Here is a 112,074-nt window from a genome sequence, read left to right on the forward strand (position 1 = left end):
GAGCGTGCCGCGGCTGACGCTGACGCCGCGAATCTCCTCGATTTCGGCGCGGGTAGCGGGCTGGTGATAGGCGACGATGGCCAGCGTCTCAATCGCTGCGCGGGAAAGCTTGCGGGTCTCGACGATTTCGTGGCTCATCAGAAAGCCGAGGTCGGGAGCGGTGCGAAAGGCCCAGGCCTCGCCGACGCGGACCAGATGTACGCCCCGCCCGGCAAACCGCTTGCGCACCAGCGCCAGCGCCGCGGCGGGGTCGCAACCGTGCGGCATCCGGCCCGCGAGCTGCGGCAGGGTCACCGGCTCGGCAGTGGCGAACAGGATTGCCTCGACCATGCGCTCCTGCTCGGCCATGGGCGGTGCCTCGAACAGGCTGTCGCGGGGTTCAGACATCGCGCGGCAGCCGCTTGCGGATATGGATCGGGGCGAAGGTGTCGCCCTGCCGAATCTCGATCCGGCCTTCCTTGGCGAGTTCCAGCGAGGCCGCGAAATGCGCCGCGGTGGCGGTGCGGCGACGGACGGGATCGTGATCCCATTCCGGCGGCAGATAGCTGGCGATATCCGTCCATTCGCCGGCGAAGCCGATCAGGTGCCGCATCCGGTCCAGCGCCTGCTCCATCGTCATCAGGTTGTCGCGGTCCATGACGAAGGGGCGGAAATCGTCGCGGGTGCGAATTCGGGCATAGCCCTGCATCAGGTCGAGCAGAGTCGCCGTATAGGTCACGCGGCGCACACGGGTCACGTCCTGCGTGATGCCGCGGGCAAAGATGTCGCGGCCCAGCTGGTCGCGGGCCATCAGCCGCGCGGCGACGTTGCGCATCGCCTCCAGCCGTTCCAGCTGAAAGGCGAGGTGCGCTGCCAGTTCCTCGCCCGTCGGCCCCTCGTCCGCGGAATCCGGGGGCAGCAGCAGGCGGGATTTCAGAAAGGCGAGCCAGGCGGCCATGACAAGGTAGTCGGCGGCCAGTTCCAGCCGCAGCCGCTTGGCCTGTTCGACGAAGGCCAGATATTGCCGGGCCAGTTCGAGGATCGAAATCTTGCGCAGATCGACCTTCTGCGTCCGCGACAGGGTCAGCAGCAGGTCGAGCGGCCCCTCGTAGGCACCGACGTCGACGATCAGCGCCTCTTCGGCGATGCGGTCGGCGACGCTGTCGCGCCCCGCTTCGTCCTGACCCTGTGCCATCCGTTCCGACCTTAGCTAAGAAGCGTTTCAAGTTCGCGGACGGCGGCGTCGATGTCAATCGGCTGGGGGGGCTGGCGTTCCGCCAGCGCATGAAGGGCGCGGGCCTGCGCCGTGGGGGTCAGGGGGCCCGCGGCCTCGGCCACCGCGGGCATTTCCGACAAATCGCCGTTGCAATGCAGGACGATGTCGCATCCAGCGGCGATGCTGGCCGCGGCGCGGGCGGCGGGGGTGCCGGACAGCGCCTCCATCCCGATGTCGTCGGTCATGATCAGACCGCCAAAGCCGATGTCTTCGCGGATCGCCCGCATCATCGGGGCGGATGTCGTGGCGGGCGCGTTCGGGTCGATGTCGGAAAAGACGATATGCGCGGTCATGCCCATGCGGATGTCGGACAGCGCCTTGAAGGGCGCGAAATCACGCGACTCCAGATCCGCGCGCGGGGCGGTGACGGTGGGCAGGCTCAGGTGGCTGTCCACGCTGGCCCGACCATAGCCGGGGATATGCTTCAGCACCGGCAGCACGCCGCCGGCGACGAAGGCACTGGCGCAAACGCGCGCCGCCTCGATCACCACGGGGGCTGTTTCGCCGGACAGGCGGTTGCGCAGGACGGGGTGGGTCTGCGCCTCTACCAGATCGGCGAGAGGGGCACAGTTCACGTCGATGCCGACGTTGTGCAGTTCGGCGGCGATCAGGCGGTTGCGCAACCAGTGGGCCCGCATCGAATCGCTGGCACGGGCCATCTGATCGAGGGCCGGAAGGTATTCGCGCCAGTGCGGGCTGCGCAGGCGCTGCACACGGCCGCCTTCCTGATCGATCAACACGGGCGCATTCCGGCCCACGGCCTCGCGCAGGCTTGCGGTCAGCGCGCGCAGCTGGTCGGGGCTTTCCACGTTGCGGGCGAAGAGAATGAAGCCCCAGGGGTCCACGTCGCGAAAGAACGCGCGTTCAGCCCCGGTCAGGACCGGACCGGACAGGCCGAAGATCGTGGCGTTAGCGGACAACGACCGGAGTGCAGACCGTGCGGCCCGCTTCCATCGTCTCGCAGAAGGCGCGCGCATCCTCCAGCGCGTCGAACCCGCTGGCGCGCAGGCGGTAGAAGGTCGAGCCGCCGGTCGTGGCAGGTTCGATCACGCGGGTCTTGGCTGCCAGAACCTCGCCGAAACGGCCGACAAGGCGATCCCATTCCTGCGCCGCATCCGCGGGCGAGGGAAAGGCGCCGAGCTGCACCAGCTTCGTGCCCACAGGCATCGCGTCGGTCAGCAGAGCCTCTGACGGCAGGGCCGCCGGTGTGGCGGGATCGGTGACGACGAGGGCTGCCGTGTCCTGCGGGGTAACGGCGGCAACGGTCACGACGGCGGGCGCAAGATCGCTGGCCGTCGCCACGGCGGGCATGGCGCGCAGGGGGCGGGCCATCGGACGGATGACGGACTGCAATCCGCCGGCAGGCACGTCGGCTGCGGGGGCGGCGACATCGGCGTTCATAGCCTCGGCCAGGGCCAGCGCGATCGGATCTTCGGCATCGATGTTCTCGATGTCGGTGCCATCGACCTCTTCACCGTCGACGGTCATCACGGGGCTTTCGGTATCCTCGTCGGCAACCGGCTCCAACGCAGCCATCGGCGTGATCCCGGCAGAAATCTGGTCGGCCAGTGCCAGAATATCGTCAGCGGTCATCGGACCGGTGGGCGCCGCGGGTGCTGCGGCGGTGGCCTGAGCGGTCTCTACCGGGTCGGGGGTGGCGGCGGTCAGGGGTGCGGTTTCCAGATCCTCCTCGGCCAGATCGAAGGTCCGCGGCGCGAGGGTGAGCGTATCCTCGGGGGCTGCCGCCTCGCCCACGGCGGCAACGGTGTTGACGGCAAGGCCGCGGTGGTCGGCGACATCGCCGCCCGGATCCTCGGGTGCGACGCGCATGTCGCCCTGCATCGCGCGCACGACGGGCACGCCGCTGACGTCGCGCAGGATGGTCTGGGTGCCCCAGACGGCGACACCGATCATCAGCGTCAGGCTGACGGCAGCGCCGGCGTATTGCGTATAGCGACCAGCCACGTCCGTCAGACGGCCGGGTGCATTCACCTCGTCAAAAGCTGCCATTACTGCCTCGTCTTTTTCGCGGGTTCGCGCGACCCGCTTGTGCCTCTGGTCATCCTGGATGCTTAGCGCATCTCTTCGACCGGTGTGACGCCAAGAATACCCAGACCAGCGGCGATCACAACCTGCACGGCCCGGATCAGGGCGATCTTGGATTGTGATGTGGCATTGTCGCCATCCTGAATGAACCGTAGGCTTGTGTCGCTGTTGCCGAGGTTCCAGAGTCCGTGCAGGTCGGACGCCAGATCGTAGAGGTAGAACGCGATCTTGTGCGGCTCGTGACCACGGGCCGCGATCTCGACCATGCGGGGCCATTCGGCCACTTTCCGCGCGATCGCAAGCTCTGCCGGGTGGGTCAGGCCGGACAGGTCGGCGCCCGCCAGCGTCGCATCGTCCACGGCGATCCCCGCCTCTGCCGCCTTGCGCAGGACGGAATTCACACGTGCATGGGCGTACTGCACGTAGAAGACCGGGTTGTCCTTGGACTGTTCCGTGACCTTGGCAAAGTCGAAATCCAGCGGCGCGTCGTTCTTGCGCGTCAGCATGTGGAACCGGGTGACGTCGGCGCCGACCTCGTCCACGACGTCAGACAGGGTGATGAAGGTCCCTGCCCGCTTGGACATCTTGAACGGCTCGCCGTTCTGGTAAAGCTTCACCAGTTGCGTCAGCTTGACATCCAGCGGCACGCGACCGTCGGACAGGGCCGAAACGGCGGCCTTCATCCGCTTGACGTAGCCGCCGTGGTCGGCACCGAAGACGTCGATGAGCGCGTCGAACCCGCGTTCGATCTTGTCGTAGTGATAGGCGATGTCGGGCGCGAAATAGGTCCAGGCGCCGTCGGATTTCTGCACCGGGCGGTCCACGTCGTCGCCGTGTTCGGTCGACTTGAACAGCGTCTGCTCGCGCGGCTCCCAGTCCTCGGGCATCTTGCCCTTGGGCGGTTCCAGCGTGCCGCGATAGATCAGACCAGCCTGATCCAGCCGTCCGATCGCCTTCTCGATCTTGCCGGTGCCGTAAAGCGACTTCTCGGAATAGGAGTTGTCCATGGTGATGTTCAGCTTGGCCAGATCCTTGCGGATCAGGTCCATCATCGCCTCGGTCGCGAACAGCCGGACCTCTTCCAGCCAGACGTCCTCCGGCTGGTCCAGCCAGATGTCGCCGACCTTGGCCTTCAAAGCCTCGCCCACCTCGATCAGGTAGTCGCCGGGATATGTGCCCTCGGGCCAGTCGACGCTGAGGTCGTGCGCCTCCTGGTAGCGCAGGTAGACGGACCGGGCGAGGACATCGACCTGCGCGCCGCCGTCGTTGATGTAGTATTCCCGGGTCACGTCGTAGCCCGCGTAGTCCAGCAGGCTGGCCAGCGCGTCGCCAAAGACGGCACCCCGCGTATGGCCGACATGCAGCGGCCCGGTGGGATTGGCAGAGACGTATTCGACCAGCACCTTCTGATTGGCGCCCAGCGTGCCGCGCCCGAAACCGGGGTCAGTCAGGGCGTCCACGATGAGCGCCTGCCAGACCGTATCGGCCAGCCGGAGGTTCAGGAAACCGGGGCCTGCGACCTCTGCGCTCACAACGCGCGGATCGGCGGTCAGGCGGGTCGCCAGCGCGTCGGCGATCTCGCGCGGTTTCATGCCCGCGGGTTTCGCCAGCACCATCGCGGCGTTGGTCGCCATGTCGCCGAGGCCCGCGTCGCGAGGCGGTTCCACCGACACCGCGTCCGTGGACAGCCCCGCCGGCAGCAGGCCGTCTCGCTCCATCTCGCCAAGGGTGGCGATGACGAGGGCGCGCAGATCGGCGAAGATGTTCATGGCACAGGGCTTCCGTTCAGGTGTGCGGCGGTCATACCACCGCCACCGCAGAGGTCAACGGCGCGCCGCGTCAGGTCGACGCAGGCGGCTGCGGCAAGGTCACGCCGCCTTCGACCTCTGGCGGGCGCAGGGCGATGATGCGGGTGTCGGGCAACCCACGCATCTCTGCGATGTCGTTCACCATCTTGAACTCTCCGGCCGGAGAAATACGCGCCATGAGGTGAGAGGCGGGACGCTTCTCCGACCATTCCTTCAACCCGAACTCCTCGGTCAGACGGGTCACGCGGAATGTCCATCCCTCCGCGATGTGGCGGGTCATCTCGTCGAAGGTGGCACCATGGCCGAAGGGGCGGCCGCCCAGCGTCGCAGGCAGCATGTGCCGGGCCGAGTCCGTCTTGGTCCGCGCGATCTGGAACACGTTCTCGCGGCCGAATTCCGGAGCAAGGTCAGTGGCGACGAGCGTGTTGTAGGCATCGTTGTCCGTTGCCGCCAGAAGCGTGGCATAGCTGACAAGTTCCAGCCGCTGTTCAGCCCCTTCGGACAGGATGTCGCCGGAATAGGTGGCGATGCCTGCCGACCGCGCCGCCCGCAGGTGACCGAAGTTCGGGTCGGTCATCAGGACCGGAACCTCTGCCTTGACCAGCGCCTCTGCCAGCGCTGTCGTCCATGACGATCCGCCGATGATGACCACGCCGGGATTGTCCGCCCCCGCCAGCCCCAGAAACCGGGCGAAGGGTTTCAGGGTGAAGCCGTGCAGCACGACCGTGGCCGCCACCAGCACGAAAGCCAGCGGCCCGATCAGCGCCGCATCCTCGAACCCCAGATCCAGCAGACGTTCGGCAAAGAGGCCGGCCACTGCGACCAGCACCACACCGCGCGGGCCGGTGAAGGCAATCAGCAGTTGTTCGCGCCACGGCACGCCCGACCCCAGCAATGAGGCGAAAACCGTCAAAGGCCGCGCGACGCAAATGATCAGCACGAGGAAGATCGCCGCCCGCCACGTCAGCAGTTCCAGCGCCGCGAAGTCGAGATTCGCCGCCAGCAGGATGAACACGCCGGACACCAGCAGGATCGTCGCATGCTCCTTGAACCTGCGCAGTTCCTCGTAGCTGGGCAGGTTGGCATTGGCGATCACGATGCCCATGACAGTCACGGCCAGCAGGCCGCTTTCGTGAAGGACGGCATCGGAAATTCCGAAGATCCCCAGCAGCAACGCAAACAGGATCGACACCTTCATGTATTCAGGCACATAGCCGCGCCGGAACGCCGCGGCCAGACCGTAGCCCGCCGCCAGCCCCATCGCGATGGAGACGGCGATGCCGACGACCAGATCCAGCAGCGCGCTGCCCATCGTCTCTGCCCGGTTCAGGACCAGCACGACCTCGAATGCCAGCACGGCGGCCATGGCGCCGAGGGGATCGTTCACGATCGCCTCCCATTGAAGCAGCTTCGCGGGGCGCTTCGACAGGCGTGCCGTGCGCAGCAGCGGTGCGATGACCGTGGGGCCGGTGACGATCAAGATGCCGCCGAAGACCCAGGACGATGACCATGACAGCCCTGCCCCGAAATGCAGCGTCAGCGCCGACAGCAGCCAGCCCAGCGGCGCGCCTACGAAGACAAGGCGCCGCACGCCGACGGCGGCATCGCGCAGCTGGTGGAAGTTCAGCGTCAGACCACCCTCGAACAGGATGATCGCCACGGCGATGGCGATGATCGGCTCCATCAGCGGACCGATGTCGCGGGCGGGGTCGAAGACGCCCAGCACCGGGCCGATCACGATGCCCGCGACCAGCATCAGCACGATGGCGGGCATCCTCAGGCGCCAGGCGAGCCACTGGCTGCCCACACCCAGACCGCCCACGAGGGCGATCGCGATCACCGGGGACAAGGCGCCCGGTGCGGTTTCAATGGCCATCGGTCACTCCTGGCGGAACGTCGGTGCCGCCGATCAGACGGGCATGTTCCTGAATTGCAAAACGGTCGGTCATCCCGGCGATGTAGTCCGCGACGATCCGTGCCAAGGTCAAATCGTCACGCGCTTCCGCAACTTCCTTGCGCCATTGCTTCGGCAGCTCGCCCGGATTATGCAGGTAGAAAGGAAACAGCTCGTCGATCATCTGCGTGACCGCGATCCGCATGTCCACCACGGCAGGCGCGCGGTACATCCGTTCGAAGAGGAACTGGCGGATCACCTTCAGATCGGACCACAGCGCGGGCGTGAACTGGATCATCATGCGCCCGGCATGGCGGATGTCGGACACCGATTTCGGATCGAACGCCGAAAGGTTCGCGCGGCTGACGTCGATGACATCCTCCACCAGCACGCCGAAGAACCGGCGCAGGGCCTCGTGTCGGCGGCGATAATAGTTCAGGCCGGGGTATTTCGCATCGACGCGGGCAAAGCAGTCCTTCAGCACCGGCAGGTCCGCCAGCTCGTCCGTGCTGAAGAGTTCTGCGCGAAGACCGTCGTGCAAGTCATGGTTATTGTAGGCGATGTCGTCGGACAGGGCCGCAACCTGTGCCTCGGCACTCGCATGAGTGTCCAGTTCCAGATCGTGACGCGCATTGTATGCGGTCAGCGCCCAGGGATAGGGCTTCGGCACCGGGCCGTTGTGCTTGGCGATGCCCTCGAGTGTTTCCCACGTCAGGTTCAGGCCATCCCATTCGGCGTAGTGCCGCTCCAGCTCCGTCACGATGCGCAGTGCCTGCGCGTTGTGATCGAAGCCGCCGTAGGGCTGCATCAGTCGGTCGAGCGCCTCCTCTCCCGTATGACCGAAGGGCGTGTGGCCAAGGTCGTGCGCCAACGCCACGGCCTCGGTCAGTTCGACATTCAGGTCGAGCGCTGCGGCCACGGTGCGCGCCACCTGCGCCACCTCTATCGAATGGGTCAGCCGGGTGCGGAAATAATCGCCCTCGTGCTCGATGAAGACCTGCGTCTTGTGCTTCAGCCGCCGGAACGCGCTCGCGTGAATGATCCGGTCGCGATCCCGTTGAAAGGGCGAGCGGAAATGGCTCTCCTCTTCAGGATAAAGCCGCCCGCGCGCGGTGGCGGGGTCTGTCGCGTAGGGGGCTGCCATGTCTTGCCTGCTTGTGACCTGCGGTTTGCCTTCCTATATTGGACTCGATCCGCAACCGATAGGTGCAAGATGCTCACCCTTCCCCCGACTGTCACACCGCGCGCCTTCGGCCGCCTGTCCGAGATCGGCGCTGCCGCCCAGGGCAAGGCTTTGCGGATCGCCGTGGAAGGCGGCGGATGCTCCGGCTTTCAGTACGAGATCGCCCTCGACGACCCCAAGGACGACGACCTGAAACTGCAGGCCGAGGGTGAGACGGTGGTCATAGATTCCGTGTCGCTGCCGTTCCTCGCCTCTGCCGTCATCGACTTTTCCGAGGAACTGATCGGCGCCCGTTTCGTGATCGAGAACCCGAATGCCACATCATCCTGCGGCTGCGGGACATCGTTTTCAATCTGACGTGAACGGCACTGTGGAACTATCTTTCCCCGATTCCCGTTGCTACAACATAATCTGACCAGACGGAGACTGCCATGACTGCCATCATCGCCATCACCATCCTTGCCGGCATTGCGGCCGTCGCCGCCGGTCAGATGGCGGATCAGCCGGTGCGCGTCGCCGTCCGGGTCCGGGACAAGCGCTGACCTTGTGCCGCCCGGCCCGCCGGCCTAGCGTGGCGGCAAAAAGGGACGGCACATGAAGATCGCGACATTCAACATCAACGGCGTGAAGGCCCGGATCGAGGGCCTTACCCATTGGCTGCAGGACAGCGCCCCGGATGTGGCGCTTTTGCAGGAGATCAAATCCGTCGACGACGGCTTTCCCAGACAGATCATCGAAGACCTCGGCTACAACGTCGCGACCCACGGTCAGAAAGGTTTCAACGGCGTCGCCATCCTGTCGAAGCTGCCGCTGGAGGACGTGACTCGCGGACTGCCCGGCGACGACGCCGACGAACAGGCCCGCTGGATCGAGGCGACCGTGGTAGGCGACACCGCCGTGCGAATCTGCTGTCTGTATTTGCCCAACGGCAATCCGGCACCGGGGCCGAAGTTCGACTACAAGCTCGCGTGGATGGACAGACTGCATGCTCGGGCTGTGGCGCTGCTGGCCGAGGAAATGCCGGCGCTGATGGCAGGCGACTACAACATCATTCCGCAGGCCGAAGATGCGGCCCGTCCCGATGCATGGCGTGAGGATGCACTGTTTCGCCCCGACAGCCGTGCGGCGTTCCGCCGGATCATGAACCTCGGCTTCACCGAGGCGTTCCGCAGCCGCACCGCCGGACCCGGGCATTATTCTTTCTGGGACTATCAGGCCGGGGCCTGGGACAAGAACGACGGCATCCGGATCGACCACATGCTGCTGACGCCGCAATGTGCCGACCTGTTGCGCGACTGCTCGATCCAGAAGGAGGTGCGCGGTCGCGAAAAGCCGAGCGATCACGTGCCGGTCTGGGTCGATCTTGCCGCATGACCTGCACGTCGCCTCGTAACGTCCTGCTTGCGATCGCTTTTGCCGCTTGTGCATCGCAGTCCGGGGCGCAATGTGCTATGGCGATCACAGGTGCAGGTTGCGGCGTGGCTTTCGGTCAAGGCGTCTCGGGCGCCAAGACGGTCAAGGCACCCGCACCGCCACCCCCATTAGTCAAGATCGGCGACAAGCTCGAACCGGGCACCTATTCCATGGTTATGGACGCCACATGGTACGGTCTGCCCCCGGTCAGGGACGGCTGGGTCTACTACCGCATCGGGCGCGACGTGTTCCGTGTCGACTATCTGACGCTTGAGGTTCTGGAAAACGTCACGGCTCAGGCTGGTCGCAACTGGCCCTAGGCCGTGGCGTCGAAGCCGTAAAGCCAGTTCATTCGTCCGATGAAGGCATCCGGCGCGATCCGCCCCAGTCCGCGCAATCCCAAGTGCGCTACCATCCGGCGCGGTCCCCGCAGGTGATAGTTCGCGGCATTGGCACTGGCCGCCCGGATCGCGCGGGATACGCGCGGCTGGCGCACGGCCTGATAGCGCGGCAACCCCTCTGCCAGGCCGTGCAGCGCCAGAAGCCGCGCCAGCACGGCCGCATCCTCCAGCGCGAGGTTGGCGCCCTGCGCGAGGAAAGGCAGAGTCGGATGAGCCGCATCGCCAACCAGTGCGACCCGGTCCGTGACCCAGCGCAGCGCCACGGGATGCTGGAACAAGCCCCAGAGGTGTGGTCGCTCGACCTGCATCAGCAGGGTCTGAAGCGGTCCGCAGGCGTCGGCGAAGGCGTCGCGCAGGTTCGCGGGATCGTCGGCGTGATGCCATCCCTCGTCCGCCCAGTGGCTACGTTCCTGCACTGCCACGATGTTCACCAGCCCCCCGCGAAGCGGATAGGTCACGATGTGACGAAGCGGCAGCATCCAGATCCGCGCCTCCGGCGGATGATCGCCGGGAATCGTCGCGCGCCATGCGACCTGACCGGTGAACTGCGGCGCTGCCGCGCCGTTCAACAGGTCCCGCGTCACCGACCGGATGCCGTCTGCCCCGACCACAAGGTCGGCATCCGGCAATTCCTCGGCCCGGTGGCCGAGGATGATCTCCACCCCGCGGTTGCGGCAGGCGGTAGCCAGACTGTCGATCAGGTCAGACCGGGCGACGAAGCGGTAGGGCGGTACCTGCCGCGACAAGTCGAACCGGGTGATGGCGTGGCCGGTCAGACCATCGGTCGGCACGACAGCTTCGGCCTGCACGCCATTGATCTGCAACGCATCCCCCAGACCGAGCCAATCCAGCACGCGGGCGCCGTTCGGCGTGATCTGCAGGCCGGCGCCGACCTCTGCGATGCGGGGGGCCTGTTCGAAAACACAAACGCTGGCGCCTTGCTTTGCAAGGGCCAGCGCTGATGCAAGTCCGCCGATTCCGCCGCCGATCACGGCGACATGGGATCGCGCGATCATGTCAGTCGTCGCGGTGCACCTTCTCGCGTCGTTCGTGACGCTCTTGCGCCTCCAGCGTCATGGTGGCGATGGGGCGCGCGTCGAGACGCTTGAGGCTGATCGGCTCACCGGAAATGACGCAATAGCCGAACTCGCCTTCTTCGATGCGACGCAAAGCGGCGTCGATCTTGCTGACTAGCTTGCGCTGACGGTCGCGGGTGCGCAGTTCGATCGACCGGTCGGTCTCCTCGCTGGCGCGATCGGCCACGTCGGGAATGTTGCGGGTCTGGTCCTTCATCCCGGCGACGGTGTCGCGGCTGTCTTCCAGCAGATCGGCCTTCCAGTTCAGCAGTTTGCGGCGGAAGTATTCGACCTGCCGCTCGTTCATGAACGGCTCGTCCTCGGCTGGGCGGTAGTCGTCCGGCAGAAAGGTCTCGGCTTTCATTTCACGTTCCCCATGTGTGCCAGTCATCTTGAAAAAAGCATCCCCGGACATCTGGCCGTCTCCTCTTGATTGGCGGACATTTACGCCCATAGGGCGAGGCTGTCACCCCCATAAACGGGGGGATTTTAACCTTTGCTTATCTGGTTCTAACGCGGTTTCCGCTTGCCCTTGGCAGGCCATGGCCACACCCTGCGTCCAAACGACAGGAGATTACCCATGACCACCCCCTTCACCGGCACCGATGCCTATGTCGCGACCGATGACCTGACCATGGCGGTCAATGCGGCGATCACGCTGGAACGTCCCCTTCTGGTGAAGGGAGAGCCGGGGACCGGCAAGACGGAACTGGCCCGGCAGGTCAGCGCGGGGTTGGGCATGCCGATGATCGAATGGCACATCAAGTCCACGACGCGCGCGCAGCAGGGGCTTTACGAATACGACGCCGTCAGCCGGTTGCGTGACAGCCAGCTGGGCGACGCGCGGGTCAACGACGTGTCGAACTACATCCGGCGCGGCAAGCTGTGGCAGGCCTTCACCGCGACCGAGCGCTCCGTCCTGCTGATCGACGAGATCGACAAGGCCGATATCGAGTTTCCGAACGACCTGCTGCAGGAACTCGACCGGATGGAATTCCACGTCTACGAGACGGGCGAGACGGTGAAGGCACGGATCCGCCCCATCGTCATCATAACCTCGAACAATGAAAAGGAGCTGCCGGACGCCTTCCTGCGGCGCTGCTTCTTTCACTACATCCGCTTTCCCGACATGGAGACGATGCGCAAGATCGTCGCCGTCCACCATCCGGGCATCAAGGACGCGCTGCTCACCACGGCCTTGACGCAATTCTACGAACTGCGCGACACGGCCGGGCTGAAGAAGAAGCCCTCCACGTCCGAGGTATTGGATTGGCTGAAGCTGCTGCTGGCCGAGGATCTGTCTCCGGAAGACCTCAGGCGCGACGGGAAATCCGCGCTGCCGCGCCTGCACGGCGCGCTGCTGAAGAACGAACAGGACGTGCATCTGTTCGAGCGGCTGGCCTTCATGGCGCGCGCGCAGCGCTGACCAGATCTTGTGGCCACGGCGCGCACGGCCCCAAACGACCGCGCTTTCCGTGCAACGGCCTTCAGCAAAGCGGAGCGCGACCTCTCTTGCCTCTCGTCCACCGGTCCCGCGCCGTCGTTAGCTGCCGCCTGCGCCAACTGAGTCCAGGATGTGCAACAAAGATCCCGAGATTGCCGCATTGGGGTCCAGATCGCGACGAAGTCCGGCGACATGGTTAACGGGACGTTAAAAAGGAGAGCCGTCTTGACCATGGCAAAGTCGCCCGTCGCCCGCTGCATTCGGCACCGTGCCGCCCTGATTCCAGCGAGCAGCGCGATCGCCCCTTGCCCTGCCGCGCGCCCGTCGCAGGCGGAGGGTCACCGATGAACCGCGTCAGCGCTCTCGTCGTGGCGGCCTGCCTTGCCTCCTGCGCGCCGGCCACCGTGGCCCCGCCGCCCACACGTGCGGCCACCGATACCACGGCGCTGCCCGCGATGCGCAGCTTTGCCGACACCACTGTGGTGCCTGTTACGCGCAGCAACGCCGAGATGGCGCAGGATTTCCTCGACCTGACCTTTCGCCTTGAAAGCGGCCGCGCGCTTCCGGCGCTGACGCGTTTTGCGGGTCCGATCACCGTGCGCGTGGCCCCCGGTGCGCCGGCAACGCTGGCCCCGGACCTTGACGCCCTGCTGGCGCGGCTGCGCCGCGAAGCCGGGATCGACATCACCCGCACCGGCGGCCCCGCCAACATCACGGTCGAGGCGGTGCCGCAGAAGGCCCTGCAGCGCGCCGTGCCGCAGGCTGCCTGCTTTACGGTGCCGCGCGTCCACGAGTGGGGCGAATACCTGAAGATGCGCAAGTCGAAGGCGGTGGACTGGTCCACACTGACCGTGCGTGACAGCGCCACGATCTTCATCCCCGGCGATGCCGCCCCGCAAGAAGTGCGCGATTGCCTGCACGAGGAGCTGGCCCAGACGCTGGGACCGCTGAACGACCTTTACCGCCTGCCGGATTCGGTCTTCAACGACGACAACATCCACGCGGTGCTGACCGGCTTCGACATGCTGATGCTGCGGGCGATCTATGCGCCGGAAATGCGCAACGGCATGAGCCGCCAGCAGGCGGCCGCAGCCATCGGCCCGCTTCTGGCGCGGCTGAACCCGCGCGGTGAACGGCGCGGCAACGGGGTGTTTGCCGACACCTCGCGCGACTGGATCAGCGCGATCGAGACGGCGCTGACCAGCGGGTCGAGCCCCGCCACCCGCCGCGACGCGGTGAACCGGGCGGTGCGGATCGCGCACCAGTTCCGCTGGGGTGGCCCGCGCGAGGGGTTCTCCTACTACGCGATGGGTCGTCTGCAGGTGGGCTACGATTCCGTCGCGGCTCTGGCGGCCTTCAACAGCGCCGACGCGATCTATTCCGCCTCGCCGCTGATGCAGATCCATGCGGCGCATATCGCCGTGCAGAAGGCGGCCTTCGCCCTGTCGGCGGGCGACGCCGTGACCGTCATCCGTCTGGCGGACAAGGCGATCCCTGTCGCGTCCCGCCACCAGAACGCCGCCCTCATGGCCACCCTGATGATGTTCAAGGCCGAGGCGCTGGACATGCAGGGTAACAAGGTCGCGGCCAAGGCGGTGCGGGTGGACAGTCTGGGGTGGGCGCGATACGGCTTTGGCAGTGATGATAACGTGCGCGCCCGCATGGCAGAGGTCAAAGGGCTGCGCACCTACTGAAGGCGGTCCCATGATCCTACCCCTCGGCGGCTTCGCCCTCGGCGCCCTGATCGGCGCCCTTCGCGCCCGGATGCGCGGGGGCAAGGTTCTCGACATGCTGCAATGGGGGGCGGCCTTCGGTGTGATCCTCGCCATCGTCGGCCTGTTCGTGCTGGTCTTCATCCAGCGCACCGCCGTGGTCTAAGGCGTGTTCCTGCGGTTCTTCGACAACCTGCGCCAGCACGGCGTGCCGGTGTCGATCCGCGAATTCCTGGCCTTCCTCGAGGGCATGCGGGCGGGGCTGGCGACTTATGACGTCGATGCCTTCTATCACCTCGGCCGCACGATCATGGTCAAGGACGAACGCCACATCGACCGCTACGACCGCGCCTTCGCCGCAAGTTTCGCGGGGCTGGAGCGTATTCCCGATCAGGACGTGCTGGACGCCGTCGATATCCCCGCCGACTGGCTGGAGAAGCTGGCTGAGAAGCACCTGACCGAGGCCGAGAAAGCTGAAATCGAAGCCTCCGGCGGTTTCGAGGCCCTGATGGAGCGGCTGAAGCAGCGGCTGGCCGAGCAGAAGGGCCGCCATCAGGGCGGCAGCAAGTGGGTCGGAACTGCCGGCACCTCGCCCTTCGGCGCCTATGGATACAATCCCGAGGGCGTGCGGATCGGGCAATCCGAATCTCGCCACCAGCGCGCGGTCAAGGTCTGGGACAAGCGCGAATTCCGCGATCTGGACGACACCGTCGACCTGGGCACCCGCAACATCAAGGTTGCCCTGAAACGTCTGCGCAAATGGGCTCGCGACGGGGCGGCAGAGGAACTGGACCTCGACGGCACGATCCGAAAGACGGCGGAACACGGCTACCTCGACGTGCAGACGCGGGCAGAGCGGCGCAATGCAGTGAAGGTGCTGCTGTTCCTCGACATCGGCGGCAGCATGGACCCCCACATCAAGGTGGTGGAGGAGCTGTTCAGCGCCGCCCGTGCCGAGTTCAAGCACATGCAGCACTTCTACTTCCACAACTGCCTCTACGAAGGCGTCTGGACCGACAACCGCCGCCGCTGGAACGCACAGACGCCAACGTGGGACGTGCTGCGCAAGTACGGCAGCGACTACAAGTGCATCTTCGTGGGCGACGCCAGCATGTCGCCCTACGAGGTGGCCGCCCCCGGCGGCGCCAACGAACACTGGAACGCCGAGGCGGGGTCGACCTGGCTCGCCCGCGCCCGCGACCAGTGGCCCGCCCATGTCTGGATCAACCCCCTGCCCGCGCACTACTGGACGCACACCCAGTCGATCCAGATGATCCGGCAGATCTTCGGCGCGGAACGGATGCAGCCGATGACCCTGTCGGGCATCGGTGCCGCGATGAAGCTGCTGGCCTGAGCACGGCACCGCGCCGGGTGTGGTGGCATTCCGACCTCTGCCGCCCCATATACGGACCATGCTGAAGTTCACCCCCATCCTGATCGCCATCGCCTACGGGCTCGCCATGTATCACTTCTCGGCCTGGCGGACGCGGCGAGAGCTGGATGCCGCATCGACGGAACTGGCGGACCCCACCCTGCGCGCCCTGACCGACCGGATGGCGCGGGCGCTCGATATCGCGCGGATCCGCGTCCATATCTACGAGGTCGCGATGGTGAACGGGCTTGCGGCGCCCGACGGACGCATCTTCATCACCCGCGGCTTCTTCGACCGCTATCGTGCTGGAGAGGTGAGCGCCGAAGAGCTGGCCAGCGTCATCGCGCACGAGATGGGGCATGTGGCGCTGGGCCATTCCCGCCGCCGGATGACGGACTTCGCCGCGCAGAACGCGATGCGGACCGCGATCGCCATGGTGCTGAACCGGCTGCTGCCCGGCATCGGGGCGCTGATCGGCAACGGGCTGATGTCGCTGCTGGCCGCGCGGCTGAGCCGGGCCGACGAGTTCGAGGCGGACGCCTATGCCTCTGCCCTGCTGGTGAAGGCCGGCATCGGCACCGGCCCGCAGCAGTCGCTGTTCCGCAAGCTGGAGCATTTGACGGGCGCCAGGGGCGGCGGCACGCCGGCCTGGCTGCTGAGCCACCCGAAGACCGAGCTGCGGATCGCCGCCATCGCCGCGAACGAGGCGCGTTGGTCGACCTAGGCGCCAAATTTTCTAGAAAATTTGGAGTTCCGATTTTTCGTCGAAAAATCGGCTACATCAGCCGCTTGCCCAGACGGGGCATGCGGGCCTTCTTCATCAGCGCGCGGATCGTCCACGGTTGGGGCGACAGGCGGTTCGCCTCGCGCAGCACTTCGTCGCAGATACGCTCGACCACCTCAGGCGCCTCGTCGTGCATCCGCAGCATGAAACCGTCGGGATCGGCACGGAAAAGATCCTCGTCCGCCAGCAGGTTGCCCGGGAAATCCTTGGCGTTCAACGTCAGGATCGCGTCGCAGTGCCCTGCGACCGCCGCGGCGAGCACGTGGATGTCATCCGCATCCGGCAGCCACAGCCGCCGCAGCAGCCCGTCGTCCGGCGTCACGCAGGCCCGCGGAAACCGTGCCTGCAGCGCCGCAATCTCGCCCCGGGCGAAGACCTCCGCCTCCGGCCCCAGCTTGACCGTTGCCCGGGCCCATTCCTCGAGGATGCGGGGCGACCAGCAGGGCGCGAAAAGTCCCGCGGCGGCGCAGCCGGTCAGCACCTCGCGCATGACGGTCGGGTAGAGCACGCAGGCGTCGATCAGGACCTTCACAGGCGGAACGTCACCGCCTTGAGGTAGCCGCTTTCCGCCAGATGCGGCAGCAACGGATGGTCCGGCCCGGCGAAGCCGGTCTGAATCACCTGCCCGCGCCGCCCGGCCCGCCCGATACCGCGGGCAGAGGCATTGCGGAACCGGGTCAGGTCCGCCGCATGGCTGCAGGAACAGAGCATCAGGTAGCCGCCGTCGGTGACAAGGGCCGCCGCCAGCCGCGCGACACGCTCGTAGGCCCGCAGACCCGCTTCCAGCGCAGACTTGCCGGGGGCGAAGGCAGGCGGGTCGCACACCACCAAATCGAAGGTCTCGCCCTCCTCCGCCAGCGCCTCCAGCACGGCGAAGGCATCGCCCTTGCGGGTCGTGAAGCGGTCGGTGACGCCCATGGCCGCGGCGCCTTGCGCGGCCAGTGTCAGTGCGGGCTCTGACCCGTCCACGGCCAGTACGGAGGCCGCACCCCCTGCCAGCGCCGCAAGACCGAAGCCGCCGACGTGGCTGAACATGTCCAGCACCCGCGCGTCGCGGGCAAGGCCGGCGGCAAAGGCGTGGTTCGGCCGCTGGTCGAAGAACAGGCCGGTCTTCTGCCCGCCAGTCACGTCGGCCATGTAGGTGGCGCCGTTCATCGGCACCGGGATCGGCGCCTCCGGCGCAGTGCCCCGCAGCACGGCCATGCGGTCGTCGAGACCTTCAAGGCTGCGCGCCCTGCCGCTCGCGTTCAGGATCACGGTCGAGACCCCCGTGACCTGCACCAGCGCTTCCGTCAGCGGTTCGATCAGCGCGTCGGCCCAGGCCGCGTTGGGCTGGATTACCGCCACATCTCCGAAGCGGTCGATGACCACGCCGGGCAGGCCATCCGCCTCGGCATGGACAAGACGATAGAACGGCTGGGCGTAGAGTCGCGCGCGATGCGCCAGCGCGCGGGAAAGCTTCGCCGTGAACCAGTCGGTGTCGATCACCGCCTCGGGGTCGCGGTCCAGCATCCGGCAGATGATCTTAGAGGCCGGATTCACGGTCACGAGGCCGAGCGGGACCCGGTTCGCATCCTCCAGCACGGCCAGCGCGCCGGGGGTCAGACCCTTGGTGCGGCGGTCGGTGACCAGTTCGTTGGCGTAGACCCAGGGATAGCCGTGGCGGATCGCGCGGGCGTCGCCCTTGGGCATCAGGCGGACGGTGGGATATGGGGGCATGTTCATGACACCTCCTCTAACGTCCTGCGTCCGTCGCCGCCAGTGGCCAGTTCGCCCCTTCGGGCGCCTGTCGACCGCCCACCGCCGAAAACCGCCGGTTTCCGCCGGGCATACCGTTGTTAGCGCTAACCTGACGTGGTAGAAAGGGGCAACACCCGTAGTCGAAGGGGGAGCCCGATGGCCCTGCATCCCAAGATCGCCGAAGTCACCGACCGCATCCGTGCCCGGTCAGAGGCACCGCGTCGCCGGTATCTGGACACGATGGCCCGCGCCGCCGCCGCGGGCCCGCGCCGGGCGCATCTGACCTGCGGCAACCAGGCCCATGCCTATGCGGCGATGGGCGACCAGAAGGACGCCCTCGTGGCCGAGGCCGCGCCCAACATCGGCATCATCACCGCCTACAACGACATGCTGAGCGCGCACCAGCCGTTCGAGACCTATCCTGCCCTGATCAAGCGCGCTGCCATCGCCGCGGGCGCCACCGCGCAGGTCGCGGGCGGCGTGCCCGCCATGTGCGACGGCGTGACGCAGGGGCAGACGGGGATGGAACTGTCGCTCTTCTCGCGCGACGTCATCGCCCTGTCGGCGGCGGTGGGCCTGTCGCACAATACCTTCGACGCGGCGATCTACCTCGGCGTCTGCGACAAGATCGTGCCCGGCCTCGTCATGGCCGCCGCGACCTTCGGCTACATTCCCTCCATTTTCCTGCCCGCCGGCCCCATGACCTCGGGCCTGCCCAACGACGAGAAGTCGAAGGTCCGCCAGCAGTTCGCCACCGGCGAGGTCGGGCGCGACGCACTGATGGCATCGGAGATGGCGTCCTACCATGGGCCGGGCACCTGCACCTTCTACGGCACCGCCAACAGCAACCAGATGCTGATGGAGTTCATGGGCCTGCACCTGCCGGGCGCGTCCTTCGTGAACCCGAACACGCCGCTACGCGATGCGTTGACCGTGGCGGGCACGGAACGGGCGGCGCAGATCACGGCGCTGGGGAACCAGTTCACGCCGGTCAGCGACATTCTCGACGAACGGGCCTTCGTGAACGGCCTAGTGGGGTTGATGGCGACGGGGGGGTCGACGAACCTCGTGATCCACCTGCCCGCCATGGCGCGGGCGGCGGGCATCATCCTCGACCTTCAGGATTTCAGCGACATCTCGGACGTGACGCCGCTGATGGCCAAGGTCTATCCCAACGGCCTTGCGGACGTGAACCATTTCCACGCGGCCGGCGGCCTCGGCTACATGATCGGGGAGTTGCTGAACGCAGGCCTGCTGCACGACGACGTCAAGACCGTCGCCGGCGACGGGCTGGACCTCTACACCCAGGAACCCAAGTTGTCCGATGGCCGCGTGACCTATGCCAAGGGCGCAGGCGAGAGTCTGAACACCAAGATTCTGCGCCCCGCCTCCGAACCCTTCCAGAAACACGGCGGGCTGCAGCAGCTTAGCGGCAACCTCGGCCGCGGCGTGATGAAGACCTCCGCCGTGGCGGAGGAGCGTCACATCGTCGAGGCGCCCTGTCGCATCTTTCACGATCAGGACAGTGTCAAGGCGGCCTTCAAGGCCGGCGAGTTCACCGGCGACACGATTATCGTCGTACGGTTCCAGGGACCGAAATCGAACGGAATGCCGGAACTGCACGGGCTGACGCCAACGCTGGCCGTGCTGCAGGACCGCGGGCTCAAGGTGGCGCTGGTGACCGACGGGCGTATGTCGGGCGCCTCCGGCAAGGTGCCGTCGGCCATCCACGTCTGCCCCGAAGCCGCCGATGGCGGCCCCATCGCGCGGATCAACGACGGCGACGTGATCCGTCTGGATGCGGTCAACGGCACCATCGACGTGCTGGGAGTCGACCTCGACAACCGCACCGTGGCGACCGCCGACCTGACCGGCAACGGCACCGGCGTCGGCCGCGAACTCTTCGAGGTCTTCCGCCGCAACGTGGGTCTGGTGACCGACGGCGCCGGTGTCGCGGTCTAGGGGTTCGTCCTCGCTTTTTCTGAAATACTCCCGCCGGAGGCATCCGCCCCCTGCTTCACGCACACCCATAGGCAATCCCTCATGACACCTGAACAAGCTTCCGAACTGAACCACGACCTCTGCCTGCTGGCACCGGTGATCCCGGTGCTGGTGCTCGACGATGCGGCACTTGCCGCCGACCTCGCCCGCGCGCTGGTCGCCGGCGGCCTGCCCGCGCTGGAGGTCACGCTGCGCACGCCAGCCGCCCTCGACGCGATCCGCGAGATGGCCGATATCCCCGGCGGCGTGGTGGGCGCAGGCACGTTGCTGACGCCGAAGGATGTCGAGAACGCCAAGAAGGCGGGCGCGAAGTTCGGCGTCTCGCCCGGGGCGACGGACCTGATCCTGGACGCCTGCGAGGACAACGACCTGCCGCTGCTGCCCGGTACCGCCACCGCGTCGGAGGCGATGCGCCTGCTGGAGCGCGGCTACACGGTACAGAAGTTCTTTCCGGCCGAGGCCAACGGCGGCGTGCCTGCGCTGAAGGCGATCGGCGCGCCGATCCCGCAGGTCCGGTTCTGCCCCACGGGGGGGGTCAGCCTGAAAAACGCGCCGGACTACCTCGCGCTGTCCAACACGCTGTGCGTCGGTGGCAGCTGGGTCGCGCCGAAGGACATGATGCTGGCCGGCGACTGGGCCGGGATCGAAGCCCTCGCACGCGAGGCGGCCGGCCTGCCGCGTTGAGCGATATCGGATTGCGGCGCAATCCGATCCGCGGGGGCCAGCCCCCGCACCCCCGAGGTATTTGAGACGAGAAGAAGGACCGGTGCGGGACCCGTGCCGTGATCAGACCCGGTCCGTGCGCCCCGCACGGCCGCCGCGGCGGCGCGGTGGCGGCGCATCCTGAAGGCCTGCGAGCAGGGTCTGCGTCATGGGGTGGTCGACGGGCTGATCGGCGTATCGGGTCAGCAGCGCCTTGACGCGTTCGCGCAGATCGAAGGCGGCATCGCCCTTCATTGCCCAGTCGAGGAAGATCACCCGACAGTCGCGCGCAGTGATCTCGGGGATCCGGTAGGCCTCTCGGATCAGGCCGGCGGGATCGAGGGGATCGCCCTTCACGATGCATCCTGCAATCGGCGGGTGATGACGCTATCGGCGGCGGCGGCGGCGGTCGTCATGGCGGTTTCCAGCTCCTGCATGGTGGCGCATCCGGTCTCTCTCAGCACGAAGCGACGGCCGCCTTCGCCCAGGGCATCCGGGTCGAGCACGCCGCCGGTCAGCAGGCGACCCGCGGACTGCAGCCGCCAGAAGAGATCCGCCGCACGCGTCAGGGCCGCGCCATCCTTGGCCGAAAGCCAGCCGCCCGCAACGCCCGCGGCGATCTGGTCAGACAGATCGCGCAGATCGGACCCGGTGACAAGGGCCGCCGTCTGCGCCGTCAGTTCGACGTCCATCAGGCGTCCCGGTCCCATCTTGGCGTCCCAGACCCCCTGTGCGGGCTTGGCGCCCGCCAGTCTTGCGCGCATGTCGGCCACGTCGGCGGCGACCGTGTCGCCGCGCCCCTTGGCCTTCAGCAGGCTGCGGCGGAAGGCCTCGATGCCGGAGGCGAGCACGCGGGCGCCGGCGATGGGACGGGCGCGGGTCAGGGCCAGATGCTCCCAGGTCCAGGCCTCGTCCTGCTGATAGCCGCGGAAGGCGGCCCAGGAGGTGGCGACGGGGCCCTGCTTGCCCGAAGGACGCAGGCGCATGTCGACCTCGTAGAGCCGTCCGTCCGCCATCGGCGCAGACAGGGCCGTGACCAGTGCCTGCGTCAGCCGCGCGTAGTAGCTGCGCACCGGAAGCGGTCGGGGGCCGCTGGAGTTGCCCCAGATGTCGGCGTCGTAGATCACGATCAGGTCGACGTCCGACAGCGCGTTGAGCCGCCCTGCCCCCAGCGACCCCATGCCGAGAACCGTAGCACCCTGTCCCGGCGGCGGGCCGTGGCGGCGGGCGAAATCCGCCACGACGACGGGCCAGATTCCGGCGATCACCGCCTCTGCCAGATCGGCGTAGTGCTGCCCGGCGGTGGCCGCATCGGTCAGGCCGCGCAGGTGGTGCACGCCGATCCGAAAATGCCACTCGCGCGCCCAGCGGCGGGCGGCGTTCATCGCCGTCTCGTAGTCGGCGGCCTGCGAGACGATGTCGGTCAGGCCCTGCGACAGGACGGTGACACCGGGCCAGGGCGCGAAGAAATCACCGACGATCACCGCGTCCAGAACGCCTGCGTTACGCGACAGGTATTGCGCCAGCGCCGGCGCCGTGGCGCAGATGTCGACGATCAGTTGCGTCAGGGCGGGGTTCGCCTCGAACAGGGCGAACAGCTGCACACCGGCGGGCAGACCGGCAAGGAAGGCATCGAAGGTGTTCAGCGCCTCGTCCGGCTTGGCCGCCTCTGCCAGACGGGACAGGATGCCGGGGCGCAGGCGGCGAAAGATCTGCGCCGCGCGGGCACTCCGCAGGGCCGGATAGTCGGGCCAGCGGGCGGTGACGGTGCTGCCCCAGTCGGCCTCTGCCGGCGGAGCGGCAACGTCGGGGGCGAAGAAGCCTTCGGTCTTCGCATGGACCTGCGTCAGCCGGTCCGTGAGATCGGCACGCAGGCTGGCCGCATCGGTGTCCATGAAGGCCGCCAGCCGGTCGAAGCCCGCGTCGTCCTGTGGCAGGCTGTGGGTCTGGGCATCGTTGATCATCTGCAGGCGATGTTCGACGGTGCGGTGGGCGATGTAGTGATCCGTCAGCGCGTCGCGCAGGTCGCCGGGGATCCAGCCGGCCGCAGCCAGCCGCGACAGCCCCTCGACCGTCCCACGCACCCGCAGGCTGGCATCGCGGCCGCCGGCGATCAACTGATGGGTCTGGGTGAAGAACTCGATTTCCCGGATGCCGCCGCGGCCCAGCTTCATGTCGTGGCCCGGCAGCGACAGCTTGCCGCCCAGTCCCTTGTGATCGCGGATCCGCAGGCGCATGTCGTGGGCGTCCTGGATCGCGGCGAAGTCGAGGTGCTTGCGCCAGACGAAGGGTCGCAAGGTCTCGAGGAAGCGCTGCCCCGCCGCGATGTCCCCGGCACAAGGCGCAGCCTTGATGTAGGCCGCCCTTTCCCACGTGCGGCCGACGCTTTCGTAGTAGCGTTCCGCCGCGGTCATCGACAGGCAGACCGGCATGACGCTGGCATCTGGGCGCAGCCGCAGGTCGGTGCGGAAAACATAGCCCTCCGCCGTGTTGTCAGACAGCAGCGCGCACATCCGCCGCGTGACGCGGACGAAGGCGGCACGGGCCGCCGCCGTGTCCTCCGGTGCGAAGCGGTCGTCGTCGAAGAGGCAGATCAAATCAATGTCGGAGGAGTAGTTCAACTCTCCCGCACCCTGTTTCCCCATCGCGAGGACGACCATGCCGCCGGCTTCGCCCGCGTCGTCGGCGATCAGGCCGGGCAGCTTGCCGCGAGCGATCTCGGCGTCGACCAGCGGGACGATGCAGGCCTGCACGGCGGCGACGGCGAGGTCGGTCAGGGCTTGCGTGACCGTGGCCAGCGGCCAGATGCCCGCCAGATCGCAAAGCGCCGTCAGCAGGGCGACGCGCCGTTTGGCCTGCCGCAGGCCGGGGCCCAGGTCGGCGAAAGGAATCGCAGGTATCTCGCGAAGGGTCGCGGCCAATGCCGCCTCCGGATCTTCGGTGGCGCCTTGCAGCCAGTCCGACTCTGCCGCGATCAGGCCGGCGAGGTAGGGACTGCAGCCGGCGGTCCCTGCGATCAGGTCGCGCAGCCCGTCCTTGGCCCATGGCGCCGCGTCCAGCGCGCCGGCGGCCCGTTCGGCATCGAAGGGGCGCGGGCTGCGGGTCATGCGGGCGGTCAAGGTCATGGGGGCCTTTCCGAGGTCCAACCAAAGGTATCCCGGCGGGCTGGTGCCTGCTGGGCCGATCTGCAATCCTTGAAGGATCGCAGGAGGATACCCGATGAGCAAGAGTTTGCGGCGCGTCACCGCCGCTTTGCAGGCGGCCGGTCTGGACATCGTGCCGCTGGAGATGGCGGCAGAGACCCGCACGGCGGCACAGGCTGCCGCCGCGGCAGACTGCACGGTGGACCAGATCGCGAAGTCCATCGTGTTCCAGAGGGCGGACAGCGGTGACGTTGTCCTGTTCATCACCGCGGGCGGGCGGCAGGTGGATCCCGACCGCGCGGCGCAGGTGGCGGGCACGGCGCTGGTGCGGGCCGATGCCGATGCGGTGCGGGGCCGGACCGGATTCGCGATCGGTGGCGTCTCTCCCGTCGGGCATCTGGCACCAGTGGCGACCTACATGGATACAACCTTGATGATATTCGACACGGTCTGGGCGGCGGCGGGCACGCCGCGCCACATCTTTGCCGTGGCGCCCGCTGATCTGCTGCGGATATCAGGGGCGACGCTGGCCGATTTCAGCCGGGGCTAACGGTTATTGCGTCGCAGCCTGCAGCATCGGCAGGAACCGCTGTTCGTAGTCGGACCCGATCAGAGGGCCGATGAAGCGGTTCAACACCGTGCCATCCGGACCGACGATGAAGGTTTCCGGCGGGGCGGTGACGCCCCAGTCGATCGCCGAACGGCCGCGCGGATCGAAGCCCGTGGCGAAGAACGGGTTGCCGTTGTCGGAAAGGTAGCCGCTGGCGTCGTCCGCCTGATCACGAAAGTTGACGCCGGCGACGCGGTAGCCTTGCTCGCTCAGCGCTTCCAGCGTCGGATGCTCTGCCCGGCAGGGCGGGCACCAGCTGGCCCAGAAGTTGACGATGGTGATCTCTCCGGCCGACAGGTCTGCAGGGGTCAGCTGTGTCGTGCCTGCAACGGCCTCGGTCGGTAGCGCGGGGGCGGGCTGGCCGATGAACTGCGACGGCAGCTCGCCCGCGTTGTCGCGCATCAGGCCACCCCAGAACAGCCCTGCCAGCGCGGCAAAGATCACCGGCGGCACGATCAGCAAAGGCGAGACCCTAGCCACGCTCGACAGCCTCCAGCGCGCGCTTGACCCGCCGGGCGCGGCGCACGCTCAGCCAGACAAGGACCGTCAGAACGGCGATACTGGCGGCATAGGCGGTCAGCACCTCGAAGGCGTATTTTCCCAGATCAGGCACGCTGCGCCCTCGCCAGCAGGGCCTGCGTCCGGCGCACACGGATTTCCGTGCGGGTCCGCAGCAGCACCAGTGCCAGAAACAGCGCCACGAAGCCCGCGATGCAGACCAGCAGCGGGATGTAGAAGACGTTTGCCACGTTCTCCTCCTTGTCGAGGGACAGGGACGCGCCCTGATGCAGCCCCTGATTCCAGAAGTTCACCGCGTAGCGCGACAGGATCGCGAAGACCGACCCGACGAGACAAAGCACCGAGGTCAGGTCGGCGGCGGTATCCGCATCCTCGATCGCGGCCCAGAGGGCGATGTAGCCGAGGTAGAAAAGGAACAGGATCAGGAAGGACGTCAGCCGCGGATCCCATGCCCAGTAGGTGCCCCACATCGGGCTGCCCCAGATCGCCCCGGTGATCAGCGCGATCACGGTCATCGCCAGCCCGACCGGGGCCGCGGCGCGGGCGGCCAGCGCGCTGACGTGGTGGCGACGGACCAGCCAGATGAGCGAGGCCACCAGCATCATGAACCACGCGTTGATCGCCATCAGGGCGGATGGGACGTGCAGATAGATGATCTTGACGGTCGAGCCCTGCCGCGCCTCCTCCGGCGTGAAGAAGAAGCCCCAGATCAGGCCGATGGCCAGACAGGCGGCGGCCACGGCAAAGGCGACCCGCATGACGGGCGCGGTCCAGTCCATGAACCTTTTCGGATTGGCGTATTCCCAGATCGACATGGCTTATCCCTACCCCGGCGCATGGCGCCCCTCAATCCCCGTTCACCGCAGGTTGATACGCAGCACCGCCGCCGCGGCGAAGGGCAAAAGCGCGAAACATCCCAACGTGATCGCCCCCATCAGCATCAGCGGCGCCGCAGCCCCGGTGCCGTCGACGCCCCGGCGCACCGCCTCTGCCCCGAAGATCAGCGTCGGCACATAGAGTGGCAGGACCAGCAGCGACAGCAACAGGCCACCGCGTCGCAGGCCGACGGTCAAGGCCGCGCCAAAACTGCCGATCATCGACAGCGCAGGTGTCCCGATCGCGAGGCTGACCAGTAGATAGGCATAGGCGGCAGGCTGCATATTCAGAAAGAACCCCAGCGCAGGCGCCACAAGCGTCAGTGGCAGGCCCGTCGTGATCCAGTGAGCGAAGGCCTTGATGAGCGCCACGCCTTCCAACGGCAGGGGGGCCGTCGCCAGTAACGCCAGCGACCCGTCCTCGAAATCCAGCGCGAAGATCCGGTCGAGCGACAGGAGCGCCGCCAGCAAGGCTGCGACCCAAAGGATGCCCGGCGCGATCAGCGCCAGCACGCTGCGGTCGGGGCCGACGCCGAAGGGCACCAGGACGACGACGATCAGGAAGAACGCGAGGCCAAGACCGAAGCCGCCCCCCGCCCGCACCGCAAGCGCCAGATCGCGCCAGAGCAGGGCTTTCACAGGAACGCCTCGTCCGACCCGCCGGTGGCATCCGCCTGTGCGACGAAGGGCGTCAGGTCAAGCGTCGGCACGTCAAGGCCAAGGTCGATATGCGTGGCGATGACGGCGCAGCCGCCCTGCGCCAGATGCACGTCGCGCATCCAGCCCGCGAAATTGCGCACGGAAAACGCGTCGAGGCTGACGGTCGGCTCGTCGAGGAACAGCACCTTACGACCGATGACGCCCAGCCGTGCCAGCCCCAGGCGCCGCTTCTGCCCGGCCGACAATGTTCCGGCGGCGCGACTGCGCAGCCCGTCGAGATCGAAGGCCGCAAAAACCGTGTCCGGCACGGTCAGCCCGTAGACCTGCGCCCAGAACGTCAGGTTTTCGGTCACGGTCAGCGCCGTCTTGATCCCGTCCGCGTGGCTGGCGTAGGCACCGGTCGCCTCGGGGTAGTCCACCGTGCCGTCCAGTGGCGGCTGCAGACCGGCCAAGGTGCGTAACAACGTCGTCTTGCCGACGCCGTTCGGTCCCCGCAGGATCAGCGCCTCGCCCGCGTTCAGGTCAAAGGTCACGCCTTCCAGCACCGGCACGCCGCCGCGCGCGCAACGCAGGTCGCGGACCTGCAGCATCCCGGTCAGACCGGGAACAGGGCGAGCGCGACGCGGCGCCCTTCGCTCAGCAACACGTTGTAGGTGCGGCAGGCGGCGGGGGATGCCATGCTCTCGACCCCAAGGCCCGCGGCCTCCAACACTTGCCGGAAGGCAGCGGGGGGATGGGCGATCTCGGCCCCCGTGCCGACGAAGACGACGTCGACCTTGTCGGCGGCGGCGATCAGCGCTGCCGTGTCGTCATAGCCGCCCCAGCCTGCCACGCCGGAAGGCATGACCGTCACCGGCCCCTCGATCACCTGACCGCCGATGCGAAAGAAGCCGGGGCCGTAGCCGTCGATCGGTTTCGCGTTGTCGTAGGTGATCTCGGTCAGGCGCATGTCACTTGCTTTCCACGTCCGCGTATTTGCCGACCGTGCGCGGGTCCTTCTTGGACCAGTCCCGCTTTACCCCCAGCATCAGCACGATGTTCTTGGCGATGTAGATCGACGAATAGGTGCCGACCACGATTCCCCAAGTGATGGCAAAGACAAAGCCCCGGATCACGTCGCCACCCAGAAAAAGCAGGGCCAGCAGCGCGAGGATCGTGGTGCCGGAGGTCATCAGCGTCCGGCTGAGGGTTTCATTGGCCGACAGGTTCAGCACGTCGATCAGCGGCATCACCTTGTACTTGCGCAAGTTTTCCCGCACCCGGTCGAAGACGACGACGGTATCGTTGATCGAATAGCCGACAATGGTCAGCAGGGCTGCGATGATCGCCAGATCGAACTTGATCTGCAGCAGCGCGAATAGGCCGATGGTCAGACCCACGTCATGCACCAGTGCCACGATGCCGCCCACGGCGAACTGCCATTCGAAGCGCAACCAGATGTAGATGACGATCGCCGTGATCGCCCCCAGCACCGACAGCACGGCAGAGCGGATCAATTCTCCCGACACCTTGGGCCCGACGCTTTCGACGGAGGCGAACTGCACGTTCGGGTCCACGGCGGTCAGGGCGCTCTCGATCGCGGTCATGGTCGCGGGCTGGATGCTTTCCGCATCGCCCTGCGCTTGAATGCGGATCTCTGCCACGTTGCGGTCGGGGCCGAAGCCAGGGTCGAAGACCTCGGTGATCGCGACGTCGCCCAGCCCCAGCGGGTCGAGAGCGGCACGGTAGGCACCCACGTCGACGGACTGCGTGCTTTCGGTGCGGATCGTGGTGCCGCCCTTGAAGTCGATGCCGTAGTTCAGGCCGAAGGCCAGATAGGCCACGATCGACAGGACCAGTAGCACGATGGACCCGCCGAAGGTGATTTTCGACAACCCGAAGAAGTTGATCTTGGTATCGTCGGGAACAAGACGCAGACGCATGGGATCAGACCTCGATTGTTTTCGGCCGCCGCCAGGCGAACCAGATGACGATCAGCGACCGCGTGACGAAGATCGCGGTGAAGATCGACGTGATGATGCCCAGACCCAGCGTCACCGCGAAGCCGCGTACCGGACCGGAACCCATGTAGAACAGGATGCCCGCCGTGATCAGCGTCGTGACGTTGGAGTCCACGATGGCCGACAGGGCGCGCTCATACCCTAGCTCGATCGCGCGGGCCGGGCCCTTGTCGGTGCGCAATTCCTCTCGGATGCGTTCGAACACCAGCACGTTGGCGTCCACCGCCATGCCGACGGTCAGCACGATGCCCGCGATGCCCGGCAGGGTGAGCGTAGCCCCCAGCAGCGACAGGCCACCGAAGATCAGGCCCATGTTGATCATCAGGGCGATGTTGGCGAAGAGGCCGAACAGACCGTAGGTCACCAGCATGAAGATCACCACGAGGGCGGAGCCCACGACGGCGGCCTGCTTGCCCGCGTCGATGCTGTCCTGCCCCAGCTGCGGGCCGATGGTGCGTTCTTCGAGGAAGTTCAGCTTGGCCGGCAGCGCACCGGCGCGCAGCAGCACGGCAAGGTTGGTCGATTCCTCGACCGTGAAGTTGCCGGTAATGATGCCCGACCCGCCCGGAATGTGGCTCTGGATCGTGGGGGCGCTGATGACCTCGTTATCCAGCACGATGGCGAAGGGTTCGCCGATATGATCGAGGGTATAATCCCCGAACTTGCGCGCGCCGGTCACGTTGAAACGGAAATTGACCGCCGGCTGTCCGTTCTGGTCAAAGGCGGGCTGAGCGTCGACAAGCTCCTCTCCGGTCACGACCGGGGCGGTGTCGAGGACGTAGAACACGCCCTGCTGATCGACGGAGGGCAGAACCTCCTGCCCCACGCCCGCCTGTTCGGTGGCGCTGGCGGCGCGGCCGACGACAGGCTGGAACGTCAGCTGCGCCGTGGTGCCGATGATGTCCTTGACCTCTTGCGCGGACCCGACACCGGGCACCTCGACAAGGATCCGGGTCTCGCCCTGCCGCTGGATTGTCGGTTCGCGGGTGCCGACCTCGTCGATGCGGCGGCGGATGATCTCGAGGCTTTGCTGCATGGTGCGGTCGTCGACCGCCAGCTTTTCCGCGTCCGACAGGCGAATCGTCAGCAGCGGGCCGTTGCCCGTCACCTCGATGTCGGTGGACCCGGCACCGGTCAGCGAGGTGATCGGCCGTGCCAGACCGCGCACGATCTCCAGTGCGCGGTTGGCGCCCGCGGGTTCCGAGATGCGGACGATCAGCTCGTCTGGCGCGCTCGTCTCGCGGGTGACGAAGCCCACGGTATCGCGCTCCTGCGCCAGCGCGTCCCGCACCTCGGGCCATGTGGCATCCATGATCGTGGCATAGACGTCCGTCGTCTGCACCTCTGCCAGCAGATGCGCGCCGCCGCGCAGGTCGAGGCCAAGGTTCACGAGGCCCGACGGCAGGAACGATGGCCATGTCGTGTCGACCTGACCCTGCGCTATGGCGTCATTATGGGTCTCGACCCGGCTGTAGAAGGCATTGGGCAGCGCCAGCGCTAGACCGACGATGACCGTCAGCCAGATCGCGGCCTGCTTGAAGGCAGAGATGTGCAGCATGGAGAGTAAGCCCCTTGGGCCAGAGGTATTATGGCTTACTTCGCCGGTTCGGTCTTGTTCACGACGGTCGCGATGGTGGACCGGATCACGCGGATCTTGACGCCCTGCGCGATCTCGACCTCGACTTCCTTGTCGGCGTCGTTCACCGCCGTCACCTTGCCCACAATCCCGCCCTGCGTGATCACGCGGTCACCCCGGCGCAGCGCGTTCACCATCGCCTGATGCTCCTTCAGCTTCTTCTGCTGGGGGCGGATCAACAGGAAGTACATGATGCCGAAGATGATCAGCATCAAAATGAGCGATTGGGTGCCCTGCATGGCGGTTCCTTCCAAAGTCAGTCGCAGGGTGCGAGAGGCCCCCCGTCAAAGTCGCGGCACATTAGGTCTGGGGGTGGCGATTGGCAACCGTCCCCGCCCCGTGCCCCCGCGATATCGGGGGGATGCGACGGGGCGTCAATGGGAGGACGGCAAATCGCGGGCGTCGCCGGTCACATTCACGCAAGTGAGGGCCGCTTTCCCCCCTTCAATGCGCGCGCCGGTTGGTGCATACCGCCCCGAGATACGCCCGCGACAGGAAGGACCAGCCCCATGCACGACATCCGCATGATCCGAGACACGCCAGACGCCTTCGACGCCGCCCTGTCCCGGCGCGGGCTGGACCCCGTTTCGCCCGCGATCCTTGATCTTGACACCGCGCGGCGGCAGGCAATCAAGCAGGCCGAGGACGCCCAGGCCGCCGCCAATGCGGCCGCCAAGGACGTCGGTCGCGCAAAGGCCAGCGGCGACGACGCGGAATTTGAACGCCTTCGCACGCTGATGGCCGACAAGAAGGCCGAGATCGCGGCACTGAACGAACGGGCCAAGGACCTAGACAGCCAGTTGAACGACCTGCTGCTGACGCTGCCGAACCTGCCCTATGACGACGTGCCCGCAGGCCGCAACGAGGCGGACAACGTCGAGCAGAAGCGCACCGGCACCCCGCGCCAGTTCAACTTTCAACCACTCGAGCATTACGACATCCCCGCCGTGCAGGCGGGCATGGACTTCGCCGCCGGGGCAAAGCTGTCGGGCTCGCGCTTTGTCGTGTTGCGCGGTGCCGTGGCGCGCCTGCACCGGGCGCTGGCGCAGTTCATGCTGGACACGCATACCGAAGACCACGGCCTGACCGAGACCATTACGCCCGTGCTGGTCAAGGAAGAGATGATGTATGGCACCGGCCAGCTGCCCAAGTTCGGCGAGGACAGCTATCAGACCACGAACGGCTGGTGGCTGATTCCGACGGCAGAGGTCACGTTGACCAACCTCGTCAACGGCGAGACGGTGGAGGCGGACACCCTGCCCCGCCGCTACGTCGCCCATACCCAGTGCTTCCGGTCTGAAGCCGGCAGCGCAGGCCGCGACACCAGCGGCATGCTGCGCCAGCACCAGTTCGAAAAGGTGGAGATGGTCAGCATCACCCACCCGGACGACAGCGACGCCGAACACGCCCGCATGACTCGCTGCGCCGAGGCGATCCTCGAAAAACTGGGGCTGCCCTATCGCACCATGCTGCTCTGCGCCGGCGACATGGGCGCCGGTGCGCGCCGCACCTGTGATCTGGAAGTCTGGCTGCCCGGTCAGGACACCTATCGCGAGATTTCCAGCATCTCGACGTGCGGCGACTATCAGGCACGACGGATGAACGCGCGCTTCAAACCTGCGGGCGGCGGCAAGCCGGAGTTCGTACACACCCTGAACGGCTCCGGTCTGGCCGTCGGACGCTGCCTGATCGCCGTGCTGGAAAACGGCCAGCAGGCCGACGGTTCGGTCGTTTTGCCAGATGTCCTGAAGCCCTATCTGGGTGGCCGCAACACGATCACGGCAACCGGCGAATTAAAGTAAAACAAGGGTGAACTTTGGTCATCCGGGCCGCGTTGGCTCGCATGACAAAAGCACTCGGATATCTGACGCTCGTCCTGACCCTCGCCTTTGCGGCATCGCCGCTCTGGTCCGGGGATTTTGCGGGCTTCACCGCCGATCAACTGCCTGTGCCCCAGATCGATCCACCGATCCAGCCAGCAAGCTACGCCTTTGCGATCTGGGGGCCGATTTACCTGTGGCTTGCAATCTCTGCCATCTACGGCGTGATCTATCGCGCAGCCGATCCCGCGTGGGACGCGGTCCGGGTGCCGCTGTGCATCAGCCTCGGCGTCGGGGTGCCGTGGTTGCTGATCGCGCAGGTCAGCGCCGTCTGGGCCACGATCACGATCTTCATCATGACCGCCAGCGCGATCCTGGCTTTGATCCGCACGCCCGCCCGCGACAGGCGATGGCTGCGCGGCCCCGTGGCGCTCTATTCCGGGTGGCTGACCGCAGCGAGCTTCGTGTCGCTGTGCACCACGCTGGCGGGCTACGACGTGCTTCTGAATGGCTACCACTGGGCCTTTGTCGGCATCATTGGAGCCTTGGCCGTGACGATCGCGACCTATGCTCGCGCGGCCACGCCGGTCTATCTATTTGCGGTGATCTGGGCCCTGATCGGGATCTGTGCCAATAACGGGATGCAGAACTTCCTTGTCACCGCCACGGCGCTGACCGGGATCGTCGTGCTGATCTGCATCATGGCCATGTGGGCCCCCCGGATCAACCAGCAGACCTAGCGGTCGCTGCCCGGCGCCTTCTTGTGCTTGCTCAGGCGTGAAGGCTGCGATGACTTCTTGTCCTTGTAAGGGTTCTTGTCCCCCTGATCGCGCAACGTCAGCCTGATCGGAGCGCCCGGCATGTCAAAGTCGTCCCGCAACCCGTTAACGAGATAACGTTTATAGCTTTCGGGCACGAGGTCGGGGTGGGATGTCATCACCACGAAACCCGGTGGCCGCGTCTTGACCTGCGTGGCATAGCGCATCTTGATCCGCTTGCCGCCCGGTGCGGGTGGCGGGTGCTGTTCCAGCATCCCCGTCAGCCAGCGATTGAGCTGCGCCGTCGTCACGCGGCGGTTCCAGACGTCGTAGGCTTTCATGATCGCCTGCTGCAGCCGGTCCAGCCCCTTGCCGGTCTTGGCCGAGACGGTCACCAGTGGCGCGCCGCGCAGCTGCGGCAGAAGCCGGGCAAACTCCTCGCGCAACTCGCGCAGCTTGTCCTGCTTGTCGTCTTCGGTGTCCCACTTGTTGACGCCGATCACGACCGCCCGGCCTTCGCGCTCTGCCAGATCTGCGATGCGCAGGTCCTGTTGTTCGAAGGGGATGTCCACGTCCAGCAGGACGACCACGACCTCGGCGAACTTCACCGCGCGCAGGCCGTCGCTGACCGACAATTTTTCCAGCTTCTCGTTGATCCGGGCCTTCTTGCGCATGCCGGCGGTGTCGAAGATCCGCATCGGCACGTCGCCCCATTCCGTCATCACGGAAATGGCGTCGCGGGTGATCCCCGCCTCCGGCCCGGTCAGCAGACGTTCCTCGCCGATGATCTTGTTGATCAGCGTGGATTTTCCCGCGTTCGGGCGACCGACGACGGCGATCTGCAGCGGCTTGCCCTTCGTCGGGACGCGCGGCGCATCCGGGTCCTCGTCATCGACGGCCACATCGGTGTCGGGGGCATCGGCCATGGCGCGCTCCTCGAACTGTTCCGACAGCGGGCGCAGCACGTCCATCAGCTCGCCCATGCCCTCGCCATGCTCGGCCGACATGCGGATCGGCTCGCCCAGTCCCAGCGCATAGGCTTCGAGGATGGTCACGTCCGCCGCCTTCCCCTCGCCCTTGTTGGCGGCAAGAATGACATGGGCGTTCTTCTTGCGCAGGATATCGGCAAAGACGCGGTCGGCGGGCAGGACGCCCACGCGGGCATCGATCATGAACAGGCAGACGTCCGCCATTTCCACCGCACGTTCCGTCAGCTTGCGCATCCGGCCCTGCAGCGATTCGTCCGTGGCCATTTCCAGACCGGCGGTGTCGATCACGGTGAACTTAATGTCGGCGATCCGGCCGGGGCCTTCACGCAGGTCGCGCGTCACACCGGGCTGATCGTCCACCAGCGCCAGCTTCTTACCCACCAGACGGTTGAACAGGGTGGACTTGCCGACATTGGGTCGGCCCACAAGGGCAAGGGTAAAGGTCATGCAGCACGCTCCGGCAGGTCAGAGAGCGGCCATACACCGCTTTTGCCTTAACGGAAAGCCAGCAGTTGCCCGGTCTTCGTCACAACATAAAGCATACCGCCTGCCACGGCGGGTGCGGACGCCGCCCCGCCCGGCAGCGGCACCGAGCCGACCAGCGCGCCCGACGTCGGATCGAAGGACCGCAGCAGCCCGTCGGATGAGGCGACGATCAGCCACCCGCCCGCGAGTGTCGGGCCGTAGTTGGCGAAGACCGTGCTCTTGCGATTGAAGAAGCCCTTCTGCTCTTGCAGGTCCGGCAGGGCCGTGCGCCAGATGGAGCTGCCGTCCGCAGCGTCGAGGCGCACCAGCTCGTTCAGGTCGTTGACCATGAAGATCGACCCGCCCGCGGGCCAGACCGGACCCGAGGCGCCTTCGCCGGCGGTCCAGATCCGTTCGCCCGATGCGGCGTCGATCGCCACGGTCACGCCAGAGAAGTTGCCGACGTAGACGCGATCGCCGTCGATCACGGGGTCGCCGGCGATGTCGCTCAGGTCACCCAGCGCCTGACCGGGCCGGTCGCCGCTGACGATCTGCGACCAGCGTTGGATACCGCCCTGCGGAAAGACGCCCAGCACCTCTCCCGAGGGGAAAGGGAAGACCGCAAGATCGGCGCTGACCGCGGGACCGGCGCCACCGCCGAATGAGGTATCGGACGGGATGCCGTTCAACTGGTAGCGGATGCGCCCGTTCGTGGTCTCGATCGCCCAGGCGGTGCTGTCGCGGCTGACCACATAGACCAGATCGCCCACCACGGTGGGGGCAGAGGTGCCGGGCGCGTTCAGTTCCTGCACCCAGACGGTGCCGCCGGTCGCGGGGTCGAGCGCCGTCAGCGTGCCGTAGCCGGTCGAGACGACGAGCAGACCCGACCCGACCGCAAGGCCGCCGCCGGAGGCGTCGGTCGTCATGTCCGTCGGCGGCGTGATGTCGGCTGTCCAGACCAGGGCGCCGCCCGTCGTCGTGGCGGTGACATGCGACCGTGCGTCAAGGGTGTAGACCAGGCCGTTCGCCACCACCGGGTCGGCGGTGATGCGGGCGGCCTTGTCGTCCCCCATGCCGATGTTGACGGCAAAGACCTGCGTCAGTTGTGCGCCAAGGGCCGGCTGCGTCACCGTATGATCCGAAGCACCGTTCCGATGGGTCCATGACGCGTTGACCTGCGGCGACGGCAAGCTGATCGGCAGGGCGCGATTGACCTCGGTCATGTCGCTGCGGATCGGCTCTCTCTGCCCCGGCAGGATGATGTCCTTTTCGGTGCAGGCAGTCAGGGCGGCGAGGGCCAGCAGGCCGAAGGAAAGGGTCTTGGAAGTCACGGCAAGGCGCCCTTTCAGGGATTGGTCGGTGTCACGTCGGCAGGCGCCGCCGCATCGTTTGCGGCGGCTTCGGGCAGGGTTTCACCCAGCGCCACCATCAGGGTTTGCACGCGGTCACGCAAGCCCTGCGTGACACCGGCATCGTTCAGGATCGCGGTCAGACGCGTCACGGCGCTGTCGCGGTCATCCGCAGCCAGATCCGCCAGCGCCAACTGTTCCTGCGCCAGAAGGGCAAAGGGCTGGCCGGGCGCGGCCAGAGGCTCCAGCCGGGCGCGGCGGGCCGCGACATCGTTGCCCGCGTCCAGCATCGCGGCTTTGAAGGCGGCGAGGTCGCGGTAGATCGCGGGCACTTCGGCACGGGCGGCCAGCGCGTCAAGCGTCTGCGTCGCGGCGGCGGTATCGCCCGCCTCCTGCTGGGCGGCGGCGGTGATCAGCAGGCCGGCGGCGGCGGATTCACCGGTCTGGGGCAGCCCCTCCAGCGCCGCGGCGCGGGCTTCGGGATCGTTGGTGGCAAGGGCGGACAGCAGCGCATCGCCCGTCGCCTCGGCGGCGGCGCGGGTCTGTGCCGCGCGGTATTCGGTCCAGGCGGCACCGGCGACCAGCAGCACGACGGCAAGGATCGCGATCCAGCCGTATTTCTTCATAGTCGCGAAAAGGCGGTCGCGGCGGACCTCTTCGCTGACTTCGTTGATGAAACTGTCCGAATCGCTCATGTTCGTCCCCCGCCTGCGGCCCCCTGCGTGGTGGGGCCGCCTTTGTGCGCTTCTTAACGTGAAGCGGCAAGGATTGCCAAGGCCCGCCCCCCCGTCCCCGCCGGATTGTGCCGCCGGATCAGGCGGGGGTGGTCTGGCTGCGGGCGACGCGACCCAGTGTCGCCAGTGCCAGCGCCAGCGCGCAGACCGCGCAAAGCGCGATCGCCGCGACCATCGGCAAGGCGGTGCCGTCGAAGAAAAGGCCCGTGAGCGCGATCATCACGCCCCCCGCCAGCATCTGCAGCGTGCCGCCAAGGCTCGACGCCAGCCCCGCGATGCGGCCGTGGGCATCCAGTGCCATGACCATTGTCGTCGGGATCACCACGCCAAGGCAGGCGTTCGCCAGAAACAGCATCGCCACGATCAGCGGCAGCGACACGAAACCCGCGAGCGTCAACGCCAGAAGTGCCAGCGTGAAGCCCGCGAACCCTATTACGCCCCAGCGCATCAGCGGCACGATGCCGAACCGCTCTCCCAACGGGCCGGCGGCCTGACTGGCCGAGAAGAAGCCGACCGCATTGATCGCGAAGGCGAGCGAGAAGCCGGTGGGCGAGAGTCCGAACTGCTGGACATAGACGAAGGCCGCGCTGGCGATGAAGACGAAGAAGCTCGCCATGCCGAAGCCACCGATGAAGGTCAGACCCATGAAGACCGGGTCGGTCAGCAGCACCCTGGCCCCCGCCAGCAGCGATCCGACATGGACCTTCTGCCGATTCTCGGCCGCGAGGGTTTCCGGCAGCGCAAAGCCCGTGATCAGCAGGCCGACCGCGGCGGCCCCGCACAGCACCCAGAAGATCAGCCGCCAGTCGCCCAGCTGGATCAGGCCGGAACCCGCCAGCGGCGCCAGCATGGGCGAGACCGAGATCACCAGCATCACCATGGCCATCATCTTCGTCCCTGCCGTGCCGGTCGCCGTGTCGCGGATGACGGCGCGCGGCACCACCATCAGGACCGCGCCGCCGATCCCCTGCACCGCGCGGGCGGCGACGAGGACGCCGATCGTCGGCGCCATGGCAGCGGTGACGCTGCCGAGGATGAAGATCGCAAGGCCCACGAAGAGCGGCCGTTTGCGCCCGGCCTGATCGGACCACGGGCCATAGGCCAGCTGCGCCAGACCGAAGGCCACGAAATAGCTGGTCAAGGTCATCTGCGCCGCCGTCTCGCTGACGCCGAGCGATGCAGCCAGCGCAGGCATCGCCGGCAGGTACATGTCGATGGCAAAGGGGCCGACGGCCGACAGAAGGCCCAGAATCAGGGCCATGCGGAAAAGTGACATCGTGGGGGACCTGATCTGCTGAAGTTCGGCGGCACGCTACAGCGGGACCGGCAGCATGACAATCCGCGCTGCTGCGCTGTCACGCTGCGCGCTGGCGCACCTTTCAGCTGCCACGCGCCTGTGTCTCGGGGTCAAGACGGGCCCACCAGTCGGCGTAGGACGTGTTCTTCGGGTGCTTGCCGCCCTCGTCCGGCGCGCCGTCGTTCCACCAGACCGGACCGCGTTCGCCAAGGTCGCGCTTGGCCGCATCCACTCGGTCGCGGGCAGCACGGATCGCCGCGTCCCCTGTCGCCTGCCCGACGGCCCGACGGGCCCGCATCAGCGCCTTGACCGCCGCGCGGCGCGTCGTGTCGTCGAGCGTGGGGTTGGTGCAGCGCCAGAGTCGCCCTTTCGATACGAAATACCGCCCGTCCGGCGTACGCGGATAGTCCTTGCTCACGCGGCCTCTTCCTCCTCGCTTTGCCGATTCCATAGCTGGGCATAGCGTCCGGGCGCGGCCAGCAGGGCGTCGTGGGTGCCGCTTTCGACGATCTCTCCGTTTTCCAGCACGACGATTCGGTCGGCGTCCTGAATGGTTGACAGGCGGTGGGCGATGGTGATGACCGTGCGCCCATGCCCCATCATCCGCAGCTCGCGCTGGATCTCGCGTTCCGTGTCGGTGTCGAGGGCGCTGGTCGCCTCGTCCAGCAGCAGGATCGGCGGGTTCTTCAGCAGGGTCCGCGCAATGCCGACGCGCTGCTTCTCGCCGCCCGACAGCTTCAGCCCGCGTTCGCCCACGGTGGTGTCGTAGCCGTCGGGCAACGACATGACGAAGTCGTGGATGTTGGCGGCGCGCGCGGCTTCTCGGATCTCGGCCTCGGTCGCGTCGGGCCGGCCGTAGGCGATGTTGTAATGGATGGTGTCGTTGAACAGCACCGTGTCCTGCGGCACCACGCCGATCTGCGCGTGAAGCGAGTCCTGCGTGACGTCGCGCACGTCCTGCCCGTCGATCCGCACCGCCCCGCCCGTCACGTCGTAGAACCGGAACAGCAGCCGCCCGATTGTCGACTTGCCGGAACCCGAGGAACCGACGATCGCCACCGTCTGCCCCGGCTGCACGGTCAGGTCGACGCCTTTCAGGATCGGCCGCGCCTTGTCATACCCGAAATGGACGTCGGCAAGTTCGATCCGGCCCCCCATGACCTTAAGCGGCACCGCGCCGGGCTTGTCCGTCACCTCTGCGGGCTGTTCGAGCAGGTTGAACATGTCGCCCATGTCGATCAGCGCCTGCCGGATCTCGCGGTAGACCGTGCCGAGGAAGTTCAGCGGCATGGTGATCTGGATCATGTAGGCGTTGACCATGACGAAATCGCCCACGGTCAGCGTGCCGGCCCGCGCGCCGATGGCGGCCATGACCATGACGATCACCAGCCCCGCCGTGATGATCAGCGACTGACCGAAGTTCAGGAAGGCGAGCGAGTAGTTCGTCCGCACCGCCGCGGTCTCGTACAGCCGCATGGCGCTGTCGTAGCGCCCGGCCTCCCATTTCTCGGCGCCGAAATACTTCACCGTCTCGAAGTTCAGCAGGCTGTCGATGGCCTTCTGGTTGGCGTCGGTGTCCTGCTCGTTCATCACCTTGCGGATCTTCACCCGCCATTCGGTCACGGTGAAGGTAAACCAGACGTAAAGGGCGATGGTGACGACCACGACGACCATGTACCAGACGTCGAAATTGAAGAAGAGCACGACGGAGATCATCAGAAGCTGCAGCACCAGCGGCCCCATCGAGAAGATCAGGAAGCGCATCAGGAAATCGACGCCCTTCACACCGCGCTCGATGATGCGGGACAGGCCACCGGTCTTGCGCGTGATGTGATAGCGCATCGACAGGCGGTGGATGTGGGTGAAGGTTTCCAGCGCCAGCGTCCGCAGCGCGCGTTGCCCGACGGGGGTGAAGATCACGTCGCGCAACTGCGTCAGTCCCGTCGTCGCCAGCCGTGACAGCCCGTAAAGCACCGTCAGCCACACGGCGCCGAGGGCGATCAGCCATGTGTCGTCCCGCGCCTCTGCCGCGAGCGAATCAACCGCCGCCTTGTAGAGGAATGGCGTGCCGACGGCGATCGCGTTGGCCAGCAGAAGCACGCTGATCGCCGCGAGAACGCGGATCTGCGTGTTCCGGTCGCCCTTGGGCCAGAGGTAGGGCGCCACCTTGCGGATAACGTTCCACCCCTCGATCCGGGCGTTGGGGTCGAAATTGGCTTCGGTCTTGGACAGGCGGCGCATGGCGTTCCCTTGGCTGATGCCCCTACCTAAGGGCCGCCCCGGCCGATGGCCAGTCCGTCACCGGTCGGGCACGCGGTCCGGGATGACGAAGACCTGCCCGGGATAGATCAGATCCGGGTCGCGAATCTGGTCGGCATTGGCGTTGAAGACTGCGACATAAAGCATTCCCTCGCCCAGATGGTCGCGGGCGATCGCCCAGAGCGTCGAGCCCGGCTGCACCGTCTGGGTCAGGGCGCCCATGGCCGCACCCGCATCGGTCGCGGCCTGCACCGTCTCCGGCGTTTCGCGGCGGAACGGTGTCTCGACCCGGCTGGCGACCTGACCCTGCGCGTCGAGCGCGTCGATCCGCAGCGTGTAGGTGCCCGCATCGACCTGCGGCAGCGTCACCCGCCAGTCGCCGCCGGTGTTCACCGGCGCCGTGGTGACGGGGCGGTTGTCGATGTAGACCTGCAGCGTGCCGTCGGTGGGTGCGCGCCCGGCCAGCTGCACCTCTCCGGTCGTGTCGTAGGTGATCGCGTCGAGGGCGACGCGGTCCATGACCTGCGGCCCCTGCCCCAGCACGCGGGCCCCAGCCGCATCGACGACGATGGTGGGGGCGGTGGTGGCGGGGGCTTTTGTCATGACCTGCGGCGCGCTGCCGGTCTCGGGGGCGCCCGCCACCGCCTCGGCGGTCATGGCTTGCGCCGCTGCCGCGGTCCCCGGCTGCCGGATTTCCCCGGCGGCTGCGGTCCCGACCGACCCGACTGCCGTACGTTCCGTTCCGGTTCCTGCCGACTGGACCCCCTCGGAGGGCGCGATGCTGGCCTCGTCGTTTCCGTCGACCGGTGCGGTGAGGGCGTCAACCGCCGCGGCCCCGTCCGCAAGCGCGGTTGCGGTTCCATCTGCCGCAGCTTCGTCAGCAGGCACGATTGCGGTTTCGCGCGTCCCCTTGCCCTCTGCATCGGTCGGACCCGAAGCCACTGCATCCGCGTCGGCTTCTGTCTGAACCGTGTCTGTCTTGGGTGCTCCGGTCTTCCCCGGGGTCGGCATAGCGTCGGATGTGGTCGCCATCGCGACGACGTTATCCGGTGGCGGTGATCCGGCGCCGGGGCGCACCAATACGGCCTCGCCGCTGGCCGCTTCGTCGTTTTCGGCGAAGGTCAGGCTGCGCGGCAGGTCGGAGGCCGCGATCTGCGTCGTCGCGGCAAAGCCACCGCTGCCGTCGGCCAGCGCCTCGGTCAGGGGCGCACCGTCGAGAAGGATCGTCACGCGGGCGCCGGGCGTCGCCTTGCCGGCCACCACCGCAACGCCATCCGGTCCCAGAAGGAAGGTATCGACCCGCGGTCCGTCCTGCGGTGCCGCGGGGGTCGTCTGCGGCACGGGATCGGGCAGAGGGGCGGCACTCGACTCAAGGGTCGCGCCGGTTGCGGCGCTTGCGACGGGTGTGCCCTGTGGCGCCAGATCGGGGCTGACCCGCGGCAGCAGCGCAACGACAGCCACGGCCAAAGCCGCAGCCAGAACCGCACCGCCCACCATCCGCGCCCTGTCTTGCGCCATTCCAGACCCCCCCGGGTGTAATCCGGGCCCCGCCGGGCCCGCATGGCGCACAGGCTGGCGCAAACCGGCGCTGCGGGCAAGTCCGCCGGTCTCGATTACGATATCCTGAGCCGCGACGATGGCTTGGCGAACACAGGTGGGTTCAGGCCGCGGCCCTTGCGCGTCGCCGCGCGGCCCGGTCCGCGTTGATCGACGACAGGGAATAGAGTGCCAGCGCAGACCAGATCATCGGAAAGGCGATGGCGTGCCACGGCGTCAGCGGATTGCCAAAGAACAGCACCGCGCAAGCGAACTGCAGCGTGGGGTTCAGATATTGCACCAGCCCCACCGTCGACAGCCGCACGCGTCGTGCCGCAAAGCTGAACAGGATCAGCGGCAGTCCCGTCAGGATGCCGGACAGCGCCAGCAGCGCCATGTCGGACCAGTCGATCGCGTGGGGGCCCAGTTCCGTCCCTTGAAAGATCAGCCACAGCATGGCGAAGGGCGCCAGGACCGTGACCTCTGCCGTCACCGACACGACGCCGCCCAGATCGAGCCCCTTCTTCAGCACCCCGTAGGCGCCGAAGGTGCCGGCAAGGAAGAGCGCGATCCAGGGCGCCACGCCGAGGCCGATGGTCAGAACCAGCACCGCGAGAGCCGCCAGCAGCACCGCCGCGATCTGCGCGGCGCTCAGTTTTTCCTTGAACACGACCGCCCCCATCACCACGGCGACGAGCGGGAAGATGTAGTAGCCCAGCGACGCCTCAAGCGCGTTGCCGATCGAAATGCTGTGGATGAAGCCGAACCAGTTGAGCGAAATCATCACCGCGGCCGCCACGATGACCCGCAGGGTGCGCCAGTTGCGCAGGGCGTCACGCACCTCTGACAGGCGACCTTGGGCGGCCAGCAGAGCGGCAAAGAAGATCAGCGACCACAGGGTGCGGTAACACAGCACCTCCAGCGAGGGGACATGAGCCAGCAGGTGATAGTAGAGCGACGACAGGCCCCAGATCGTGCAGGTGACGATCAGGGCGAGGATACCTTTGGCACCGGGCGACACTGGCATGGGGCTTCCTATGAAGGGTGCCGCCGTTGTGATCCCAAATCCGCCCCCTCTGCAAGTCACGAAAAAGGGCCACGCCCTGCGACGTGGCCCCTGTCCCCAACGTGCGCGGCCCTCAGGCAGCGAGGTCGGATTTCACGATATCCTCGATATCCTTGATCGGGTGATTGGTCAGCGTCTTTGGGATCTCGCCCACGACCTTGTCCGTCACCTCCTGATGCAGCTTGTCGCGCAATTCGCCCAGAACGTTGGGCGAGGCGACCAGCACGACGGAGTCGAACTTGCCCTTGTGGGCCCGCTCGTAAAGGATGTCCGCCAGATCGGCGGCGAAGCGGTCCTTCGCCAGCTCGTGCCAGTCGGTGTCGTCATAGGCCGACTTGCCGGGGTTGGCAGACTGGCCGACGCGACCGGGCCGGTTGGCGGACTGGTCGATGTCTTTGGGATTATCCTGCTCTTCTTTACGGATGACCTCGAGGTTCGGATCCTCGCCATCAGTTATGTTTCGCAGGAAAAGTGCCTTCTCGCCGTCGGCAACGACGACCCATGTGCCATTCTTGATCCTAGTCATTGCGAACATCCTGATTGGTGGCGATCTTGTCGGATTTGGTGGCATCGGTATGGCTATCGGGACTCTCGGTGACACGTTTCTCCGAGTCGCGGCTAGCGACCCTCTCGGCCAGTGCACCGCCTGCGGTGCCGCTTTGATCCGGTGCCGCGGGGGGATTGCCGATCAGCGCCTCCGTTTCGGACCCGCCGTCGGTGGAGCGTTTGCGCTCTGCCATGGTGCTCTCCTGTCGTCTGTTTCGCTTGGGAAACCAACGGGCCGGCACGGCGATTGTTCCGCCTAGCTGGCCATCAGCGCGCGCCACCGGGCGACAGAGATGTTCGATCCGCAGGCGATGATGCCGACGTGCCGTCCCGCCAGATCGTCGCGCAGCGGTCCGCAGATCGCAGCAAGGGACGCGGCGCAGGCGGGTTCCGCAAGGATCCGCAGCACGTCCATGTAGTGCCCCATGCCCGCCCGCATCTGATCGTCGGTGACATGCACCATCCGGTCGACCACCGCCTGCGCCACCGCAAAGGACTGCGGCATCGCCCGCGGTGCGCTGAGGCTGTCGGCGATCGTGGTGATCCGGTCGAGGGCCACGGGATGCCCGGCGGCAAGGCTGCGGGTCATGCTGTCGGCACCGGTCGGTTCGACACCGATCACGGTGCAGTCGGGCCTTGCCCGTTTGAAGGCCGCCCCCATGCCGCCGATCAGACCGCCACCGCCGACGGGGACGACCAGCGTATCAACCTGCGGCGCTTGGGCCGCATATTCCGCACCGCAGACGGCGGCGCCCAGCGTCATGTGATCGCCCTCAAAGGGATGTAGGATCGCACGCCCCTCCTCCGCCACGACGCGGTCCATCTCGGCAAAGGCGGCGGGCATGTCGGCGCAAAGCGTCACCTCTGCCCCCATCGCGCGGCAGCCGTCGATGCGCAGGGAATCGACGGTATCGGGCATCGTGATCCGTGCGCTAACGCCCGCCGCCTGCGCCGCCCAGCTGACCGCCAGCGCGTGATTCCCGCCGCTGGCCGCAACCACCCCCGCGCGCCGCTGCGCGGCGTCCAGCGCCCGGATGCCCAGCAGCCCGCCGCGTGCCTTGAACGACCCCGCCTGCTGGAACAGCTCCAGCTTGATCGTGACGCTGGCCGCGTCCGGCAGGATGTCCCGCCAACGGTCGGAGGACAGGGACAACACCGGCGTGCGAATGGTCTGGGCGGCAATCGCCCGCGCGGCACGCGCGATGTCGTCGTTGGTCGGCAAGGTCATGGCGTCATCCGATGCAAAAGGGCCCGCGCAGATCGCACGGGCCCTCGTTTAGATCAATCGCTGGCGGGATTACATCCGGCTCGCGACGTTTTCCCAGTTGACCAGATTGTCGAGGAAGTTGGTCAGGTAGGCGGGACGCTTGTTGCGGAAGTCGATGTAATAGGAATGTTCCCACACGTCGCAGCCCAGCAGCGCAGTCTGACCGAAGCAGACGGGATTGACGCCGTTTTCGGTCTTGGTGACCTTCAGACCGCCGTCCGTATCCTTGACCAGCCAGGCCCAGCCGGACCCGAACTGACCGCCGCCAGCGGCAGAGAACTCTTCCTTGAACTTGTCGACGGAGCCGAAGCTGTCGGTGATCGCCTTCTCCAGTTCGGACGGCATCTTGCTGTCGTTGGGCGACATCATTTCCCAGAACTGGTTGTGGTTCCACAGCTGGCTGATGTTGTTGAAGATCCCGGACTGCGCCACGGCGTTCTTGTCGTAGGTGCCCTTGATGATCTCTTCGAGGGACTTGCCCTCCCACTCGGTGCCGGCGATCGCCTTGTTGCCGTTGGTCACATAGGCGTTGTGGTGGATATCATGGTGATATTCCAGCGTTTCCTTGGACATGCCCTTTGCTGCCAGCGCGTCGTGGGCATAGGGAAGATCGGGAAGTTCGAAAGCCATGGTGTGACCCCTTTTCTATTGTGGTTCGTTCGTGCGAATGGATGCGCGATTGCTCACCGGGTCAACCCCTGAAAGCAGGTCAGGTTCCGCGTGGAAAGTGCCCGACCGGCCCCGCCTTGGCCGAGGCTTCCAGCAGGTCGAAGGCGTAGTGCGCGACCGAGCGAAAGCAGATCACCTGAAAGGTCTGCGCATCCGTCATCCAGAACGCCGCCGCGATCTGGCCCAGCCGTGTGCGCAGCACCTGACCGGGACCGAAGACATCGGGATGCAGATCGACCGGGGCCAGCTTTGCGATGACCTCGCGCGCAAAGGGCCCCTCCACCCGCAGCAGGGCCCGCGCGTCCGACACGTCAAGCGCCAGATGATGCTGGTCCTTCATCGCCTTGGCGATCCGGGACAGCGCGTCGTCGACCTCGGTATGGGGCATCAGGAACAGCAGTTCGTCCGGCGACATCCACAGCGCGGCGCGGTCGTTGCGCACCTGCGCCTCGCGCAGGGCGGGGACCGGGGCGCCGACCAGATCCTTCGACAACGCCTTCAGCTTGCCGAAGGACAGGTCGCAACGCAGGCTGATCATGCCCTGCAGGCCCATGTCGCTGACCTGAACGCTGCCGGATGTGGCACGGCCCCGCAGGGCGCTGACGGGCTCAGACATTCTGCTTCTTCCCTTCCTTGTCATAGAACACCGGGTCGCAGATGCGGGCATCGACCGTGCCGCCGCCCGTTTTGGTAAAGGCGATCACCTCGCCCATACGTTCCGGTCCGCGCCGCACCAGACCCATCGCGATTCCCTTGCCCAGCGTCGGCGAATAGTAGGTCGAGGTCACGCGCCCCTGCGTATTGCGCTGCCCGTTCACGTTCTCGCCCGTGTCCACCGCGTAGGCGCCGTCCGGCAGGACGGACCCGTCAAGCGTTTCCAGACCTACGAGCTTCCAGCGGTCGGGGTCCTGCATGTGCGTCCGCATCTGGCCCCGCTTGCCCAGGAAGTCGTCCTTCTTCTTCGAAATCGCCCAGTCGAGGTTCAGGTCCTGCGGGATCACCGTTCCGTCGGTCTCGTCCCCGATCATGATGAAGCCCTTCTCGGCCCGCAGGACGTGCAGTGCCTCTGTGCCGTAGGGCATCAGGCCAAGCGGTTCACCATGTTTGACCAGCAGGTCCCAGAAGGCCGCACCCTGCCCGGCTCGCACCGCGATCTCGAACGACAGCTCGCCCGAGAAGCTGATGCGGAAGATCCGCACGTCGAAGCCACCGAGGGTGCCCGTGGTCCAGCGCATGAAGGGCAGCGCCTCCTGCGTCAGGTCCATGCCGCCGATGTCCTGCAGCAGGTCGCGCGCCTTGGGGCCGACGACGGCGAACTGGGCGTATTGCTCTGTCACGTTTGCGGTGTAGACCTGCCAGTCGTACCATTCGGTTTGCAGCCAGTCCTCCATATGCGCGTGGATGCGGTCGGCGCCGCCGGTCGTGGTGTGGCACAGCCATGTGTCGTCATCCATGCGGGCGACGACGCCGTCGTCCATCAGGAAACCGTTTTCGGAACACATCAGGCCGTAGCGGCAACTGCCCACCGGCAACGTCGACATCATGTTGGTATAGATCATGTCGAGGAACCGGCCCGCGTCGGGCCCCTTCACGATGATCTTGCCCAGTGTGGACGCATCAAGGAGGCCGACGGCTTCGCGGGTGTTCTTTACTTCTCGTGTGACGGCGTCGTGACTGGACTCGTCGCCGCGCGGATAGGCATAGGGCCTGCGCCACTGGCCGACGGGTTCGAAGTCGGCGTCGTGATCCTCGTGCCAGTCCTGCACCGGCGTGCGGCGCACCGGCTGGAACAGCTCGTCCCGTGCGACACCGGCGATCGCGGCCAGCGGCAACGGCGTATAGGGCGGGCGAAAGGTCGTGGTGCCGACCTGCGGGATCGCTTCACCCAGTGCATCCGAAAGCACGGCGAGTCCGTTGACGTTGCTCAGTTTTCCCTGATCCGTGGCCATGCCGAGCGTGGTGTAGCGCTTCGTGTGCTCGACGGACCGGAAGCCTTCCTGTGCCGCCAGCTGCACGTCGCTGACCTTCACATCGTTCTGATAATCCAGCCACATCTTGGCGCGCATGTCGTAGGGTGCCTGCGCGGGCATGATCCAGACCGGGGCCATCGGATCCTCTGCCGCGTCGTCGCCCATCGGGGCCTGACCGGGCTTTTTGACGTGTCCTGCGGTCGATGCGGCCTTGCGGCCGGCGCCGAAACCGTCGGCGATCGCCTCTGCCGTGAACAGGTGGCCGTTCGCCGTGCCCGCCGCCGTGACGAAGCCGGCACCGTCCGCGCCCGTGGGCGGGCGGTCGGCGTCGGGGCGGAACATGGCCTGCGCCTCGTCCCAGACCAGCTTGCCACCGCAGTGCGACCACAGGTGCACGACGGGCGACCAGCCGCCGGACATGGCGACGCAGTCGCAGGCGATCTGTTCGGTCTGCCCGCCCGTGCCGTCCTGCGCGCAGATGCTGACGCCGGTCACGCGCTTGCCGCCCTCGACCGCGCCGATGGCGCTGTTCGCCAGCACGCGGATGCCAAGGGCCCTGACCTGTTCCGGCAGCGCGCCCTGCGCCGCGGGGCGCGCGTCGATGACCGCTGGCACGTCCAGCCCGGCGGCGTGCAATGCCAGCGCCGTGCGGTAGGCATCGTCGTTATTCGTTACGATCACGGTGCGCTGTCCCACGGCGACGCCGTAGTTCACGACGTAATCGCGCAAGGATGCCGCCAGAAGAACGCCCGGCACATCATTGTAAGCAAAGGACAAGGGTCGTTCGATGGCGCCCGTCGCGGTGACGATCTGTCCCGCCCGGATCCGCCACAGCCGCTGGCGCGGGCCACCCTGTTTCGGCGCGTGGTCCGTCAGACGCTCGTGTGCCAGCGCATAGCCATGGTCATAGACGCCGGCGCCCTGACAGCGCACGCGCATGTCGACATTCGGCATCGCGTGAAGCTCGCCCAAGGTGACGTTGACCCAATCCTGCGCCGACTGTCCTTCGATCATCGGACGGTCGACGACGGCGCGTCCGCCCCAGCCAGAGGTCTGTTCCAACAACAGCACCCGCGCACCGGCCCGACCCGCCGCCAGCGCTGCCGCGAGACCGGCAATTCCGCCTCCGATCACAAGGACATCGACGGTGACGTTAAAGTGCTCGTAGGTATTGTCATCAGCCGTTTCCGGCGCCGCCCCCAGACCCGCCGACCGGCGGATGATGGGCTCGTAGACATGCTTCCAGAAGGCACGCGGCTGAATGAACGTCTTGTAGTAGAAACCGGCGGGCAGAAAGCGCGAAAGCTTCGCGTTGATCACGCCCACGTCGAATTCGAGGCTGGGCCAGTGGTTCTGGCTGCGCGCGACAAGACCTTCGTAAAGGTCGACCTGCGTGACCCGCACATTGGGTTCCTGCCGGTCCCCGCGACCCAGTTCGACGAGCGCATTCGGCTCTTCCGTCCCGGCGGCGACGATGCCGCGCGGGCGATGGTACTTGAACGACCGGCCGACCAGGATCTGGTCGTTTGCCAACAGCGCGCTCGCCAGCGTATCGCCCGCATAGCCCTGCATCGCCTTGCCGTTGAACGAGAAATGCACCGGCCGGTTCTTGCGGACCAGCCGTCCGTTGGTGCGCAGCCTCATCGAAAATCTCCCCATGCCCAACCGGGCTGCCGTTCTGTGATCGTGTCTCGGATGGTCTGCGGCGGCTGGTGTGTCTGGGCGGGATAGGTGCCATAGACCTCCAGCGTGGCGGTGTTGCGCGCGGCCAGAAACCACTTGCCGCAGCCGTAGACATGCCGCCAGCGTTCAAAGTGCACACCCTTGGGGTTCTCGCGCATGAAAAGATAGTTCTCGAATGCCTCGGCGTCCGCCTCTGGCCCGTGACGCTTGAGATGTGCTTCGCCGCCCGGGTGAAGATCGGTTTCATCGACCATGCGGTCGCAATGGGGACAATGCAGGATCAGCATGGGACGGCCTTTGGCAGGGGGCATGAAAACGCGAAAGGGCCGCCCGATCCCCGCAGGGATCGGACGGCCCGAAGGTCGGACGGTGAAGACCGCTTAGTTGTTGGCCGCAGGCGCGTCGGCTGTGGGTGCGTCGGTCGCATCGCCGACGGCGTCACCGGTTGCATCCGCTGCGTTTTCGGCTGCATCGCCGGTCGCTTCGGCAGCGTTCTCGGCCGCGTTGCCGACGGCTGTTGCAGTATCGCTTGCGGCGTCGCCGACGGCATCGGCGGCAGGCGCCTCGGTCGTCGTATCGGTCGTGGCGACGGTGCCGCCATCATTGCCGCCAAGGAACAGGTAAGCCAGCACGGCCAGAACGACGATGACGATACCAATGACCAGCGCAGAGCTGCCGCCGCTGCGACGCTCGACCGCCGGGGTCGTCGTGTTGTGGATGTTCGTGGTGTTGGGCCGGTTCGGATCGGTCCTGACGCGGTCGGGATCGGTGTTGACGCGGTTCGGGTCGGTGTTGCGATCGGACATGGGGCGTGCTCCATCAATGTGTTACTTGGCGACAAAACGTCGCAAGCCGCCGTCCGGTTCCCGGCCCCGACGAAGATGATGACGATGCGCGATTTGCCGCCCATCAGTGAGCCACCCCCGCCGCCACGCTTTCGTCGATGAACTTGCCGTGGCGGAAACGGTTCATGCTGAATTCTTCGGTCAGGGGCGACTGTCCCTTGGCCACGAGTTCCGCCATCGCCCAACCTGATCCGGGGATCGCCTTGAACCCGCCGGTGCCCCAACCACAGTTGACGAAGATGCCATCTACCGGAGTCTTCGACAGGATCGGCGACCGGTCGCCGGTCACATCCACGATGCCGCCCCATTGGCGCAGCATTTTAAGCCGTCCGACGATGGGGAAGGTTTCGACCAGGGCGCGGACGGTTTCCTCGATATGATGGAAGCTGCCGCGCTGGGTGTAGTTGTTGTAGCCGTCGGTGCCGCCGCCAATCACCATCTCGCCCTTGTCCGACTGGGACATGTAGCCGTGGACGGTATTCGCCATGACGACGACGTCCATGCAGGGCTTGATCGGCTCTGACACCAGCGCCTGCAGTGCCACGCTTTCGATCGGCAGCTGGAAACCGGCCTTCTGTGCCAGAACGGAGGCATGGCCTGCCACGACCATGGCCAGCTTGTTGCACTTGATGTCGCCGCGCGAGGTGTTGACGCCGGTGACCTTGCCACCCTCGGTCACGACCCCCGTGACCTCGCACTGCTGGATGATGTCCATGCCCATGTCGGCGCAGGCGCGGGCATAGCCCCAGGCGACGGCGTCGTGCCGCGCCGTGCCGCCGCGGGCCTGCCACAATGCGCCGAGAACCGGATAGCGCGGCCCGTCGATGTTCATGATCGGGCACAGTTCCTTGACCCGCTGGGGCGTAATGAATTCCGTCGTGACACCCTGCAGGCTGTTGGCATGGGCGGTGCGCTGATAGCCGCGGATCTCGTGCTGGGTCTGGGCCAGCATCATCACGCCGCGGGGGCTGAACATGACGTTGTAGTTCAGGTCCTGGCTCAGTGTCTCGTACAGGCTGCGGGATTTTTCGTAGATCGCGGCGGAAGGGTCCTGCAGATAGTTGCTTCGGATGATGGTCGTGTTGCGCCCGGTGTTGCCGCCGCCCAGCCAGCCTTTTTCCAGCACCGCGACGTTGGTGATGCCGAAATTCTTGCCAAGATAATAGGCCGTCGCGAGGCCGTGCCCGCCAGCACCCACGACGATCACGTCATAGCGCGGCTTGGGTTCCGCCTGCCCCCAGGCGCGGGTCCAGCCGGTGTGCTGGCGGAACGCTTCGCGGGCGATGGCAAAGGCGGAATAGCGTTTCATCTGGCGTGAATCCTCAAGCGGCTGCGCGCGGGTCTGCACGCCTTTCCTGACGGGTCCGGGCATAAAGGAGGATACTGGCAGCGGCAAGACAGCGGGGTTTTGCGACATCGCCCTGCGGTCGCGCGTCGCAGCCTGCGGCATGCGGGGTTTTCAGGGCGCGCGCGGGCGACTAGGTAGGTGCGGAACTGCGGGGGAAGCAACGTGTTCTGGATCATCTGTATCGTCATGGCACTGGGCATCGCCCTTCTGCTGGCCGCGCCCCTGCTGCGTCCGGCGCCAGCGCCCGTCGCGCATCCGCAGATCGCACTCTACAAGGGCCAGCTGGAGGAGGTCGACCGCGACGTCGCCCGCGGGGTGCTGAACCCGGCGGAGGCGGACCGCGCCCGTGCCGAGATCTCGCGCCGGTTGCTGAGCGTCAGCCGCACGGAACAGGCCAGCGGCACCGCGCCCGCATGGGCCAGCCGGGCCGTGGCCGGGGTGATCGCCGTGGTGCTGCTGGGTCTGGGGGCACTGACCTACCTCGACCTCGGTGCGCCGGGAGAGCCGGACCAGCCCATCGCCGCCCGTCTGGCACAGGCCGAGGAGATGCGCGCCAACCGCCCCGATCAGGCCGCGCTGCAGGCGGCGGCCCCCGCCCCTCCGCCCGTCGATGCGCCGCAGGATTACCTCGACCAGATCGCACAACTGCGGGCCGTGGTGCCGACACGGCCAGACGATCTGGAAGGCTGGACGCTGCTGTCGTTCCACGAGACGCGGCTCGGCAACTATGCCGCGGCACTGACCGCGCAGGACCGCGTCGTCGCGCTGAAGGGCGACGCGGCGACGATGGACGACCTGCAGCGCCAGCTCGACCTGATGGTTGCCGCCGCGAACGGCGTCGTGTCGCCAGAGGCCGAGGCAAAAGCCCGCGATCTGCTGGCCCGCGACGACGCGAATGTCGCCGGGCGCTACTACATGGGTGCGCTCTACAACCAGACCGGCCGGCCCGATGTCGCCTTCCGCTTCTGGCGGCCGATCGTGGAAAGCGGGGATGCGTCCTTCCACGCCGATCTGGCCCGCGCGCAGATCGAGGATGCGGCCGCCCGCGCCGGGGTCGAGTATCGCCTGCCGGAGGTCAAGGGCCCCGGCATGGCCGAGATGGCCGCTGCACAGGACATGTCGCCGGAAGACCGCGAGGCGATGATCGGCGGCATGGTGGCGCAACTGGCAGAGCGGCTGGGGTCCCAGGGCGGGCCGGCGTCGGACTGGGCGCGCCTGATCACCGCCTACGGCGTGCTGGGTGATACGGACAAGGCCGGTATGGTCTGGGCCGAGGCGCAGACCACCTTTGCCGATGACAGCGTCGGCATGCAGGTGCTTGAAGCGGCTGCGAAATCCGCAGGCGTCGCCGAATGATCCGCGAAGACGTTGCGTCCTTTCTGACCGAGGTGCCGCCGCTGGGGCCGCTGGCGGGGCTCGACCTTGGGACCGTGACCATCGGCGTCGCCGTGTCCGACGTCTTGCGCGGGGTGGCCACCCCTATGGAAACCATCAAGCGCAAGAAATTCGGGGTCGATGCCGCCGCCCTGCTGAACTTGTGCGAAAAGCGCCAGATCACCGGGCTTGTGCTGGGCCTGCCGCTGAACATGGATGGCAGCGAAGGGCCGCGCTGTCAGGCGACGCGCGCCTTTGCCCGTAACCTCGAACGGCTGACGCCGCTGCCGATCACCTATTGGGACGAGCGTCTGTCCACCGTCGCCGCGACGCGTGCGCTGCTGGAGGCGGATACGTCCCGCAAACGTCGCGCCGAGGTGATCGACCACGTCGCCGCCGCCTATATCCTGCAAGGGGCACTCGACCGCATCCGTCACTTGAAGGCCAATCCATGACCGACAGCACCGACAACGTCTGGAAGCGTGACGAGATCGACAGCCCCTGCGTGAAGGTCTGCGTGATCCATTCCGAAAGCCGGCTCTGCACCGGCTGCCTGCGCACCATCGACGAGATCGGTGCCTGGTCGCGGATGACACCGGAGGCACGGCGTGCGGTCATGGCGGAACTGCCCGCGCGGGCCGGCCAGATCACCCGCCGGCGCGGCGGGCGTGCGGCACGGCTGAGCAAGGACAACTAGAAGCCGGAAGCTCTTGTTTTCGGGATGAAATCAGGCCACGGCCGGAAAAACGAAGCACCGGTCGCGCCGGATCATGATCCAAAGCGGCGTGCCGGGTTTCGGCAGGAAGACGGAGGGGATCTGGGCCCGCAGAATCGTGCCGTCGTAGTCCATGCGGAACTCGACCAGCGATTCCGATCCCATGAACCGCGCCCGCTGCACGACACCGCGGGCAGGCGTGCCTTCTATCGGCGTTGGATGCGGCCCGCGCCCGGCGCGGTCGAAGTCGATCTTCAAGTGCTGCGGGCGGATGCAGATGTCAACGGCGGTCCCGTCCGGCACGCCGGGGGCGAGGAACTGGCCAAAGGGCGTGTCCGTCAGCGCCCCATGAACAACGCCGCGGATCACGTTGATATCACTGAAGAACGCCGCGGCCTGCAGGTCCACCGGCGTGTTATAGATGTTGTAGGGCGCGCCACGCTGCACGATCCGTCCGCCGCGCATCAGCGCGATCTCGTCGGCCATGCGCATCGCCTCTCCGGGCTCGTGCGTGACCAGCAGGACGGCGGTGCCCTCGGCCTTCAGCACGTCGAGCGTCTCGTCCCGGATGTCGTCGCGCAGACGGTCGTCGAGGCCGGAAAACGGCTCGTCCATCAGCATGACCTTTGGGCGCGGTGCAAGGGCGCGGGCAAGGGCCACACGCTGCTGTTCGCCGCCCGACAGCTCGTGCGGAAAGCGGTCGATATGGCGGCTCATGCCGACCTTGGCCAGCAGATCGACGACCCGCGCCCTTGCGGCTGCGCGATCCAGCTTCAGGCCGAAGGCGACGTTCTGGGCGACACTCAGGTGCGGAAACAGGGCGAAGTCCTGAAACATCAGGCCGATTGAGCGCTGTTCCGGCGGCACGCTGCGCCCGTCCTGCCACAGCGTCCGGCCATCCACGTCGATCCGGCCCGCATCCGGGTCCTCGACCCCCGCGATCATGCGCAGGGTCGTGGACTTGCCGCAGCCCGAGGGGCCAAGCAGGCAGGTCACCTGCCCCGGCATTACCGACAGGCTGACGTCATCGACGACCTGATGGTCGCCCAACCGCTTGGCCAGACCGGAGATTTCGAGGCGCGGGATCGCGGGCATGGATTACTCTATCAAAACGCTCGGGCTTCGACCTAGCAACACCCGCCCGCGATCACAAGGCGCCGTCAAAGCGTCGCGTTGATCGCGCCGCCGTCCAGCAGGATGTTCTGACCCACAATGAAGGCCGCCCTCTCGGAACAGAGGAAGGCGCACATGGCGCCGAAATCCGCCGCCTCGCCGTAGCGGCGGGCGGGGATCGTGGCGATCCGCTGCGCCTTGGCATCCTCTACAGAGATGTTCTGTGCCCGCGCCACGTTGCCGTCCAGCGAGTCTGCCCGGTCGGTGGCATGGATGCCGGGCAACAGGTTATTGATCGTGACACCGTGCGGCGCCACCTGCCGCGACGTGCCCGCGACATAGCCGGTCAGGCCGGCACGGGCGCTGTTCGACAGGCCCAGCTGCGCGATCGGCGCCTTGACGGAGCCCGAAGTGATATTGACCACCCGGCCCCAGCCGCGGTCGATCATGCCGGGCAGCAGCGCCGTCATCAGCGCGATCGGCGCCAGCATGTTGGCATCCAGCGCCTTGATGAAATCCGCCCGGTCCCAGTCCGACCACACGCCCGGCGGCGGGCCGCCGGCGTTGTTCACGAGGATGTCGATCTGCCCGGCCGCGTCCAGCAGGCGCGCCCGGTCGTCTGCATCGGCCACGTCGGCGGCGACGGTCGTGACCGTCACGCCATGGGCGGTGCGGATTTCGTCTGCCGTCCGCTCCAGCGCCTCGGCGCCGCGGGCGTTCAGCACGATGTCGACACCGGCCTCTGCCAGTGCCATGGCGCAGCCGCGGCCCAGTCCTTTTGATCCTGCGCAGACCAGCGCCCTGCGTCCCTTGATCCCCAGATCCATGATTGTCCTCCTTCAGATGTGACGGCTGCTGCCTCTTGACGATTGACGACGTGTTAACCCTACTAGGTCATGGATTGACAAGGTCCGAACCGTGCAGCAAGCGAGTGACACCGTCGTCCTCGCTCATAAAGGAACACGATGCCGCCGCGCGCCCCTAAAAGCCAGAGCGTGCATGTCCTGCCCGCGGATGCCTTGCGGGTCACCGACGGCGTGGCCTTTGGCGAGCCTATGACTTTTGCCGACGAGCTTGTGCTGGACGATGTCTACGAGCTGACAGCGCCCACACGGCCACTGGTGCTTGCGCTGGAACCGCAGGCCGATGCGGGGCAATTCCGGGTGGCGCCCGGCGGGCAGACAGGGATGCCGGGCAGCGACGTCTTTCTTGACTGCTGCATCACGCTGATGGCGATCGACGGCAAGACCTACGAGGCCCTGATCCTGGTCGAGGTCGTCTCCGGCGGGGTCGAGGGGGTGCACCTGCTGCCGCTGGCCAACCTTGCGCCCAACCAGCCCTACCGCCTTGTCGGCGTCGACCGGCAGATCGCCACGATCCGCTTTGCCGAAATGGCGAGCGTGTCGTTCACCCGGGGCACCCGGATCACCATGGCGTCCGGTGCGCAGGTCGCCATCGAGGATGTGCGCGTGGGCGACCGGGTGCTGACCCGCGACGACGGTCCGCAGGTCGTGCGCTGGGTCGGCCACACGACCTTGAGGGCCGTGGGCGATTTCGCTCCGGTCGTCATTGCAAAAGGGGCGCTGCACAACGCCAACGACCTGATACTCAGCCCGGATCACAGGCTCTTTGTCTACCAGCGGCAGGACCGTCTGGGCGCGGGCCGGCACGAGGTGCTGGTCAAGGTGCGCCATCTGATCAACGGCGACACCGTCTATCAGCAGGACGGCGGCTTCGTCGACTATTTCCAGCTGCTGTTCGATCAGCATCAGATCATCTATGCCGAGGGGATCGCCGCGGAATCGCTGCTGATCGACCCGCGCACCCGGTCCGCGCTGCCCGACCATCTGGACGAAAGCGTGCGCCGGGGTCACGGCCACCGCCACCACCTCGATTACGAGGTGCGCGAATCACTGCTCAGCATCGGTGATGCGGTCGCCCTGCTGCGCCGCGCCTCTTCAAACTGACCTCTGGTCAGTCGGCGCGGCGGGTGCCCGCAAAGCTGCCGTCGAACACGTCGAGACCCTCTGGCCCCGTCACGTCGCCAAACAGAAGGCCGCTGACCGCCGTCTGCCCGGTGCCTAGAAACTCCCCCTCGATCGACGCATCGATCCGGTAGGGTGTCGTGCCCTGCCGCAACGTGCCATCGACATCGCCGTCGAAGCTGTAGGCGGCCGTGGGGTCGGTGTCGCGATAGATGTTGCCCTTGGTGATGGCGAGCGTGCCGTCGAGCGGGATTGCATCACGGGCCTCGAACCCCGAGGCCTCGCCCCTGATCTGGTCGAAGGCGGCGGCGAAGTTCACGTCGAGCCGCAGGTCGCCCAAATGCTCGACCCGCGCGCCATCCGGCCCCGTCGGCAGCCGCGCCCGCATGTAGCCGTTGTATTCCGCCCGCCCGCTGACCGGCAAAAGGGTCGGATCGCTGACCGGAAGGCCATTCAGGCCATCGTCGATATTCGCGGGCGTCAGCCCGGCAGGGCTGCCGGTGCCACCACCCCCGCCGCATCCGGCAAGAAGCGTCAGTGACAGGATCAGACCGCTGGCGCGCATGGGAACCTCCGTTTGGACGTCCCCAGACTCGCAATACACAGTTAATTTCGGGTAAAGAAATGTCCCGATGCGCCGCGTCCGTCAGCGAGACGTCCTGCCCAGCACGCCGTCCAATGCAAAGGTGCCCGGTCGGCCATTGGCATTGATCGCGCCGCGCATCGGCAGGCCGATGTACTGGGCCGAGTTGCCCTTGAACCCGCCGGCGCGTCCCTGATTGTCGGTGATCGTGCCGTCGACACCGATGGTTCCGCCGTTGATCGTGCCGTTCACGTCGCCAAGGATCGTGACCTGAGAGCGATTGATCGACCGGTTCAGTGTGCCGTCGATGTTCAGGTTGCCGGCGATCTGGTTGCCGCTGGACGTGACGAAGTTGCCGACGGTGCCGCCGACGCGCTGGGATCCGAAATCGACGCCAAGCTCCGTCAGGCCGTTCAGGCCGACGGGCTGACCGCTGTTCAGGTTGGCGGCCTGCATGTTGCCTGACACGTAGCCCAGATAGTTGGCTCGCCCGCTGACCGGGACCGCGGCCTTCGTCGTGACGCCTGCGGCGTTGTATCCCGGCGCCAGCCTTTCGCCGACGGTCTGGATCTCGCGCAGCGACAGGCGTCCCGCCCCGCCGGAGGACAGCAGGTTGTCGCCGGGATAGGCGTTGCCGCCGGGTGCCGGTAGCGGCACCGTCGTGCCGCCGCAGGCCGCAAGGGCGCCGAGCGCGAGGGCCAGAAGGCTGTTTCGGGTGATCGAGATCATGGCAGGATCCTTTCAATGAGAGTCGGCCACGGCATGGTGCGGCGGTCTGATGTAATCAGATGATCTGGCCGCATCGCTAGGCAAGCGCACTGGCGGTGTTATAGGATAGCAAGCGCGTTATCGGCTGTTGTGGCACGGTCCTTATGCCCCGGTCGCTGCAGTCCGCATTGCCCTTGTCACGGCGCCGCGCTAAGGCAGGGCCATGACAAATCGCCCCCAACTGCCCCCCGAGATCGCCCGCCGCCGGACCTTTGCGATCATCTCGCACCCGGACGCCGGCAAGACGACGCTGACGGAAAAGTTCCTGCTGTATGGCGGCGCGATCCAGATGGCCGGACAGGTCCGCGCCAAGGGCGAGGCGCGGCGCACGCGGTCGGACTTCATGCAGATGGAAAAGGACCGGGGCATCTCGGTCTCGGCCTCGGCCATGTCGTTCGACTTCGACGGATACCGGTTCAATCTGGTGGACACGCCCGGCCACTCGGATTTCTCCGAGGACACCTACCGCACGCTGACGGCGGTCGATGCCGCAGTGATGGTGATCGACGGGGCGAAGGGCGTGGAATCCCAGACGCAGAAGCTGTTCGAAGTCTGCCGCCTGCGCGATCTGCCGATCCTGACCTTCTGCAACAAGATGGACCGGGAAAGCCGCGACACCTTCGAGATCATCGACGAGATCCAGGAGAACCTGGCGATCGACGTGACCCCGGCGTCATGGCCCATCGGCAAGGGGCGCGACTTCATCGGCACCTACGATATCCTGAACGACAGGCTGGACCTGATGGACCGCGCCGACCGCAACAAGGTGGCGCAGTCGGTGCGGATCAGCGGGCTAAGCGATCCCAAGCTGCGAGAGCACATCCCCGCCGACCTGCTGGGCACCTTCCTCGAGGAAATCGAGATGGCGCAGGAGCTGATGCCGAAGCTCGACCACGACGCGATGCTGGCGGGCACCATGACGCCGATCTGGTTTGGGTCTGCGATCAACTCTTTCGGGGTGAAGGAATTGATGGACGGCATCGGCAACTTCGGCCCGGAACCGCAGGTGCAGAAGGCCGAACCGCGCCAGATCGCGCCGGAGGAGGAGACCGTCACCGGCTTCGTCTTCAAGGTGCAGGCCAACATGGACCCCAAGCACCGCGACCGTGTGGCCTTCGTCCGCATGGCATCCGGGCATTTCGAGCGGGGGATGAAGCTGACGCACGTCCGGTCGAAGAAGCAGATGGCCGTGACCAACCCGGTTATGTTCCTTGCCGCTGACCGGGAGCTGGCCGAGGAAGCCTGGGCCGGCGACATCATCGGCATCCCGAACCACGGGCAGCTGCGCATCGGCGATACGCTGACGGAGGGCGAGAACCTGAAGGTCACCGGCATCCCGTCCTTCGCGCCGGAATTACTGCAGACTGCCCGCGCGGGCGATCCGATGAAGGCCAAGCATCTTGAAAAGGCGCTGATGCAGTTCGCCGAGGAAGGTGCCGCCAAGGTTTTCAAGCCGACCTTCGGGTCGGGTTTCATCGTGGGCGTCGTGGGTGCCCTGCAGTTCGAGGTGCTCGCCAGCCGGATCGAGATGGAATACGGCCTGCCGGTGCGCTTCGAAGGGTCGCAGTTCACCTCTGCCCGGTGGGTGCACGGCAAGAAGGAGGCGGTGGACAAGTTCGCCGCCGCTAACAAGCAGCACATCGCGCTGGACAACGACGGGGACACGGTCTTTCTGACCCGCCTGCAGTGGGACATCGACCGGGTGGGCCGCGATTATCCGGACATCACCCTGTCGGCGACCAAGGAAATGATGGTCTGATCTCCATCTTCCGTTAAGCGAACTGGAGTACGATCGGCCATGCGCTGGATCGTCCTTTTGCTGAGTGTCTGCCTGACCGCCTGCATCCCCGTCGGGGAGGAGGTTTTGCAGACCTACGACGCATGGTTGGGAACGACGTCGTTCACGACACAGGAACGGGAAATCTTTCGCGGCGACGACGGCAAGGGCCTGATGACGGCGCGTCCGGTCATCGTCACGGGGCCGCAGGGGCGCGCCTATGGGGTCCTGACGAACGTACGGCGCCGCGACACGAACGGGCCCGTTGTCGACCGCATGACATCCGGCAACGTCATACTGGACTATGTGCCGCACGACCGGCTGTTCACTCATTGCATCGACGGGTGCCAGCGGGCGGAGGTCGGTGCAATCACCCTGAACGCGCGCGCCTTTCGTCTGGCCGCGGTGACCGGTCTGCCGCTGCGGGTCTGGGGCCGGCGCGGCTGGTACGAGGGGACGGTGCCGGCAGAAGCCTTCGCACGGGTGCTGGCCATGGTCGAACGCCCGCCTTAGGCTGGAACCATGACCCTGCAGAACCGCCTTTTGCCGACGGGAGAAATCGTGGCCGACTCCGGTCGCGGCACGCTGACCGGCAACCGGGGTATTCTGCACGTGGCGGACGGGGTTCTGGGACCGGCGCGGTGGCGGCACAAGGCGTGGATTTCCTGCACCCTCGACTACAAGAACCGGCGACGGCAGCCGATGACGGGGCGCAAGTGGACGGAACTTTTCTTTCTGGACGAGGCAGTGGCCATGGCCGCGGGTCACAGGCCCTGTGCGACATGCCGTAGAACGGCTTGGCTGGCATTCCAGCAAGTGTGGAGGAGTGCGACTGGCGAACATGCGCGCGCGCCGGACATCGATGCTGCGCTGCACGCCGCCCGGATTGTGGCGGGAACGAAGGCGCAGCGACGCCATACTGAGGAGCTTGCGACGCTGCCACCGGGAACCTGCATCTTGTGGGCAGGCGAGGCGCATCTTGTCGGCGCGCAGGGATTGCAGGCCTACACCACCGGCGGCTATCGCCCTGCGGCGCCGAAGCAGAGCGGGGCAGAGGTCACGGTCCTGACCCCTGCCCCGCTTGTCGCCGTCCTGCGCGCCGGCTACCGGCCGCTGCTGCACGAGACGGCGGTGGTCTGACGTCAGGCCAGCTTGGCGTCCATGGTGATTTCCGCGTTCAGCAGTTTGCTGATCGGGCAGCCCTTTTCCGTCGCGCGCGCCACGTCCATGAAGTCCGCCTCGCTGATGCCGGGGATCGTGGCCGTCACCTCGATATGCGCCTTGGTCACGGCAAAGCCGCCGTCGACTTCTTCCAGCGACACGGTCGACTTGGCGTCGATGTTATCGGCAGTATAGCCCTTCTCGCCAAGATTAAGCGACATCGCCATGGCGAAGCAGGCAGCATGCGCGGCGCCAACCAGTTCCTCCGGGTTGGTGCCGTTGCCGTCCTCGAAACGGGCCTTGAAGCCGTAGGGGTGGTCGGTCAATGCCTTGGTCTGGGTCGAGACCTTGCCGATCCCGTCCTTCAGCGTGCCCTGCCAGTTCGCTGTGCCATGCTTCTTGATCATGTCTTATCCTTTCGTGGTATTCGGTAGTAAACGCCGCGGCTCCGCCGCCTGTTCCGCCTAAACCTTGACGATTGCTGAACTATGGCGTAACGGCATGCCAGTCGAACGCTCCGACAATATGGTCGGGCGGGCCGCGCAGTTCTGCGGCCAACAAAGCCGCATCTGCGAAAGGGCTCCATGACAAAGTTTTCCGACCTGAACCTCGACCCCAAGGTCCTCAAGGCGATCATCGATACCGGGTATGAAACCCCGACACCGATCCAGGCCGGGGCGATTCCCCCGGCCCTCGAAGGCCGCGACGTGCTGGGCATCGCCCAGACCGGCACCGGCAAGACCGCAAGCTTCACCCTGCCGATGATCACGATGCTGGGCCGCGGCCGGGCGCGGGCGCGGATGCCGCGAAGCCTCGTGCTGGCGCCGACGCGCGAACTGGCGGCACAGGTGGCAGAGAATTTCGACGCATATGCCAAATATACAAAGCTGACCAAGGCCCTGCTGATCGGCGGCACGTCGTTCAAGGAGCAGGACCAGCTGATCGACAAGGGCGTGGACGTGCTGATCGCCACCCCCGGTCGCCTGATCGACCATTTCGAGCGCGGCAAGCTGATCCTGTCCGACGTCAAGATCATGGTCGTGGACGAGGCGGACCGGATGCTCGACATGGGGTTCATCCCGGATATCGAGCGCATCTTCCAGATGACGCCCTTCACCCGCCAGACGCTGTTCTTCAGCGCCACGATGGCACCAGAGATCGAGCGGATCACCAACACCTTCCTGTCCAACCCCGCCAAGATCGAGGTGGCCCGCGCCGCCACGACGGGCGAGAACATCAAGCAGGGCGTGGTGATGTTCCAGGGCACCAACAAGACCAAGGCCGACGGCGAGAAACGCGACCTGCTGCGTCGCCTGATCGCCGCCGAGGGCGACGCCTGTTCCAACGCGATCATCTTCTGCAACCGCAAATCCGACGTGGACGTGGTGGCGAAGTCGCTGAAGAAGCACGGGTTGAACGCCGAGCCGATCCACGGCGACCTTGACCAGTCGCACCGCACGCGCACGCTGGACGGCTTTCGCGACGGGTCGATCCGGTTCCTCGTCGCCTCTGACGTGGCGGCACGCGGTCTGGATATCCCGGCGGTGACGCACGTGTTCAACTTCGACGTGCCCAGCCATGCAGAAGATTACGTCCACCGCATTGGCCGCACCGGTCGCGCGGGCCGCACCGGTACCGCGATCATGATCTGTGCGCCGCGGGACGAAAAGAACCTCGGCGACGTGGAACGGCTGGTGCAGAACGCGATCCCGCGTCTGGACAATCCGCTCGGCGCTGCAACGCCGCCGACCACCACCGCACCCATCGACGATGTCGATTCCCCGCGAGAGGACAAGCCCCGCCGCCAGCGGACCCGCCGCAAGGCTGCGCCGAAGGACGCCGCGGATGCCGCGCCGCAGGCCGCAGATGCGACGCCCGAGGTGGCGACGGCAGAGCCGGCCGCCAAGCCCGCAAAACCAGTGGAGAGCCCGGTGACCGATAGCGCGGCGCAGCCCGATACGGCGCAGGCCGGACCGGATCAGGATGACCGTAGTCCCCGCGCTTCGTCGGATGCTTCCGCGACCGGACGCCGCCCGCGGCGCGATCAGGACCGCGGGGCGCGTGGCAACGATCGTGGGAACAACGGCGAGCGCAGCGACCGCGGCCCGCAGGACAATGGTTCACAGCGCGACGGGAACGACCGGGGGCGCGGCCGCAACGACCGCTCCGGCGGCGGTCGTCAGGCCGAGGTGGTCGGCATGGGCGACGACACACCTGACTTCATTGCCAAGAGCTTCGCGGAGCGTGGCGCCTCCTGACGGCGCGCTTCTCCCGCCGATGTGATCGCTTTCACGTCGACGGGCCGCCGCGGCTGCGGCATGGTTCCTGAAAAGACAGGGGCCAGAACCATGCTGAAAACCTTCCTCTTCCCAATGGCCCTGCTGGGCCATGCAGCCAGCGCAGACGTCTGCCAGAGCACCGTCGAATCGATCGCATTGCAGATCGACACCGAGACCTTGACCGTATCACCCGCCCCCACGACCCGACGCGAGCGGCTGCTGAACTTTCCGGCGCGGTCTTTCGACTGGCTGACTGGCGACCAGCGGTCCTGCACCAGCGAGGAGGTCTTTGCCTTCATCAGCGAGATCGAGCCGGTCGATGACATGTGCCTGCAATATACCGACGCCGAAACCGGATTCGTGCTGGTCCCCGGCGCGCGCAATTTTCGCGGGCGCTGCACGGGTGGTGGCGTCTGCACCAAGGTCAACGGCACGAAGGACGCCCTGACCCATGCGACGGGCGCCGTGGTTGGCACGGTTCTCGGCACGGGCGATTCGACGCTGAGCAAGGTGACCCACAGTTCAGGCGCCGTGCTGCTGTCAGGATCGCACGCCTCGATCACGAGTGCGCTTGGCACGGCAGCCACCAGCGCCGCCGGCGTCGTGAGCGCGCCCGTCGCGATCGGGGCGGCGGCCGCGACTGCCGTTGCCGTCGGCGGTGCGGTCTGGGTCTGTTCGGAATGAGGATCGAGCCGGCCATGACCGGGCCGATCCATGGGGGCGCTGCCCCCGCACCTCAATATATTTCTGATGAAAAGAAGGCGGACCGGACGTTGTCCATGTCATAATGAATGAAGGGCGCCGGTCCTTTCGGACGGCGCCCTTTCAGCGGTTTGGTCTCTCGTGGATCAGCCTAGGCGGCTGATGACCACGATGACTTCCGGCTTCTTGCCGATCTCGCCTTGGGCGGAGCGACGCGCGATGTTCTTCAGCTCTTTTTCCAGCTTCACATCGTCGCGGATCGTTTTGGGGTCAGCGCGGCCGATGAATTGTGCGAGATCTGCCTCCATGACCTCGGCCAAAGCCGTGTCCGAGCGTCCGACCTCGGCCAGGCCCGAGATTTCGACCCAAGGGTCGCCCAGCGGTTCGTCGTTCTCGTCGATGATGAGCGTGACCACCGCGACGCCGTTCAGCGCCATGCGGATGCGGTCGCGGACAACGCCGTCCATCGCGCCGATCTGGACAGAGCCGTCCAGATAGGTGCGCCCGGTCTCGACGTATTCGGCAACCGTGGGCTGGTTGCCGGACAGGTCGATCATCATGCCGTTCACGGCAACGATCCCCGGCAACCCGCGGAGGCCCGCGACCTTCACGTGCTCGCGCAGGTGGCGGTGTTCGCCGTGCATCGGAATTAGGAACTGCGGCTGGATCAGCGCGTGCATCGTCTCGAGGTCCGGGCGATTCGCGTGGCCCGACACGTGGTAGCGGCCATCCTCGTCGTCGACGATGTCCACACCCAGTTCGCTGAGCTGGTTCATGATGCGAATGACGCCACGCTCGTTGCCCGGAATCACACGCGAGGAGAAGAGGAATGTGTCGCCTTCCTTCAGGCTGAGCCCGAGGTAGCTGCCTTGGCTGAGCTGGGCCGAGGCCGCGCGGCGTTCGCCCTGGCTGCCGGTGACCAGCAGCAGAACTTGATTGCGGGGCAGGTTCGCCGCTTCTTCGGGTGGAATCGTGTGCGGAAAGTCGGTCAGCAGGCCGGTTTCCTTGGCCGCTTCGACCATGCGGTTCATCGACCGGCCCAGCAGGCAGACCTTGCGTCCGGCCGCCACGGCGGCATCGGCCAGTGTCTTGAGCCGGGCGATGTTCGACGCGAAGGTCGTGGCGACCATCATACCGGCGGCGTCGCGCATCAGCTCGGTGATCGCGGGGCCGATGGAAACCTCCGACCGGCCGGGGTTGGGCGAGAAGATGTTGGTGCTGTCGCAGACCAGCGCCTTGACGCCGTCCTTCGCGATCTCCTGCCAGACTTCGGTGTTGAAAGGATCGCCGCAGACCGGCGTCATGTCGATCTTGAAGTCGCCGGTGTGGACAATGCGGCCGCCGGCGCTGTCGATCACCAGACCCGCGCTTTCGGGGATCGAGTGGCTGATCGGCACGTAGGAGACCTTGAACGGCCCGCAGTCGATGACCGCCGGATAGGGTTCGACCACCGTCACGGTGTTGTCGGACAGCCCATGTTCCTGCAGCTTGCGCCGCGCGATGTTTGCAGTGAATTTGCGCGCGTAGATCGGCGCGCCAAGTTGCTGCCACAGCAGGCCGACGGCGCCGACGTGATCCTCGTGCGCGTGGGTGATGAAGATGCCGTCGATCCGGTCGCGACGCTCCTTGAGCCAGGTGATGTCGGGAAAGATCAGGTCGAGGCCCGGAGTCCCGTCCATGTCGGGGAAGGTCACGCCAAGATCGACAACGATCAGACGCTCCTTGCCTTTCGGGCCGTAGCCGTAGACGTAGCAGTTCATCCCGATCTCTCCGGCGCCGCCAAGCGGCATGTAGATCAGGCGGTCGTTTGCTTTTGCAGCACTCATGTATGGTCCTTGTTGTATTGGTGGATGACGGTCAGCCCGTGCATCGTCAGGTCATCCTCGACCCGGTCAAATAATTGGTCGCCTGTGGCGAAGAGTGAGGCCAGTCCACCGGTCCCGATGACGGTCATCTCTCGGCCGCGTTCGGCTTTGATCCGTGCGGTTATCTCTTTCACGAGGCCGATGTAACCCCAGAACGCACCGGACTGCATGCAGGCGACGGTATTCGTCCCGATCACGCGCTCCGGCCGGGTGACATCGACATGAGGTAGGGCGGCGGCGGCCATGTGGAAGGCCTCGAGGCTGACGTTCACGCCGGGGGCGATGACGCCGCCGACGTAGGCGCCATCGTCGTCCACAACGTCGAGCGTCGTCGCCGTGCCGAAATCCACCACGATGAGGTTGCCGCCGTGCCGGTCGAAGGCGCCGGCGGTGTTCACCAGCCGGTCGGGGCCGACCGCGGTGCCGGGATCGACGCGCGGCGGGGTCGGCAACAGGCATTCAGGCTTGCCCACCACCATCGGGCGGCAGTTGAAGTAACGGTCAGCCAAGACCCGCAGGTTGAAGACGACGCGCGGCACGGTGGCGCTGACGATGACCTCGTCTATCTTCACGTCGACCTTCTGTGACTGCATCAGAGAGGTCAGCCAGACGAAATACTGGTCCGCGGTGCGCTGCCAGTCGGTCTTGGTCCGCCAGGTGGTGAGGAACCGCGACCCATCCCAGATCGAGAAGACGGTGTTCGTGTTGCCGCAGTCGATGGCCAACAGCATGTTCGCCCCCTTCTAGAAGTAGATGTCGGCCGCGGGTATGACGCGTCGCCCCTCCGGCGTGATCAGGACAAGGTTGCCGTCGTTGTCGACGGTCTCGAAGGTGCCGGTGACCTCGTCCCGCGCGGTGCGGGCGGTGATGACCTCTCCCAGCCGGGCGGCGTGGCGAAGCCAGTCGCGGCGGATGATCTCGAAATCGAACTCCCACAGCTTTGCTTCCTGCGTGGCATAGTCGGAGGCGAGGCGGATCAGGAAATCCTTGGGCGTCGGCACCCGCTCGCCTTCGTCCGCAAGCGAGACCGGTGGGAAGGAAGCGTCGCGGATGCCCGGGGGGACGTGGCTGAGGTTGACTCCGATACCGACGGCGAGCCAGTCGACATATGGTCCCTGCCCGCTGGTTTCGAGCAGGATGCCGGCGACCTTGCCGCCGTTCAGCAGCACGTCGTTCGGCCATTTGAGCGAGAGCTTGGTGCGGTCGACATACATCGCCAGCGCCTCGAACAGGGCGACGGCGGCCATGAAGGACCGCAGCCCGGCCTGCTGCGCGGTGCAGTTCGGCTTGTAGATCAGGGTGGCGGCAAAGTTGCCCGTCGGCGTCTGCCAGTCGCGACCGCGCCGCCCGCGTGCGCCGGTCTGTTCATCGGCGACGATCCAAGTCGGCGCCTCCAGCGTCGGGGCGATCCGCGCGGCCTCTGCCATGGTGCTGTCGACGGTGGTCAGGTGACGGCACAGCACGCCCTCTGGCCAGAGGGCGTGCGTGGTGGGATCAGTTGACAAGTGAGGCAGCGGCGGATGCCGCGATCGGCTCTATGCCGAAGAGGTTGACGACGCCGATCACCATCATGGCAGCGGAGACCAGAAGGAAGCCGCCGAGGATCGGCTGGGTCGGGGCGTCCAGCTTCTCGCCCTCTTCGCCGAAGTACATGTAATAGACGATCCGCAGGTAGTAGTAGGCGCCAATGACCGATGCGACGACACCGGCGACCGCCAACCAGGCCAAGCCACCGTCGTATGCCGCACGCAACACGTAGAGCTTGCCGAAGAAGCCGACCATCGGGGGCACACCGGCAAGGCTGAACATCAGGACGAGCATGGCGAGCGCACGGGTCGGCTGATCCTTGGCGTACATGCGCAGGGCAAGGATGTCGGTGACCGGGCGGCCGTCGCGTTCCATGCCGAGGATGAAGGCGAAGGTGCCGACGTTCATCGTGACGTAGATCGCCATGTAGATCAGCATGGCCTGCACGCCGAAAGCGGTCCCGGCGGCCAGGCCCATCAGGGCGTAGCCCATGTGCGCGATGGATGAGTAGGCCATCAGGCGCTTGATGTCGCGCTGGCCAATCGCGGCGATGGAGCCGAGGAACATCGACACCAGCGACAGGAAGGCCACGATCTGCTGCCAGTCACCGGTGATGCCGCCGAAGGCGTCGAACATCAGCCGCGCGAACAGCGCCATGGCCGCCACCTTGGGGGCGGTGGCAAAGAACGCGGTGACCGGCGTGGGCGAGCCTTCGTAGACGTCCGGTGTCCACATGTGGAATGGCGCTGCAGACACCTTGAACGCGAGGCCGGCGATCAGGAAGACCAGACCGAACAGCAGAGCCAGCGACGGCTGGTCCTGCACGCCTGTTATGATGCCCGAGAAGAGTGTGGTGCCGGTGAAGCCGTAGGTCAGCGATGCGCCATAAAGCAGCAGGCCCGAGGACAGTGCCCCAAGGACGAAGTACTTCAGGCCGGCCTCGGTCGAGCGGATGCTGTCACGGCGCAGTGAAGCGACAACGTAGAGCGCCAGCGACTGCAGCTCCAGCCCCATGTAGAGCGTCATGAGATCCCCGGCGGAGACCATGACCATCATGCCGACGACGGCCAGCGCCACCAGCAGCGGATATTCGAACCGCAGCAGGTTGCGGCGGGCCATGTAGGTCTCGCTCATCACCAGTACGGCGGCGGCGGAGGTCAGGATCGTGACCTTGGCAAACCGCGAGAAGCTGTCGGATACGAACATGCCGTCGAAGGCCGGGACGGCGGCACCCTGCCGCGTCGCAATCCAGGCCGCAAGCAGCAGGAACACGCCGGAGGTCAGCCAGACCAGCGTCGAGGCCGCCCCGTCCTTGATCGTGTAGACGGCGCCCAGCAAAGCGACCATCGCATAGACCGACAGGGCGATCTCTGGCAGGATGGTCTGGATATCGGCAGAAATCATGGGTCCGTTTCCTTAGTTCGCAGCGACTTGGGTCGCAGCCTCGTAGGCCGCCTGTGCCGTATCGTATTGACCGATCAGGGCGCCGACCGACGGGCCGATGATATCGGTGACGAGGCTGGGATAGACGCCCAGCAGCAGGGTCATCGCCACCAGCGGGGCGAAGATCGCCCGCTCTCGTCCGTTCATGTCGGTGATCGACTTCAGGCTTTCCTTGATCAGGTCGCCCATGACGACCCGGCGATAGAGCCAGAGGCCGTAGGCCGCCGACAGGATCACCCCGGATGTGGCGACAACGGCGACCCAGGTATTTTCCTGAAAGATCCCCATCAGGGTCAGGAATTCGCCGACGAAGCCAGAGGTCCCCGGCAGACCGACGTTCGCCATCGTGAAGAACATGAAGACCATCGCATAAGCGGGCATCCGGTTCACGAGGCCGCCGTAGGCCTCGATCTCTCGGGTGTGCATCCGGTCGTAGATCACGCCGACACAGAGGAACATCGCACCGGAAATGAAGCCGTGCGACAGCATCTGGAAGATCGCGCCGTCCAGCCCCTGCTGGTTCACGGTGAAGATGCCCATGGTCACGTAACCCATGTGCGCGACGGAGGAATAGGCGATCAGCTTCTTCATGTCCTTCTGCACCAACGCCACAAGAGAAGTGTAGACGATTGCGATGGCCGAAAGCCACAGGACCAGCGGGCCCATGATTTCGGATCCCACCGGGAACATCGGCAGACTGAAGCGCAGGAAGCCGTAGCCGCCCATCTTGAGCAGGATCGCCGCCAGCACGACGGAGCCTGCGGTCGGCGCCTGCACGTGGGCGTCCGGCAGCCAGGTGTGGACCGGCCACATCGGCATCTTGACTGCGAAGCTGGCGAAGAAGGCGATGAACATCAGCGTCTGCGCGCCGCCGACGATGGTCAGGCCCAGAACCGTGAAGTCGGTCGCGGGGAAATCCGTGGCCATCAGCGTCGGGATGTCGGTCGTGCCCGCGATCGAGAACATCGCGACCATCGCCACCAGCATCAGGACAGACCCGAGGAAGGTGTAGAGGAAGAACTTGAAGCTGGCGTAGATGCGGTTCACCCCGCCCCAGATCCCGATGATCAGGAACATCGGGATCAGCCCTGCCTCGAAGAACATGTAGAACAGCACCAGATCCAGCGCCATGAAGACGCCCAGCATCAGTGTTTCCAGCACGAGGAAGGCGATCATGTATTCCTTGACCCGCGTCTCGACGTTCCAGCAGGCGCCGATCACCAGCGGCATCAGGAAGGTCGTCAGCATGACGAAGAGCACAGAGATGCCATCGACACCCATCTTGTAGTTCAGCCCCAGCAGCCAGGAGTGTTCCTCGACCATCTGAAAGTCGGTATTTGCCGGGTCGAAGCCGAAGAGGATGAAGAGCGAGACGAGGAAAGTGGCGGACGTCGCGGCGAGGGCCACCCACTTCGCATTCCGCTGGGCCGCCACGTCATTGCCGCGCAGGAACAGCGCCAGGATGACGGCCCCGATCAGCGGAATGAACGTGGTGAGTGAAAGCAGGTTGCCCATCAGTTGGCCCCTCCGGTGAGCGTGATCCAGGTCAGCAGAAGCGCGATGCCGGCGACCATGGCGAAGGCATAGGTAAAGACGTAGCCCGACTGCATGCGCCCGGCGGCGCGGGTCAGGAACGGCACGATACCCAATGCCAGACCGTTGATGCCGCCGTCGATCGTGCCCTCGTCACCGCGGTGCCAGAGGAAGCGGCCGATGGCCAGCGCGGGGCGCACGAAGACGAAATTGTAGATCTCGTCGAAGTACCACTTGTTCAGCAGGAACTGGTAGAGGTGCGACTGGTTCGCCGCCAGCTTGCCCGGCAGATCGGGGCGCCGGATATACATCTGGTAGGCGGTCAGGAAGCCGATCAGCATGGCGATGAAGGGGCTGATCTTGACCCAGATCGGGCTTTCATGCGCGCCGTCGATGGTGTGGTTGTCCGGGCCGATGAAGATCGCGCCGTCGCCGGGCTCTCCGCCGAAGACGAAGTGGTGACCTTCGGTGTCGGGATCGTCGCCGTCGTGACCCTCGGCGGTGATCGCCTCGACGGCACCTTCCGCGTCGCCCTCTGCGGCCTGTTCGATTGCGACAGCGGGGCCTTCGCCGTGTGCCTCGTCGGTTGCTGGCGCGCCCTCCTCGGCCTCGACCTCGCCGGCGGCGGGGATGGCAAAGAAGGACGCGACCTTCTGCGTCTCGCCGAACATCGGCCCGTACCAGATCATCCCGGCGAAGACCGCGCCGAGGCTGAGGACGCCGAGCGGGACCAGCATGACCATGGGCGATTCATGCGCATGGTCGTGGGTATGGTGGTCGCCGCGCGGCGTGCCGTAGAAGGTCAGGAACATCAGGCGCCAGCTGTAGAAGCTGGTGAAGAGCGCCGCGATGACCAGCAGCCAAAAGCTGTAGCCCGTGCCGCCGGCCCAGGCGGACTCGATCACGGCGTCCTTGGACAGGAACCCGGCGAAGCCGATGTGGGTCAGCGGGATGCCGACGCCGGTGATGGCGAGCGTGCCGATCAGCATGGCATAGAAGGTATAGGGCAGCTTCTTGCGCAGCCCGCCGTAGTTCCGCATGTCCTGCTCGTGGTGCATCCCGTGGATCACCGAACCCGCGCCGAGGAACAGCATCGCCTTGAAGAAGGCATGGGTCAGCAGGTGGAACATGGCAACGGAATAGACCCCGACGCCGGCGGCCACGAACATGTAGCCGAGCTGCGAACAGGTCGAATAGGCGATGACGCGCTTGATGTCGGTCTGCACCAGACCCACCGTCGCGGCAAAGAAGGCGGTGGAGGCGCCGATGAAGACGATCATCTGCTTGGCCTCTGGCGCGTATTCAAACAGCGGCGACATGCGGCACACGAGGAAGACGCCGGCGGTGACCATGGTGGCCGCGTGGATCAACGCCGACACAGGCGTCGGGCCTTCCATGGCGTCGGGCAGCCAGGTGTGCAGGAACAGCTGCGCCGACTTGCCCATGGCACCGATGAAGAGCAGGACGCCGATCAGGTTCGCGGCATTCCATTCGGTCCAGAGGAAGGCGATCTGGGTCTGCGCAATCTCGGGCGTCTGCGGGAAGATGTCGGCGAACTTCACCGAGTCGGTCAGGTAGAAGAGGCCGAAGATCCCCAGCGCGAATCCGAAGTCGCCGACGCGGTTGACCACGAACGCCTTGATCGCTGCGGCATTGGCGCTTGGCTTGCGGTAGTAGAAGCCGATCAGCAGGTAGGACGCGACGCCCACGCCTTCCCAGCCGAAGAACATCTGGATCAGGTTGTCGGCGGTCACCAGCATCAGCATGGCGAAGGTGAAGAACGACAGATAGGCAAAGAAGCGGGCGCGGTAGGGCGTGCCGTCCTTGAAATTGTCGTCGTGGGCCATGTAGCCGAAGGAATAGAGGTGTACGAGCGCCGAGACTGTGGTGATGACGATCAGCATGATCGCGGTCAGCCGGTCCAGACGGATCGCCCAGTCGGTGGCGAGCGACCCGCTCTCGATCCAGCGCAGGACGGTGATGTCGCGGGTGACGCCGTCGAAGCCCAGGAACACGATCCAGGACAGGAACGCGGCCAGGAACAGCAGCGATGTGGCGACCCATTGGGCCGGCTTCTCGCCGATCATACGCCAGGTGAAGCCGCAGATCAGGGCGCCGACCAGCGGTGCGAACAGGATGATCGTTTCCATGTGCCTTAGCCCTTCATCACGTTGACGTCTTCAACGTCGATGGTCCCGCGGTTGCGGAAGAAGCAGACCAGAATGGCCAACCCGATCGCGGCCTCGGCCGCGGCGACGGTCAGGACGAAGAGGGTAAAGACCTGCCCCACGAGATCGTTCAGAAAACTGGAAAACGCGACGAAATTGATGTTCACCGCCAGCAGCATCAGCTCGATGCTCATCAGCAGGATGATCACGTTCTTGCGGTTGAGAAACAGCCCGAAGATGCCGATGACGAAGAGCGCCGCCGCCACCACAAGATAATGTTCCAGTCCGATCATGCGCTTGGTCCCTCTGGGCGGTTCGCCCGTCTTGTTCTGGTCTTAGCCGAAAAACGTGTAGCCGCCGCCGAAGACGAGGATCAGCACGATGATCAGCGCGGCAATGGTGGTGTTCGACATGGCTTGTTTCCTTTTGAGGGTGGCCGTTACAGGCCCTGCCCCGGTTTCACGTCCTTGAGTTCCATCGCCAGCGCCGGGTCGCGGTGCATCTGCTTGATGACGTTCTGACGCTTGATGTCGACGCGGTGGCGCAGGGTCAGCACGATGGCACCGATCATCGCCACCAGCAGGATCAGACCCGCCAGCTGGAACAGGATGATGTAGCGGTCATAGATCAGCATACCGAGGCCGGTGGTGTTGTAGCTGTCCGGCACCGGAGCCGCGAGCCGCGTGGCGATATCGTCGGAGAAGGTCCACGCGCCCATGGCGATGGCCAGCTGCATCAGGACGACGACGCCGATCAGCAGGCCGAGCGGCAGGTATTTCGACATCTCGGCCTTCAACTCTGCAAAATCGACGTCGAGCATCATCACGACGAAGAGGAACAGCACCGCGACGGCGCCGACATAGACGATGATCAGCAGCATGGCGACGAATTCGGCGCCCAGCGTGACGAACAGGCCAGCCGAGGACAGGAACGCGAGGATCAGCCACAACACCGAATGGACCGGGTTGCGCGACAGGACCGTCATCAATCCGCCCATGATCGTGGTGATCGCGAACAGGTAGAAAGTGAACACGAAAGGGGTCATGCCTGATCGTCCTTTTTCATCACGTCGTTCGCGATTTCCATCGCCTTGGTCATCGCCGGCACGCCGCCGAACATCGCGGCCATGGCGATCGTCTCGGCGACTTCCTTCTGGGTGGCGCCCGCCTCGACCAGATGGCGCACGGTCAGGCGCAACTGCGCCTCCGCCTGCGCGCCCATGATTGTCAGACCCATCAGCGTCATCAACAGCCGCGTCTTGGCGTCAAGTCCGTCCGGATTCAACCCCTTGCCAAAGAAGGTTTCCATCATTTCCTTGGGCATCGTCGGCCACAGCGCCTCGAACCCCTTGGGCGTGAAGGATTCCATCGCAGGGTTGAGCTGTTTCACCCAGTCCTGCCCCATGGTCATCATGGCCTCGAAGGGGTTCTTGGCGTCGGTCATCTGTAGGGCGCATCCATCTCGAGGTTGCGGGCGATTTCCGATTCCCAGCGGTCGCCGTTCGCCAGCAGCTTTTCCTTGTCATAGTAGAGCTCTTCGCGCGTCTCGGTGCTGAATTCGAAGTTCGGCCCCTCGACAATGGCATCGACCGGGCAGGCTTCCTGACAGAAGCCGCAGTAAATGCACTTGGTCATGTCGATGTCGTAACGCGTGGTGCGGCGGCTGCCGTCGTCGGTGCGCGGCGCCGCGTCGATGGTAATCGCCTGCGCGGGGCAGATCGCCTCGCACAGCTTGCAGGCGATGCAGCGTTCCTCGCCGTTGGGATAGCGGCGCAGGGCGTGTTCACCGCGGAAGCGAGGCGACAAAGGCCCCTTTTCGTGCGGGTAGTTCACGGTGGCCTTGGGGGCGAAGAAGTACTTCATGCCCAGACCGAACCCCTTCCAGAAGTCCGACAGCAGAAAGTATTTTGCGGCGCGGGTATAGTCCATGAGATCTAGACCTCCAGCCCTGACGGGGCGGTTAGATGAATGTTGGCAGCGCGTGTCACGGTCAGATGCCCCATGTCCAGCGCGCCCAGAAGCCGCCCAGCACCTCGAACTTGGCGAGGAAGGCAATCAGCACGACCCAGACGAGGCTGAGCGGCAGGAAGACCTTCCAGCCGATCCGCATCAGCTGGTCGTAGCGGTAGCGCGGCGTGATCGCCTTCACCATGGCGAACATGAAGAAGCAGGCCAGCATCTTGAGCACCATCCACAGGATGCCGTCCGGCAGACCGGGGATCGGGGAAAGCCAGCCGCCGAGGAACAGCAGCGACACCAGCGCGCACATCAGCACGACGGCCATCAGTTCGCCGATCATGAACAGCAGGAACGGGGTGGAGGAGTATTCGACCTGATAGCCCGCGACCAGTTCCGACTCGGCCTCTGGCAGGTCGAACGGCGGGCGGTTGGTTTCGGCCAGCGCCGAGATGAAGAACAGGAACAGCATCGGGAAGTGGGCGACCCAGTACCACGACAGCAAGCCAGCGCCGCGCTGCGCCTCGACGATGTCGCCGAAGTTCATCGAGCCCGTCGAGATGATGATGCCGACAATGATGAGACCGAGCGACACTTCGTAGGAGATCATCTGCGCGGCCGACCGCAGCGAGCCGAGGAACGGGTATTTGGAGTTCGAGGCCCAGCCGCCCATGATGACGCCGTAGACCTCCAGCGACGACACCGCGAAGACGAAGAGGATGGCAACGTTGATGTCGGACAACACCCAGCCGGTGTTGAAGGGAATCACAGACCACGCGATCACCGGCAGGATGAAGGACAGCAGCGGCGCGATGAAGTAGACCGCCTTGTCGGCCCCGGCGGGGACGACGATTTCCTTGACGATGTATTTCAGGAAGTCGGCAAAGGATTGCAAGACGCCCCAGGGGCCGACGACGTTGGGTCCGCGGCGCATCTGCACGGCGGCCCAGACCTTGCGGTCCGCGTACATCAGCATGGCAAGACCCAGCAGCAACGGAATCAGGACCAGAAGACACTGTCCCAGGATCAGAAGGATGATCCCCGTGTTCGTCGTGGTGAAAAAGTTGACCATGGTTTCCTCTGACCCTTCGCCTTCAGACCGTCGGTATGCCCGACGCGCCGCAATCTGCAACAGTCACCACCGCGTCGATGGTCACCAACCCGCGCGGCAGGTCCGGCGAGATGGTGTAAACAGCATCCGCGGCCCAAGTGCCACCCTCTTCGGTCACGTTCGTCCGCACCAGACGGGCGAAACCGTAACCCCGGATCAGAGCGTACTGCGCCGCAGCACACTCTGCATATTTTTCCACCGCCTCCGGTGTATCGGTCCCCCGGAGGGCGACCTTGAAGTTCACCAGATCCCCGTCCAGCAGTTCGGTGCGAACGCCCAGATACTCCGGCCGCTGCACCTGTCCGGACGGCGACGCATCCTGCGTCGCGCTGCACCCCGCCAAAACGACGGCGGCCGCACAGACCCACCGCACCGGGATCACTCCGCCGCGATCTTGTCCATCACGCGCATCTTTGCATTTGCGCTCAGTTCCGCCATCAGGGTCGAGGCGCGGGCGATCGGGTTCGAGAGATAGAAGTCGGTGACCGCATTGGTGAAATCGCCGTCCCCCAGATCGCCGCCTTCGGCCAGCGTCCAGTCGTTTTCGGCAACGACGTCGATCTTGCCCAGATGCGGATGCATCTCGATCAGCTTCCGACGCAGTTGTGCCAGCGAATCGAACGACAGCGTCGCACCCAGCTCTGCGCTCAGCGCACGCAGGATCGCCCAGTTCTCCTTGGCCTGTCCCGGCGGGAAGCTGGCGCGCAGGGCCAGCTGCGGGCGGCCTTCGGTATTCACGAAAAGGCCGTTTTCCTCGGTATAGGCCGCGGCGGGCAGGATCACGTCGGCGCGGTGAGCGCCACGGTCGCCGTGGCTGCCCTGATAAATCACGAAGGCGCCGGGTGCGATGTCGACCTCGTCGGCACCCATGTTGAAGATGACCTCTGCCCCGTCCAGCGCGACCTCCATGCCACCCTCGGTCACGGCGCCGACGTCCATCGCACCCACGCGGGACGCGGCGGTGTGCAGCACCAGGAATCTGGATTTCGTCCGCTCTGCCAGCGTCATCGCCTTGCTCAGCACGGCGGCGCCATCGTCGCCGGTCAGCGCGCCCTGCCCTACGATGACGAGCGACTCCTGCTCCAGCACCTTGCTGAACTTGTTGTCCAGCACCTTGGACAATGCAGCGCGGTCGCTGCCCATGTGATAGGCGTCATAGGTCAGATCGACGGCTTCGCCGATCAGGCCGATGTCTGCGCCACGGCTCCACGCGCGGCGGATGCGGCTGTTCAGTACGGGCGCCTCGGCGCGCGGGTTGGTGCCGATCAACTGAATCATCGTCGCCTGATCGATGTCGGCGATGGTCGCCGTTCCGACATAGCCGCTGCGGTTGCCGATTGGCAGTTTGGCGCCGTCCGTGCGGCATTCAACGTGACCGCCCTGCCCCTCGATCAGCTGCTTCAGCGCAAATGCGGCCTCCACCGGGGCCAGATCGCCGACAAGGCCGGCGACCTTCCTGCCCTTCATGGCGGATGCGACCTTGGCGAGCGCCTCGGGCCAGTCGGCTTTGCGCAGCTTGCCGTTCTCGCGGATGTAGGGTGTGTCCAGACGCTGGCGGCGCAGGCCATCGAAGACGAAGCGGGTCTTGTCGTTGATCCACTCCTCGTTCACGCCGTCGTGGTTGCGCGGCAGGATGCGCATGACGTCGCGACCCTTGGTGTCGACGCGGATGTTGGACCCCAGCGCATCCATCACGTCGATGGATTCGGTCTTGGACAGCTCCCACGGACGGGCGGTGAAGCTGTAGGGTTTGCTGACCAGTGCGCCGACCGGGCACAGGTCGATGATGTTGCCCTGCATGTTCGAGGACAGCGTCTCGCCCAGATAGGACGTGATCTCGGCATCCTCGCCCCGGCCGGTCTGGCCCATCTGGTGGATGCCGGCGACCTCGGTCGTAAAGCGCACGCAGCGGGTGCAGGAAATGCAGCGCGTCATGTGCGTCTCGACCAGCGGTCCAAGGTTCAGGTCCTCGGTCGCGCGCTTGGGCTCGCGGAAACGGGAGAAGTCGACACCATAGGCCATCGCCTGATCCTGCAGGTCGCACTCGCCACCCTGATCGCAGATCGGGCAATCCAGCGGGTGGTTGATGAGCAGGAACTCCATCACCCCCTCGCGGGCCTTCTTGACCATGGGGGAGTTGGTCTTCACCACCGGCGGCTCGCCGTCCTTGCCGGGACGCAGGTCCTTGACCTGCATCGCGCAGCTTGCGGTCGGCTTCGGCGGGCCGCCAACAACTTCGACCAGACACATGCGGCAGTTGCCCGCGATGCTTAGCCGTTCGTGGTAGCAGAAGCGCGGAATCTCGATGCCGGCGACCTCGCAGGCCTGGATGAGCGTCATCGCCCCCTCGACCTCGATCACCTGTCCATCGATGTTGATTTTGCGCAGATCGGACATGAACGCCTCCGGCTTCCGGACCCTTGCCCGGGCGCGAGGTCCGGACGTTTGAGTGGCGTTCTAACCCTTTGCCCGCAAGGATGCCAGACGGTGCGGCGCTTTTTTCGGCCCCAGTCCTGCGGCCTAGCGCAGCAGCCGGCCGACGCCCGTGCCCTTCGCGATCTGGTCGCGACCGACGGCGCAATAGGTCTCTTCCTCGCCCGGAACGACGCCGAGCTGCACAAGCTGTGCCCGTGCGATCCCCTCGAGGCGCTTCTTCTCGGCCTTGTCGTCGACGTAGGTGTCGATCTCCTCGCTCGAATAACCCAGATCGCGGGCGCGGCTTTTCAGGTTCAGCAGGGTCGTGATGCCGCGCAGCTTGCGGGCGTCGATGCTGCCGCACTTCTCGCTGATCTCGTAGGCCATGCCGACGACCAGCAGGCCATCGCGAATCTCCGCCTCGTCCTTGAGGCCGGCGGCCTGTGCGGTCTGGCCAAGGCTCGCGGCCAGTGCCGCGGCGATGAATAGGGAAGTGCGCATCGTGTCTGCTCCTGTCTGCGGGACGTTTTCATCCCTTGGGGTGCTAGATCGGTGCACCCTGCCGGTTATGCAATAACGCCCGCCGGTCGGTGCCTAACAAGGCGGTGCCGCATCGGGTTCCGGAACCGCCGTGCCTCGCCACGGGTTGACCACGCGTCATCGAGGAGGAGACCGCCATGACCGACGTGAAGAAGACCGATCTGCACAAGACCGCCGACACCGCCGACGCCCAGACCGAGAAGTTTCGCAAGACCGGTCAGGCGCACGAGGATCATACCGCCGATACCAGTGCCCATGTCACCGAGAACATGACCGAAGGCGACAAAAAGACGCTGAAGAAGACCATGAAGGACTAGGCAAGGTTCGCCCGCGCCCAGTCCCAGCCGAAGGCCTGCGCCGTGTCGCCGTCGCGGCGGCGCAGGTCCAGCCGCGACAGCGCCTCGTCCAGCGTCGGCCTGTGGCCTTCGGCGACCGGCCACATGACGAAATGCAGCTCCGTTATCATTTCGAACCATTCCCGACGGCGCCCCATGAACCGGGCGTGCAGCGTCCTGTGAACGAACGCGTCTAGGCTGGCGAGGTCCTGCCAGACCGTCAGGTTGCTGACGAACTGCGGGTCGCCGCCGATCTTGACCTCGGTGTTGCCGGTCCCCGGCGCGCCGGAGCCTTCCATCATCCAGACGAAGCCCGGCATTCGCTTGCCCAGACCATTGATCCGGTCGAGGTTCGCCATGAACTCCGCCACGCGAGGATCGTCGGTGGGGGCGACCAGCCGCCCGACGTTCAGTTCTGCCAGATGGGTCATTGCGATATCCGGTCAAGCAAGCCTCGCGCGCCGAAGACGGTGTCCGTCTCGCCACTTCGCTGCAGGTTGCGCCAGCGCGCCATGCCTTCCGCAACCGTGGGACGGTGACCGTCGGCAATGTCCCAGATCACGAGGTGGCTGCGGTCGTCACGCACATACCACTCCGCCCCGCGGGCAAGGAAGCGACTGTGCAGCGTCCGGTGGACGAAGCGCCAGAGGCTGTCCGCGTCCGTCCAGACAGACAGCGTCGAAGCGGTGTTCGGCCGATCCGAAAGCGGTCCCTGCGGGTCGCGCTGCACGGCGTCCATGCCGGCATCGTCCAGCATCCAGACGAAGCCCGGACTGCGCTGTGCCAGTGCATTGACCCGTCCGATGGCCGTCTCGAAATCCGCGATGCGCGGATCGCCGAACGGATGCTTCAGGGTGCCGAAGTTGAATTCCGCAATGGGCATGCGGCACCCTTTGCAGTTACTTGGAGGTGGTGTCGTAGACGGGTTCCTGCACCGGTGCGACCATCATCGGTTCCATCGGTTCCGGTTTCTTGGCGCAGGCAGAGGCGGCGACGAGAACGGCGGCCATCATCACGAATTTCATCAGCTTCATCCTTTTGACCCGGTCGATGCGAAAAGTGCGGCCGGACCGACTGGGCCACCGCCCGCCACACTGGCACCGGCGATCACGCCCGTGCTGCGGTCAGGATGAAAGCGCGATGCAGGCTTGTCGATCCGGCCGGAGGTCATGGACCCCAAGGCGTGTCGTTTCAGCCAGCCTGTCCCGGCGGATTTCCGCCGGTCGCAAAGGTTCAACGGGCCTGCAACAGCCGCCTATTCCGCCGCGATCGGAGCGCGCTTGTGCTTGATCCGGTCTTCGATCTCTCCGCGGAAGTTGCGGATCAGGCCTTGGATCGGCCATGCGGCGGCGTCGCCCAGCGCGCAGATGGTGTGGCCTTCGACCTGTTTGGTCACGTCGAGCAGCATGTCGATTTCTTCGACGCTGGCGTTGCCGTGAACCAGCCGTTCCATCACGCGCATCATCCAGCCGGTGCCTTCGCGGCAGGGCGTACACTGACCGCAGCTTTCGTGCTTGTAGAATTTGGACAGCCGCCAGATCGCCTTGATCATGTCGGTGCTCTGATCCATCACGATCACCGCCGCGGTGCCAAGGCCAGAGCGCTGTTCGCGCAGCCAGTCGAAGTCCATGATCGCTCCCTCCATCTGTTCTGCCGTCAGGCAGGGCACGGAGGATCCGCCGGGAATAACGGCCTTGAGGTTCTTCCACCCGCCGCGGATGCCGCCGCAATGCTTGTCGATCAGCTCCTTGAAGGGGATCGACATTTCCTCCTCGACCACGCAGGGGTTGTTGACGTGGCCGGAGATGGCGAAAAGCTTCGTGCCCGCGTTGTTGGGCCGCCCCATGCCTGCAAACCAGGCGCCGCCGCGGCGCAGGATCGTCGGCACGACGGCGATGGATTCCACGTTGTTCACCGTGGTCGGGCAACCATAGAGGCCCGCCCCCGCCGGGAACGGCGGCTTCATCCGCGGCATGCCCTTCTTGCCTTCGAGGCTTTCGAGCAACGCGGTTTCCTCGCCGCAGATATAGGCACCGGCGCCGTGGGCGAGGTAGATGTCGAAATCCCAGCCGGAGCCGCAGGCGTTCTTGCCGACCAGACCGGCGTCATAGGCTTCGTCGATGGCGTTCTGCAGCGCCTCTTTCTCGCGGATGTATTCGCCGCGAATGTAGATGTAGCAGGCATGCGCCTGCATCGCGAAGCTGGCGATCAGGCAGCCTTCGATCAGCGTGTGCGGATCGTGGCGCATGATCTCCCGGTCCTTACAGGTGCCCGGTTCCGATTCGTCGGCGTTCACGACAAGGTAGCTGGGCCGCCCGTCGCTTTCCTTGGGCATGAAGGACCACTTCAGCCCGGTCGGGAAACCGGCACCGCCGCGTCCGCGCAGACCGGACGCCTTCATCTCGTCCACGATCCAGGCGGCACCCTTGCCCAGGATGTCCTTCGTTCCGTCCCAGTGTCCACGCGCCTGCGCGCCCTTCAGCGTGCGGTCGTGCATCCCGTAGAGGTTGGTGAAGATGCGGTCCTGGTCTTTCAGCATTGGATCATCCCTTGAAAGCTGGGGCGGGGGACAAGCCCCCAGACGGCGGGAATGTGGCGACACACCCCTATTGCCGGGTCTTCTGCCAGATTCTGAGCGTGACAACCAGTGACCAAATGAACGCAGCCATCGACACCAGATACATCAGGATCTCGTATTTCGGCGCAAGCCCCAGCCGCGCCACGATCCAGGGCGCCAGCATCGCCAGTACCCCGGCAGACGCGATCACGACAGCGGCGATGCGCCCCTGTCGCGCGTATTCCATGTCCTGTCGGTCCGTCATGAGTCGTAGGTACCGTCCCTGTCAGCCCGACGCGAGAACTCCGTCTCGCCGCCGTCCGCAAGGGTGCGCGCTTGCGGGATCCAGTCGTCGCGGGTCACCCGCCCCTTGAAGCCTTTCAGGTTGTCGTCCATCCATGCGATCTCGGTCGCTGACCATGCGGCGATCTGGTCGAAGTGATAGATGCCCATCTCGTGCAGGGTCTCTTCCAGCCGCGGCCCGACGCCCTTGATCTGCTTGAGGTCATCCGGCCCGCCGTCACGCGGGGCCGAGAGAACCGGCGGCTTGTCGGCGGCCGATGCGCCGGGTTGCCGGGCCTCCGCCTCGGACCTGCCGGCCGCACCCGGATGCGCGGTGGCGCCGGTGTCGGCATCGGGCATGGCCTCGACTTCAGAGGCGCCCCTGTCGCCAGTGTAACGCCAGTTGCCTTTGCGCGCGGCCAGATCCTCCTGCCCTGCCAGCCGGGCAGATGGCTTGACCGTGCGATCGGTCGGCGCCGCATCGGCGGGTGCTGTGGCAGGCTCCGCCGGCTTGGCACCCCCGGCGGAATGCGTCACCGCCGCGCCGGAAGGCGTCTGCACTACCGCCTCGCCATGGGACACGTCGTAGGGCTGCGCAGGCGTGGTCGTGTCCGACCCGGCGGTCGAGGTGTCCGTCGTCCGGGCGCGGGTGGGTGTCGCAGGCGCGTTCTCCGCTTCAGCGACCCTTGACGCCGTGGACGAGGCAGGCGCGCTGCCGCCTGTCGCGGCGCGCGGTGCAGGGCTGCCGGGCCGATCACGGCCGCCTTCATAGGCGGGCCGCGGTGTCACCGGGCCGATGCCATGGCCCATAGGGCGGACCTTGGGCTCCCGCCAGCCCAGCGCCAGCGCCACCGCAACGATCGTGCCAACGATCAGCATGATGAAAAACGACCATGCGATCCCGTAGCCGTACATGACGAAGCCCACGGCACCGCCGATGAAGCCGAAAACAGCGGCGATCAGCAGGATTCCAAGGGCCTTGGGTGCGGTATCTCTCATCTTCCCCTCCGGTCTCTGCGGCCCGTGCGGGCCTGACATACTGTGCAGTCGGACCGCCCGAGGTCGCACGGACATCCCTGCCTGTCCGTGATGTTAGCGCAAATGTCGCAGGTCACAAATTATTTCGCGCGTCGGTTGCGCAGGCTTTATCGCCGCGCCGCGCGACCCACTGGACCGGATGCTTCAACTGTCCTAGCATTTCGCCATGATCCAAGATGACACCCACCCCGCCCACCGGTGGCACGACATGGGCGGCACAGCCGCCGGCCCGGTGCCCGACGCCAGCCACGACTTCGCCCTGTGGGAAAAGCGCGTGGACGCACTGATGGTGCTGTGCTCGGGTCTTGGCCTCTTTACCGTGGACGGGTTGCGCCGCGTGCTGGAGGATATGGGACCGGACGCCTTTGCCAGCCGCAGCTACTATGACCGCTGGATCGCCGCGATCAGCCAGAACCTGATCGAGGCCGGCACCTTCACCACCGCCGAACTGGCGGAGCGCATGGCCGAGGTCGAGGCGCGGGGACAGACCTATGCCGACGCCGCTGCACGCTGAACCGGGCACGCGGGTGCGCGTGCGCGACTGGGCGCCGCCGGGTCACATCCGCACCCCCGCCTACCTGCGCGGGCACATCGGCACGGTGGAGCGGGTGCTCGGCCCCTTCCCAAATCCCGAAGATCTGGCCTATCGCAGGCCGGGCGCGCCCCTGCCCCTCTACCGCGTGCGCTTTGCCGCATCGGACCTTTGGCCCGATGCCACGCCCGGCGACACGCTGGAGGCCGAGATCTATGCCCATTGGCTGGAGGATGCCTGATGCCGCACGATCATCACGACCACGACCATGACGGCCTGTCGCCCTCGGGTCATCCCTACCGGCCCGATCAGGACACCGGCCTGTCCTATTGGCAAACGATGGAAATCGCGGTGAGGGAACTGCTGATCGACAAGGGCGTGCTGACGGCGGCCCGGATCGCGGCACAGATCGAGGCGATGGACGCCCGCAGCCCCGCCAACGGTGCCGCCGTGGTGGCGCGCTACTGGACCGATCCGGGCTTTGCCGCAGCGCTGCTTGCCGACGGCACGACAACGGTGAAAGAAATGGGATTCGATCTTGGGCCGATGCACCTGATCGCCCTGCCCAACACCGACACGCTGCACAACATCATCGTCTGCACCTTATGTTCTTGCTATCCACGCAACCTGCTGGGCCTGCCGCCGGACTGGTACAAGTCCCGCGCCTACCGCGCACGCACCGTCCGCGAACCGCGGCGCGTGCTGGCAGAGTTCGGCGTGACACTGCCCGAACATGTGCAGGTCCGCGTCCACGACAGCACTGCGGACATGCGTTACATCGTGCTGCCGCAGCGGCCTGCCGGCACGGACGGCTGGGACGCGGCACGGCTGGCGACCCTCGTGACCCGCGACAGCATGATCGGCACGGGGCTTCCCAAAACGGCGGCGTGACGTTACCTGACGGCCATGACCCAGACCGACGTTTCAGAGGCCGCGCCGCAGGGCAGCCGCAGCGAATGGCTGCAGGACCGTATCCTGCGCGGGCTGATCGCGTCGATGAACCGTCTGCCCTACAAGACCCGCGTCAGGACGATGGGCGCCGTGATGGCCCGCGCCGCCGGACCGCTTGCCGGCTACCGGCGACGCGCGATGAACCAGCTGGCGCTGATCCATCCGGACATGGACGCCGCCACCCGGCGCGATCTGGCGATCCGGGTCTGCGACAACTTCGGCCGGACCTTGATGGAAAACTACGCCAACCGCGACTTTGCCGCGCATCTGGCGGACACGACGCCAACCGGTGACGGGCTGGAACCGCTGGCGCAGGCCCGGGCCGAAGGGCGTCCCGTGATCTTCGTCACCGGCCACTTCGGCAACTTCGAGGTGCCGCGGCACGTCCTGACCCAGGGCGGCCTGACGATCGGCGGGCTCTACCGTCCGATGGCGAATGAATTCGTCGACAGCCACTACCGCGAGACGATGACCAGCTGGGGCGGTCCGGTCTTTGCCCAGGGATCGCGCGGCACCATTGGCTTTGCCCGGCACATCAAGGGCGGCGGCATGGGCACGCTGCTCTTCGACGTGCACGTCTTTCGGGCGACGCCGATCCCGTTCCTCGGCCGCCCGGCGCTGACGTCCCTTGCCGCGGCAGAGATGGCGCTGCGCTTCGACGCGCTTCTGATCCCCTACTTCGGCACCCGCAGGCCCGACGGCCTGTCCTTCGACGTCGCCGTGGAGGCACCGATCCCCCACAGCGATCCGGTCACGATGATGACAGAAGCGACGGACCGGCTCGCGGCCCGCGTCACAGCAGACCCGTCACAGTGGTTCTGGGTGCACCGGCGCTGGCGCGACCCGGCCTAGCGCAGGCGGACCGCGCCGAGGATCGGGCCGCTGGCGCCGTCCTGCACGATCACGACCGCAGGTTGGTCGCCCGGCGCGCTGACGTCCAGCCGCAGCGGCTGTTCCGTCGACCATGCGCCGACCTCTGCCCAGCTGGTGACGACGTTGCGATAGACGATGGTCTGCCCCGCATTTTCACCCTTGGCGATATCGCGCACGACCTCCGGCTCGTAGCGCACGAGCTGCACCAGCGCCGTCGGCGGCACCGGACCCTGCACCTCTGCCGTGATCGTCAGCGTGTCACCCGCACGGGACAGATCGACCCGGACCGGATCGGCCGCCGCAGGGTGGGCTGCGACGCGGTCCATGGCCACCACGGGGTGAGAGCCGACGAATTCGTCGACCCCCGCCACCACCATCTGCGGCGTATAGACCTGCCGGGCTGCCCAGGTCTGCGCATAGGCGCGCTGGCGCTGGGTGAAGGCGGCATTGCCCAGATCGTCGGCCCAGCCGATGTAGTCCCAGTAGTCGACGTGCAGCGCCAGCGCGATCACATCGTCCCGATCCGCCAGTTGGGCAAGGATCCGGTCCGCCGGCGGGCAGCTTGAACATCCCTGCGACGTGAAGAGCTCGACCACCGTGCCCCGGTCCTGCGCCACGACAGGCGATGCTCCGACAAGGGCACCGAAGGCGAAGGCGGCGAAGGCATGGCGCATCTGACGTGTCATCCGGGTTGTTATGATGGCATCCGTCTAAACAGGCCGCCCTGAAATGACCAATCAAGCAATCGCGACAATCCGAAAACGTGACTTTTGGCACACCATCCCGCAAGGTCGGTCATTTATTGTATACCGTTGCATACATTTTATCGGATCGCCCCTTGATCGCACCTGCGGCATGGGGCAAAAGCGATGCAAGCCCTCTTTCCTCAACCTGAAGGACCCGCCATGACCGTCACCGTCGGCAAAGACACCGCGCAGACCCGCAAGACCCTGACAGTGGGCGACCAGTCCGTCGCCTATTATTCCATCGACGCGGCCACCAAGGCCGGTCTGGGCGATTTCAGCAAGCTGCCCGCCGCGCTGAAGGTCGTGCTGGAAAACATGCTGCGGTTCGAAGACGGCAAGACCGTCACCACCGACGACATCAAGGCCTTCGCCAAGTGGGCCGAGCAGGGTGGCAAGAACCCGATCGAGATCGCATACCGCCCCGCCCGCGTGCTGATGCAGGACTTCACCGGCGTGCCGGCCGTCGTCGACCTCGCCGCCATGCGCGACGGGATCGTTGCACTGGGTGGCGACGCGCAGCAGATCAACCCGCTGAACCCGGTCGACCTCGTGATCGACCACTCGGTGATGATCGACGAATTCGGCAACCCCCGCGCGTTTCAGATGAACGTCGACCGCGAGTACGAGCGGAACATGGAACGCTACCAGTTCCTGAAATGGGGCCAGAACGCCTTCAACAATTTCCGGGTCGTCCCCCCGGGCACCGGCATCTGCCATCAGGTGAACCTTGAATACCTGGCCCAGACCGTCTGGACCGATACCGACCAGAACGGCGAGATGATCGCCTATCCCGACACCCTCGTCGGCACCGACAGTCACACGACGATGGTCAACGGCCTCGCCGTCCTTGGCTGGGGCGTCGGCGGGATCGAGGCCGAGGCCGCGATGCTGGGCCAGCCGATCTCGATGCTGATCCCGGAAGTCGTGGGCTTCAAGCTGACCGGCGCGATGACCGAAGGCACCACCGCCACTGACCTCGTCCTGCGCGTGGTCGAGATGCTGCGCAAGAAGGGCGTCGTCAACAAGTTCGTGGAATTCTACGGCCCCGGCCTCGACCACCTGCCGCTGGCCGACCGCGCCACGATCGGCAACATGGCCCCGGAATACGGTGCCACCTGCGGTTACTTCCCGATCGACGACGAGACACTGAAGTATCTGCGCCTGACCGGCCGCGACGAGGACCGCATCGCGCTGGTCGAAGCCTATGCCAAGGAGAACGGCTTCTGGCGCGGGGCGGACTACGCGCCGACCTACACCGACACGCTGGAACTGGACATGGGCACGGTCGTGCCCGCAATCTCCGGTCCCAAGCGGCCGCAGGACCACATCGACCTCGACAAGGCGGGCAGCGCCTTCGGCGAATATGTCAAGGGCGTGCGCGCCGGCAAGGATGTCACGAAGAACGCGGAAGTCCGCTGGGAGGGTGAGGGCGGCCAGCCCGAACCGCGCGACATCCCCGGCGACGAGGGCCACCACCAGCGGGGCTACGTGGCCACGGATGACGGCAACTACCAGATCCACGACGGCAGCATCGTGATCGCCTCGATCACCTCCTGCACCAACACGTCGAACCCCTACGTGATGATCGGTGCCGGCCTTGTGGCCCGCAAGGCGCGCTCCCTCGGTCTGACCCGCAAGCCCTGGGTCAAGACCTCGCTCGCTCCCGGGTCGCAGGTCGTGACAGAGTATCTGGAGGCCGCAGGCCTGCAGGAGGATCTGGACGCGCTCGACTTCAACCTCGTGGGCTACGGCTGCACGACTTGCATCGGCAACTCCGGCCCGCTCGACCCGGCGATCAGCAAGGCGATCAACGACTACGACGTGATCGGCGTGTCGGTCCTGTCGGGCAACCGCAACTTCGAGGGCCGTATCAGCCCTGACGTGCGGGCGAACTACCTCGCCTCCCCGCCGCTTGTGGTGGCCTACAGCCTCGTGGGCGACATGAACGTCGACATCACGAAGGACCCGCTGGGCCAGGACAAGGACGGCAACGATGTCTTCCTCAAGGATATCTGGCCGTCCCAGAAGGAAATCGCGGACCTTGTCGAGCAGACCGTGACCCGCGCGGCGTTCCAGTCGAAATACGCCGACGTCTTCAAGGGTGACGAACGTTGGCAGGCGGTCGAGGTCACGGACTCCGAGACCTACAACTGGCCGCCGCAGTCGACCTATGTCCAGAACCCGCCCTATTTCCGGGACATGTCGAAGGACGCCGGCACGATCCACAACATCAAGGACGCGAAGGTGCTGGCAGTGCTGGGCGACATGGTCACGACCGACCACATCAGCCCCGCCGGGTCGTTCAAGGAAAGCAGCCCCGCCGGCAAATACCTGAACGAACACCAGGTGCCGGTGCGCGAGTTCAACTCCTACGGCTCGCGCCGCGGCAACCACGAGGTGATGATGCGTGGCACCTTCGCCAACATCCGCATCCGCAACGAGATGCTGGACGGGGTCGAGGGCGGCTACACCAAGGGGCCGGACGGCCAGCAGACCTCGATCTTCGACGCTGCCATGGCCTACGAGGAACAGGGCACGCCGTTGGTGATCTTTGCCGGCGAACAGTATGGCGCGGGCTCTTCCCGCGACTGGGCGGCCAAGGGAACGGCGCTGCTGGGCGTGAAGGCGGTCATCGCCGAGAACTTCGAGCGGATTCACCGGTCCAACCTCGTCGGCATGGGCGTCATTCCGTTCGAGTTCACGGGCGGCGACACCCGCAAGACGCTGGGCCTGACCGGTGAGGAGACCGTCAGCATCGACGGCCTCGACACGATCAAGCCGCTGGAAGTGGTGAAGGCGCACATCACGATGGCCGACGGGTCCACCAAGGACATCGACATCAAGTGCCGCATCGATACCGCGATCGAGATCGAGTACATCGAGCACGGCGGTGTGCTGCACTACGTGCTGCGCGACTTGGCCAAGGCGTCCTGAACCGCCGCACCCCTCGAAAAGCCTGAGGGCCGCGTCATCCCGGCGCGGCCTTCGTCAAGACAGAGCGTCGTACATGCGGAACGGACCTGCCTCACTGGCGGTCCCCATCTTTCGGTGACCAAACCGACGCTGGACGCAGCGCGACCGGCCCTCTTCTTCTCGTCACAAATACCTCGGGGGGTCCGAGGGGCTGGCCCCCCGGCTCGCCTGACCCTTAGACCAGCGCCCTTGGTCCATGCGCGCCCTACCCCGGCAGCCATTCCCCTGCGCCGTCGCTTTCTGCATCTTACGATCCGCCGGCCAACCCGCTATGGTCGCCGCACGACGCAACGCACCGCCCCCGCGATGATCCGAAAGACGACAGTTGACCGATCTCGACACGTTTTCAACACGTGACGCCGGCCCGGACGGGCCGACGATCGCGATACTGGCCACCGACGCGCAGCAGGCGGAGGGACTCGTCCGCATGCTGTCAGACCTGAACATTCCCACGGTCCACCATGCGACCGTCGCGGCGCTGGCCGAGGCGCTGGATACCTGCATCGACGTGGTGCTGGTGTCGGAGGATGGTCTGGACCCCTCGGATCGTGCAGCGCTCTTGGCCGCGCTGGACCGGCAGCCGTCCTGGTCGGACGTGCCCGTCATCCTGCTTGCCGGACAGACCGGGCCTGCGGGATCGGGCCTCGACGCCGGTCGTCTGGCCACGGCAGTGCGCCTGCCGCATCCGGTCTGCCCCGACGATCTGGCGCGTGCGGTGCGGACCGCCCTGATCGCCCGCCGTCGCCAGCACCAGTCGCGGGCGCAACTGGCCGCCCTGCGGCAGAGAGAAGCGGAGCTCCGCGACAGCGAGGCCAAATTCCACGCCATTGCCGATTCGGTCGACCAGATGATCTGGTCCACGCGCCCGGACGGCTTTCACGACTATTATAACCGTCGTTGGTACGAATTCACCGGGATGCCGGAAGGATCGACGGACGGCGAGGCATGGAACGGCATGTTCCATCCCGAGGATCAGGACCACGCGTGGAAGGTATGGCGCCAGTCGCTTGTTACCGGCGAAATCTACGAGATCGAATACCGCCTGCGGCACCATTCCGGCCAGTACCGCTGGGTGCTTGGCCGGGCGCAGCCCGTGCGGGCGCCCGACGGCACGATCCTGCGCTGGTACGGGACCTGCACCGACATCGACGATGAGGTGCGCGCCCGCGAGGCGACGGTCACCGACCTGACCCGTCAGCGTGATGTCGCCTGGGACATGACCGTCGACCTGATCGCCGTGGTGAACGCGGATGCGACGCTCGACCGGCTGAACAGCGCCTGGACCCGCATCCTGGGCTGGTCGATCGGGGACACGCTGGGCCGCGACTTCCTGACCCTGACCCACCCCGACGACGTCACCCGCACCGCCGAGACCTTCGCGACCGTCTTCGATACACCGCTCACCGATCCCTTCGAGTTCCGGCTGCGTCACGCCGACGGCAGCTACCGCTGGTTCGCCTGGACCGCCTCGGCGCAGGACGGTCAGGTCTATGCGGTGGGCCGCGACGTGACCGAACGGATCGCGCGGGCCGAGCGACTCGCGGCGACCGAGGCCGCCCTGCGGCAAAGCCAGAAACTCGAGATGATCGGCCAACTGACGGGCGGCGTGGCCCATGACTTCAACAACCTGCTGATGGCGACCCGCGCCAGCCTCGACCTGCTGCGCCGCCATCTGGGGCAAGCCGATGACCGGACGCTGGCGCTGATCGGCAACGCGACCCATGCGATCGAACGCGGCGCGGCCCTGACGCAGCGGATGCTGGCATTCGCCCGCAAGCAGGACCTGCATTCCGTCGCCGTCGACATGGGGGCTGCCATCCCGGGCATGACCGACCTGATCCGTCGCAGCATCGGCCCGCAGATCGAGGTCGGCATTTCCGTGGCCCCCGATCTGCCGCTGGCGGACATCGACCTGAACCAGTTCGAGATGGCGCTGCTGAACCTCGCCGTAAACGGTCGCGACGCGATGGACGGCGCGGGGCATCTGACCATCACCGTCGACGCGGCGGACGGGCGCGACCGGCCGGACCTGAAGCCCGGGTCCTACGTGCGCGTCGCGGTCTCCGACACCGGCTGCGGCATGGACGACACGACGCTGGCCCATGCGGCAGAGCCCTTTTTTACCACCAAGGGCGTCGGCAAGGGCACCGGCCTCGGCCTGTCGATGGTGCATGGCCTCGCGGTCCAGTCGGGGGGCACCTTCACCCTCGACAGTCGCGTCGGCGTCGGCACCACGGCCACGCTGTACCTGCCCGCGGCAGCGCCGAGTGCCGCGGTCAGCATCCCGGACCTGTCTGCCCCCGCCCCCGACGACGCGACGCTGCAAAAGCCGCGGCTGGTCATCCTCGCCGTCGACGACGACGTTCTGGTTTCGCTGGGCACCGTCGGCGTGCTGGAGGATCTGGGTCACGAGGTCCTGTCCGCCCATTCCGGCGCTGCCGCCCTCGACATTCTCGCGGAACGCCCAGACATCGACCTCGTGCTGACCGATCAGGCGATGCCCAAGATGACAGGCGTCGATCTGGCCCGCCGCATCCGGGACACCCGCCCCGACATGCCGATCATCCTTGCGACAGGCTATGCCGACATGCCGGAGGGCGGCCACGCCCTGATCACCGAGCGGCTGGAAAAGCCGTTCTCCGACGCCGCGCTGGAGCGCTTGCTGCGCCGCTATCAGGCGTGACCCTTACGACGGAAGACCGCATGATGGACGATTACGACACTTATGACGCCATCGGCCTCGCCGCCCTCGTGGCTCAGGGCGAGGTGAGCCCGACGGCGTTGCTGGATACCGCACTGGCCCGCACCTCGGCCGTCAATCCCGCGATCAACGCGGTGGTGAACATGGCAGAGGACGCGGCGCGGCGCCGCATCGCGGACGGCCTGCCCGATGGCCCTCTGCGCGGCGTGCCCTTCCTGCTGAAGGATCTGGGCTGCGAGGCGGTGGACTACCCCTGCGACGTCGGATCGCGGCTGTTCAAAAGCACGACCTACACCCGCAACTCTGCCATGTTCGACCGGCTGGCGGGGGCGGGTCTGGTGCCATTCGCCCGTACCACGGCGCCGGAAATGGGCATCGGCACGGCGACGGAGGCTGTGGTCTACGGCGGTCCCACCCGCAATCCATGGAACCTCGACCGCACGCCCGGCGGATCGTCAGGCGGGGCGGCGGCGGCGGTGGCAGCGGGGATCGTGCCGGCGGCACATGGGTCCGATGGCGGCGGATCGGTGCGGGTGCCTGCGTCGAACTGCGGTCTCTTCGGGTTCAAGGCGACCCGTGCGCGCCTGCCCGACGGCCCCTACGCCGGCGAAGGCTGGGCCGGCATGGCGATCGAGGGATTCCTGACGCGATCCGTCCGCGACACGGCGCTGCTGACCGACATCTGCGCCGGGCCCGACCTTGGGGCGCCCTATGCCGCCCCTGCCCTGTCCGGCAGCTTCATGCAGGCGATCGACCGTCCCGTGCAGCCGCTGCGGATTGCGCTGTGCGACACCACGCTGACCGGCGAGGCGATCACCGACACCTGCCGCGATGCGGTCCACGACGCCGCCCGCCTGCTGGCGGACATGGGCCACCACGTCGAACCGGCCCGCCCGGCGCAGGCCGATACCGTCGCCATGATGCAGGCCTGGACCGACATCGTCGCCTGCGGCACCGCCGAATCCGTCCAGACGAAACTGCGCAAGCTGGGCCGGCCCCTTGCCGACGACGATGTGGAGGGTGTGACGCGCGGCGCCATTGCCCATGCGGCGACCATCAGCGGCGCCGACTACATCGCCTGCATCGACACCATCCACCTCTACGGCCGCCAGATGGCTGCGTTCTTTCAGGACTACGACATCCTGCTGACGCCGACGCTGGCGGAACCGCCCGCCGCGATCGGACGGCTGGCCCACGACGCGACCGATTACGTCGGCTACCGTATGGACCGGGTCTTTCCCTATTCGCCCTATGCCGCGGCGTTCAACGCCAGTGGCCAGCCTGCTGCCTCCGTCCCGCTTTATTGGGCAGAGGGCCTGCCGATCGGCATCCATCTGGCGGCGCGCTTCGGCGCGGACGAGGTGCTGATGGCGCTTTGCGCCGATCTGGAACGCGCGCGCCCATGGTTTCATCGTTTGCCGCCGGAAAGAGCAGGTTTCACCCGGAGCTGACTTGCAATCCCCCCGGTCTTTGGCTCTGTTGAGGCAAAGTCCGGAGGATGCCGATGCCAGAAGACACCGCCGTAGAGGTTCGTGACGCCCGAAAGGTCTACGGTCAGGGGGCGGGCGCCGTAACGGCGCTGGACGGGGTCTCTCTCGGTATCCGCAAGTCGGAATTCTTCACCTTGCTGGGCCCGTCGGGTTGCGGCAAGACGACCCTGCTGAAGCTCATCGCCGGGTTCGAAAGCCCCACGACCGGGCAGATCCTGCTGCACGGCAGCGACATCACCTTCGATCCGCCGAACCTGCGCCCGGTGAACACGGTCTTTCAGTCCTACGCGCTGTTTCCGCACCTGAGCGTCGCGGACAACATCGGTTTCGGCCTGAAAATGCAGGGACGTCCCAAGTCCGAGATCAGCGAGACCGTGACCCGGATGCTGGCGCTGGTGCGCCTCGATGCGATGGCCGACCGCAAGCCGGGGCAGTTGTCGGGCGGGCAGCAACAGCGTGTGGCCCTCGCCCGCGCGCTCGCCCCCTCCCCCAAGGTGCTGCTGCTGGATGAACCTCTGTCGGCGCTGGACCTGCAGCTGCGCAAGGAGATGCAGATCGAGCTGAAGCGGCTGCAGATCGAGACCGGGATCACCTTCGTCTTCGTCACCCACGATCAGGAAGAGGCGCTGACCATGTCCGACCGGATCGGCGTGATGCAGTCCGGTCACCTGCTGCAGGTCGGCGATCCGCGCACGATCTATACCCGGCCTGCCAACCGCTTCGTCGCGTCCTTCATCGGCGAATCCAATTTCCTGACCGGCACGGTGGACGGCAACGTTTTCACGCTGGACGCGGGGCCACGGATGGAGGTCGGCCAGACCGACGGCGCCCCCGCGACCGGCAAGGTCACTGCAGCGATCCGGCCAGAGCAGATCCGCATCACCAGCGCCACGCTGGGCGACGGCATCCCCGCCACGGTGACGCAGACCGTCTATTTCGGCACCGACACCCATTGCCGTGTCGCACTTGCCGACGGCACCGAAATCACCGTCCGCCTGCAAAGCCCCGCCTCGGGCGACGTCGGCCTGCACCCGGGGTCGGAGGTCACGCTGAAGTTCGAGCCCGGCGCGCTGATCCTTCTGCCGAAGGCCGCATGAGCGCCGATCCGCAGGTCACCGCCGCCGCCCGCCGCGGCTGGTGGCTGTCGGCCCCGGCGCTGGTCTTGCTGGCGGTCGGGGCCACGGGTCCGTTGCTGATCATGCTGGTCTATTCCTTTCTGGAACCGGGCCAGTACGGCAATGTCGAATGGGCGCTGTCCTTCAAGGCGTGGTTCAACGTCGTCATGCAGCGCGACATTTTCGACGGCACGCTCACCTTCGCCGATGCGCACCTGTCGATCTTCTGGCGCTCGGCCAAGCTCGCGCTGCTGACGACGCTCTTCGCCTTCCTGACCGGCTTTCCTACCGCATGGTTCATCGCCACCCGCAGCCCGGGGCTGCGCACGGCGCTACTGTTCCTGATCACGATTCCCTTCTGGACGAACCTGCTGATCCGCACCTTCGCGATCAACCAGATCATCCGCAACGAAGGTTTCCTGAATACCTTTCTGCTCTGGACCGGAATCATCGATACGCCCATCGTCATGCTGTACACCGATTTCGCGGTTTTCATCGGCATGACCTACGTCTACCTGCCGCTGATGGTCCTGCCCCTGTTCGCCGCCATCGACCGCTTCGACATGCGGCTGCTACAGGCGGGCTACGACCTTTACGCCAGCCGCTGGCAGCTCTTGCGCCACGTCATTGTGCCGGTGGTAAAGCCGGGCATCATCTCGGGCTCGATCCTCGTGTTCATTCCCGCCCTTGGCGCCTACGTGACGCCGCGCATCCTGGGCGGCGGGCGCAACATGATGATCGGCAACTTCATCGAGCTGCAGTTCGGGCAGGGCCGCAACTGGCCGCTTGGGGCCGCCCTGTCGGTCGTGCTGCTGGTCGTCGTCAGCCTCGCACTGATCGTCTATACGCGCTTTGCCACCGGCAGCGAGGGTAAGTCCCATGGCTGACCGCAGCTTCGACATCGCCCGCCTGCCCGGCTTTGCCACAATCGCCGTGACGATCTTCGTGCTGCTGTATCTGCCGATCGCGATGCTGGTGATCTTCTCGTTCAACGCCGGCGACAACGTCGCAATCTGGGAAGGTTTCTCTCTGCGCTGGTACCCCGAGGCCTGGGCGAACGAAGCGGTGAAGCAGGCCACATGGCGGTCCCTGCAGATCGCCACCTGCGCCGCGATCATCGCCACGACGGTCGCGACGATGGCCGCCCTCGGGACGACGCGCCGCCGGCAGACGCGGGGGCAAAGCTTCGTCTACCTGATGATCAACCAGCCGCTGATGGTGCCGGAAATCGTGACCGCCGTGGCGCTGCTGATCTTTTTCTCGTCGATCAAGGTCGCCACCGGCTATCAGGGCCTCGGCTACCTGATCCTCGCCCACGCCGCCTTCTGCATTCCCTTCGCCTACCTGCCGATCCGCGCCCGGCTGGAAGGCATGGACCTGAGCCTCGAGACCGCGAGCGCAGACCTTTACGCGACCCGCTGGCAGACGTTCCGCCATGTCACCCTGCCGCTGGTGATGCCGGGCGCCATCGCGGGGCTGATGCTGGCTTTCGTAACCTCACTCGACGATGTGGTGATCACGCTCTTCGTGAAATCCGCCGGGCAGGATACGCTGCCCACCTACATGCTGGCGCAGATCAGGCGGTCGGTCAGCGCAGAGGTCAACGCGATCTCGACCCTGCTGCTGCTGCTGACGGTGGTCCTGCTGACCGCCTTCTTCCTGCTGACGCGCAAGCGCACCTGAACCACCAACAAGGAGAGAGAAAATGAAAACATTGCTATCCACCGTCGCGATCCTCTGCGCCGGCGCCCTGCAGGCGCAGGAACTGCAGCTTTACAACTGGGGCGACTACACCAGCCCCGAACTGCTGACGAAGTTCGAGGAGGAGACCGGCATCAAGGTCACCGTCACCGACTACGACAGCAACGATACCGCGCTCGCCAAGGTCGAGGCGGGCGGCCATGGTTTCGACCTCGTCGTGCCTTCGGCGAACTACATCCCGATATGGCGCGAGAAGGGCCTGATCCAGGAACTCGACCTGTCGAAGCTGTCGAACCACGGCAACATCGCGCCACAGTGGGTCGACGTCGCCTTCGATCCGGGCCGCAAGTTCTCGATCCCGTGGCAGATCGGCGCGACGGGCATCGCCGTGAACAGCGACGCCTACGACGGCGACATCAACACCAGCGCGATCTTCCTCGACACGCCGGAAGAGCTTGTCGGCAAGGTCAATGTCACGCCAGAGATGAACGACATCATGTCGCTGGCGCTGTGGTACGTCGGCGGCGAGCCCTGCACCGAGGACACCGAGAAGCTGAAGGCCGCCCGCGACGCGCTGATCAAGGCCAAGCCGAACTGGCAGTCGATGGACTACGGCATGTCAGAGAAGCTCGCGGCAAACGATGTGATGTCCTCGGTCTACTGGAACGGCGCCGTGTTCCGGGCGTCCCTGCAGAACGACAAGGTCAAGTTCGGCTATCCGCAGGAAGGCTTCCCGCTGTTCATGGACTCGGTCGCCCTGCTGTCTGATGCACAGAACGTGGAAGAGGCCTATCAGTTCATGAACTTCATCATGCTGCCCGAGAATGCCGCCCTGATCTCCGAATTCGCGCGCTATGCCAACGGCATTGCCGGGTCGGAGGAATTCATGGACGAGGAGATGAAGACCTCTCCGATGGTGAACATCCCGCCCGAACTGGCCGAGGCCGGTGAATTCCTGCCCACCTGCTCTGCCAAATCGCTGGAATACTATACGGCGATCTGGACCGAGCTCCAGAAATAAGACGCCCCGGGCGCGCCGTCCGAGGCGCGCCCGGATATGCTGTCCGGGCTTTTGTGCGGATCATTGATTGCGGTCCTGCTGTGCGGCCCTCTTCGCATCGCCGACATGTAGATCACAATCCCGATGATCGCCGCGAGGAAGATCGCGCTGGTCAAGATCGTACCGAGGCCGATGCCCCCGGAGTCCGCGGGTTGCGACAGCAGGTCGCCAAAGGATGCACCAAGGGGGCGGGTGAAGATGTAGGCGATCCAGAACGCCCAGATGCCGTCCCAGTGTGATCGAGGTGATGATCAGGACGAAGTGGACTTGCCCGGAAAGTGTGGAGAGCGCTTAGCTCACTTCCGGGGCCTTTCACTCGAACGCGACGGGGCTTTGGAAGCCGGGCGACGAATGCCGCCTGACGGCGTTATAGAACCCGTCGATGTATCTGGCGATGGCGTTTGCGGCCTGCTGGCGGGATTGCCAGACGACGGGCCAGATCAGCTCGGACTTGATGGTCTTGAAGAACGTTTCCACCATCGCGTTGTCGTAGCAGTTCCCGCGCCCGTTCATCCATTGCCGGAAGGCGATTGCATGCAATCGCCGAGAGGGAGATCAGTTGTTCTCTTTATCTGTCCAGGCCCCGTTTGACATCACGCTAGGCTAAGGGCGGAAACTGCGTTTGTCATCAGGGACTTCGCGCAAGTCTCCTAAGACATACCAACGACCACGCCGCCCGTGTCGCGTCTCCATCTGCATCGAAACAAGCCGAAACCAGCGAAACGCATGCGCAACGCTATCCCGTCAGTTCACTGAAAAATATGGGGATTTTGAATCCGTCTCGCCGAGAGCGAAGGGCGGGTGGAAAGAGACGGAGAGCGCTCGGAGACCGATCTCGCGCAGGCGGCCAGTCTTCGAAGGGCGGATGGTCCCTGCAAACCCCTTTGGCACATAAAGAAAAAGGCCCCGCGAGGGACCTGTTTTCGGGTTTGCAATGTGCAAGTGGCGGACAGACAGGGATTCGAACCCTGGAGACGGTTCCCCGCCTACACACTTTCCAGGCGTGCGCCTTCGACCACTCGGCCACCTGTCCGTTGACGGGGTCTTTAGCCAAGGGTCCGGCGGGGTGCAAGGGGCGAACGCGAAAATCCTCTGACCGGCATTGAAACCCGGTCGCGGCCTGCGCATAAACGACGGGTCGCGCAAAGCCATCCGGTGCCATGAAACACACGCCCCTGCCAGAGGATACCACCGACCGCCGGTTCGAACTGGCCCGCGTACAGACCGCCGCGCTGGTCATCATCGCCTTTGCCGTGGTGCTCTTCCTGCTGGTGCAGGCGCGGTTCATCCTGATCTCGCTCGCGGTCGCCATCATCCTCTTCTCGCTGACCGCCGACATCATCAGCTTCATCGCGCGCCAGCGCATCGGGCCGGTGCGGATCCCGAACTGGATCGCCAGCATCGTGGCGCTTCTCTTGATCGGTGCGGCGCTGCTCAGCGTGACCTCGATCATCGCGGCGCAGGTGAACACGATCCTGCAGATCACGCTGGCCTACGCCGAACGGGCACCGGACGCCATCGCCGCCCTCTTCGCCTGGGCGGGGGCGGACACGCAGGCTGCCGTGCTCAATTCCATGCGGACGATCGAACTGTCGGGCTACCTGCGCGGGGCCGCGGGCGGTGCGACCAGCCTGACGCAGGGCACGGTGCTGGTGATCCTCTTCGTGGGCTTCCTCTTTGCCGAGCGGGTCTGGTTCCAGACCAAGCTGCTGAACTTCACCGGCAGCCCGGCGCAGGCGGTGCGGGTCGGGCGGATCATCTCCTCGATCATTCACCGTGTGAACTATTACCTGCTGGTGAAGACCGGTATCAGCCTCGTCACCGGTGCGATGACATGGGGGCTGGCACGGGCCTTCGGGATGGAGGTCGCGATGCCACTGGGTGTCATTACCTTCGTGCTGAACTTCATCCCCAACGTGGGGTCGATCGTGGCGACCGGGCTGGTGGCGCTGGCCGCCTACGTGCAGTTCGGCGACCCCTGGCTGACCGGCGTGATCTTTGCCATCGCGGGGGGGATCCAGTTTGTGAACGGGTCGATCATCGACCCGATGCTGATGGGACGCGCCCTGCGGTTGTCGTCCTTCGGCATCCTGCTGAGCCTCGCGTTCTGGGGCGCGGTCTGGGGTGTGCCGGGGATGTTCCTGTCGGTGCCGATCATGGTGATGCTGCTGGTGGTCTGCAGCCATGTGCAGGCCCTGCGCCCCATCGCGATCTTGCTGTCGCGCGAGGGGTTGCCGGAAAGCGAAGGCCTGCTCGACCGGGATACCGCGCGCGACCTGCGGTAGAGCGCTTGGGTCGTCTGCCTGTCGCGATCCCTATGCGTCGCACCCAGAAAGCCCTTCTGAAATCCTGCATTCGGCCTCTGCGCCATGCACGGCGCGGTCGCTATCAGGCGTCGTCCAGATGCAGGTAGACGCGACGGTTCTGGCGGCCCTTCTTCTCGATCCGTCCGATGTGGATGCGTCCCACCTCCGAGGTCCAGCCGACGTGGGTGCCGCCGCAGGGCTGCAGGTCGGCGGTCGCATCGCCCTCGCCGATCCGGATCAGCCGGATCTGGCCCTGCCCGCGCGGTGGCTTCACCGTCAGTGTCTTCACGAGGCCGGGTTGCGCGTCAAGAACCGCCTCGGTGATCCATTCGGTCAGTACGGGCAGGTCGCGCGCGATCAGGTCGTTCAGCGCCGTTTCCAGCGCCGCCTTGTCCTGCGGCGCCTGGTCCATGTCGAAATCGAGGCGCCCCTTGTCAACGGCGATCTGGCCGCCGGTGACGGGGCGCGGGATGACCGCCGACAGCAGGTGCAGCGCCGTATGGACGCGCATCATCCGGTGGCGGCGATCCCAGACAAGGATCTGCCGGACGCGGGTGCCCAGGGGCGGCAGGGCCGAGGGCTCTGCCGGGACCAGCACGATATCGGTCCCCTGCCCTTTCACGGTGGTCGCGATATCGATGGCACCGCCGTCCCAGACCAGCCGTCCCGCATCGCCCGGCTGCCCGCCGGAGGTGGGATAGAAGATCGAGGCGTCGAGCACGATGCCGCCCTCGAAGGTGTGCGCCACGACCTGACCCTGCGCCTCGCGCAGGTAGGCGTCGTCGTGATAGAGCGCGCGGGTCACTGGGTTTCCGCCTCGGGTGCCGCGTCGCCATCGTGCAGGTCGCCCGCATCCATCATCGCACTGGCCTCCCGCGCCGTATCGGGACGGTCGTCGTCGGGGGCCGCCGTGTCGGCGGAGGGCTCAGCCGGAGCAGAGGTGCGCGGCGCGTGCAGCGCCTCGGGATTGCGCAACCAGATGTCCTGCTGGGCGAAGGGAATCTCGATTCCCGCCTCGGCAAAGCGGCGGTCGATGTCGCGGTTCATCTCGTCGGTGACGATGACCTTCCAGTTCACGTCGCGCAGGATCACCCGCAGTTCGAAATCCAGCGAACTGGCCCCGAAGGCCATGAAAAGCGCCTGCGGCCCCGGATCGGCCAGCACCATCGGCTGCGATTCGCCCACCTCCAACAGGATCCTGCGAACCTGTTCGACGTCGCTGCCATAGGCGACGCCGACGGGAATGATCAGCCGCCCGACGAGGTTGCCGCGCGTCCAGTTCGTCACCTGCCCGGAAACGAGGTCGGCATTCGGAATGATGACGTCGGTGCGGTCGAAGGTCTCGATCCGGGTGGACCGCACGGAGATGTCGCGCACGAAGCCCACCTGCCCGTTCACCTCGATCATGTCGCCTTCGCCGATGGGCCGTTCGATCAGAAGGATGATGCCGGACACGAAGTTCTGCACGATGGTCTGCAGGCCGAAACCGATGCCGACGGACAGGGCACCGGCGACGATGGCGAGGCTCGACAGGTCGATCCCCGCCGTGGTGATCGCCACCAGCGCCGAAACGATGATGCCGATATAGGCCACGCCCGCGGCCACGGCGTTCTGCCCGCCGAGGTCCATCCGCGTGCGTGGCAGGACCGAGGTCTTGAGCTGACGTTTCACGAACTGGGTCAGCAGGTAGCCGCCACCGAAGATCAGGACGAAGGTCATGAAATCGGTGGGCGAGATCGTGGTCTCTCCGATCTGGAAACCGGCGCGGAATTGGGCCCAGACTTCCAGCAAGTCGGTCACGCGGGCACCCCAGACCAGTGCCAGCACTGGCACCGCCAGCAGGAACAGGACGGCGCCGATGACAACGGGCATCAGCGGACCGGTGTCGGTGCTGTCGGTGGTGGGGGCATAGATGTCGTAAACCAGCCGCTGCAGCACGATGATCACGCCGAAAATCGCCAAAGTCATCACCGCGGGCGCAAAGAGCGCATCGGACGCCGCGGCGTAGCCCGCGGCCGCAAGAATCGGCGTGACGATGGCCACGATCATGCACAACAGGCCGACGGTGGTACGGACCCGCCCGGAAGAGATCTCGCGCCCGTCACGTTCCATCGGGGCGTGGCGCAGCAGGTAGCCCAGCCGAAATAGCACGACCGCCAGCAAGACCTGCAATGGAAGGACCATGACACCGATGGCGGCGTCGGACGCGCCGGCGCTGTGCATCAGGGCGCTGACCACGATGATCGCCGCCAGCCCGACCCCCAGCGCCACACCGTTGCGGCGGATCTTGGCGCGGATGTCGGGGGGATAGCCCAAGGGGCCGCCGTGTTCGCCGACGGGAAACAGCTGACCGTTCAGCCAGCGCGCGATGATGATGGTAAAGCCTGCGCCGAAGATCGCCTGCGACAGCGTATCGCCCGACCGGGCCAGCACGCCGATCTGGCGCAAGGCAAGGATCAAGGCCGACAGGCCCAGCGTCGGCAGCACGATCACCCACAGCGACAGAAGGAACGACCAGACCGCGCGACCGCGCGCGTGGCTCCGCTCCACCCGGTCCTGCAACAGCCAGACCCACTGGCGCGACCGCAGCAACAGGACCAGCGCAGCCACCATGTAAAGGACCGCCAGCGGCAGCGTCCGCAGCAGGGTGCCCGACGACAGGTTGCGGTCCACCCGCGCCATCGCGGCGGACAAGACACCGCCAAGGGCGTCACGACCGCCTTCCAGCGCCGCCGGCCAGTTCGCCGGGTTGAGGGGCGACGGCCCGCGGGCGGTCAGGCGCGTTGTCTCGCGCGCGCGCAACTGGCTGTCGACCTCGGAGATCAGGCCGTCGGCGCGGGCATAGGCTTCTTTCGCAAGGATGGCAGGCGCGCGCAGCACGTCAAGCTGGCGGTTCAGCTCTGCCCGGCGGGCCGCAATCGCGGGCTGTTCTTCACCGCCTTCAGGCACCGGCCCCAGCGCCTCGATCTGGGACTGCACGGTCGCGATGCGACCGGCGTTCAGCGACCCCAGCGACTGAAATCGGTCGCGCCAGCCGAACAGTGTCTCTCGCGTGCGAGTCAGGGCCAGCGTCGAGCCGCTGCCGGCCTGAAGCAGCGTCTCTGCCTGGTCGACGCGGGTCTTCCATTCGTCAAGGTCCGGCACCGCCTGGGACAGTGCCTGCTGCGCGTCCGTCAGTGCTTCGGTGTCGGCTTCGGCCTCCTTCGGAGAGGCTGTTTCGGCCTCCTCCGACGGCGGGTCCCCCGCCTCCGTCGTCGGTTCCTCGGTCGGGGTCGGCGCACCGATCAGACCGTCGAGCGACACCTGCGCCGACGTGCCCTGCGCCACCACAAGCAGCAGCGCGAGCGCTGTCGGAAGCGCCCGGATCATGCGTCCTCGAAGACGCCGGGAATCGATTGCGGGCCGGTGGTCAGCCATTCCGGCACCGGCAGCCCCTTGGACCGCAGGAATTCAGGGTTCCAGAGCTTCGACTGGTACCGGCTGCCATAGTCGCACAGGATGGTGACGATGGTATGCCCCGGCCCCATGTCGCGCGCCATGCGGATCGCGCCCGCGACGTTGATGCCCGACGATCCGCCAAGGCACAGGCCTTCGTGTTGCAGCAGGTCGAAGACGATCGGCAGCGCCTCGGCGTCCGGGATGTTGTAGTTCATGTCCGGCGTGAAGCCTTCGAGGTTCGCGGTGATCCGCCCCTGCCCGATGCCTTCGGTGATGCTGTCGCCCTCGGACTTCATCTCTCCGTGTTCGTAGAAATTATAAAGCGCGGCGCCGTCCGGGTCGGCCAGACCGATCTTGACCCCCTTTGGCTGCAACGCCATCGCCACGCCGGCCAATGTCCCGCCGGAGCCCACGGCGCAGATGAAGCCGTCGACCTTGCCGTCGGTCTGGTCCCAGATCTCGGGGCCCGTCGTCTCGATATGCGCCTGCCGGTTCGCCGTGTTGTCGAACTGGTTCGCCCAGATCACGCCGCCGGGGGTGGTCTTGGCCAGTTCCTCGGCCAGACGGCCCGAATAGCGGACGTAGTTGTTGGGGTTCTTGTAGGGCGCAGCGGGTACCTGCACCAATTCGGCGCCGGCCAGCCGCAGCATGTCCTTCTTTTCCTCGGACTGGGTTTCCGGGATCACGATGACGGTCTTGAACCCCATCGATGCCCCGACCAGAGCAAGACCGATGCCGGTGTTGCCGGCGGTGCCCTCGACGATGGTGCCACCGGGCTTCAGCAGGCCCTTCGCCACCGCGTCCTGGATGATGTAGAGGGCGGCGCGGTCCTTGACCGACTGGCCGGGGTTCAGGAACTCGGCCTTGCCCAGAATCTCGCAGCCGGTCGCCTCGGAGGCGGCGCGCAGGCGGATCAGAGGCGTGTTGCCGACCGCGTCGGCCAGATCGGATTTGATGTGCATGACAGGGGCCCTTCGGATGCGCGTGTTGCAATCTGTCTAGGGTGCGGCGCCGGCAAACTCAAGCCGCAGGGCATCCCGATTCAGCGCCAGCCAATAGAGCAGCGTGATCCCCGGACCGACGGCAATTTCGCCCGAGGCGACGTGGCCAAGCGCCTGATCCAGCGTCAGAACGTGCAGCGCCAGATCCTCGTGCTCGCTGTCCAGTCCACCGGTGTAGCGCTGCAGGTCCGGCAGATCGCAGAACCCCACGAAACAGTGAAAGTAGTCGGTGGCATTTCCCGGCGACGGATAGTGCGACGTGACGTGCCGCAGGGTCACGTCCAGCCCCGCCTCCTCCCGCGTTTCGCGTAGGGCGCTGTCCGTTGGCGTCTCGAAGGCGTCGATCATGCCGGCGACGGGTTCCAGCATCCACGGGTTCGGATCGCCGCGTTCCAGCACGCCCATGCGGATCTGCTCGACCAGCACGACACGGTCGCGGACCGGATCGTAGGGCATCACCATCACCGCATCGACGCCGACCATGACCTCTCGCGGCAAGGGCCCCTGCCGGCCCCCGTCGAAACGGCTGTGGGTGACGTCGAAGCCCTGCAGGCGAAAGAAGCGGCCCAGCGGCGCGGCCCGGTTTGCGACGCTGACATCGCCGGGCCCGGCCGCGTGGCGCAGGTCGGCAGGCCGCCGGTCCATGGCCGCCAGATGCCGCGCCCAGGCGCGTTTCAGCATGACAGGATACTGCCAGCGCAGGTTGGCGGGACTCGGGCGGGTCTCTTGCGCAAAGATCTCGGTCGCCGCCGCCACGCAGACCGTGCCGCAGCGGACCTGCCACACCTCGAACGACCACTCCCCCGGCGCCGCCATCAGCGTCGCGGGCGGCTGCCACATCAGCGCCTCGGCATCGGTGCCGTCCGGCAGCGCCACGGTGACCGTGATCAGCGCATAGTCATGGGCGCCCTCGTAAAGCGCCAGCCGGTCCATCTGGTCAGGGGTCAGGTCGCGCCAAAGCAGACCGGTGGCCACCGCATCCGACTGGCTGACGATCATCGGGATGACGTCATCGGCCACGGGGCGCACCGCATGGCCCCGCAGGATGGCCGGCGTCACATGCCCCGCGTCACCGGCGACCGCCTGCCGCAGCGCCGGATCGCGCAGCGTGCCGTAGACGAAGACATCCATTCAGCGATACCGCTTGCCGAGGGCATCCGTCAGCACCCCCGCCACGATGCCGCCGCCCAGCAGGACGATCAACGTCAGGGGCGCGTAGAACTGCGCGGCATAATCCACCATGATCCCGAAGGTCGAAATCACCGCGTCCATCGGCCCGTCGTAACGGCCCCGCATGGATGCCCTCACCATCTCATGCCCCGACAGCGCGAAGATGACCCAGAAGGCCAGCAGCGCGGCGGAGCTCAGGCCGGTCCCGATGGCAACACCCGTCCCCTGCCCGGTCCGGGGTCCGGCAAAGATCCAGCCGGTCAGCACGCCCACGCCGCCGCACAGGGCGAACCAGAATTTCGGAACCGGCGAGTCACCGAAGAACGGCAGCAGCAGGACAGACAGAATGCCCGCTAGGATGCCGAAGGATATCGCCCCCGCGAGGCGCCCGAAGGTGGGCATGTACGTTCCCTTTCCGCGCGCGTCAGGCGGCGCGCGTGATCGTGATCTGCGTCACGTCGCAGTTTTCACTGGCGAAGGTCGCGGCACAAGAGGTCAGGTAGAAGTTCCACATGCGCCGGAACCTCTCGTCGAAGCCGAGCGCCGCGACCTTGTCCCACCGCGCGTTGAAGGTCTCGTGCCAGCGCCGCAGGGTCTGGTCGTAGCTGTGACCGAACTCGATCGATTTGACGACCGACAGGCCGTTGCGCGCGATGACCTCGCGCAGCTTGCCGGGGCTGGGCAGCATGCCGCCCGGAAAGATGTATTTCTGGATGAAGTCGGGGCCACGCTTGTAGACCTCCCACCGGCGATCGGCGACGGTGATGATCTGCAAGGTGGCATTGCGCCCCGGCTTCAACCGGTCGCGCACCGCCTTGAAATAGACCGGCCAATACTGCTCGCCCACCGCCTCGAACATCTCAATGCTGGCAATGCCGTCGTAGGTCCCGGTCTCGTCCCGATAATCCTGCAGCTTGAAGGTGACGCGGTCTGAAAGCCCTGCCTTTTCAATGCGGTCCACCGCGTAATTGAACTGCTCCTTGCTGATGGTCAGGCCGGTCACATGCAGCCCCCGCTCTGCCGCGGCATATTCGGCGAAACCACCCCAGCCGCAGCCGATCTCGAGGACATGATCGCCCGGCCGCACGTCCATCTGGTCGACCATGGAGGCATATTTGGCGATCTGGGCCTTCTCCATGCTTTCCTGACCGGTGTCGAAGATCGCCGAAGAATAGGTCATCGTGTCGTCGAGCCAGAGGCCGTAGAAATCGTTGCCCAGATCGTAGTGATATTCGATGTTCCTGCGGGCCTGCTTCTTGGAATTGCTCTGCAGCCAGAAGCGGATGCGCTCGAAAGTGCGGACGAGGAACTGGCCGGGAAAGCCGTCATAGATCTCCTCTGCATCGTCGTGGATCAGGTCCATGAAGGCCATCAGGTCCGGCGTCGACCACCAGCCGTCAAGGTAGGCGTCGCAGAACCCCAGATCCCCCTCGCGCACGATGCGGGCGAAAAGATCGGGGTTATGGACCGTGATTTCCGCCACGTGCCCGGCGTCGCGTCCTTCGGCCCGAAAGTGCCGACCGTCCGGCAGGATCACGTCGATCCGGCCACGCTTCAGCGAATCCATCATCTTGAAAACCGCCGGAAAATAGCGCGGCAGGCCGGTCTGGCCTTCGGTGGTCGTCAAAATCATGCGTGGTCCTGTCTGTCCTGTGACATCTCTGCGGCGGATATCTTGTTCGGTTTTAATGTTTTGCCGTGGGAAGTCACGCCGCACGGTTCAGAAAGTTGCACCATCCGACCCGCCGTGACGGAAGGTCGCGCGGCGTGGGCCATTCCGGATCATGCCGTCGAATTTACTTGTTTCCAACCATATCTCGTTTATCGCAGGCACATTGACCCAATGGACAGTCACAAGACAATGTCACGGACGACCTCTCTGCCGCCCGATGCTACCGCTGCGCGCGATTGGGTGCGCATCCTTGCCGCCTATCGCGATCCCGACATCCGGCGCAGCAGCTTCGAACTTGCGATCACCGTCGCGGGCTTCGTGACGCTCTGGGTTGCAGCCTGGTTCGCGGTTCAGGTCAGCTGGCCGCTTGCCGTGGCGCTCGGCATCGTCAACGGCGGCTTCCTCGTGCGGTTGTTCGCGATCCAGCACGACTGCGGGCACGGGTCCTTTTTCACCAACCGACACCTCAGCGACTGGACAGGCCGCATTCTCGGGATCGTGACGCTGACGCCCTACGATGTCTGGCGTCGCACCCATGCGCTGCACCACAGCCACGCGGGCAACCTCGACCGGCGCGGGATCGGCGACGTGCATACGCTGACACTGGCGGAATACCGCGCGCTGTCGCCATTTCAGGCCTTCATGTACCGGGTCTATCGCCACCCGCTGGTGATGTTCGGCCTTGGGCCCACGTGGTTGTTCTTTGTCCAGAACCGCCTGCCGCTGGGTCTGATGACCGCCGGGCGCAGCTACTGGGTATCGGCCATGGTGACGAACCTCGCCATTGCCGCGGCACTGGTGCTGATCGTCTGGTTCGGCGGCTGGCTGGCGCTGGCCTGCGTGTTTTTCCCGCCGACGCTGGTGGCCGCCTCGGCGGGTGTCTGGCTGTTTTACGTCCAGCACCAGTTCGAGACGACGCATTGGGAACAGGACCCCGACTGGCAGCTGCACGAGGCGGCCCTGCATGGCAGTTCGCACTACGACCTGCCACTGGTCCTGCGCTGGATGACCGCCAACATCGGCATCCACCACGTGCATCACCTGTACAGCCGCATCCCCTTCTATCGCCTGCCCGACGTGCTGCGCGATCATCGCGAACTGGTGGAGGTCAGCCGCATGACCCTGCGCGAAAGTCTGAAATGCGCCTCGCTCGACCTGTGGGACGCCGACAGCAACCGCCTGATCTCGTTCCGGCAGGCCCACGCGGCCTAGAAGTCGCGGTTTTCGTAGGCCTCCAGCGCGGCCTTGCGGCCATCCTCGGCCGTGACGACCGGATCGGGATAGGCGTCGTCGGGCGACATGTTCCAGTGCAGCGGGATCGCGTCGTAAAAAGCCAGCGCGGTCTTCGACGGGTTTTCGTACTCCTCGGCCAGCCACGCCTTGACGTAGTCGCGGTCCTTGTCGAACTTGTCGAGCTGCGTCACCGGATTGAACACCCGGAAGTAGGGCGTGGCATCGGGCCCCGACCCCGCGGACCATTGCCAGCCCAGCGCGTTGTTCGCCGGGTCCCAGTCGATCAACTGGTCCGCGAACCAGTCGAGCCCGATCTTCCAGTGGCACATCAGGTGCTTGGTCAGATAACTGGCGACGATCATCCGGCCCCGGTTGTGCATCCGTCCCGTGACCTGCAGCTCTCGCATCGCCGCGTCGACGAAGCGGATACCCGTGCGTGCCTGCTTCCAGGCCTTGACCTCTGCCAGACGTTCGTCGGTTTTCCACGGAAAACTGTCCCAGTCCTCGCGCCAGTTGCCGCTGGTCAGGCGCGGCGTATGGTGGATCAGGTGGTAGGCGAACTCACGCCAGACAAGCTCCTTCAGGAACGTCTCCGCATCCGACTTGCCATCGTGCAGGGCACGCCAGCCCGCATGCCAGCAGGCCAGCGGGCTGATCTCTCCGTAGGTCAGATTTTCCGACAGGCCAGAGGTGCCGTCGACGCCCGGAATGTCCCGGGCCGCCTTGTAGTCGTCGATCCGGTGGGCGATGAAGGCGCCCAGCCGGTGGCTGGCCGCGCTTTCGCCCACGGTGCAGCGGGGCAGCACCACGTCGTGCCCGCGCTGCATGTCGGCCCCCATTCGCCAGTCGTCCAGATCGCCGGACGCGGGCCACGCATCGGGTGCCGGAACCTTTGACGGTGCGCTCAGCGTGCCGGGAAGGTCACGGTCACGCACCGCCTTCCACATCGGCGTATAGACCTTGTAGAAGCCTCCGGTCTGGGTCTCGACCGTCCAAGGCTCGAACAGCAGATGACCCGCGAAGCTTTGGGCGTCGATGCCATCGTCCTTCAGCCCGGATTTCACGGTGGTATCCCGCCCCTTGGCGTCAGGATCGTAAAGGCGCGACCAGTAGACGGCGGTCGCACCCGTCTCTGCGATGACATCGCGCAGAACGTCAAGCGCGCGGCCCTTGCGCAGGATCAGGCGTGACCCCTTGTCGGCAAGACTCTCGTGCAGCGCCGCGACCGACAGGCCAAGCCGGAACCGGGGGGCAGCGCCCTGCCCGGCCACGACCTCGTCATGGATGAACAGCGGAATGACCGGGCGGCCGGTCTTGCACGCTTCGGTCAGGGCGGGATGGTCGCCAAGGCGCAGATCGCGCCGGAACCACATGATGATGGGGGTTTTGTCGCTCATGCCCCGAACCTAGTGCGCGGCGGCGGGGATCAACGGCAGGCGGGCGGCAAAAATGCCGCCCGCCCGGGGTCTTCAGGTATTCGCGCGTTCCGACTGCAACCCGCGATAGATCGCCACGCACATGACCAGCAGCACGATCGTGAACGGCAGCCCGGTCGAGATGACCATGGATTGCAGCGACTGCAGGCCACCGGCCGACAGCAGCAGCACGATGGCCACGGCGCCTTCGAACAGGCACCAGAACACCCGCTGCGGCACCGGGGCGTCGACCTTGCCGCCCGCGGTGATCGTGTCGATGACCAGAGAGCCGGAGTCCGACGAGGTCACGAAAAACACGATCACCAGCACCACGCCGATCAGCGAGGTGATCGTGGTCAGGGGCAGCGCCTCCAGCATCTTGAACAGCTGGCGCGGCAGTTCCGCATCCTGCGCAAGCGTGTAGCCGTCCTGCACGACCTGGCTGATCGCCACGCCGCCGAAGACGCTCATCCACAGCACGCAGACGAGGCTGGGGATCAGCAGAACGCAGGTGATGAACTCGCGCACCGTGCGGCCACGGCTGACGCGGGCGATGAACATGCCGACGAAGGGCGACCAGCTGATCCACCACGCCCAGTAGAAGGACGTCCAGCCCTGGACGAAGTTGGTGTCGGCCCGGCCGATCGGGTTGGCCAGCGCCGGCAGGTACTCGACATAAGCCAGCAGGCTTGACCCGAAGGTCGTCAGGATTGCCAGCGTCGGCCCGACCAGCAGCACGAAGACCAGCAGCAGGAAGGCGAGCCCCATGTTGATCTCGGACAGGATCTTGACCCCACCGTCGAGGCCCCGCAGCACCGAGATCAGCGCGATCGAGGTGATGCCGGTGATCAGCAGGACCTCTGTCGTGTTGCCGATCGGCAAGCCGAAGACCTCGTTCAGGCCGGCGTTCGCCTGTGTGGCACCAAAGCCCAGCGAGGTGGCCAGACCGAAGAGCGTGGCGAAGACCGCCAGCGTGTCGATGATGTGACCCGGCCAGCCCCAGACCCGCTCGCCCAGCAGCGGGTAGAAGGCGGACCGCATCGTCAGCGGCAGACCCTTGTTGTAGCTGAAGAGCGCCAGCGCCAGACCCACGACCGCATAGATCGCCCAAGGGTGCAGACCCCAGTGGAAGATGGTCGCCGCCATGCCAAGGCGCGCCGCCTCCGCCGCGTTGCCCGCCGCGGCACCCAGCGGCGCCCAGTCGGTGCGTACACCGCCTTCGGCCGTCGTGCCGCCCAGCGCGGTCGAGAAGTGGGTCAGCGGTTCCGACACGCCGTAGAACATCAGGCCGATGCCCATGCCCGCGGCGAACAGCATCGAGAACCAGCCGAGGTAGGTATAGTCAGCCGTTGCTGCCTTGCCGCCCAGACGCACCTTGCCCAGCGGCGAGACGATCAGAAACAGGCAGAACAGCACGAAGATGTTGGCGGCGGTCAGGAAAAACCAGTCGAAGCCTTTCGTGACACTGGAAAACAGCCAGCTGAACACCGCGCCGGATTGCTCCGGCAGGGCCAGCGTATAGAAGACGAACGCCACGACGGCGGTCGCCGAGATGCCGAACACCGGGTTGTGGATGTCGAAGCCAAGGCCTGCGACCTTGCCTTCGAAGTTGTCCTGACCGATCGTGTAGTCCGTATCGATCAGGTCGGCCTTGCCGTCCGGGGCCGGTATCCCCTCGCTCGACATGTCGCTCATGCACACATCCTTTCTTGTTGATTGACAGAGCGCCTGTATCACGTTCGTCGGCGGAATCCCACCGATGCTTTACGGTCATGCCGCAAGGCCTTTGGATTACTCGAAATTAAGAGTGGCCGCGACCGCGAGCCGACCGGCGGAACCAGTCCACAGGCGGCCCGCCGTCCGCACCGTGTTCCCTGCGGGATTCGCGACCGCTGCGCCGGCGTCAGCCGTTGACGTCGACCACGACCCGTCCGCGCACCTGCCCCTGCAGGATCTCGGCGCCAAGGCGCGGCAGGTCCGACAGGGTGGCGGGCGTGATCATCGCCTCCAGCTTGTCCATCGGCAGGTCGGTGGCAATCCGCGACCACGCACGCACCCGATTGTCATAGGGCTGCATCACGCTGTCGATGCCCAGCAGGTTCACGCCGCGCAGCAGGAACGGGATGACCGTGGCGGGCAGGTTCGCCCCCCCGGCCAGCCCCACCGCGGCGACGGAGGCGCCGTATTCCATCTGCCCCAGCACCCGCGCCAGCATCGCGCCGCCCACCGCATCGATGCAGCCCCCCCAGCGCTCGGCCTCCAGCGGTTTCTTGACGGTCTCGGCAAGCTCCCCCCGCGCGACGATCTCCGTCGCGCCAAGGTCGCGCAGGTAATCCGCCCCTTCAGGCCGCCCGGTCACCGCGGCGACCCGGTGACCCAGTTTGCTCAGGATCGCCGTCGCCACGGACCCCACACCGCCAGAGGCGCCGGTCACCAGCACCGGGCCTGCCGTGATGCCGTGATCCTCCAGCGCCATGACAGCCAGCATCGCTGTGAAACCGGCCGTGCCCACGGCCATCGCCTGACGTGTCGTCAGACCTTCGGGCAGCGGCACCAGCCAGTCGGCCTTGACGCGCGCCTTCTGCGCGTAGCCGCCCCAGTGTGCCTCGCCCACCCGCCAGCCGGTCAGCACGACCTTGTCACCCGCCTTGTAGCGGTCATCGTCAGAGGCTTCGACCGTGCCCGCGAAATCGATCCCCGGCACGTGGGGATAGGTCCGCACCAGCCCGCCCCCCGGCCCGATGCACAGCCCGTCCTTGTAGTTCACGGTCGAAAAGTCGACCGCGACCGTCACCTCGCCCGCGGGCAAACGATCCGTGTCGATCTGCTGGACAGCAGCATGAGTCTTGCCGTCTTCGCCCTTCTCCACGATCATTGCATTGAACATGTCGTCCTCCTTGCGCGGGACTCCGGTCCTCGCTTTTTTCCAAATACTCCCGCCGGAGGCTCCGGCCCCCGCCCACGTCGCCTCAGATCCAGAATTTCTCCCGCACCGTGGCTTCACGCATGCCATCCGGGGTCCGCACCTGCAACACGGTGCCCGCATCCCAATGCGTCATGCGTACCATGCCGATCGCCACGCCGGTGTCAAAGTCGGGCGAGGCGGCGGCGGAGGTCACCTGCCCGACCCGGGCGTCGCCCGCCAACAGCGGCCAGGCCCGGTCGCAGGGCGGCACGTCGCCCGCGATGGCAATGGCGCGGATCTGTTGCAGCGGCCCCTCCTTCGCCACCCGCAGCAGGGCGTCGCGTCCGACACAGCCGATCGCGGTCTGCGTGGAACAGAACCGCCCCAGCCCCGCTTCGTGGGGCGTGTTGTCCCGGGTCATGTCGTTGCCATAGGACAGCAGACCGCCCTCCACCCGTTCGATCAGGTTGGGGCAACCCGCGTGGACGTCCAGATCGGCCCCCGCCTCCATCAAAGCGTGCCAGAGCGGCATGCCGTTGGCGGTGCCGTCGCAGTAGATCTCGAACCCGCCCTGTTTGGAATATCCCGACCGGGCGACCACCATCGCTGTCCCCTGAAAATCGAACCCGCCGAAGCGAAAGAACCGCAGGTTGCGCACCTGATCGCCAAAGACCCGCGCCATCAGTTGATC

112 protein-coding genes, 1 tRNA gene and 1 pseudogene (2 of these 114 cut by a window edge) are annotated in these 112,074 nt (G+C 66.1%); 36 read left to right on the forward strand and 78 right to left on the reverse strand.

Annotated features, from left to right (window positions below; translation table 11 throughout):
• The 7 genes from scpB to BUA54_RS04355 all read right to left on the reverse strand — a co-directional run.
• Positions 1–387 carry the 5' portion of an SMC-Scp complex subunit ScpB gene (scpB, locus tag BUA54_RS04325; RefSeq protein WP_072855927.1) on the reverse strand. Its footprint begins 243 nt before the window's first position, so only the first 387 of its 630 coding nucleotides appear in the window; it begins with the start codon at positions 385–387; the stop codon falls past the left edge of the window.
• Positions 380–1,174 carry a segregation and condensation protein A gene (locus BUA54_RS04330; RefSeq protein WP_072855928.1) on the reverse strand — a complete coding sequence of 265 codons (795 nt, stop codon included), beginning with the start codon at positions 1,172–1,174 and terminating at the stop codon, positions 380–382. The genes scpB and BUA54_RS04330 overlap by 8 nt, the downstream gene beginning before the upstream one ends.
• Positions 1,175–1,185: 11 nt before the next feature.
• Positions 1,186–2,175: a glycoside hydrolase family 3 N-terminal domain-containing protein gene (locus tag BUA54_RS04335; protein WP_072855929.1), complete on the reverse strand. Its 990-nt coding sequence runs from the start codon at positions 2,173–2,175 to the stop codon at positions 1,186–1,188.
• On the reverse strand, positions 2,165–3,265 hold the full coding sequence (locus BUA54_RS04340; RefSeq protein WP_072855930.1) for an SPOR domain-containing protein: 1,101 nt from the start codon (positions 3,263–3,265) through the stop codon (positions 2,165–2,167). Before BUA54_RS04340 ends, BUA54_RS04335 begins: the two co-directional genes overlap by 11 nt.
• Positions 3,266–3,327: 62 nt before the next feature.
• The gene (gene argS / locus BUA54_RS04345) at positions 3,328–5,070 is read right to left on the reverse strand and encodes an arginine--tRNA ligase (protein ID WP_072855931.1); all 1,743 of its coding nucleotides are present in this window, start codon (positions 5,068–5,070) and stop codon (positions 3,328–3,330) included.
• A 70-nt stretch (positions 5,071–5,140) separates the two neighbouring features.
• Positions 5,141–6,985 (reverse strand): cation:proton antiporter, encoded by a 1,845-nt coding sequence (locus BUA54_RS04350; RefSeq protein ID WP_072855932.1) that lies wholly within the window; start codon positions 6,983–6,985, stop codon positions 5,141–5,143.
• The gene (locus BUA54_RS04355) at positions 6,975–8,147 is read right to left on the reverse strand and encodes a deoxyguanosinetriphosphate triphosphohydrolase (protein WP_072855933.1); all 1,173 of its coding nucleotides are present in this window, start codon (positions 8,145–8,147) and stop codon (positions 6,975–6,977) included. The genes BUA54_RS04350 and BUA54_RS04355 overlap by 11 nt, the downstream gene beginning before the upstream one ends.
• A 69-nt stretch (positions 8,148–8,216) precedes the next feature.
• Between BUA54_RS04355 and BUA54_RS04360 the strand changes: the two genes are divergently transcribed.
• The 3 genes from BUA54_RS04360 to BUA54_RS04370 all read left to right on the forward strand — a co-directional run bounded on the left by BUA54_RS04360 (position 8,217) and on the right by BUA54_RS04370 (position 9,919).
• The gene (locus BUA54_RS04360) at positions 8,217–8,543 is read left to right on the forward strand and encodes a HesB/IscA family protein (protein ID WP_072855934.1); all 327 of its coding nucleotides are present in this window, start codon (positions 8,217–8,219) and stop codon (positions 8,541–8,543) included.
• A gap of 237 nt (positions 8,544–8,780) precedes the next feature.
• Positions 8,781–9,560, forward strand: coding sequence for an exodeoxyribonuclease III (gene xth / locus BUA54_RS04365; protein WP_072855935.1), 780 nt, complete (start codon positions 8,781–8,783; stop codon positions 9,558–9,560).
• A 104-nt stretch (positions 9,561–9,664) separates the two neighbouring features.
• A complete protein-coding gene (locus BUA54_RS04370; RefSeq protein WP_143155333.1) occupies positions 9,665–9,919 on the forward strand; it encodes a hypothetical protein in 255 nt (84 codons plus the stop codon).
• Here the strand turns inward: BUA54_RS04370 and BUA54_RS04375 are convergent.
• Entirely contained in the window at positions 9,916–11,016 is a 1,101-nt protein-coding gene (locus BUA54_RS04375; protein WP_072855937.1) for an FAD-dependent oxidoreductase, read from the reverse strand. The two genes, BUA54_RS04370 and BUA54_RS04375, sit on opposite strands and share 4 nt — an antisense overlap.
• 1 nt (position 11,017) lies before the next feature.
• Entirely contained in the window at positions 11,018–11,440 is a 423-nt protein-coding gene (gene dksA, locus BUA54_RS04380) for an RNA polymerase-binding protein DksA (protein WP_072856150.1), read from the reverse strand.
• Between the two features lie 216 nt (positions 11,441–11,656).
• On the opposite strand from dksA, the gene BUA54_RS04385 reads away from it, so the two are divergent.
• The 5 genes from BUA54_RS04385 (at position 11,657) to BUA54_RS04400 (ending at position 16,328) form a co-directional block, all read left to right on the forward strand.
• Positions 11,657–12,502 carry an AAA family ATPase gene (locus BUA54_RS04385; RefSeq protein WP_072855938.1) on the forward strand — a complete coding sequence of 282 codons (846 nt, stop codon included), beginning with the start codon at positions 11,657–11,659 and terminating at the stop codon, positions 12,500–12,502.
• A gap of 362 nt (positions 12,503–12,864) precedes the next feature.
• Positions 12,865–14,214, forward strand: a complete 1,350-nt coding sequence (locus tag BUA54_RS04390) for a DUF2927 domain-containing protein (RefSeq protein ID WP_072855939.1) — start codon at positions 12,865–12,867, stop codon at positions 14,212–14,214.
• 10 nt (positions 14,215–14,224) lie between these two features.
• Positions 14,225–14,398, forward strand: a complete 174-nt coding sequence (locus BUA54_RS21160; protein ID WP_178352703.1) for a hypothetical protein — start codon at positions 14,225–14,227, stop codon at positions 14,396–14,398.
• 3 nt (positions 14,399–14,401) lie between these two features.
• A complete protein-coding gene (locus BUA54_RS04395; protein ID WP_072855940.1) occupies positions 14,402–15,586 on the forward strand; it encodes a vWA domain-containing protein in 1,185 nt (394 codons plus the stop codon).
• Positions 15,587–15,644: 58 nt separating this feature from the next.
• Positions 15,645–16,328: a M48 family metallopeptidase gene (locus BUA54_RS04400; protein ID WP_072855941.1), complete on the forward strand. Its 684-nt coding sequence runs from the start codon at positions 15,645–15,647 to the stop codon at positions 16,326–16,328.
• Positions 16,329–16,380: 52 nt separating this feature from the next.
• Here the strand turns inward: BUA54_RS04400 and BUA54_RS04405 are convergent, their stop codons facing one another.
• Together BUA54_RS04405 and BUA54_RS04410 are read right to left on the reverse strand one after the other, a co-directional pair.
• Positions 16,381–16,920 carry an RSP_2648 family PIN domain-containing protein gene (locus BUA54_RS04405; protein WP_072855942.1) on the reverse strand — a complete coding sequence of 180 codons (540 nt, stop codon included), beginning with the start codon at positions 16,918–16,920 and terminating at the stop codon, positions 16,381–16,383.
• The gene (locus tag BUA54_RS04410; RefSeq protein WP_072855943.1) at positions 16,917–18,113 is read right to left on the reverse strand and encodes an RSP_2647 family RNA methyltransferase; all 1,197 of its coding nucleotides are present in this window, start codon (positions 18,111–18,113) and stop codon (positions 16,917–16,919) included. Before BUA54_RS04410 ends, BUA54_RS04405 begins: the two co-directional genes overlap by 4 nt.
• A gap of 171 nt (positions 18,114–18,284) precedes the next feature.
• Between BUA54_RS04410 and edd the strand changes: the two genes are divergently transcribed.
• Together edd and eda are read left to right on the forward strand one after the other, a co-directional pair.
• Positions 18,285–20,090: a phosphogluconate dehydratase gene (edd, locus tag BUA54_RS04415; protein ID WP_072855944.1), complete on the forward strand. Its 1,806-nt coding sequence runs from the start codon at positions 18,285–18,287 to the stop codon at positions 20,088–20,090.
• An 81-nt stretch (positions 20,091–20,171) separates the two neighbouring features.
• The gene (eda, locus tag BUA54_RS04420) at positions 20,172–20,813 is read left to right on the forward strand and encodes a bifunctional 4-hydroxy-2-oxoglutarate aldolase/2-dehydro-3-deoxy-phosphogluconate aldolase (RefSeq protein ID WP_072855945.1); all 642 of its coding nucleotides are present in this window, start codon (positions 20,172–20,174) and stop codon (positions 20,811–20,813) included.
• A 102-nt stretch (positions 20,814–20,915) separates the two neighbouring features.
• Here the strand turns inward: eda and BUA54_RS04425 are convergent, their stop codons facing one another.
• Together BUA54_RS04425 and BUA54_RS04430 are read right to left on the reverse strand one after the other, a co-directional pair.
• The gene (locus BUA54_RS04425) at positions 20,916–21,188 is read right to left on the reverse strand and encodes a hypothetical protein (RefSeq protein WP_342742682.1); all 273 of its coding nucleotides are present in this window, start codon (positions 21,186–21,188) and stop codon (positions 20,916–20,918) included.
• Positions 21,185–23,956, reverse strand: coding sequence for a bifunctional [glutamate--ammonia ligase]-adenylyl-L-tyrosine phosphorylase/[glutamate--ammonia-ligase] adenylyltransferase (locus tag BUA54_RS04430; RefSeq protein WP_072855947.1), 2,772 nt, complete (start codon positions 23,954–23,956; stop codon positions 21,185–21,187). Before BUA54_RS04430 ends, BUA54_RS04425 begins: the two co-directional genes overlap by 4 nt.
• A 94-nt stretch (positions 23,957–24,050) precedes the next feature.
• Between BUA54_RS04430 and BUA54_RS04435 the strand changes: the two genes are divergently transcribed.
• Complete coding sequence (locus tag BUA54_RS04435; protein WP_072855948.1) at positions 24,051–24,524, forward strand: YbaK/EbsC family protein; 474 nt, start codon at positions 24,051–24,053, stop codon at positions 24,522–24,524.
• A 3-nt stretch (positions 24,525–24,527) separates the two neighbouring features.
• Here the strand turns inward: BUA54_RS04435 and BUA54_RS04440 are convergent, their stop codons facing one another.
• From BUA54_RS04440 to yajC, 9 genes are read right to left on the reverse strand one after another with little or no spacing between them, the layout of a single operon-like run.
• A complete protein-coding gene (locus BUA54_RS04440; RefSeq protein WP_072855949.1) occupies positions 24,528–25,064 on the reverse strand; it encodes a DsbE family thiol:disulfide interchange protein in 537 nt (178 codons plus the stop codon).
• Entirely contained in the window at positions 25,057–25,197 is a 141-nt protein-coding gene (gene ccmD, locus BUA54_RS04445) for a heme exporter protein CcmD (protein ID WP_072855950.1), read from the reverse strand. The genes BUA54_RS04440 and ccmD overlap by 8 nt, the downstream gene beginning before the upstream one ends.
• Complete coding sequence (locus tag BUA54_RS04450; RefSeq protein WP_072855951.1) at positions 25,190–25,918, reverse strand: heme ABC transporter permease; 729 nt, start codon at positions 25,916–25,918, stop codon at positions 25,190–25,192. Before BUA54_RS04450 ends, ccmD begins: the two co-directional genes overlap by 8 nt.
• A gap of 42 nt (positions 25,919–25,960) precedes the next feature.
• Positions 25,961–26,617: a heme exporter protein CcmB gene (gene ccmB / locus BUA54_RS04455; RefSeq protein ID WP_072855952.1), complete on the reverse strand. Its 657-nt coding sequence runs from the start codon at positions 26,615–26,617 to the stop codon at positions 25,961–25,963.
• A complete protein-coding gene (gene ccmA / locus BUA54_RS04460) occupies positions 26,614–27,228 on the reverse strand; it encodes a heme ABC exporter ATP-binding protein CcmA (protein ID WP_072855953.1) in 615 nt (204 codons plus the stop codon). The genes ccmB and ccmA overlap by 4 nt, the downstream gene beginning before the upstream one ends.
• A 5-nt stretch (positions 27,229–27,233) precedes the next feature.
• Positions 27,234–27,587 (reverse strand): Mth938-like domain-containing protein, encoded by a 354-nt coding sequence (locus tag BUA54_RS04465; RefSeq protein ID WP_072855954.1) that lies wholly within the window; start codon positions 27,585–27,587, stop codon positions 27,234–27,236.
• A gap of 1 nt (position 27,588) precedes the next feature.
• Complete coding sequence (gene secF, locus BUA54_RS04470) at positions 27,589–28,560, reverse strand: protein translocase subunit SecF (RefSeq protein WP_072855955.1); 972 nt, start codon at positions 28,558–28,560, stop codon at positions 27,589–27,591.
• Between the two features lie 4 nt (positions 28,561–28,564).
• Positions 28,565–30,196, reverse strand: coding sequence for a protein translocase subunit SecD (gene secD / locus BUA54_RS04475; RefSeq protein WP_072855956.1), 1,632 nt, complete (start codon positions 30,194–30,196; stop codon positions 28,565–28,567).
• A 35-nt stretch (positions 30,197–30,231) separates the two neighbouring features.
• Positions 30,232–30,513, reverse strand: a complete 282-nt coding sequence (yajC, locus tag BUA54_RS04480) for a preprotein translocase subunit YajC (protein WP_072855957.1) — start codon at positions 30,511–30,513, stop codon at positions 30,232–30,234.
• Positions 30,514–30,783: 270 nt separating this feature from the next.
• Here yajC and serS point away from each other — a divergent pair, with 270 nt between their 5' ends.
• Complete coding sequence (serS, locus tag BUA54_RS04485) at positions 30,784–32,076, forward strand: serine--tRNA ligase (RefSeq protein WP_072855958.1); 1,293 nt, start codon at positions 30,784–30,786, stop codon at positions 32,074–32,076.
• A 41-nt stretch (positions 32,077–32,117) separates the two neighbouring features.
• Positions 32,118–32,834, forward strand: a complete 717-nt coding sequence (locus BUA54_RS04490) for a hypothetical protein (protein ID WP_072855959.1) — start codon at positions 32,118–32,120, stop codon at positions 32,832–32,834.
• On the opposite strand, the gene der is transcribed toward BUA54_RS04490, so the two are convergent.
• The 17 genes from der to BUA54_RS04575 all read right to left on the reverse strand — a co-directional run bounded on the left by der (position 32,831) and on the right by BUA54_RS04575 (position 50,836).
• The gene (gene der / locus BUA54_RS04495; RefSeq protein ID WP_072855960.1) at positions 32,831–34,288 is read right to left on the reverse strand and encodes a ribosome biogenesis GTPase Der; all 1,458 of its coding nucleotides are present in this window, start codon (positions 34,286–34,288) and stop codon (positions 32,831–32,833) included. The two genes, BUA54_RS04490 and der, sit on opposite strands and share 4 nt — an antisense overlap.
• Positions 34,289–34,335: 47 nt before the next feature.
• On the reverse strand, positions 34,336–35,637 hold the full coding sequence (locus tag BUA54_RS04500; protein ID WP_245810553.1) for a PQQ-like beta-propeller repeat protein: 1,302 nt from the start codon (positions 35,635–35,637) through the stop codon (positions 34,336–34,338).
• A gap of 14 nt (positions 35,638–35,651) precedes the next feature.
• Entirely contained in the window at positions 35,652–36,350 is a 699-nt protein-coding gene (locus BUA54_RS04505) for a hypothetical protein (RefSeq protein ID WP_072855961.1), read from the reverse strand.
• Between the two features lie 118 nt (positions 36,351–36,468).
• Positions 36,469–37,665, reverse strand: a complete 1,197-nt coding sequence (locus BUA54_RS04510) for a multidrug effflux MFS transporter (RefSeq protein ID WP_072855962.1) — start codon at positions 37,663–37,665, stop codon at positions 36,469–36,471.
• A gap of 103 nt (positions 37,666–37,768) precedes the next feature.
• Positions 37,769–38,104: a hypothetical protein gene (locus BUA54_RS04515; RefSeq protein ID WP_245810554.1), complete on the reverse strand. Its 336-nt coding sequence runs from the start codon at positions 38,102–38,104 to the stop codon at positions 37,769–37,771.
• Positions 38,101–39,927: an ABCB family ABC transporter ATP-binding protein/permease gene (locus BUA54_RS04520; RefSeq protein WP_072855964.1), complete on the reverse strand. Its 1,827-nt coding sequence runs from the start codon at positions 39,925–39,927 to the stop codon at positions 38,101–38,103. The genes BUA54_RS04515 and BUA54_RS04520 overlap by 4 nt, the downstream gene beginning before the upstream one ends.
• Positions 39,928–39,984: 57 nt before the next feature.
• The gene (locus BUA54_RS21360) at positions 39,985–41,463 is read right to left on the reverse strand and encodes a LysM peptidoglycan-binding domain-containing protein (RefSeq protein WP_084114063.1); all 1,479 of its coding nucleotides are present in this window, start codon (positions 41,461–41,463) and stop codon (positions 39,985–39,987) included.
• A 142-nt stretch (positions 41,464–41,605) separates the two neighbouring features.
• Positions 41,606–42,508, reverse strand: coding sequence for an EamA family transporter RarD (gene rarD, locus BUA54_RS04530; RefSeq protein ID WP_072855965.1), 903 nt, complete (start codon positions 42,506–42,508; stop codon positions 41,606–41,608).
• Positions 42,509–42,620: 112 nt separating this feature from the next.
• On the reverse strand, positions 42,621–43,073 hold the full coding sequence (locus tag BUA54_RS04535) for a host attachment family protein (protein ID WP_072855966.1): 453 nt from the start codon (positions 43,071–43,073) through the stop codon (positions 42,621–42,623).
• Complete coding sequence (locus BUA54_RS04540; RefSeq protein WP_072855967.1) at positions 43,066–43,287, reverse strand: hypothetical protein; 222 nt, start codon at positions 43,285–43,287, stop codon at positions 43,066–43,068. Before BUA54_RS04540 ends, BUA54_RS04535 begins: the two co-directional genes overlap by 8 nt.
• Before the next feature lie 62 nt (positions 43,288–43,349).
• Positions 43,350–44,321 (reverse strand): threonine ammonia-lyase, encoded by a 972-nt coding sequence (locus tag BUA54_RS04545; RefSeq protein WP_072855968.1) that lies wholly within the window; start codon positions 44,319–44,321, stop codon positions 43,350–43,352.
• Between the two features lie 69 nt (positions 44,322–44,390).
• Positions 44,391–44,990: a superoxide dismutase gene (locus BUA54_RS04550; protein WP_072855969.1), complete on the reverse strand. Its 600-nt coding sequence runs from the start codon at positions 44,988–44,990 to the stop codon at positions 44,391–44,393.
• Positions 44,991–45,069: 79 nt separating this feature from the next.
• Entirely contained in the window at positions 45,070–45,645 is a 576-nt protein-coding gene (locus BUA54_RS04555) for a sarcosine oxidase subunit gamma (protein WP_072855970.1), read from the reverse strand.
• Positions 45,638–48,643 carry a sarcosine oxidase subunit alpha family protein gene (locus tag BUA54_RS04560; protein WP_245810555.1) on the reverse strand — a complete coding sequence of 1,002 codons (3,006 nt, stop codon included), beginning with the start codon at positions 48,641–48,643 and terminating at the stop codon, positions 45,638–45,640. Before BUA54_RS04560 ends, BUA54_RS04555 begins: the two co-directional genes overlap by 8 nt.
• Complete coding sequence (locus BUA54_RS04565) at positions 48,640–48,969, reverse strand: sarcosine oxidase subunit delta (RefSeq protein ID WP_072855972.1); 330 nt, start codon at positions 48,967–48,969, stop codon at positions 48,640–48,642. Before BUA54_RS04565 ends, BUA54_RS04560 begins: the two co-directional genes overlap by 4 nt.
• Before the next feature lie 93 nt (positions 48,970–49,062).
• Positions 49,063–49,488, reverse strand: coding sequence for a hypothetical protein (locus BUA54_RS04570; RefSeq protein WP_072855973.1), 426 nt, complete (start codon positions 49,486–49,488; stop codon positions 49,063–49,065).
• Between the two features lie 103 nt (positions 49,489–49,591).
• Complete coding sequence (locus BUA54_RS04575; RefSeq protein WP_072856153.1) at positions 49,592–50,836, reverse strand: sarcosine oxidase subunit beta family protein; 1,245 nt, start codon at positions 50,834–50,836, stop codon at positions 49,592–49,594.
• Between the two features lie 201 nt (positions 50,837–51,037).
• Between BUA54_RS04575 and ccmI the strand changes: the two genes are divergently transcribed.
• From ccmI to BUA54_RS04590, 3 genes are read left to right on the forward strand one after another with little or no spacing between them, the layout of a single operon-like run.
• Positions 51,038–52,231: a c-type cytochrome biogenesis protein CcmI gene (gene ccmI, locus BUA54_RS04580; protein ID WP_245810556.1), complete on the forward strand. Its 1,194-nt coding sequence runs from the start codon at positions 51,038–51,040 to the stop codon at positions 52,229–52,231.
• Positions 52,228–52,704: a Holliday junction resolvase RuvX gene (gene ruvX, locus BUA54_RS04585; protein WP_072855974.1), complete on the forward strand. Its 477-nt coding sequence runs from the start codon at positions 52,228–52,230 to the stop codon at positions 52,702–52,704. Before ccmI ends, ruvX begins: the two co-directional genes overlap by 4 nt.
• Positions 52,701–52,946, forward strand: coding sequence for a DUF1289 domain-containing protein (locus BUA54_RS04590; protein ID WP_072855975.1), 246 nt, complete (start codon positions 52,701–52,703; stop codon positions 52,944–52,946). Before ruvX ends, BUA54_RS04590 begins: the two co-directional genes overlap by 4 nt.
• Before the next feature lie 30 nt (positions 52,947–52,976).
• Here the strand turns inward: BUA54_RS04590 and BUA54_RS04595 are convergent, their stop codons facing one another.
• Positions 52,977–54,059, reverse strand: coding sequence for an ABC transporter ATP-binding protein (locus tag BUA54_RS04595; RefSeq protein WP_072855976.1), 1,083 nt, complete (start codon positions 54,057–54,059; stop codon positions 52,977–52,979).
• 65 nt (positions 54,060–54,124) lie between these two features.
• Entirely contained in the window at positions 54,125–54,904 is a 780-nt protein-coding gene (locus BUA54_RS04600) for an SDR family oxidoreductase (RefSeq protein ID WP_072855977.1), read from the reverse strand.
• Positions 54,905–55,042: 138 nt separating this feature from the next.
• On the opposite strand from BUA54_RS04600, the gene BUA54_RS04605 reads away from it, so the two are divergent.
• Positions 55,043–56,044, forward strand: coding sequence for a Hint domain-containing protein (locus tag BUA54_RS04605; RefSeq protein ID WP_072855978.1), 1,002 nt, complete (start codon positions 55,043–55,045; stop codon positions 56,042–56,044).
• A gap of 7 nt (positions 56,045–56,051) precedes the next feature.
• Here BUA54_RS04605 and BUA54_RS04610 read toward each other — a convergent pair whose 3' ends face one another.
• Together BUA54_RS04610 and BUA54_RS04615 are read right to left on the reverse strand one after the other, a co-directional pair.
• Positions 56,052–56,627, reverse strand: coding sequence for a hypothetical protein (locus BUA54_RS04610; RefSeq protein ID WP_072855979.1), 576 nt, complete (start codon positions 56,625–56,627; stop codon positions 56,052–56,054).
• An 81-nt stretch (positions 56,628–56,708) separates the two neighbouring features.
• Positions 56,709–57,374, reverse strand: coding sequence for a hypothetical protein (locus tag BUA54_RS04615; RefSeq protein ID WP_072855980.1), 666 nt, complete (start codon positions 57,372–57,374; stop codon positions 56,709–56,711).
• A 202-nt stretch (positions 57,375–57,576) separates the two neighbouring features.
• Here BUA54_RS04615 and BUA54_RS04620 point away from each other — a divergent pair, with 202 nt between their 5' ends.
• From BUA54_RS04620 to BUA54_RS04630, 3 genes are read left to right on the forward strand one after another with little or no spacing between them, the layout of a single operon-like run.
• Positions 57,577–59,172, forward strand: a complete 1,596-nt coding sequence (locus tag BUA54_RS04620; protein ID WP_072855981.1) for a peptide chain release factor 3 — start codon at positions 57,577–57,579, stop codon at positions 59,170–59,172.
• 39 nt (positions 59,173–59,211) lie between these two features.
• A complete protein-coding gene (locus BUA54_RS04625; protein ID WP_072855982.1) occupies positions 59,212–59,703 on the forward strand; it encodes a hypothetical protein in 492 nt (163 codons plus the stop codon).
• 9 nt (positions 59,704–59,712) lie between these two features.
• Positions 59,713–60,330 (forward strand): hypothetical protein, encoded by a 618-nt coding sequence (locus BUA54_RS04630; RefSeq protein WP_072855983.1) that lies wholly within the window; start codon positions 59,713–59,715, stop codon positions 60,328–60,330.
• Positions 60,331–60,332: 2 nt separating this feature from the next.
• Here BUA54_RS04630 and BUA54_RS04635 read toward each other — a convergent pair whose 3' ends face one another.
• Positions 60,333–60,758 (reverse strand): OsmC family peroxiredoxin, encoded by a 426-nt coding sequence (locus BUA54_RS04635; RefSeq protein ID WP_072855984.1) that lies wholly within the window; start codon positions 60,756–60,758, stop codon positions 60,333–60,335.
• 177 nt (positions 60,759–60,935) lie between these two features.
• Here BUA54_RS04635 and BUA54_RS04640 point away from each other — a divergent pair, with 177 nt between their 5' ends.
• Positions 60,936–62,609, forward strand: coding sequence for a DEAD/DEAH box helicase (locus tag BUA54_RS04640; RefSeq protein WP_072855985.1), 1,674 nt, complete (start codon positions 60,936–60,938; stop codon positions 62,607–62,609).
• 90 nt (positions 62,610–62,699) lie between these two features.
• Complete coding sequence (locus tag BUA54_RS04645) at positions 62,700–63,314, forward strand: hypothetical protein (RefSeq protein WP_072855986.1); 615 nt, start codon at positions 62,700–62,702, stop codon at positions 63,312–63,314.
• Positions 63,315–63,478: 164 nt separating this feature from the next.
• Here the strand turns inward: BUA54_RS04645 and BUA54_RS04650 are convergent, their stop codons facing one another.
• The 14 genes from BUA54_RS04650 to BUA54_RS04715 all read right to left on the reverse strand — a co-directional run bounded on the left by BUA54_RS04650 (position 63,479) and on the right by BUA54_RS04715 (position 77,850).
• Positions 63,479–65,158, reverse strand: coding sequence for a ribonuclease J (locus BUA54_RS04650; RefSeq protein ID WP_072855987.1), 1,680 nt, complete (start codon positions 65,156–65,158; stop codon positions 63,479–63,481).
• Positions 65,155–65,928, reverse strand: coding sequence for a type III pantothenate kinase (locus tag BUA54_RS04655; RefSeq protein WP_072855988.1), 774 nt, complete (start codon positions 65,926–65,928; stop codon positions 65,155–65,157). The genes BUA54_RS04650 and BUA54_RS04655 overlap by 4 nt, the downstream gene beginning before the upstream one ends.
• Before the next feature lie 12 nt (positions 65,929–65,940).
• Positions 65,941–66,702 carry a biotin--[acetyl-CoA-carboxylase] ligase gene (locus BUA54_RS04660; RefSeq protein ID WP_072855989.1) on the reverse strand — a complete coding sequence of 254 codons (762 nt, stop codon included), beginning with the start codon at positions 66,700–66,702 and terminating at the stop codon, positions 65,941–65,943.
• Positions 66,692–68,128: an NADH-quinone oxidoreductase subunit NuoN gene (gene nuoN, locus BUA54_RS04665; RefSeq protein ID WP_072855990.1), complete on the reverse strand. Its 1,437-nt coding sequence runs from the start codon at positions 68,126–68,128 to the stop codon at positions 66,692–66,694. Before nuoN ends, BUA54_RS04660 begins: the two co-directional genes overlap by 11 nt.
• Before the next feature lie 12 nt (positions 68,129–68,140).
• Complete coding sequence (locus BUA54_RS04670) at positions 68,141–69,682, reverse strand: NADH-quinone oxidoreductase subunit M (protein ID WP_072855991.1); 1,542 nt, start codon at positions 69,680–69,682, stop codon at positions 68,141–68,143.
• A complete protein-coding gene (gene nuoL, locus BUA54_RS04675) occupies positions 69,682–71,850 on the reverse strand; it encodes an NADH-quinone oxidoreductase subunit L (RefSeq protein WP_072855992.1) in 2,169 nt (722 codons plus the stop codon). Before nuoL ends, BUA54_RS04670 begins: the two co-directional genes overlap by 1 nt.
• Before the next feature lie 5 nt (positions 71,851–71,855).
• Complete coding sequence (gene nuoK / locus BUA54_RS04680) at positions 71,856–72,161, reverse strand: NADH-quinone oxidoreductase subunit NuoK (RefSeq protein WP_072855993.1); 306 nt, start codon at positions 72,159–72,161, stop codon at positions 71,856–71,858.
• Between the two features lie 146 nt (positions 72,162–72,307).
• Positions 72,308–72,913 carry an NADH-quinone oxidoreductase subunit J gene (locus tag BUA54_RS04685; protein WP_072855994.1) on the reverse strand — a complete coding sequence of 202 codons (606 nt, stop codon included), beginning with the start codon at positions 72,911–72,913 and terminating at the stop codon, positions 72,308–72,310.
• Complete coding sequence (locus BUA54_RS04690; RefSeq protein ID WP_072855995.1) at positions 72,910–73,311, reverse strand: carboxymuconolactone decarboxylase family protein; 402 nt, start codon at positions 73,309–73,311, stop codon at positions 72,910–72,912. Before BUA54_RS04690 ends, BUA54_RS04685 begins: the two co-directional genes overlap by 4 nt.
• Complete coding sequence (gene nuoI, locus BUA54_RS04695; RefSeq protein ID WP_072855996.1) at positions 73,308–73,796, reverse strand: NADH-quinone oxidoreductase subunit NuoI; 489 nt, start codon at positions 73,794–73,796, stop codon at positions 73,308–73,310. The genes BUA54_RS04690 and nuoI overlap by 4 nt, the downstream gene beginning before the upstream one ends.
• 61 nt (positions 73,797–73,857) lie before the next feature.
• The gene (gene nuoH, locus BUA54_RS04700) at positions 73,858–74,895 is read right to left on the reverse strand and encodes an NADH-quinone oxidoreductase subunit NuoH (RefSeq protein ID WP_072855997.1); all 1,038 of its coding nucleotides are present in this window, start codon (positions 74,893–74,895) and stop codon (positions 73,858–73,860) included.
• A 22-nt stretch (positions 74,896–74,917) separates the two neighbouring features.
• Positions 74,918–75,307: a hypothetical protein gene (locus tag BUA54_RS04705; RefSeq protein ID WP_425434945.1), complete on the reverse strand. Its 390-nt coding sequence runs from the start codon at positions 75,305–75,307 to the stop codon at positions 74,918–74,920.
• A 5-nt stretch (positions 75,308–75,312) separates the two neighbouring features.
• On the reverse strand, positions 75,313–77,331 hold the full coding sequence (gene nuoG, locus BUA54_RS04710) for an NADH-quinone oxidoreductase subunit NuoG (RefSeq protein ID WP_072855998.1): 2,019 nt from the start codon (positions 77,329–77,331) through the stop codon (positions 75,313–75,315).
• A 123-nt stretch (positions 77,332–77,454) separates the two neighbouring features.
• On the reverse strand, positions 77,455–77,850 hold the full coding sequence (locus BUA54_RS04715) for a DUF5333 domain-containing protein (protein WP_072855999.1): 396 nt from the start codon (positions 77,848–77,850) through the stop codon (positions 77,455–77,457).
• A gap of 176 nt (positions 77,851–78,026) precedes the next feature.
• Between BUA54_RS04715 and BUA54_RS04720 the strand changes: the two genes are divergently transcribed.
• Positions 78,027–78,206 (forward strand): hypothetical protein, encoded by a 180-nt coding sequence (locus tag BUA54_RS04720; protein WP_072856000.1) that lies wholly within the window; start codon positions 78,027–78,029, stop codon positions 78,204–78,206.
• Here BUA54_RS04720 and BUA54_RS04725 read toward each other — a convergent pair.
• The 6 genes from BUA54_RS04725 to BUA54_RS21540 all read right to left on the reverse strand — a co-directional run bounded on the left by BUA54_RS04725 (position 78,203) and on the right by BUA54_RS21540 (position 82,062).
• Positions 78,203–78,655, reverse strand: a complete 453-nt coding sequence (locus BUA54_RS04725) for a DUF3291 domain-containing protein (protein WP_072856001.1) — start codon at positions 78,653–78,655, stop codon at positions 78,203–78,205. The two genes, BUA54_RS04720 and BUA54_RS04725, sit on opposite strands and share 4 nt — an antisense overlap.
• A complete protein-coding gene (locus BUA54_RS04730) occupies positions 78,652–79,107 on the reverse strand; it encodes a DUF3291 domain-containing protein (protein WP_072856002.1) in 456 nt (151 codons plus the stop codon). The genes BUA54_RS04725 and BUA54_RS04730 overlap by 4 nt, the downstream gene beginning before the upstream one ends.
• Positions 79,108–79,123: 16 nt before the next feature.
• Positions 79,124–79,249: a hypothetical protein gene (locus BUA54_RS21730; RefSeq protein ID WP_281250631.1), complete on the reverse strand. Its 126-nt coding sequence runs from the start codon at positions 79,247–79,249 to the stop codon at positions 79,124–79,126.
• A 230-nt stretch (positions 79,250–79,479) separates the two neighbouring features.
• Entirely contained in the window at positions 79,480–80,763 is a 1,284-nt protein-coding gene (gene nuoF / locus BUA54_RS04735; protein ID WP_072856003.1) for an NADH-quinone oxidoreductase subunit NuoF, read from the reverse strand.
• Between the two features lie 67 nt (positions 80,764–80,830).
• Complete coding sequence (locus BUA54_RS04740; protein WP_072856004.1) at positions 80,831–81,046, reverse strand: DUF5337 domain-containing protein; 216 nt, start codon at positions 81,044–81,046, stop codon at positions 80,831–80,833.
• A complete protein-coding gene (locus tag BUA54_RS21540; RefSeq protein WP_245810557.1) occupies positions 81,043–82,062 on the reverse strand; it encodes a hypothetical protein in 1,020 nt (339 codons plus the stop codon). Before BUA54_RS21540 ends, BUA54_RS04740 begins: the two co-directional genes overlap by 4 nt.
• 247 nt (positions 82,063–82,309) lie before the next feature.
• Between BUA54_RS21540 and BUA54_RS21805 the strand changes: the two genes are divergently transcribed.
• The 4 genes from BUA54_RS21805 to BUA54_RS04765 are packed head-to-tail and all read left to right on the forward strand — an operon-like array spanning position 82,310 to position 84,436.
• Entirely contained in the window at positions 82,310–82,615 is a 306-nt protein-coding gene (locus BUA54_RS21805) for an SH3-like domain-containing protein (RefSeq protein WP_072856156.1), read from the forward strand.
• Entirely contained in the window at positions 82,593–82,874 is a 282-nt protein-coding gene (locus BUA54_RS21810; RefSeq protein WP_072856005.1) for an SH3-like domain-containing protein, read from the forward strand. Before BUA54_RS21805 ends, BUA54_RS21810 begins: the two co-directional genes overlap by 23 nt.
• The gene (nthA, locus tag BUA54_RS04760; protein WP_072856006.1) at positions 82,874–83,524 is read left to right on the forward strand and encodes a nitrile hydratase subunit alpha; all 651 of its coding nucleotides are present in this window, start codon (positions 82,874–82,876) and stop codon (positions 83,522–83,524) included. The genes BUA54_RS21810 and nthA overlap by 1 nt, the downstream gene beginning before the upstream one ends.
• Before the next feature lie 15 nt (positions 83,525–83,539).
• On the forward strand, positions 83,540–84,436 hold the full coding sequence (locus tag BUA54_RS04765; RefSeq protein ID WP_072856007.1) for a lysophospholipid acyltransferase family protein: 897 nt from the start codon (positions 83,540–83,542) through the stop codon (positions 84,434–84,436).
• Here the strand turns inward: BUA54_RS04765 and BUA54_RS04770 are convergent.
• A complete protein-coding gene (locus BUA54_RS04770; protein ID WP_072856008.1) occupies positions 84,433–85,131 on the reverse strand; it encodes a DUF1223 domain-containing protein in 699 nt (232 codons plus the stop codon). The genes BUA54_RS04765 and BUA54_RS04770 overlap by 4 nt on opposite strands.
• 231 nt (positions 85,132–85,362) lie before the next feature.
• Here BUA54_RS04770 and acnA point away from each other — a divergent pair, with 231 nt between their 5' ends.
• The 7 genes from acnA to BUA54_RS04805 all read left to right on the forward strand — a co-directional run bounded on the left by acnA (position 85,363) and on the right by BUA54_RS04805 (position 96,204).
• Positions 85,363–88,137 carry an aconitate hydratase AcnA gene (gene acnA / locus BUA54_RS04775; protein WP_072856009.1) on the forward strand — a complete coding sequence of 925 codons (2,775 nt, stop codon included), beginning with the start codon at positions 85,363–85,365 and terminating at the stop codon, positions 88,135–88,137.
• Positions 88,138–88,501: 364 nt separating this feature from the next.
• Positions 88,502–90,859 (forward strand): hybrid sensor histidine kinase/response regulator, encoded by a 2,358-nt coding sequence (locus BUA54_RS04780; RefSeq protein WP_072856010.1) that lies wholly within the window; start codon positions 88,502–88,504, stop codon positions 90,857–90,859.
• Between the two features lie 20 nt (positions 90,860–90,879).
• On the forward strand, positions 90,880–92,328 hold the full coding sequence (locus BUA54_RS04785) for an amidase (protein ID WP_218588263.1): 1,449 nt from the start codon (positions 90,880–90,882) through the stop codon (positions 92,326–92,328).
• A gap of 53 nt (positions 92,329–92,381) precedes the next feature.
• Positions 92,382–93,464, forward strand: a complete 1,083-nt coding sequence (locus BUA54_RS04790) for an ABC transporter ATP-binding protein (protein ID WP_072856011.1) — start codon at positions 92,382–92,384, stop codon at positions 93,462–93,464.
• The gene (locus BUA54_RS04795) at positions 93,461–94,369 is read left to right on the forward strand and encodes an ABC transporter permease (RefSeq protein WP_072856012.1); all 909 of its coding nucleotides are present in this window, start codon (positions 93,461–93,463) and stop codon (positions 94,367–94,369) included. Before BUA54_RS04790 ends, BUA54_RS04795 begins: the two co-directional genes overlap by 4 nt.
• Positions 94,362–95,165 (forward strand): ABC transporter permease, encoded by an 804-nt coding sequence (locus BUA54_RS04800; protein WP_072856013.1) that lies wholly within the window; start codon positions 94,362–94,364, stop codon positions 95,163–95,165. The genes BUA54_RS04795 and BUA54_RS04800 overlap by 8 nt, the downstream gene beginning before the upstream one ends.
• A gap of 22 nt (positions 95,166–95,187) precedes the next feature.
• Positions 95,188–96,204 (forward strand): extracellular solute-binding protein, encoded by a 1,017-nt coding sequence (locus BUA54_RS04805; protein WP_072856014.1) that lies wholly within the window; start codon positions 95,188–95,190, stop codon positions 96,202–96,204.
• Here BUA54_RS04805 and BUA54_RS21855 read toward each other — a convergent pair.
• From BUA54_RS21855 to BUA54_RS04820, 3 genes and pseudogenes are all read right to left on the reverse strand, one after another.
• The gene (locus BUA54_RS21855; protein ID WP_084114078.1) at positions 96,171–96,467 is read right to left on the reverse strand and encodes a COG4705 family protein; all 297 of its coding nucleotides are present in this window, start codon (positions 96,465–96,467) and stop codon (positions 96,171–96,173) included. The two genes, BUA54_RS04805 and BUA54_RS21855, sit on opposite strands and share 34 nt — an antisense overlap.
• An 88-nt stretch (positions 96,468–96,555) precedes the next feature.
• Positions 96,556–96,756: pseudogene (locus tag BUA54_RS04815) on the reverse strand (integrase core domain-containing protein); the annotation flags it as partial.
• A gap of 430 nt (positions 96,757–97,186) precedes the next feature.
• Positions 97,187–97,276: transfer RNA gene (locus BUA54_RS04820), tRNA-Ser, on the reverse strand.
• A gap of 127 nt (positions 97,277–97,403) precedes the next feature.
• Here BUA54_RS04820 and BUA54_RS04825 point away from each other — a divergent pair.
• The gene (locus BUA54_RS04825; RefSeq protein ID WP_084114082.1) at positions 97,404–98,528 is read left to right on the forward strand and encodes an AI-2E family transporter; all 1,125 of its coding nucleotides are present in this window, start codon (positions 97,404–97,406) and stop codon (positions 98,526–98,528) included.
• A 103-nt stretch (positions 98,529–98,631) separates the two neighbouring features.
• Here the strand turns inward: BUA54_RS04825 and BUA54_RS04830 are convergent, their stop codons facing one another.
• Genes BUA54_RS04830 through BUA54_RS04855 form a run of 6 tightly spaced genes read right to left on the reverse strand, consistent with a single transcriptional unit; the run spans position 98,632 to position 105,791 of the window.
• A complete protein-coding gene (locus BUA54_RS04830) occupies positions 98,632–99,354 on the reverse strand; it encodes an alanyl-tRNA editing protein (RefSeq protein WP_072856015.1) in 723 nt (240 codons plus the stop codon).
• Positions 99,351–101,918, reverse strand: coding sequence for a DUF3772 domain-containing protein (locus BUA54_RS04835; RefSeq protein WP_072856016.1), 2,568 nt, complete (start codon positions 101,916–101,918; stop codon positions 99,351–99,353). The genes BUA54_RS04830 and BUA54_RS04835 overlap by 4 nt, the downstream gene beginning before the upstream one ends.
• Positions 101,915–102,949, reverse strand: coding sequence for a cysteine synthase A (locus BUA54_RS04840; protein WP_072856017.1), 1,035 nt, complete (start codon positions 102,947–102,949; stop codon positions 101,915–101,917). Before BUA54_RS04840 ends, BUA54_RS04835 begins: the two co-directional genes overlap by 4 nt.
• 36 nt (positions 102,950–102,985) lie before the next feature.
• The gene (locus BUA54_RS04845; protein ID WP_072856018.1) at positions 102,986–104,119 is read right to left on the reverse strand and encodes an NUDIX domain-containing protein; all 1,134 of its coding nucleotides are present in this window, start codon (positions 104,117–104,119) and stop codon (positions 102,986–102,988) included.
• The gene (locus BUA54_RS04850; RefSeq protein ID WP_072856019.1) at positions 104,120–104,560 is read right to left on the reverse strand and encodes a TrgA family protein; all 441 of its coding nucleotides are present in this window, start codon (positions 104,558–104,560) and stop codon (positions 104,120–104,122) included.
• A gap of 22 nt (positions 104,561–104,582) precedes the next feature.
• Positions 104,583–105,791 carry an SAM-dependent methyltransferase gene (locus BUA54_RS04855; protein ID WP_072856020.1) on the reverse strand — a complete coding sequence of 403 codons (1,209 nt, stop codon included), beginning with the start codon at positions 105,789–105,791 and terminating at the stop codon, positions 104,583–104,585.
• A 228-nt stretch (positions 105,792–106,019) separates the two neighbouring features.
• On the opposite strand from BUA54_RS04855, the gene BUA54_RS04860 reads away from it, so the two are divergent.
• Positions 106,020–107,042: a fatty acid desaturase gene (locus BUA54_RS04860; protein WP_072856021.1), complete on the forward strand. Its 1,023-nt coding sequence runs from the start codon at positions 106,020–106,022 to the stop codon at positions 107,040–107,042.
• Here the strand turns inward: BUA54_RS04860 and BUA54_RS04865 are convergent.
• The 4 genes from BUA54_RS04865 to BUA54_RS04880 form a co-directional block, all read right to left on the reverse strand.
• On the reverse strand, positions 107,039–108,460 hold the full coding sequence (locus BUA54_RS04865; protein ID WP_072856022.1) for a cryptochrome/photolyase family protein: 1,422 nt from the start codon (positions 108,458–108,460) through the stop codon (positions 107,039–107,041). The two genes, BUA54_RS04860 and BUA54_RS04865, sit on opposite strands and share 4 nt — an antisense overlap.
• A 72-nt stretch (positions 108,461–108,532) precedes the next feature.
• Complete coding sequence (locus BUA54_RS04870) at positions 108,533–110,173, reverse strand: BCCT family transporter (RefSeq protein ID WP_072856023.1); 1,641 nt, start codon at positions 110,171–110,173, stop codon at positions 108,533–108,535.
• 208 nt (positions 110,174–110,381) lie between these two features.
• On the reverse strand, positions 110,382–111,365 hold the full coding sequence (gene acuI / locus BUA54_RS04875) for an acryloyl-CoA reductase (protein WP_072856024.1): 984 nt from the start codon (positions 111,363–111,365) through the stop codon (positions 110,382–110,384).
• 82 nt (positions 111,366–111,447) lie between these two features.
• Positions 111,448–112,074, reverse strand: the 3' portion of a protein-coding gene (locus BUA54_RS04880; protein WP_072856025.1) for a dimethylsulfoniopropionate demethylase. Its footprint extends 474 nt past the window's final position; the window shows 627 of its 1,101 coding nt (coding positions 475–1,101); its start codon lies off the right edge, out of view — the gene reads right to left on this strand; its stop codon occupies positions 111,448–111,450.

This window comes from Loktanella atrilutea (genome assembly GCF_900128995.1).
GTDB classification, from domain to species: domain Bacteria; phylum Pseudomonadota; class Alphaproteobacteria; order Rhodobacterales; family Rhodobacteraceae; genus Loktanella; species Loktanella atrilutea.

Excerpts from the sequence above, each read along its gene's own strand:
- BUA54_RS04330 (WP_072855928.1), bottom strand. The coding sequence starts at position 1,174 with ATGGCACAGGGTCAGGACGAAGCGGGGCGCGACAGCGTCGCCGACCGC.
- BUA54_RS04340 (WP_072855930.1), bottom strand. The coding sequence starts at position 3,265 with ATGGCAGCTTTTGACGAGGTGAATGCACCCGGCCGTCTGACGGACGTG.
- argS (WP_072855931.1), bottom strand. The coding sequence starts at position 5,070 with ATGAACATCTTCGCCGATCTGCGCGCCCTCGTCATCGCCACCCTTGGC.
- BUA54_RS04350 (WP_072855932.1), bottom strand. The coding sequence starts at position 6,985 with ATGGCCATTGAAACCGCACCGGGCGCCTTGTCCCCGGTGATCGCGATC.
- BUA54_RS04355 (WP_072855933.1), bottom strand. The coding sequence starts at position 8,147 with ATGGCAGCCCCCTACGCGACAGACCCCGCCACCGCGCGCGGGCGGCTT.
- BUA54_RS04360 (WP_072855934.1), top strand. The coding sequence starts at position 8,217 with ATGCTCACCCTTCCCCCGACTGTCACACCGCGCGCCTTCGGCCGCCTG.
- xth (WP_072855935.1), top strand. The coding sequence starts at position 8,781 with ATGAAGATCGCGACATTCAACATCAACGGCGTGAAGGCCCGGATCGAG.
- BUA54_RS04375 (WP_072855937.1), bottom strand. The coding sequence starts at position 11,016 with ATGATCGCGCGATCCCATGTCGCCGTGATCGGCGGCGGAATCGGCGGA.
- dksA (WP_072856150.1), bottom strand. The coding sequence starts at position 11,440 with ATGAAAGCCGAGACCTTTCTGCCGGACGACTACCGCCCAGCCGAGGAC.
- BUA54_RS04385 (WP_072855938.1), top strand. The coding sequence starts at position 11,657 with ATGACCACCCCCTTCACCGGCACCGATGCCTATGTCGCGACCGATGAC.
- BUA54_RS04390 (WP_072855939.1), top strand. The coding sequence starts at position 12,865 with ATGAACCGCGTCAGCGCTCTCGTCGTGGCGGCCTGCCTTGCCTCCTGC.
- BUA54_RS21160 (WP_178352703.1), top strand. The coding sequence starts at position 14,225 with ATGATCCTACCCCTCGGCGGCTTCGCCCTCGGCGCCCTGATCGGCGCC.
- BUA54_RS04400 (WP_072855941.1), top strand. The coding sequence starts at position 15,645 with ATGCTGAAGTTCACCCCCATCCTGATCGCCATCGCCTACGGGCTCGCC.
- BUA54_RS04410 (WP_072855943.1), bottom strand. The coding sequence starts at position 18,113 with ATGAACATGCCCCCATATCCCACCGTCCGCCTGATGCCCAAGGGCGAC.
- edd (WP_072855944.1), top strand. The coding sequence starts at position 18,285 with ATGGCCCTGCATCCCAAGATCGCCGAAGTCACCGACCGCATCCGTGCC.
- eda (WP_072855945.1), top strand. The coding sequence starts at position 20,172 with ATGACACCTGAACAAGCTTCCGAACTGAACCACGACCTCTGCCTGCTG.
- BUA54_RS04430 (WP_072855947.1), bottom strand. The coding sequence starts at position 23,956 with ATGACCTTGACCGCCCGCATGACCCGCAGCCCGCGCCCCTTCGATGCC.
- BUA54_RS04435 (WP_072855948.1), top strand. The coding sequence starts at position 24,051 with ATGAGCAAGAGTTTGCGGCGCGTCACCGCCGCTTTGCAGGCGGCCGGT.
- BUA54_RS04450 (WP_072855951.1), bottom strand. The coding sequence starts at position 25,918 with ATGTCGATCTGGGAATACGCCAATCCGAAAAGGTTCATGGACTGGACC.
- ccmA (WP_072855953.1), bottom strand. The coding sequence starts at position 27,228 with ATGCTGCAGGTCCGCGACCTGCGTTGCGCGCGCGGCGGCGTGCCGGTG.
- BUA54_RS04465 (WP_072855954.1), bottom strand. The coding sequence starts at position 27,587 with ATGCGCCTGACCGAGATCACCTACGACAACGCGAAACCGATCGACGGC.
- secF (WP_072855955.1), bottom strand. The coding sequence starts at position 28,560 with ATGCGTCTGCGTCTTGTTCCCGACGATACCAAGATCAACTTCTTCGGG.
- secD (WP_072855956.1), bottom strand. The coding sequence starts at position 30,196 with ATGCTGCACATCTCTGCCTTCAAGCAGGCCGCGATCTGGCTGACGGTC.
- yajC (WP_072855957.1), bottom strand. The coding sequence starts at position 30,513 with ATGCAGGGCACCCAATCGCTCATTTTGATGCTGATCATCTTCGGCATC.
- serS (WP_072855958.1), top strand. The coding sequence starts at position 30,784 with ATGCACGACATCCGCATGATCCGAGACACGCCAGACGCCTTCGACGCC.
- BUA54_RS04490 (WP_072855959.1), top strand. The coding sequence starts at position 32,118 with ATGACAAAAGCACTCGGATATCTGACGCTCGTCCTGACCCTCGCCTTT.
- der (WP_072855960.1), bottom strand. The coding sequence starts at position 34,288 with ATGACCTTTACCCTTGCCCTTGTGGGCCGACCCAATGTCGGCAAGTCC.
- BUA54_RS04505 (WP_072855961.1), bottom strand. The coding sequence starts at position 36,350 with ATGAGCGATTCGGACAGTTTCATCAACGAAGTCAGCGAAGAGGTCCGC.
- BUA54_RS04510 (WP_072855962.1), bottom strand. The coding sequence starts at position 37,665 with ATGTCACTTTTCCGCATGGCCCTGATTCTGGGCCTTCTGTCGGCCGTC.
- BUA54_RS04520 (WP_072855964.1), bottom strand. The coding sequence starts at position 39,927 with ATGCGCCGCCTGTCCAAGACCGAAGCCAATTTCGACCCCAACGCCCGG.
- BUA54_RS21360 (WP_084114063.1), bottom strand. The coding sequence starts at position 41,463 with ATGGCGCAAGACAGGGCGCGGATGGTGGGCGGTGCGGTTCTGGCTGCG.
- rarD (WP_072855965.1), bottom strand. The coding sequence starts at position 42,508 with ATGCCAGTGTCGCCCGGTGCCAAAGGTATCCTCGCCCTGATCGTCACC.
- BUA54_RS04535 (WP_072855966.1), bottom strand. The coding sequence starts at position 43,073 with ATGACTAGGATCAAGAATGGCACATGGGTCGTCGTTGCCGACGGCGAG.
- BUA54_RS04540 (WP_072855967.1), bottom strand. The coding sequence starts at position 43,287 with ATGGCAGAGCGCAAACGCTCCACCGACGGCGGGTCCGAAACGGAGGCG.
- BUA54_RS04545 (WP_072855968.1), bottom strand. The coding sequence starts at position 44,321 with ATGACCTTGCCGACCAACGACGACATCGCGCGTGCCGCGCGGGCGATT.
- BUA54_RS04550 (WP_072855969.1), bottom strand. The coding sequence starts at position 44,990 with ATGGCTTTCGAACTTCCCGATCTTCCCTATGCCCACGACGCGCTGGCA.
- BUA54_RS04555 (WP_072855970.1), bottom strand. The coding sequence starts at position 45,645 with ATGTCTGAGCCCGTCAGCGCCCTGCGGGGCCGTGCCACATCCGGCAGC.
- BUA54_RS04560 (WP_245810555.1), bottom strand. The coding sequence starts at position 48,643 with ATGAGGCTGCGCACCAACGGACGGCTGGTCCGCAAGAACCGGCCGGTG.
- BUA54_RS04565 (WP_072855972.1), bottom strand. The coding sequence starts at position 48,969 with ATGCTGATCCTGCATTGTCCCCATTGCGACCGCATGGTCGATGAAACC.
- BUA54_RS04570 (WP_072855973.1), bottom strand. The coding sequence starts at position 49,488 with ATGTCCGATCGCAACACCGACCCGAACCGCGTCAACACCGATCCCGAC.
- BUA54_RS04575 (WP_072856153.1), bottom strand. The coding sequence starts at position 50,836 with ATGAAACGCTATTCCGCCTTTGCCATCGCCCGCGAAGCGTTCCGCCAG.
- ruvX (WP_072855974.1), top strand. The coding sequence starts at position 52,228 with ATGATCCGCGAAGACGTTGCGTCCTTTCTGACCGAGGTGCCGCCGCTG.
- BUA54_RS04590 (WP_072855975.1), top strand. The coding sequence starts at position 52,701 with ATGACCGACAGCACCGACAACGTCTGGAAGCGTGACGAGATCGACAGC.
- BUA54_RS04595 (WP_072855976.1), bottom strand. The coding sequence starts at position 54,059 with ATGCCCGCGATCCCGCGCCTCGAAATCTCCGGTCTGGCCAAGCGGTTG.
- BUA54_RS04600 (WP_072855977.1), bottom strand. The coding sequence starts at position 54,904 with ATGGATCTGGGGATCAAGGGACGCAGGGCGCTGGTCTGCGCAGGATCA.
- BUA54_RS04605 (WP_072855978.1), top strand. The coding sequence starts at position 55,043 with ATGCCGCCGCGCGCCCCTAAAAGCCAGAGCGTGCATGTCCTGCCCGCG.
- BUA54_RS04610 (WP_072855979.1), bottom strand. The coding sequence starts at position 56,627 with ATGCGCGCCAGCGGTCTGATCCTGTCACTGACGCTTCTTGCCGGATGC.
- BUA54_RS04615 (WP_072855980.1), bottom strand. The coding sequence starts at position 57,374 with ATGATCTCGATCACCCGAAACAGCCTTCTGGCCCTCGCGCTCGGCGCC.
- BUA54_RS04620 (WP_072855981.1), top strand. The coding sequence starts at position 57,577 with ATGACAAATCGCCCCCAACTGCCCCCCGAGATCGCCCGCCGCCGGACC.
- BUA54_RS04625 (WP_072855982.1), top strand. The coding sequence starts at position 59,212 with ATGCGCTGGATCGTCCTTTTGCTGAGTGTCTGCCTGACCGCCTGCATC.
- BUA54_RS04630 (WP_072855983.1), top strand. The coding sequence starts at position 59,713 with ATGACCCTGCAGAACCGCCTTTTGCCGACGGGAGAAATCGTGGCCGAC.
- BUA54_RS04635 (WP_072855984.1), bottom strand. The coding sequence starts at position 60,758 with ATGATCAAGAAGCATGGCACAGCGAACTGGCAGGGCACGCTGAAGGAC.
- BUA54_RS04640 (WP_072855985.1), top strand. The coding sequence starts at position 60,936 with ATGACAAAGTTTTCCGACCTGAACCTCGACCCCAAGGTCCTCAAGGCG.
- BUA54_RS04645 (WP_072855986.1), top strand. The coding sequence starts at position 62,700 with ATGCTGAAAACCTTCCTCTTCCCAATGGCCCTGCTGGGCCATGCAGCC.
- BUA54_RS04650 (WP_072855987.1), bottom strand. The coding sequence starts at position 65,158 with ATGAGTGCTGCAAAAGCAAACGACCGCCTGATCTACATGCCGCTTGGC.
- BUA54_RS04655 (WP_072855988.1), bottom strand. The coding sequence starts at position 65,928 with ATGCTGTTGGCCATCGACTGCGGCAACACGAACACCGTCTTCTCGATC.
- nuoN (WP_072855990.1), bottom strand. The coding sequence starts at position 68,128 with ATGATTTCTGCCGATATCCAGACCATCCTGCCAGAGATCGCCCTGTCG.
- BUA54_RS04670 (WP_072855991.1), bottom strand. The coding sequence starts at position 69,682 with ATGGGCAACCTGCTTTCACTCACCACGTTCATTCCGCTGATCGGGGCC.
- nuoL (WP_072855992.1), bottom strand. The coding sequence starts at position 71,850 with ATGGAAACGATCATCCTGTTCGCACCGCTGGTCGGCGCCCTGATCTGC.
- nuoK (WP_072855993.1), bottom strand. The coding sequence starts at position 72,161 with ATGATCGGACTGGAACATTATCTTGTGGTGGCGGCGGCGCTCTTCGTC.
- BUA54_RS04685 (WP_072855994.1), bottom strand. The coding sequence starts at position 72,913 with ATGACCCCTTTCGTGTTCACTTTCTACCTGTTCGCGATCACCACGATC.
- BUA54_RS04690 (WP_072855995.1), bottom strand. The coding sequence starts at position 73,311 with ATGACCGACGCCAAGAACCCCTTCGAGGCCATGATGACCATGGGGCAG.
- nuoI (WP_072855996.1), bottom strand. The coding sequence starts at position 73,796 with ATGGACTATACCCGCGCCGCAAAATACTTTCTGCTGTCGGACTTCTGG.
- nuoH (WP_072855997.1), bottom strand. The coding sequence starts at position 74,895 with ATGGTCAACTTTTTCACCACGACGAACACGGGGATCATCCTTCTGATC.
- nuoG (WP_072855998.1), bottom strand. The coding sequence starts at position 77,331 with ATGTCCGATCTGCGCAAAATCAACATCGATGGACAGGTGATCGAGGTC.
- BUA54_RS04715 (WP_072855999.1), bottom strand. The coding sequence starts at position 77,850 with ATGCGCACTTCCCTATTCATCGCCGCGGCACTGGCCGCGAGCCTTGGC.
- BUA54_RS04720 (WP_072856000.1), top strand. The coding sequence starts at position 78,027 with ATGACCGACGTGAAGAAGACCGATCTGCACAAGACCGCCGACACCGCC.
- BUA54_RS04725 (WP_072856001.1), bottom strand. The coding sequence starts at position 78,655 with ATGACCCATCTGGCAGAACTGAACGTCGGGCGGCTGGTCGCCCCCACC.
- BUA54_RS04730 (WP_072856002.1), bottom strand. The coding sequence starts at position 79,107 with ATGCCCATTGCGGAATTCAACTTCGGCACCCTGAAGCATCCGTTCGGC.
- BUA54_RS21730 (WP_281250631.1), bottom strand. The coding sequence starts at position 79,249 with ATGAAATTCGTGATGATGGCCGCCGTTCTCGTCGCCGCCTCTGCCTGC.
- nuoF (WP_072856003.1), bottom strand. The coding sequence starts at position 80,763 with ATGCTGAAAGACCAGGACCGCATCTTCACCAACCTCTACGGGATGCAC.
- BUA54_RS04740 (WP_072856004.1), bottom strand. The coding sequence starts at position 81,046 with ATGACGGACCGACAGGACATGGAATACGCGCGACAGGGGCGCATCGCC.
- BUA54_RS21540 (WP_245810557.1), bottom strand. The coding sequence starts at position 82,062 with ATGAGAGATACCGCACCCAAGGCCCTTGGAATCCTGCTGATCGCCGCT.
- BUA54_RS21805 (WP_072856156.1), top strand. The coding sequence starts at position 82,310 with ATGGGCGGCACAGCCGCCGGCCCGGTGCCCGACGCCAGCCACGACTTC.
- BUA54_RS21810 (WP_072856005.1), top strand. The coding sequence starts at position 82,593 with ATGCCGACGCCGCTGCACGCTGAACCGGGCACGCGGGTGCGCGTGCGC.
- nthA (WP_072856006.1), top strand. The coding sequence starts at position 82,874 with ATGCCGCACGATCATCACGACCACGACCATGACGGCCTGTCGCCCTCG.
- BUA54_RS04765 (WP_072856007.1), top strand. The coding sequence starts at position 83,540 with ATGACCCAGACCGACGTTTCAGAGGCCGCGCCGCAGGGCAGCCGCAGC.
- BUA54_RS04770 (WP_072856008.1), bottom strand. The coding sequence starts at position 85,131 with ATGCGCCATGCCTTCGCCGCCTTCGCCTTCGGTGCCCTTGTCGGAGCA.
- acnA (WP_072856009.1), top strand. The coding sequence starts at position 85,363 with ATGACCGTCACCGTCGGCAAAGACACCGCGCAGACCCGCAAGACCCTG.
- BUA54_RS04785 (WP_218588263.1), top strand. The coding sequence starts at position 90,880 with ATGATGGACGATTACGACACTTATGACGCCATCGGCCTCGCCGCCCTC.
- BUA54_RS04790 (WP_072856011.1), top strand. The coding sequence starts at position 92,382 with ATGCCAGAAGACACCGCCGTAGAGGTTCGTGACGCCCGAAAGGTCTAC.
- BUA54_RS04795 (WP_072856012.1), top strand. The coding sequence starts at position 93,461 with ATGAGCGCCGATCCGCAGGTCACCGCCGCCGCCCGCCGCGGCTGGTGG.
- BUA54_RS04800 (WP_072856013.1), top strand. The coding sequence starts at position 94,362 with ATGGCTGACCGCAGCTTCGACATCGCCCGCCTGCCCGGCTTTGCCACA.
- BUA54_RS04805 (WP_072856014.1), top strand. The coding sequence starts at position 95,188 with ATGAAAACATTGCTATCCACCGTCGCGATCCTCTGCGCCGGCGCCCTG.
- BUA54_RS04825 (WP_084114082.1), top strand. The coding sequence starts at position 97,404 with ATGAAACACACGCCCCTGCCAGAGGATACCACCGACCGCCGGTTCGAA.
- BUA54_RS04835 (WP_072856016.1), bottom strand. The coding sequence starts at position 101,918 with ATGATCCGGGCGCTTCCGACAGCGCTCGCGCTGCTGCTTGTGGTGGCG.
- BUA54_RS04840 (WP_072856017.1), bottom strand. The coding sequence starts at position 102,949 with ATGCACATCAAATCCGATCTGGCCGACGCGGTCGGCAACACGCCTCTG.
- BUA54_RS04845 (WP_072856018.1), bottom strand. The coding sequence starts at position 104,119 with ATGGATGTCTTCGTCTACGGCACGCTGCGCGATCCGGCGCTGCGGCAG.
- BUA54_RS04850 (WP_072856019.1), bottom strand. The coding sequence starts at position 104,560 with ATGCCCACCTTCGGGCGCCTCGCGGGGGCGATATCCTTCGGCATCCTA.
- BUA54_RS04855 (WP_072856020.1), bottom strand. The coding sequence starts at position 105,791 with ATGATTTTGACGACCACCGAAGGCCAGACCGGCCTGCCGCGCTATTTT.
- BUA54_RS04860 (WP_072856021.1), top strand. The coding sequence starts at position 106,020 with ATGTCACGGACGACCTCTCTGCCGCCCGATGCTACCGCTGCGCGCGAT.
- BUA54_RS04865 (WP_072856022.1), bottom strand. The coding sequence starts at position 108,460 with ATGAGCGACAAAACCCCCATCATCATGTGGTTCCGGCGCGATCTGCGC.
- BUA54_RS04870 (WP_072856023.1), bottom strand. The coding sequence starts at position 110,173 with ATGAGCGACATGTCGAGCGAGGGGATACCGGCCCCGGACGGCAAGGCC.
- acuI (WP_072856024.1), bottom strand. The coding sequence starts at position 111,365 with ATGTTCAATGCAATGATCGTGGAGAAGGGCGAAGACGGCAAGACTCAT.